Source organism: Ignavibacteriales bacterium (assembly GCA_016709765.1).
Taxonomy (GTDB): Bacteria; Bacteroidota; Ignavibacteria; order Ignavibacteriales; family Ignavibacteriaceae; genus IGN3.
In genome coordinates this window covers 173,015-288,357 of record JADJMD010000013.1, presented here as the reverse complement: position 1 = coordinate 288,357, position 115,343 = coordinate 173,015, and the positions used below count along the sequence as shown (strand labels likewise).

Below are 115,343 nucleotides of genomic sequence, written 5' to 3'. Positions count from 1 at the left end.
GCAATTCTGTGCGTACAATAGTAGCATTAGGAAGCGCCGAAAAGAGTGATTCAATGGTATCCAAAACAACACGCTTAGCGCCAATACTTTCGATTGCGTGGTGAATACGGACAAATAAACCCCTTAAATCATATTCACCGCTCTGTTCTATTTCGCCACGTTCAACATGAATGTGTTCAAGCCAAATCTTTCTGTGTTTTATCAGGTTATTCAAATCGAATCCTAATGAAGCAACGTTTGCCGTTAGCTCTTTTTCTGTTTCCTCAAAGGAAATGAAAACACCGGGTTCATTATTGACTGTTGCACCGCGTACCAGAAATTCCATAGCAAATAATGTTTTACCACATCCCGCACCTCCGCACACAAGAGTTGGTCGTCCTTTGGGTAAACCACCGCCTGTTATTTCATCAAAGCCTTGAATACTTGTTGGAGATTTTGGAAGGATTTTTCTTTGAAATTTAGGTTCATTTTTTTTCATGATATCTTATATAATAATTAGTTGTTCTTTATAATTTAAATCGTCATTCATCATCAACAGAGTTGAATTTCATATTCTTTATCAAGAAGACAATTAATTATAGACAAAGTCAGACTGCTAAAAAATAGACCAAAGGGATGAAAAAAGGATTATAATTTTTGGAATAGAGTTAAAGAAAGTAAGATTACTCTTCGAGTAATGAAGTTGTATCTATTGCTGTTTTATAAGATTCAGATAGATGAGCGTGTTTTGCAATCTGCACACGCGTATTAAGTGCAAGTTTTTCAAGGATGTTATGTACGTGGCTTTTTATTGTGTAGGTTGAAAGATTAAGTTTTTGTGCTATTTCTTTATTTGTAGAACCATCAGCTATCAATTCAACTACCTGACGTTCACGTTTTGTCATCCGGACTGAATCATTAATTACCCTTGGAGCTAATCCATTTATCGCCTGTTCAACAATCTGTGTGAAAAGTGATCCTGTTAAATGCGGAGGTAAAACTTGTGCACCTTCAAACACTGATCTGATGGTTTTTAAAAACTCAGCAACGCTTATGTCTTTAAGCATAAATCCGGAAACACCTGCTTGCACAAATTCAAAAACGTCTGCCTGTAACGGAATAAGATCCATTACAATTATTTTGATTTTCTGAAAATTTGTCTTTACAAGTTTTACAACTTGTAAACTGTTATGATTTCTTAAACCAAGATCGAGAAGTACAATGTTTGGGTTAAGCTTCCCAATAAGCGCTAAAATATTTTCTCCATTACCAACAGTTGTAACAACATTCATATCAGGCTGCTTTTTTAGTAACGCAGAAATGCCTTCGCGCAGAAGTCGATTATCTTCAATAAGTAGTATCTTGATTTTTTTCATTGTCTTATTAAATTTTGATTAGCTAAATATAATTATGTTTTAAATTAAAACTTTATAAATTTAATTAAAAATCGCAACAAATTATTAAACATTTATTTGTATGATCGGGTTACATTCAAGATCTAACATATTGGTTGGGGTGTATCTCCCAGCCAAGATCTTAACACAATACTAGTAAGTATTTAGCTCTTTGTTTTGTGATAAGAAGGCCCTGTATGATTTCAATTTGCGGAGCCATTTAAAAATCCATTTTCAGACTTTTATTATTTTTTACTACAGATAGAACATGAATTTGGCTCTAATGATCTGAAATACTACTAATTCTAATAACCTCACATTAATAGAAAATATATAAATGTATAGTTCTATGTTTTATCCTTATTTTAAAGTGATGCAAAATGTTTTTCGTTTTATCAACTTAAGTTAATTGAAGAAAAGTATTGATTTTCAGTACATGAAATCGGAAATTTATCGGGAAGATGATTTATCATATTTGTGAAATTGGATTAATATCTGATAAGACATATTAAAAAGATAATATTTTATTACACAATGGTCTTAAATGAGAATTAAATTACTACTATTATACCTGATCTTATATGTAAGTTCATTTGCAACCTCTAATGTTAAACCGGTTGAAATAATATACATCCATCCAACGCCTGGTTCACAATATATTCCCGTTCAATCTACCATCATTCTAAAATTAGATAGGAAATTTCAATCTCAATTGAATACGACTTCAGTGAATTTTGAAGTGGTTGGTGAAAAAAGCGGTTTGCATAGTGGTAAAGTTTTAATTTCTGATAATACAATAATCTTTGAACCAGAAATAATTTTTGATTCTTCTGAGAGAGTAAACGTTTCTGTTAGCTCATCCTTATTCGTTAAAGAAAACATATTCATATTTTCGTTTGTAACTAATTCAGTTAAGGAATTTGATCCGAAAATTTTTCAATTACTTTCAGATGATAATAATTTATTAAGCCCGATTGAGATTAATTCTGAATCTGATATCGTTGGAAAGCCGACATTAATAAATGGAGTCACAGTTCCAAGTGATTTCCCCAATATTAATGTATCTGTTTCCAATGAAACTGCACCAGGAAAGGTATTTATATCTAACTGGGGCGGAACATCATATATGATGATATTGGAAAATGACGGTACTCCATATTTTTATAAACGATTCCCTAACAACAATCAAACTCGAGACTTTAAACTTCAACCTACTGGAACCCTAACACGCAGGGTATACGAAAATCTTAATTGTTTTGTTGAAATGGATTCACAGTATAATAATATTGATACTTTTAGTTGTAAAAATGGTTATGGGACAGATGAACACGACATTCAACTTCTACCTAACCACCACTGCTTTTTGATTGCATTGGATAATCAAATTGTAGATATGAGCCAAATTGTTCAGGGTGGACAGACAAATGCTACTGTTAGAGGAAATCATGTCCAGGAACTCGATGAAAACCATAATGTTGTTTTTGAATGGAACTGTTGGGATAATTTTGATATAGTAGATGCGGTTCATAGAAAATCTTCAGGGTAATAATATTGACTATGTTCATATGAACTCTATTGCTATAGACTATGATAATAATATTATTATATCCAGCAGGCATTTAAGTGAAGTGACAAAGATTAATCGTGAAACCGGTGAAATAATGTGGAGGTTAGGTGGAGCGCATAATCAATTTACATTTGTAAATGACTCATATGGTTTTTCATATCAACACGATGTAAGACCTGTTCCTGGTCAACCTAATCAATACACTATATTTGACAATGGTAATTATCGTATCCCTAATTTCTCAAGAGTTGTTGAGTTCAAAATAGATACTTTGACCATGACCGCTACAAAAGTTTGGGAGTATAGACACTCACCAGATTATAGTACTAGTTGGATGGGTAACGCTCAACGCCTTGAAAACGGCAATACATTTATTGACTGGGCGGATTACTCACTGCCAAAAGCTTATGAGGTAACACCTTCTGGGGAGAACGTTTATTCCGCAAACTTTGCCCAAAGCACAGCTTGCTACCGTTCTTTTCGCTTTGAATGGGAAAGTGTTCTTGCAGTTCCTTACCTTATAGCAGAATCTTATTCTGATAAAGTTACGTTGATATTCAATAAATTTGGTGACACGACTGTTGAAAAGTACATTGTATACAGTGGGCTCTCAGCCAATCCGATTAATCCTCTTGACAGTACTGCAAACACATCGATTGATTTAACAAATTTAAACAACAATCAACGATATTACTTCAGGGTTACTGCGCGCAATACTGATGGTACAGAAAGTCCTTTTTCCAATGAAGAAAATGTACTTGTAAGGTTTACTGAGCCTGGTCAAAATATGATTTTAAACAGCGATTTTTCAGACGGCAGCAACCATTGGATTTTCAATGCACGCAATGGTGCTCAGGCACAAGGAACTGTTGTGAATGGTGAGTTTGTTGTAACAATATCAAATAGCGGTTCTGCATACTCAGATATTCAATTAATCCAGGAGAGTTTCCCTATGATTAATGGAAGAAATTATATTTTTGAGTTTGATGCCAAATCAAATAATAATAGAATCATGGAACCAAGAGTCGCTCAGAATGGAGGTAATAATTTAATTTATTCTAGAACGGGACCAATTGTGCTAACACCACAAATGCAGCATTTTCAATATCAATTCCAGATGACCGATCCCACTGATTATAATGCTAGAGTTGTTATGAATTGTGGAAAGTCCAATATTATCTGCTACTTTGATAATATCTCTGTAAAAGAGAGTTTACCTTCAAAAGTTGGAGAGGATAATTCTACAACTCCCAGCGATTTTATTCTCTATTCTAATTTCCCAAATCCTTTCAACCCTTCAACAGTAATTAAATATGCTTTGCCGGAACCGGGCAATGTTAAAATAGAAGTATTTAATATAATGGGTGAAAAAATTAGAAAGTTAATCGATTCACAACAAGATGCCGGATACCATCAGTTAGATTTTGATGGTGCAGATATTTCATCTGGTATATATTTTTATAAAGTTGAATATAAATCAATTGAGAACTATAAATCTTATGTGTCTGTAAAAAAGATGCTTCTTTTAAAATAATAGTAGAGCACGGAGTTTGTGATGAAAATTAATTATCTGTTGTTAGCTTTTTTGCTACTTCTTAATTCAGTTTATGCTCAAAATAATTATGTATATGTTTCCCCTAAACCAAATTCAATTTTGGTATCTAGTAAGACTAATATTATTTTACGAAGCAATTCAATCGTTGATCGCAGTTCCTTAAATCTAAGTTTGATTAGTGTTGTTGGATCACAAAGTGGTTTGCATACTGGACAATTAATTCTTTCAGACGATAAAAGGACAATTGTTTTTAATCCGGATCAGCAATTTGTTGGAAACGAAATAGTAACCGTTTCAATGCTGTCCGGCGTCAAAACAAAAGATGGATCTATGCTTCCATCGTATTCTTTCAATTTTACTACAATTGCAGATGATGCCCAAGTGGCATCGCAATTAAATTCTCAAAGCACAGTTCAATCAGACTATTCAAATGCTCAATATCTTCCTGCACCACCAATCACGATTGATTCTGTAAATAATCCATCACCAGGATATATATTTATGGCCACTTGGGATCGCAACGCTCCTCAGCACATTTATGCAAATTACCTTTTCATACTAGATAATTATGGAAATATTCTTGATTCCATAAGAGTTAATGGAGCACCTTTTGATTTTAAAATCCAACCGAATGGACTTCTATCATATGGACTTGGAGATTATAGTGGAATAGTTCCAGGGGCTAACTCAAATTTAACACACTATGTTTTAGATAGTACACTTGCGGTAGTGGATAGCTTTCAAATGAAAAATGGATATCTCACTGATTTTCATATGATTTTATTTTACTCCCTAACGGACATGCAATGCTTATGTCATATACTACTATAATTTATGATATGAGTCTCATTGTGCCAGGTGGAAGACCAGATGCACAACTAACTATTAATATTTTTCAGGAACAGGATGCATATAAAAATGTTGTGTTTGAATGGAGGGATATAGATTACATTCCAATTACCGATACAGATTTAAATTTAACTGATCCTCGAATTAACCCCAGTACCTTAAATGCATATGATCTGGATAATGATGGAAATCTTCTTCTCTCATTTCGCAACCATAGTGATATTATGAAAATTAGTCGTGAGACAGGAGATATAATGTGGAGATGGGGAGGATTAAAAAATGAATTTACATTTTTTAATGAACATCCGGAAAACGCTCCTTATTATTTTGCACGACAACATCATATTCGCCGTCTCTCAAACGGAAATGTTTCAATTTTTGATAACGGAGAATTTCACACTCCTTGGTACTCACGTGCCGCGGAATATCAATTAGATGAAATTAATAAAACAGCGACTTTAGTTTCTGAATATCGATATTCACCGGGAAATATCTCTACTCAGGCAGCAGGCAATGCAGATCCGCTTTCTGATGGCGGCTGGTTTGTAGGTTATGGTATTCTTTTTCCAACTAGTCCTGTTAAGAGAAATATAGTCGAAGTCCACGGTGATGGCTCCATTGCATTTGAACTCTCACTTCCGAATAATGTGATAGCGTATCGCGTTTCTAAGCAGCCTATGGAAAGAATTGATCCCAAGGATAAAAGTAAGCAAAGGGGAAGTTCAACAGGACAACATTTATCAATTTAATGAAGTTGGAAAAATAACTGGTGTTTCTATAAGATATATCCTGCTTGATGGGGATATTTATAATAGCGTCTCTGTCACTCGTGTACCATATGGTCCAATCAATCCTCAATTTATTAGTGATAGTCCAATTATATACCCTGTTTCAATTCTTTATGAGGGGGTTGCAATTTATTCCCATACTTCTGAGATTCATATTGATTTAAGTGCATATCCGGAAATTGATCAGCCGGCAATGACCGCAATTTATATGCGCGAATTTCCTGGGCAAGGACTTTTTATTGAACTTCCTACTATTTTTGACAGTACGACCAATGAACTAATTGCAAGCACAACAACTTTTGGTGAAATAATATTTGGGAAGCCAGATTTACAACAAGGCTTGGTTTCACCTTTTTTAATTGAACCAATAGATCAGAAAAAAGTACTAGTCGATAATCCAGTAATATTAAAATGGAGCGGGCGCGGATTGCTTCAGTCATTTAATCTCCAATTAGCGGAAGATAGTTTATTCAATTCAACTATCCTGGATACCACAACAATAAATTCATTTGTACAAAAATGGATTCTGCCTACAAATTTACAGCTGGGGACTTTATACAGAATTCGAGTTGAAAGTATTGCTGATTCATCACTCTATGATACTAGTGATACAGAATTTACAATAATGAATCCTTTAGATATTAAAAATATCAGTAGCCTTATACCAAATCAATTTTATCTATCTCAGAATTACCCTAATCCATTTAATCCAAGTACAAAAATTAGTTGGCAGTCCCCGATAGCCGGTAATCAAACATTAAAAATTTATGATGTACTTGGGAATGAAGTAGAAACATTAGTAAACGAATACAAACCCGCGGGAAGTTATGAAGTTGAATTTAATGCTTCAAGTTTATCATCTGGAATTTATTTCTATAAACTGCAGGCAGGAGAATTTATTCAAACACGTAAAATGATATTATTGAAATAAATATTGTGTAAGACGGCTGGGAATTTATATCCCGGCCGTCTTTTTTAGAAAAACTATTCTACTTGAATTTTTCTTTCCAAGGTCAGGTGATTTTAAATTAGTATTTACAATTATTTTACCTGAAACTCTATCCTTTGCAAAACTTTACAATCCAACTTCATTATTTTGAACAAAAGAATTAAAATTATTTTTTAAAGAGAAAAATTCTTATGAAACAAACAGTATATTTCATTTTTATAATGGTTTTGTTGATAGGATGTAAAATGAACAATGAAGATATCATTGATAAGATTTTTATCGAATATAATAATCCCAAATTGCCCGGGGCAGCCGTAATGGTTATAGAAAATGGAGATAAAGTTTTTATAAAAGGTTATGGCCTTGCAAATCTTGAAAAGGATATAGGGGTGACAGTTGAAACTAATTTTAGATTAGCATCTGTGACCAAACAATTTACAGCAATGTCAATTTTGATGCTTATTGATAGGGGTAAACTTTCATTTGAAACTACTCTTAAAAATATTTTTCCCTATTTTCCTGATTATGGAAACAATATCACAATTAAAAATCTTCTGCAGCATACATCCGGTTTAATTGATTACGAAGATTTGATTGATGATACCGTTACAGTTCAGGTAAAAGATAAAGATGTTTTGGATATGATAATGAAAACTGATTCAACTTACTTCATACCGGGTAGCCAGCACAAATACAGTAATACTGGGTATTCTTTACTAGCATTAACTGTTGAAAAAATTTCAGGAATACCTTTTCGTGATTTTCTTAGAGACAATATTTTTACTCCGCTTGAGATGAACAACACAGTTGCGTTTGAAAAAATATAAACGAAGTTAATAACAGGGCTTATGGTTACACAATTAAAGATAACAATTTAGAATTTACAGATCAAAGTGTTACCAGTGCAGTACTTGGAGATGGAGGGATTTATTCATCGCTAAATGATCTTTACAAATGGGATCAGGCTCTTTACAATAATAAACTGATCAATAAAGAATATCTTGATGAGTCATGGACAATGGGCAAAACCAATGCTGGAGTTGAATTCCCTTATGGATACGGCTGGCGTATAGAAACATACGACGGATCTAAAGTGGTATATCATACAGGCAGCACAAGAGGATTCAGAAATATTATATATAGAATACCAGATAAAAAATTTACAGTTGTAATTTTAACAAATCGAGATGCAGACTCAGAGTTTAGTACGCTTAAGTTCGCACATCAGATAGTTGATATTTATTTTCCTGAAGTTCAATAATAGTATTTCATATAAAGTAATTCTCTGGTTGATATAATATTAAAAAAATGAAGATGGACTTTTAAATATGGACCTTGCTAAAAAATTGAGAGAGCCAATGAATGGTTTTACTCATTTTATAGGAGTGATACTTTCAATAATCGGAACTATATTACTTATTAATTCAACTTTGAATCCATTTAAACCTTACCACTTTATTTCGTTTTTAATTTTTGGCATAGGAATGATTCTGCTTTTTACAACAAGTACACTTTATCATTGGCTAAAACTTTCTGAATCAAGTGTTAAAAAAATGAGAAAAGCCGATCACATAATGATTTTTATATACATAGCCGCTTCTTATACTCCAATTTGTATGATTGCATTAAGTAAAAATCTCGGCTGGATTGTTTTAATAGCCGTTTGGAGCGTTGCGGTTGCAGGTATATTAATTAAAATATTTTGGATGAACGCTCCGAGATGGTTATCAACTCTTATTTATATACTTATGGGATGGTTAGCCATTGTTATTATTTATCCGCTTATAAACGCTTTACCATTAGCAGCATTAATGTGGTTATTAATTGGTGGAATTTTTTATACCATTGGTGCTCTAATTTATGCACTAAAAAGGCCTGATCCATTTCCGGGCATTCTAGGTTTTCATGAAATTTTTCATTTGTTCGTATTACTTGGTAGTTTTTCTCACTTTTGGCTTATATATAATTACATTACAATCATTGATGTCTTAAAATAAATTTTCTTTTATCATTCAAACCAATTTCCTATCAAACACTTATATTTCTTCATATATAAACATTCATTCTAAACTCTAATGGTTAATAAGCATTAGTGTTAACACTAACAATTAATTTTTTACATCAAACAGTAAAATTTGGAGCAGGAATTTTCTTTAAGAACAGCACAAAATAAAACCTTTTAGTCTTTTTTTAATCTGCCATAAAAATCCAATAGATTGCTAAAATAGTCCTAACCCACCCCAAGATAAAAAAATTAAGTTTGCATCTGATTTATTAAAAGCATTTTTAAGGAGGCTATTGTCATGAAAACTGTTCACCATTTTATTCTAGTTATCATTTTATCATTTGTTCTCTGTCAGATTGGGGTCCAAGCCCAAACAAGTCAATCCAAAATTGAACAACTTTCAGAGCGGGCCGATGTAATTCTTACCGGCAAAGTCGTAAATCAAAAATCTCAGTGGAATCATGATCAAACCAGAATATCAACACAATCAACTATTCAGGTTGAAGAATATTTAAAAGGGAACGAAGTAAATAATACAATAACTGTAACAACCCCTGGCGGTGAAGTTGGTGAAGTTGGTGAATTGTACACACATATGCCAAGATTTAATAATAATGAAGATGTTTTGCTTTTTGTAAAAAAAGATAAGAACAATGTGGATTACAAGATTGTAGATGGAGAAGATGGGAAACTGACTTTACAAAAGAATAATAAAACCGGTGAATTAGTAACTCCTTTCAATATAAAAGTATCCTCTCTAAAAAAGGAAATTAAATCCTATGTTGAAAAAAGTGAGTAATAGCTGAATCGACCTCATTTAAAATATTTTTAAACTAATCCGATAGAGAAATAAATGAAAATTATTAATACAATTAAAATCTGCTTTGCAGTTTTAATAATAATGTTTAGTACCAACACTTCTTATGCAACTAATACGAACAAATCCTTTAATTTTAACGGTGCCACAAGTTCGTTAAAGATATTAGATGGTGCATCTGTAAATGGGGATGCAAATCAGTCCGGCTTTAAATATTTTAATAGCACTACTTCTTCATCAAATAAAAAAATAACAGTAGATACCTGGGTTTATTTAATCGGAGATAACCCGGGTGCCGTAATGCCCATAATTACGAGATCAGTTGCAGGCGGTAGTACATTTTCTATGTATGTTAAAGATGGAACCGCATTTTTTTCGGTTGGGAATTGTGTCCCCGTTAGTACTGCAAATTCCTTTCCTTCATTTCCTGCTTTTAGCTGGATTAGATTAACAGGAACTTACGATGGAAGTACATTAAAAATTTATTATAACAACACACTTGCTGAAAGCCGTTCTCAAAGTCTGGGACCGGTTTACACTTCTGGAGAAGGATTGTTCATTGGTAAATATGGTGATGATGCATTTAATGGATTAATAGATGAAATAAGAATTTTTAATACTGCCTTATCTTCCAGTCAGATAAACAGTTGCAATGGAGGCGGTGATCCTTCATCCTCAATACCTTCGTCACTTGTTTCTTATTTAGTTGGCAGATGGTCGTTTACAGAAAAATATACATATGGCAATACAGTTGTTCTAAAAGATTTATCATCTAAAAAAAATCATCTTATCTTAACTGATATTGATGAAATAGTACAAAGCAACCCTTTACCTTTTTTCGTTGTTAATTCAAGTTTAGATTTACCCGATTTGAATCCTGGTAATGGAATTGCAGATGCCGGAGACGGTAAAGTTACTTTAAGATCAGCAATACAAGAAGCAAATGCTTTATCCGGATTACAAAAAATTTATTTTTATAATACAAGTTTAGTGCCTTTTATTATTTCTCCCACTTCCAATCTTCCACAAGTGTCCGGTTCCGTTATCTTAGATGGAACTTTTCAAAGAGGATACAACGGTTTGGCTTTGATTGAAGTTCAAGGTTCTTATGGCGGATTAATTATATCGTGTGGAGAAAGTACGGTTAAAGGACTTGTTCTCAATAATTCATCTGGTTTCGGATTAACGCTATCAAATTCAGGTCAGAATAATATTTCGGCAAATCAAATATCAGGAATATTAATAAGCTCCCAGGGAAACAACATCAACAACAATAAAATCACAGGTTCAGCTGGTGATGGTATTTCTATTACAAATGGTGGTATAAATAATCAAATCGGTATACTCTCATCTAACAACATTATTGGTAACACAGGATCTGGAATTTCGGTTGTCGGAGCAAATGGAAATGCAATTTCTAATAATGTAATAAAAAATAATGGATCTGGAATTTTATTATCAAATAGTACCGGAAGTGTATCGTTGAATACTGTTAGTGAAAATACAGGTATTGGGATTATAATAAATGGTGCGAACGGGAACACACTTACCGGCAATACTATTAATTACAATTTGAATGGTGGTTTAACGCTAAACGGAAATAATAATACTTTTAATAATAATTCTTTTCTAATAACACAGGGGTAGGAATTGTTGTAAATACCGGAAATGGAAATCAATTTACAACTAACACTGTTGCCGCAAATACATTAGGCGGTATTTCTTTACTAAGTAGTACTAATACATTATCTGAAAACACTGTTAATGGAAACTTAACATTTGGCATATCATTGAATTTATCAAATGGAAATACAATTAACGCAAATACAATCAATGGAAATACAAATGAAGGGTTACTGGTTAATGGAGACAATAATTCTTTTTACAATAACACAATCAGCGGAAATTTTGGTACCGGAATTACTATTAACGGTAGCACAGGAAACCAACTAACAAATAATAATGTAGAATCAAATTCTCTAGGTGGTGTTGTATTATACAATAGCACTGCAAGTATTCGTGGCAATATTATTAATGGAAATCCAGCAGCTGGAATTTCCCTAATAAATTCTAATGCTAATAAATTATTTAGTAATGAAATAAGTGCCAACCTAAATAATGGTGTAATAGTTAACGGTAATGATAACAAACTGGATAGTAACACAGTTTTTAATAATACTGGCGCAGGTGTTTTTGTAGAAACTGGAAATAATAATTCAATACTTTATAATTCAATTTATAACAACTCAGATTTAGGAGTTAAGTTAAGTGCTTCGGCAAACGATTCACAGGGATTCCCTACATTCAACACATTTTATACCTGGCAGGATGATTCAGCTCTGCCTTTAATTAAAGGTGGGACATCAATCCAGGGAATTTTAAACGGCTCAGCAGGACAAAATTATAAAGTACAATTTTTCGCTAACTCTAGTTCAAATAATAGAGAAGGTAAACGATATCTTGGGGAAATAGAAGTTACAGCAGATCTAGCAGGTGAAGCGGATTTTCTTGCAAACTTAAAAGATGCCGTTCTTACATCTGGTGAAGTGATAAGTGGAACAACAACGAAATTAGATAATTTATATAATCCATTAAGCACATCTGAATTCTCAACATCGATTGAGAGAGCTATTGATGAAGGAGATCATTATATAGTTAACACAACACTGGCGGGAATTCCTTTGCACTGGAAAGATGGAAAAGGTAATTATCAGGTTGCACAATCTATGGTTACTAAAGGTTATGATGATGAAGTCCAGAATGGGTTTAATACCTGGAATGGTTTACAGCAATTAAATTATACTCGTAAATTTTCTACAAACTCAGAAACTTGGGGAGGTAATGCTAATGGCATTAATAATATTGTATGGATTCCAACTTCAAGTGAATGGGAAGATAGTACAGGCGCTCCGACTAATGTAATTGCAGTAACAAGAGTTAGGTATAATGCTTTAAATGGTGAGATGGTTGATATTGATATGGCTTTTAATGGAGATCCTATTTCACTTAATGCTGATCTTGGATATCCGCATTATGAGTGGGTAACAAATCCAGATCCAAACAATCCTGATCCTGCAAAGCTTGATGTTCAAAATGTTGCCACACATGAAATAGGACATTTCTCTGGATTAGCAGATTTATATAACCCGGGTGATTTTAATTATATACTCAATATGAAAAATAACAATCAGCTGGCAACGATGTATGGTAGAATAGATATTGGTGAAACAAATAAGCGAACGTTAAATCCTTCAACATATTCAAATCAAATGGATGTTACCCAAAACGATGTAGGTGGAATAAATTATATCTATAGCCACTTGGGAGACGTTTACTATGATATAGTTTTAGTATACGATGGCACAACAAATTATACATCGTCAGCAGTTCTTAATGGATTTACTCCATCTAAAAATGCTTCGATGGAACTTATTTCTAAATTGAGAATTGGCGATAGAATCGGATGGGTTAACGGAACTTCCGCATCATTCAATGAACCACTTGGAACGGATTTTAATCAGAAGATAAATAAACTCAATACTGAATTGCTTCCAAATCAAACAGGAAATCTTGCAGAGAGAATACAGGCGGCTGAACAATTGTTAGTGGGCTCCTCATCGAATAATAAGAAAGCCATTATATTATTCAGCGCTGGTGAAGTGACCCCTGTGAACCTAATTACAGATTTAAATGTTGATCCTTCCATAAAAATTTACACACTGGGATTTGAAGGATTGAGTAACGGACAAGATTTAATGAGCTGGTTAGCAGATAAGACTCATGGAGAGTATTATAAAATGGCAAGCTCAACAGAAATTCCAACTGCAGTTAATATTATTTGGCTGCGGCTGCTTGGATTAGAAATTTCATATCTATCAGAAGAAATTAGTAGCGAGTATTTTGCCGGTGGATTGCAATGGCAGGGCGGACTTCAATGGCAGGGTGGATTGCAATGGCAAGGTGGATTGCAATGGCAGGGTGGACTTCAATGGCAAGGTGGATTGCAATGGCAGGGTGGATTGCAATGGCAGGGCGGACTTCAATGGCAAGGCGGATTACAATGGCAAGGTGGCTCTCTTGATATGGGGCTTTCCTGGCAAGGTAGTGAATATTCACTTGTATTATTGCCTCCAGGAGTATTTGTAACTGATCCTCCAAATCTTCCTGCAGGAGCTATTACTCAGGATAATTATCAATCATCACCATATGATGTTGAATTCTTAAATGGTTATTCCGGGGCCGGATCATTTGGTAAACCATATAAATATTTTAGAGTAAATAATCCTGGTATTGGAGCATGGACTTATGCAATAATTGAGAATACACCTCCGCCGACAGGACAAACAGAACCGCTTAGAGTTTATATGTCTAACAAGTCAGATTTAGTATTAACATTTAAATCTGATAAGGAGCGATACATTTTACAGAATGATCAGAATGGAGATCCGATACCAGTGATGGTAAACATGGAAGCTAGTTTATTTCAGGGTGGTGAAACAAGTGGATTTAATGATCATACAAAAACAGTTGGTACTCCGGTTAATGATGCTTTGATTGTTGTTCAAATAACTGCACCAGACAGCCAGGTGAGTGAAGGTAGATTAACATTTACTGCGGATGGAAAATATACGATTACACTTGAGACAATATTAACTGGCAACTACAATTTAAAGGTAATTGCGTCTGATCAAGTTGCAAATGGTAATTACAATAACAGCCAGTACGTGATAACAACAGAACATTCATTCTTTGTATCACCTACTGAAGTTCCAATTGAGCCGGTCGTTTCGGTTTTCCCGCCGTACTCGATTTTTGCTAATCAAAATGTTTCACTCGGTACCAGCGTTAAAGTTTATGATACTAAAATTGCTAGTAATTCCAATATCTCTGTCGGTGGGTCATCCAAGATAGATGAAGGTAGTGAAGGTAATGGAACTTTCAATGGTGGAACTAGTTTGAATATTGGCCCATTAACATTTAATAGTAGTGTTTCTATAGGTGGAAGCACTTGTATTACCGGTGACGTTAATAGTGGTTCATCATTAAATGGTGGAACAAGTTTATCAATAAATGGAAATGTCGTTTCTGGTGATATCGTTCAACTTGGCGGTAGTACAAATCTTACTGGTAATTTAGATGCGCAAGGAAATGTAAATCTTGGTACTTCATTAAAAGTTTATGGAAACCTAACAACTGCAGGAAATTTGTATAAATCAAATAGTACAATAATCTATGGAACCATTACTGAAAACGGGACACCCTTTGTCCCTAAAATTTATACTCCAATAACGCTACCAGCAGCAACAGTATTTGTTTCCGGAGGTTCAAATGTTACAAATACATGCACCCTTGTTCCTGGCTCTTACGGTAATATTACTCTTGGTACTTCCAAGACTCTAAATTTAAGTTCAGGTGATTACTATTTTAACTCGTTTACTATGGGCGGCAGTGGTAAGTTAAATCTGAATGTTAGTAACGGAAAGATTCGCATATTTGTAACTGGCAATGTTTCCTTCGGTACAAGTCTGCAGTCAACAGTTCTTAATGGTGACTTTAAAGATGTTTACTTAGAAACTCAAGGTAATTTTAGTATTGGCGGAAGCGGCAAATGGAATGGAATAATCTTTTGTCCACTTGGCAAAATAACAACAGGAACAAGCTGCCTTGTTAAAGGTGCACTATGGTCCAATGGAGATATCAGTATTGGCGGAAGTACTAAAGTTTATGGTATTGATAACTCACTAAACAAACAACAGGGAGATTCTGAAAATAGAGAGGAATTGAGTCAAATAAATCCTAATGAATTTGCTTTAGAACAGAATTTCCCAAATCCATTCAATCCAAGTACTGTAATAAGATATCAACTTCCCGAAAGTAATCATGTAAAATTACAGGTTTATGATATCCTTGGTAATCTGGTTAGAACTTTGGTTGACGAACAAATGGAAGCTGGATACCATAGTGTAGATTGGAATGCGGGTACGCTTGCAAGTGGTGTATATATTTATAGAATCAGCAGCGGTACCTTTGTGGCTACTAAAAAACTTATACTTATGAAGTAAATGATTTCATTCAAGCCCTTGATTTATATTGGATCAAGGGCAGTTTCTATAAACTTATAATTTATGAATATTATCAAATGCCTAAATATGCTTTTTTAAATAAATTAATTCTCAAACTTTTCGGATTTATTTTATGACCAGAGCAGTTCTGTTTTGTGGGATAATAATACTTTTGTTTTTTATACCCATCCAATCCCAAAGCAGTATAGCATTCAATCATCTAACTGTTGAAAATGGCCTATCGCAAAGCGCAGTAACTTGTATTTTACAAGACAAAAATGGATTTATGTGGTTCGGTACTCAAGACGGTTTAAATAGATACGATGGATATAGCTTTAAAATATTTAAAAATATTGCTGATGATTCTACAAGCCTTTCAGATAATTTTATATTTTCAATTTATGAAAATGAATCAGGCTCTCTTTTTATCGAAACACAATCAGGTAAAATTAATAAGTACAATCCTCTTAATGAATCTTTTCAAATCCTTCACAATCAAGAAATAAACAGGTACAAATCTAAAAGAAATTCTGTGCTTGCTATTTATTATGATAGAGATAATGTTGTTTGGTCTGGGGGATTAAGTAAAGAAACCGGTTTAAAAATGGAAAACAAAAGAACCGGTGAAACTAAAATTTATAAACATTTCAATGATGATAAATTTAGCTTAAGTGATAATAAGGTTTATTCAGTGATTCGGGATAGTAAAGGATCATTATGGGTCGGTACCGCTAATGGGCTGGATAAGCTCGATGAAAAAACAAATAAGTTTCAACATTTCAGAAATATACCTGGTGATCCTAATAGTCTGAGCGATAATTGGGTTTGGCCGATTTTTGAAGACTCAAAAGGAAATTTATGGATTGGCACAGTTAAAGGAGGATTAAACAAATTTGATCCTGTCTCAAATTCATTTGTACATTATAAAAATGAACCGGATAATCCGAAAAGTATAAGTGATAATTTTATTTTTTCAATTTACGAAGACAGAAGCGGATTAATATGGGTTGGAACCAATGCAGGTGGGATTAATTATTTTGATCCTTCTTCTCAGGTTTTTGAGCATTATTACAATATTCCTAAAAATAAAAACAGCCTTAGTGATAATACAGTTTATTCAATGTGTGTAGATCAAAAAGGGAATTACTGGATTGGAACAAGAAATGGTGGTTTAGATAAATTCGATTATCAGAAAAAAGTGTTTGTCAATTATTCTCATAATCCTTCAAATCCAAATAGTCTTATCAACAATTCTGTGCAAACAATTTGTGAAGATAAATCAGGATTGTTATGGCTTGGTACATTCAGCAGCGGTATGAATTCTTTTGATCCGGTATCAGGTAAATTTAAAGCATATGTAAATAATCCATCTAACCCAAATTCTTTAACTGATAATCGTGTATACTCAATAATCGAAGATAGTGGAGGCATAATATGGATAGGTACTTATGCAGGCGGGCTTAACCGATTAGACAAAAAAACAGAACTAATTACTAGTTATAAACATGATGAGAATGATTCTTCATCAATAAGTTCAAATAGCGTCTGGTCAATAATCGAAGATAATTCAGGAAGATTATGGCTTGGAACATTCGGTGGTGGTATAAATGTATTTGATAAATCAACTAAAAAGTTTAAACATTTTAGAAATAATCCTGCCGACCCTGAAAGTCTTGGTGATGACAACATAATTAGGGTATTTAAAGACAGTAAGGGAAATATCTGGTTAGGGACAACAAAAGGCTTATGCAAATACAACTCAGATACTGATAAATTTAAAATGTACAGCGAAAAAAATGGGCTTACCAATAATTTTGTTTATGGTATACTGGAAGATGATAAAGGTAATTTATGGCTCAGTACAAATAATGGTTTGTCAAAATTTAATCCAAAAAGCGAAACTTTTAATAATTACTATGCTGAAGACGGTTTGCAGAACAATGAATTTAATCAAAACGCATTTGCAACAGATTATCAAACCGGAAATTTATTATTTGGTGGGGTAAATGGATTTAATGTTTTTAATCCGGAGCGTATAACTGGTAATACTTTTATCCCTCCGATAATGTTTACAAATTACACCAGATACAATACAGATGATCAGGAAGGTAAACCCATAACTGGAAAAGGTATTTCTGAAATGAAAGAAATATCTGTTACTTATAAAGATAATATTGTTACTCTCGAGTTTTCTGCTTTAAGTTATTACAACAATTTTAATAATCAGTATAAATATAAACTTGAAGGATTTAATGAAAATTGGATTCAATTGGGAAGCAATAATAAAGTTACGTTTACAAATTTATCACCTGGCGATTATGTCCTTAATGTTATAGGCTCAAATAATGATGGGGTATGGAATGAAGAAGGAAAATCGTTAACGATTCATGTTTCACCTCCATGGTGGAAAACGAATATAGCTTATGCAATTTATGCTGTGTTGTTTTTTGGAATGTTATACAGTATTAGAAAATTTGAAATAGATAGACGTGAGCAAAAATCACGTATCAGGGAATCTGAACTAAAAATTAAAGTTACCGAAGCCGAAAAGCGCACTTTGGAAATTGAGAATGAGAGAAAGACTAAAGAGCTTGAAGAAGCAAGGCAACTACAGCTATCAATGCTTCCAAAAGAGCTCCCCAATCTTCCTAACCTTGAGATTGCAGCATTCATGCGAACTGCAACTGAAGTTGGAGGTGACTATTATGATTTTATTTTACAGGAGAATAACGTATTAAATGTTGCCTTTGGTGATGCAACGGGTCACGGACTTCAAGCAGGTACTATGGTTACATTAATGAAGGGGTTCTTTACTGCTGATTCCTCAAAGCTTGGAATAAAAGAATTTATGTCTCATTGTAGCAGTGTTATTAAAGATATTAAGCTCGGCAGAATATTAATGTCTTTTAGTTATTTAAAAATTAATGGCAATAAGCTTCAAGTTACAAGTGCAGGTATGCCTCCGATTTTTTACTATAATAATGATTCAAAAAACGTTGAAGAAATTATTATTCAGGGAATGCCTTTGGGCGCTATGCGAAATGCATCTTACAATCTTGTTGAAAAAGAACTAAAACAAGGTGATACTATATTGCTACTTACTGATGGTTTACCCGAACAAATGAATAGTGATGAGGAAATGTTTGATTATTCTAGAGTTAAAAAGCAGTTTAATGACATAATAGAAAATCCTCCAGATACTATTATAGAAAAACTTGTTAAGGCAGGCGACGATTGGATGGGAAGCAGGATTCAGGATGATGATATAAGCTTTGTGGTCATACGAATTAAATAAAAATTATTATGTTTTTGATTTTAGTGTTAATTATTTTCATTGCAAATCATCAGCAAATAATTTTATTGGTTATAGTGAGAATATTATTATATTCACGTTTGAGTTCCGACCTAAAATTAAAAACATTTTTAAAATTATAATTTTGAAAGAGAATTAATGGACTCGAATATTAAACTAGAGATCAAGCTGCCAAAAGTTCCTGACATTGAATTGGTAGCAATTGAAAGTCTGCAGATAATGGGCAGACATTTGGGCATCTCCGATGACAAGATCGGCGAGGCTAAAATTATTGTAACTGAAGCTATAATTAATGGACTTGAACATTCAGGTGATGAATACCCAAATGTGGAAGTTGAATTCAGTATGGCCAAGGAAAAACTAATAATATTTGTAACTGATTTTGGAGCGGGGTTTGAACCGGAGAATATAGAGGATCCGAATATTAAAGACAAAATTCACAGTTCACACAAACGTGGATGGGGTCTTAAATTAATGAAATCTATGTCAGATGATCTTACGATAGAATCAGGTCCTAATGGCACAAGAATAACAATTACTAAAAATTTAATCTAAGTGGAGAGATATTTAATGAGTACCGATTTTAATTTAATTTCAGAATTACACGATAAAACTCTTGTTATTAAAACTGAAGGATATATCAATAACATAGGTGGTGAAAAGATTGTAGAAGAGTTTTCAAAACATAATGGAATAAGTAAGCTTGTACTTAATCTTGAAAAATCAAAAGTTGTAAACTCAATTGGCATATCCCACTTGATTGAGGTTATCGAAAAATTAAATCAGGGAAATGGTAAATTAGTTTTTACTAACCTTGATCCTACAATAGAAAAAACTTTTACAATAATGGGGCTATTTCAGTTTGCAGGGAAAGCCGATACGGTTGAGTCAGCTTTAAGCAGCTGATTCGGTTCGTTTTTAAGCACTGTTACCACAGATTATAAGTCTGTCAGAATACTGTCATTCCGTTTCGAAAGCTTTAGGGATCGGATTCTAAGGTCTAGTTTTTGTTCAAGAAGAAGAACCTAAAACAAGTTCAGATTGACAAAAGCGAAGTTCTCGGACGGACTCATATGCCGTGACTGCATGATTACTAAATTCGGCTTACTTTTGTTTTGAGCATCAAAAGTAATTATCAATTCTTCATAAACTATTTATAACATTGGAAAATAATAACCTCGTACAAAAACTTTCTCTACAGGCTGAATCTTTTCAGGAGGGATTTGAAATCCTTTCTAAATCTATCAGCCTCGTTGAGATGATTGAGAATTTTCTTCACTTATTGAGAGGAAATTTTTTAATATCTGATGTATATATATGTCATAAAATTAGGACCGATTTTAAATGGAATAGTGTAGTTCCAAAGAAAGAATTAGATTCAGTTGACTTAGAATACATAGATGAATCAAAGGGTTTTGCCATTAAGTATTTTGAAAATAAAAAATATAATGTTTCCATATTTCTTCCTCTAGCTGATCAATCCTTTCTAGGTATCCTAATGGGCGATAAAATGGATAAAACCGAATTTAATGATTTGGATAAAATTACTCTACAAATTTTACTCCAGGTTTTTGATGCTGCTTATAGATCCTTTCTAAATCAAAAAAGAGTTAAATCTTTAATGTTTGAGTTGAACGAAAAAGTAGTACAGCTTAATAACCTAATTGATACTGTAATTGAAGTTTCTCGGTATGATAAAAGAAGTATAATATTTGATTTAGCACTTGAGAAAATTACCCCACTTACGAATGCCTCAGCTTCTTTACTTCAGATAGTAAAAGAAAATGAAATTATAGAAGAGCATTCTTTCCCCACAAAACTAAACTTGAAAGAAGTGATTGATTCTAAATACAAAATAGAAACTTCATTTGATTATGGTGCTCTAAGATACAATTTTACTTTGGCTGACAAAGAAACTCGAAAAGGTGTTACAGATTTTAATGATTTAGATAAACTTCTATTAGATGCTGTTTCACGTCAAGTTAAAGCTTCAATTGAAAATGAGTACCTAAACAATCAGGCGATTGAAAAAGAAAAAATGGAACAGGAACTAAATGTTGCTGCATCTATTCAAAAAATGATTTTACCGGAAACTTTACCTAAAATTGAAGGTTATGACTTAGCCGGCACAAATATTCCCTCTAAAGAAGTTGGCGGAGATTATTATGATTGCTTTGATTTAGGAAAAGGCAAATATGCTTTAATCATTGCCGATGTTGCCGGAAAGGGAATTGGTGCTGCCCTACTAGTGAGTACATTAGATGCTGCTCTTTATTCCTACCTCGAATTTGATATTCCACTTACAGAAATGGCAGATAGATTAAATAAACTTATTTTTAAGTCTTCTCCCTCCGATAAATACATAACATTTTTTATTTCAGTTCTGGATAGTAATTCCGGCGAATTGGATATAGTTAATGCCGGACATAATCCTATTTTTTTGTTAAGAAAAAATGGCCAATTAGAAAAATTGGAGGCAGGTGGTGTGGGGCTTGGTATGTTTGATTTTGGAATTCCATTCACAGGTCAAAAATCAATAATGAATCCTGGGGACAAACTTTTCTTATATACTGATGGCATTCCTGAAGCAATGAATGAAAATGAAGAAGAATATTCGGATGAAAGAATGATAAACTTTTTCCAAAGCAATTCTCATTTATCTTCAGATGAATTTGTCAAGTCTATTGTACAAGATGTAAAAGCTCATGTTGTTAGCGCTCTGCAAAGTGATGATATAACAGCAATAATTCTTAAAAGAATTTAATTTTTTCTGTATTACACCTCTTCTATAATAATTAATTGGATTTGTTATGAGACTATTAAGAACTGTATCTAAATTATTAATAAATAGAATTCTATTGCTGATATTCTTTTTGATTCTTTCCTTTACAAGCTACGGACAAAGAAATTATCTCTTTGAAAACATTTCAGTCCCTGAAGGGCTCTCAAACTCTACAGTTAATTATATCTTTCAGGATAGCAATGGATTCCTCTGGATTTCAACTGCAGATGGACTTAACAGATATGACGGAAATAATATTAAAGTATTTAAGAACGATCCAAATGATTCAACCACAATACCAACTAATGATAGTTATGCCATTGCTGAGGATTCAGAAGGATTCATATGGGTCGGTTTTTCAAAGAATATTATTGCAAAATACGACCCAAAATATGAAATCTTTCAAAGTTACCGCATAGAAACCGCGGGCGTCACTAATTTATCTTACTTATATTCAGCTCTCTTAGATTCCAAGGGAAATTTATGGTTTGGATCTACTTATCATGGCATACAAAAGTTCAACAAATTAGAAAATAAGTTTGAACAGGTAAACCTGGATATTTCTAATAAAAATGCTCAATGGGGTAATATATACAGTATAACTGAATTAAAGAATGGAAATATCTTAGTTGCTGATTATGCAAATGGTATAAAAATATACAATGAAAAGTTAAATTTATTTCAGCCATATTACTTGAGAGAAAATTTCAGTCCGATTCAAATTCAAGTAATTTATGAAGACCTATCCGGAAATATCTGGTTTGGGGGTAACATTCATTTAATCAAATACTCGCCTATCTATTATACTACTGAAGATTATGATGTTTTTGGTCCGAATAAAAATGACAGGGGTTCCTATTTAGTTACAGGAATAGCTCAGGATGTCAATAAATATATATGGGTAGGGATTTATGGCGGTGCACTATATAGAATTGATACTAACACTAAAAACATTGAGAAATTTGATTACGGTTTGGCAAATTCGGACATATCTGCTAGAATAATAATAAGCCAAATAATTGAGGACAAATACGGTGTTATCTGGATTGCTACACTTGGAAATGGTCTCACAAAATTTGACCCGCTTAGAGAACCGTTTAATTTTTATAAGTTTAATACTAATGATGCTGCAAGTTCTAATGCAAATTTTTCAACCGTAATTGCTGGTTTACATCAGAGTAAAGAAATGACAATAGGTACATCTGAAAAGGGATTATTTATCTACAATCTAGAAAATCATAAGTCTGATAATTTGAAATTTAAAATGGACAGACCTAATGATACAGGTGGAAAAATAAATATCCAGGGTCTGGCTATTGATAATACGGGGAATAAATGGTTCGCATATAATAATCTTGGTCTGCATAAACTTGATAAAAATAATTTACTTAGCACTATTAAATCTCCTAATGCGAATAAAACTACAACTTATTATATAAACTCGATAAAAATTGATTTAGCTGGTAATATTTGGATGGCATCAAGACAAGGATTTGAGAAATACAATCCTACTCAAAATCAATATAGGCTCTTACCAACGATAATGAATAAACCAATGGGTGAAGAACTTAAACAAAAGATTCATAAGATTTCAGGATCAAGTGATCCTATTGCTTCAATATTGAAAGTTGGTGAAGCATCAAATTTAGAAAAATCTTTTTCATTGGACCATAATCAAAAAGTTTTGATGATTTGCGTGGGAGAAGGCGAAATATATAATGCTACCGGTGAAGGTCTTACAGACGTCGGATCACTATTAAACAACGAAGGTAAAACAATTTGGTCAATGGATGATTTATTTAAAACATTTAATGATGGAGGAGGATTTAAAAATCGAATTGTACTTAAATGTTTAAACTTAGAAAAAGGTAACTACAAAATTACTTACTCTACGGATGTTGGCCATTCTTATGGTAATTGGAATGTAATTCCACCACCGGACTCCTTGTGGTATGGAATTCAGGTTTTGAGTTTAAATGATTCTGATTATAACACCATTCATCAATTGAACGAAAAAGAAATTAACTCCGATAAATTTATGCCTATGGAAGCAGCTACAAGCATTGAATTTAGTAAGAGGTATTATAATGTTCTTTGGCTAGGTTCAAATATTAGCGGTTTTTTTAAATATGATTTATCAACCGGAAATTATAAGCAATACAATTTTAATAACAAAAATGTTGGTTCTCCCAACAATCATATTAGTTGCATTTATGAAGACAGTAAAGGGATAGTCTGGATTGCGACAGCAAACAGTTTGTTGAGATTTGATCCCGCTACTGAAAAAATTAATAAGTTCGATCAAAAAGATGGACTCCCATCTAATCAAATAAATTCTATCATTGAAGATCTTGAAGGAAGTCTTTGGATTAATACAGCAGCCGGATTATCCAAACTGAACAAAAATGCTCCAAAGGATAAATGGAATTTTGTCAATTTTGATGCGCAAGACGGACTTAAAGGTTTTACAGCCAGCAATGCAAGCTGGATAAGTAAAGAAGGCGAAATATTTTTAGGGGGAATTGATGGCTTTACTTATTTCTATCCTGGAAAAATTAATGAGGTTAAACCTGATATTGTAATTGAAGATATAAAAGTTTCTGATGTATCTCTTTTATCAGATTCAGCTGCGGTCAAACTACAAAAAAGTATAATGAAAACGGAGGAACTGGATTTTTCATACACTCAAAATAATATTTCGTTTGAGTTTGCATCCATTCATTTTTCAAGACCAGGAAAAAATAAATTAATGTATAAACTTGAAGGATTTAATAATCAATGGATTTCGACAGATAGAAATTTTGTGTCATATACCAATCTTGCGCCTGGTGAATATACATTTATGGTAAAGGGATCAAACGGTGATGGAATCTGGGATGATCAAGGGAAATCTATTCGAATAATTATTTCACCTCCATGGTGGAGAACCACCGTCGCCTATATTGGATATTTCTTCTTATTTGCAGGAATAGTTTTCGGAATAGACAGAGTCCAGAGAAAAAGAATTATAAATAGAGAAAGAAATGCCGCGGCAATTAATGAAGCGAACCTTCGTGCACAGATTGCAGAAACAGAAAACGAACGTAAGTCAAAAGAACTTGAAGAAGCTCGTCAACTGCAACTTTCAATGCTTCCAAAAGCGCTTCCCAAATTACCCAACTTAGATATCGCCGTATATATGAAAACAGCGACTGAGGTTGGCGGTGATTACTATGATTTTAATGTTGCAATGGATGGAACTTTGACAGTTGTTCTTGGAGATGCAACGGGACATGGAATGAAAGCAGGAACCATGGTAACTTCTGCAAAAACATTGTTTAACAGTTATGCTGCAAATCCTGATATACTTTTTACTTTTCGTGAAATGACTCGCTGCATTAAACAAATGCAATTTCAATCGCTTGCTATGAGTATGACAATGTTGAAGATTCAAAATAATAAATTGATGATGTCTTCTGCTGGTATGCCTCCTGTATATCTTTTTAGAAACAAGCACAAAATAGTTGAAGAGCATTTAATGGAAGGTATGCCCTTGGGTACGATGGATAATTTCCCCTATGAATTAAAAGAAATGGAATTATATAAAGGAGATACTTTACTTTTAATGAGCGATGGCTTTCCGGAATTAAACAATCAGGATAACGAAATGTTTGGATACAAACGTGCCAGAAATTCATTTGAAGAAGTTGCAGAAAAAGCACCTGAGAAAATTATTGAGTATCTAAAAAATGAAGGCAGTCGCTGGTCGAACGACAAAGACCCGGACGATGACGTAACGTTTGTGGTAATAAAAGTAAAATAAAAATGGAATATTTATATGAATATAGTTAACAAATCTAAATGCATAATCAATTTCTTAATCATATTACTGATCTTAGCAATTTTCACTACCAATGTTTTTGCACAAAACAAGCCGGTTAAATTTAATCGGCTAACCTCCAGCAATGGATTGTCCCAAAATAGAGTAAGCTCAATAGTTCAAGACCACGATGGATTTATATGGATTGGCACTGAAGATGGGCTTAACAAATATGACGGATATAATTTTGAAATATTTAAAAGAAACCCTGGAGATAGTCTTTCGTTAAATGATAATCAGGCACTTGCCATGCATGTTGCTAAAGACGGAACACTATGGATCGGCGGCTCTCTAACAGGATTAAGTAAATACAATTCGACAACAAAAACTTTTACCCGCTACAATAATGATCATTCTAATCCAAATTCATTAGCTGAGGATATAATTATTTCATTTAGTGAGGACACGAAAAGTAATCTTTGGATTGTTACTCAGGATAAAGGTTTTGATTATATGGTGGTTAGTGACGGAAAATTTATTCATATGGCTAATATGCTTCCACCGGATTTCAAAATTCCTGAAGATGAAATAACTTTTATTCATCAAGACAAACAAAATCACCTTTGGGTTGGCACTATAGGAAAGGTTTATTATTTCAAAATCACTTATGGTGAAACTGGGGTTCCTCAATTAAAGCCGGAAAAAATTGATAACCAAATTTTGAGAACTGCTGCTCTTTCTATAAAAGAAGATAATGAGGGAAACATATGGATTGGCACTGCCGGAGAAGGTCTTCTTAGATTTAATTATAAGGATAGGGTTTTAAGAAAGATTGAACCAATTGCGGATTCTTATCTAATAAATGTTCTAGCTATCCTTGCGTTAGAAACTGATGATAACGGTAATATTTGGATAGGAGGCGTTCCTAACCGTATTGCTGGTTCTTTAACAGATAGAACTTTTTCCGGTTTATTAAAACTAAATATTAAAACAAGAGAGTTACAGAAGTTCCAATATGATCCCAAAGATGAAAAGAGTTTAAGCGGTAATCGTGTTCTATCATTATTAATTGATAAAACGGGTGTTTTATGGGTCGGGACAAATCTTTCAGGAGTTAACGTTTATGATAAATCGGTCATTAAATTTTCTCTGGTAAATACCGGACCTGATGAATTTAATATTATTAAAAACCCTATCAGGGGTTTTTATCTTGATAGTGATAATGTGTTATGGATAGCATCACAAGGGGGCGGTTTAATTTCTTACGATCGGACTAGAAATAAATATGAAATTTTTACAAATGATAAAAAACGGCCTAATTCGATTAGTAGTGATTTTGTTTCGTGTATTTATGATGATGGTAAATTTCTATGGATTGGAACCGCTGGAGGATTAAATCGATTTGATAAGAATTCAAAAACATTCAAACGATTTTACATAGAGCCATCTGATCCCGATTCCAGACTAACCACAATTAATTATAATATAATAGAAATTGAAAAATTCCCTGGATATCTCTGGTTTGGTACCAATGGAAGCGGCTTGGTTAGATTTGATAAGGAGAATGAAACATTTAAAAAATATACTTATGACCCAGAAGATGAAAGCAGCCTGAGCAGCAGAGCTAATTTTGTGAGAACTGTTTGGTACTCAAAATCTCGACCAGAAGAGTTGTGGACAGGAACCACTAATGGGATAAATATACTTAACCTGAAGACTGAGACATTTCGATACTATAATTATGATCCAAAAGATTCTACAAGTTTAAGTCATCCAAATGTTATGAATTTTTATGAGGATAAAAACGGATATGTCTGGGTTGCAACTTATGGTGGAGGACTAAATCGATTTGATCCTAAAACCGAAAAGTTTTTAAGGTTCACACAAGAGAATAGTTCTCTGCCAAATAACGGAGTTTATGGAAGCTTGCCGGACGAAATGGGAAATCTCTGGATATCTACTAATAATGGTATTACTAAATTTAGTCCTAATACATTTCAGTTTAGAAATTACTCTGTGGATGATGGATTACAAAGTGAGGAATTTAATGGCGGTGCTTTTTATAAAGCTCAGAATGGAGAAATGTTTTTTGGAGGTATAAGAGGATATAATTCGTTTTACCCGTCCGAAGTTACAGACAATAAATTTAAACCCAATCTCGTTATTACAGATCTAAAAATTTTTAATGAGTCTGTTCCTGTTGGAGAAAATTCCCCTCTTAAAAAACAAATTTCAAAGACTAACGAAATCGTTTTACCCTACTGGCAAAATGATATTTCATTTGAATATGTAGCACTTCACTATTCAAATCCTCCAAAGAATAAATATGCATTTAAACTTGAAAATTATGAAGATGATTGGCGGTATGTAGGCAATATAAGAATAGCAACTTATACTAATCTTGATCCCGGTGAATATGTATTTGTAGTAAAAGGATCCAACAATGATGGTTTATGGAATGAAGAAGGCAAATCAATAAAATTAATTATTAAGCCACCATGGTGGAAGACAAATTGGGCATATGCTTCTTACTTATTGCTTTTTTTATTTGGTGGTTTTTCCTTCGATAGATACCAGAGATTCAGAATAAAAAATGTTGAGCAAAGAAAAGCACAATTAGCTTTACTTCAGGCTGAAAATGAACGTAAGACAAAAGAATTGGAGGAAGCACGTCAGCTCCAGCTTTCCATGCTTCCAAAATCACTGCCTCAATTACCACATCTAGATATAGCTGTTTATATGAAAACTGCAACAGAGGTTGGTGGTGATTATTATGATTTTCATGTTGGTATGGATGGTACTTTAACAGTAGTGATTGGAGATGCAACAGGACACGGAATGAAAGCAGGCACTATGGTTACAACTACTAAAAGTTTATTTAGTTCTCATGCAGCAAACCCAAATATTCTATTTACATTTCAAGAAATTACACGTTGTATTAAACATATGAATATGCACATGCTTTCAATGTGTCTTTCAATATTGAAAATTCAAGGAAACAAGTTGCAACTTTCAGCAGCAGGTATGCCGCCTGCTTTATTATACAGAAGTAAAACAAAAACAATCGAAGAAATTATTCTAAAAGGAATGCCTTTAGGGGCAGTGCAGGATTTCCCTTATGAATTAAGACAAACAGAAATTTATCCCGGTGATACATTACTGTTAATGAGTGATGGTTTACCAGAGATGTTTAATAAAGACAAAGAAATATTTGGATACGATAGAGTAATTGAAACATATCAGAAAGCGGCGGATAAATTTCCGGAAGAAATAATAACAGAACTTAAAAATGCAGGATCCGATTGGTCGAGCACTGAAACGCCAGATGATGATATAACGTTTGTTGTGATAAAGATAAAATGATGCCTATCCGTCGAAGACGGAATGATGTAACGTTTGTAGTAATTAAAATTAAATAAGGTAACAGAATGAAATGGATTAGTAAATATTTCAATTTTAAGTTTTTAATAATAGGCTTTATGTATCTGCTGACAAACGTCCTCCATGCGCAAGAAAATTTTGTGTTTGAAAATTTCTCAATTCCGCAAGGACTTTCTAATCCAACAATAAATTCTATCTGTGAAGATAAGTATGGTTTTCTCTGGCTCGGTACAAATGACGGTTTGAGCAGATACGATGGATACGAATTTAAGGTTTATAAAAATAATCCATCGGACAGCACCAGTCTGCCTGGTAATACAATAAATACAATATGCGAAGACAATAATGGAAATTTATGGATTGGCGGAAGTAATGTACTGGCGAAATATGACATCAAAAACGATAATTTTATCAATGTAAAATTCGATAGAGGACAAAATCTAAATCCGCCAATTATTTATAAAATCTTTATTGATGAAAAAAATAGAATCTGGATAGGGACCAATGAATATGGTGTACATTTACTTAATCCGGAGGAAATGAATACAAGGAGAATAAAATTTATATTAAATGATGAGGAATTGCGCAATGCGAATAATTTATCCATCATTGAAACTTCAAATCATGAAATATTAGCAACGGATTATGGAGCGGGAATATTTTATTACAATGAAGGTTCTGATAAATTCCAACTATATGATGATTTGGGTGCGGATAAGTTAATTTATTCATTGGTACTTCATGAAGATGAATTTAAAAGATTATGGATTGGAGGGGAAAATTCACTAGTAATATACAACAGAAGTAATAAAAAGTTGGAGAACATTGAAATGTTTTCAACGCCTTTAGGAGCATTCTTATCCAGAGGAACGTTGAATATTTTAAAGGATAAAGCAGGATTTATTTGGCTGGGCACATTAGACGATGGATTATACAGATATAATCCTGTTGATAATAAATTCTTTCATTTTACAGGGAGCAGTAATAATAAAAATAGTATAAAATCTGCCGCAATACTTTCATTGTTTCAGGATAGTTTCGGAAACATTTGGATCGGGACTAGATTGGATGGATTATATAAAGTTGATCCCAACAAGCAACCAATGAATGTTCTTAAAATACCCGAAAACATTAAAACAAATTCTTCGGTAGATAGAATAACAGCGATCGCTAAAAGTGAAAAAAGTAATGATGTGGCTATTGGAACGGCGGGATTGGGAGTGTTTTGGGGAAACAATGGAGCGGGTGAATATAAACATTATACATTCAACAAGAACTCAAATAGTATTTCAAGCGATAATATTTTCTCTTTAACCATTGATGCAGAGAATAATCTTTGGGTTGGAACTAATGTCGGATTAGATAAAGTAAATACAGTTACAGGAAAGACTATAAAATACTTTGACGATCAAATTCCACTTTACGGTGGATTTATAATTAATGATTTAAAATTTGATAAAGCAGGAAGATTATTTATTGCAGACAGGGGCGGTGTAGATATTTTATATCCGAGTCAAAACATTATTAAGCAAATACCATCTATTAGTAACCGGGAATTCAAGCCTGAATTACAATCAAATATTATAAATCTTGCAAATTCTTCACAGCCAATAGCTTCAATACTTAAAGTGGGCGAACAAAAATTATTAGAAAAGGAATTTGAAATATCTGACAGCTCAAAGGTATTAATTGTTGGGGTTGGGGAAGGGCAATCAGAATTAGAGCGACTGTTTGATTTTGGCTGGCTTGAAGATGCTGATGGAAATATAATATGGGGTATGCTCAAATATAGTAATTCATTTCATTTTCAGGGCGGGATGAAGAACAGGATAATGACCCAAACATTACAATTAAAGAAGGGCAAATATAAACTTAAGTTCCAATCTGATGTCGGGCATTCTTATGGAAATTTTAATGTGCTTGCCCCTAAAGATTCAGCATTATGGGGAATTCAGGTTATCAGGATAAATGGTAACCAGTTCAGTGATTTTTCAAAAAGAATTGATGAAGAAATAAAAGTCAGCAATTATATGTTATTGGAGATTGCTAACTCAGTATGTATTAGTAAATCATATGAAAATATTTTGTGGATTGGATCATCAAACCAGGGTCTTTTTAAATACAATTTAAATACAGGTGAATTCACCCAGTATAATAAAAATAGAGAAGCAGTTTCTGACATTGTGACCAATAACGATGTGTATTATGTATTTGAGGACAGTAAAGGATTTGTTTGGTTTTCCACTCCAAATGGTTTGGGAAAATTAGACCCGAAAACCGAGAAGATAAAATATTTTACCGAAGATGACGGTCTTCCTACAAATTTAGTCGGAGCTATTCAGGAGGATAATTATGGCAATTTATGGATTAGCAGTGCAGCAGGTTTAACCACACTCGTTCGAAATGAAACTGGCGAAAAAGAATCGTTCATAAATATTGATATAAAGGATGGGCTTCAGGGCTACTCATTTTCACTCGCCTCATGGAAAACAAATAATGGAGAATTATTTTTCGGTGGAGACAACGGAGTAAATTATTTTATCCCCGGAAGAACAAATCAAACAAAACCAAAAATTGTACTTACTGATTTGAAAATATCCGATGTATCCGTTTTTAACGATCTTACAACCTCACCATTGAAAAAAGACTTAAACAGCACTGAAGAATTAACATTAGATTATTCACAAAATGATATTTCATTACAATTTGCCCCTATCCATTACTCTAGACCTGAGAGAAATCTAATTGCATATAAACTGGAAGGATTTAATAAAGATTGGGTCTATAGTAAACTTCATTTTGCTTCATTTACAAATCTAGAGCCCGGTGATTATACCTTTAGATTAAAGGCAGCAAACGGCGACGGAGTATGGAGCGAGAAGGAAAAAGTATTACATATCGAAGTACTTCCACCTTACTGGAGAACAACATTTGCATATGTTTGTTATGGATTTCTTTTTCTTGGCTTTGTTTTCGGAGTAGATCGCATACAACGAAGAAGACTTTTAACAAAAGCAAGAAACACTGCAGCTATCAATGAAGCTGAGTTGAGAGCTCAGCTTGCAGAAACAGAAAATGAACGTAAAACAAAAGAACTTGAAGAAGCACGACAGTTACAGCTTTCAATGCTTCCCAAAGAACTGCCGCAAATACCCAATCTTGATATTGCTGTATATATGAAAACGGCCACCGAGGTGGGCGGCGACTATTATGATTTTAATGTTGCTATGGATGGGACTTTAACTGTTGTTTTAGGCGATGCAACAGGACACGGAATGAGAGCTGGCACGATGGTTACTTCTGCTAAAACATTGTTTAACAGTTATGCTGCAAATCCTGATATACTATTTACATTTAAGGAAATGACCCGTTGCATTAAACAAATGCAATTTACATCTCTTGCAATGAGTATGACTATGTTGAAGATTCAAAACAATAAACTACTAATGTCTGCTGCTGGTATGCCGCCTGTTTATCTGTTCAGAAATAAGCATAAAATAATTGAAGAATATTTAATCGAAGGAATGCCATTAGGTACGATGGAAAATTTTCCATATGAATTAAAAGAAATGGAATTGTATTCGGGAGACACAATATTATTGATGAGTGATGGTTTTCCAGAACTAAACAATCAGCATAATGAAATGTTTGGTTACAGACGAGCCAAAAATTCCTTTGAAGAAGTAGCAGATAAAGAACCGGATAAAATTATAGATTATCTTAAAAATGCAGGTTCCCTCTGGTCAAATGATAAAGAACCAGATGATGACGTAACGTTTGTAGTTATAAAAGTAAAATAAAAATTCAAGGCTGAATTAAATGAAATTAAAAATAAACAAAATAATTTATTATGTATTCCTGGCAATATTAATTGTTCCTTTATTATTTGCGCAAAAGCCAAATTATAAATTTAAAACTATTGATCAACCCGAAGGATTAATAAACAGTACTGTCCAGGTTATCTTTGAAGACTCATTTGGGTTTATCTGGTTAGGAACGCATCAGGGTGTTCAGAGATATGATGGAATAAACTTTAAGAATTATGAATACTCTGAACTCGACTCAACAGGTCTGTCATCCAATTTTATCAACGGTTTTTGTGAGGATGCCGATAAAGATATTTGGATTGTTACATCAGCAGGTTTAAACAAATATGTTAGATCAACAGATAAGGTAATCAGGTACAATTGGAATAACGACCAGCTGAATAAAAGTAAGAATAAATTATTGTCAAATGTTTTTCCTGATCAATCCGATCAAAACACTCTTTGGATTACATCTCCCGAAAATGGATTAATAAAACTTAATACAGCTAACGACAGCATTAGAATTTATTCCTTGGGTGATATTTCTTATTTACCAAGCTCACATAGTTTAACTTTACCTTTCCCGGGGGAAAAAAGTAAATTGCTGCTTGGCACCTCAAAACTACTTTCTTTCGACAAAATCACAGGCCGCTTTGAAGTTCTTTTGAGTCTGGATGAAAATTCAGAAATACCAAATAATCTAATTAATAGCGCCGTAATTGATCCTGCTAATAATGATATAATCTGGCTTGCTACTGGTGATTTCTGGGGGCGTGGAAGTTTAGGTGGATTGATTAGATATAATCTTAAAACCGGTGCGAAGAAGTTATTTTCTCCTGAAACACGACCGACGGAAATTTTAAGTAATCATTTATTAAGTTTATGTTTTTCTGATAATGATAAATTATGGATTGGGATGAGGAATGATGGAACTTTAATATATGATAAAAAAGAAGATGAATTTTATAATTTTACAAAAAGTGAATTTGATAAGGAGTCTCTTTGTACTTCTGATGCTGTAAGAAGTATCTTAAAAGATCAGGCAGGCAACATTTGGTTCGGAACCTGGGGCGAAGGCATTTCACTATTAAGCACTTCCTTGCAGAAATTTTCCAGTTACAAATATCTTCCTAATAAAAATAATGCCCTTCTGGACAACTATATTAACACCTTTACAGAAGATAAGGATGGAAATATTTGGATAGGTACTAAAGCAGGGGGTATCAGTAAATTTAATCCTAGGACAAAAATTTTCGAAAATTATTTTAATGAGTTTGTTTCTTCAAATGGAAAATCTACCGAAGTTACATATCTATATTATGACCGCAATGAAAATCTTTGGATAGGAACTTATGATGACGCACTATATAGATATAACCCGGTAACAAAGAGTAAAATTCATTATCAAAAAGGCGAATCAAATAAAGAGGTTTCGCAGAAAAGAATAACTGCGATTACTGAATTCAAATTCGGGGAAATCCTTATCTCGACTTATGGTGGTGGTCTAAATATTTATGACTACAAAACAGATACTTTTCGTCATTATTTGCATGATTCCAATGATTCTTCAAGTATCCCTGATAATCAAATCTGGCTGCCTTTTTCAGATGGCGAAAGCAATTATTATTTCAGTGGAAATTCCATTGGGTCTCTTTTCAAATTCAATTCAATAACTGAGAAATTTTCAATTGACAATCCAACAAACAGACGATCTAACTTTGTAATGCCATATAGTAGTTCAAGAGGGACAATTTATGTGAATGAAGTTAACGCAGGTCTAACTGAGTTGAATCTTGGAGAAAAAATTAAGGCAAAAACATTATTTGATAATTTTGGTAAAAACATTAAGAATGTCGAAAGCATAATAGGCGATTCTAGAAATAATCTATGGCTTGGTACTGGAGATGGATTATTAGAATATGATCATGAACTAAAAATATTAAATCGTTATGATAATGATGATGGATTGCAAGGATACGTTTTTAATAGATTCGCTGCACTAAAAACTACCAACGGAGAGATGTATTTTGGCGGGACAAATGGCTTTAGTGTATTTCGTCCAGATGAAATAAAACTGAGCAGTTATGAACCCCCAATAGTTTTTGTAGATCTGAAACTCTTTCAGGAAAGTGTCCCCATCGGTGAAGCGTCTGTACTTCATAAAAATATTTTACTGACCGACCGCGTGGAACTTGATTATACCGAGAATGATTTTTCTATATCCTTTGCATCACTGGATTTTTCAAACCCAAAAAGAATTCAATATAAATATACACTTGAGAATCACGATAAAGACTGGATTGATGCAGGCCATAAAAACTATGCAAGCTATACAAATATGGATCCAGGAGAATATACTTTAAAAGTCCTTGCAACAAACAGCGATGGTGTTTGGGTAAAAGAGCCAAAACAATTATCTATAATTATTCATCCTCCAATCTGGAGAACGACTGGTGCATATATTCTTTATGGATTATTATTTATTGCAGGAATATTTACTGTAGATAGAATTCAAAGAAGAAGATTAATAGCTAAAGAACGAACTGCGACGCAGATAAGGGAAGCCGAACTGCGCGCACAAATTGCCGAAAAAGAAAGTGAAAGAAAATCTTATGAGTTGGAAGAAGCTCGTAAACTTCAGTTATCGATGCTTCCAAAAGAAATACCGCAATTGCCTCATCTTGATGTTGCTGTATATATGAAAACAGCCACAGAGGTAGGTGGTGATTATTATGATTTTCACGTTCATTTGGATGGGACATTAACTGTAGTGCTTGGGGATGCAACAGGACACGGAATGATGTCCGGAATGATGGTCTCAATAATGAAATCCCTTTTTATGTCTGACAGAACCAATAAAGCATTGAAACCTTTCTTTGAAAATGCAAGCGCAGCAATAAAGGATATGCAACTTGGCAGATTAATGATGGCACTTACCTGTGTTCAGATAAGTAATAATAAGATAGTTACAACAAATGCAGGAATGCCACCACTCTTTATATATAGAAAAAACTCTCAGACTATTGAAGAAGTGATTATAAATAATATGCCGTTAGGTGCAATGAAAGAAGTTGTTTATGATGTGAAAGAATTGACAATTGATAACGGCGATACTTTATTACTTATGAGTGATGGATTTGCAGAATTGAAAAATGATAGCCAGGAAATCTACGGTTATAGAAGAGCAAGAAACACTTTTGAAGAAGTAGCTATGCACGAACCTGAAAGTATAGTAAAACATTTAACTGATGTAGGAAAAAACTGGACAAATAATAAAGAACCTGATGACGATGTAACGTTTGTTGTAATAAAAGTTAAATAACTTGCTTGTCATTTCGAAGGAGTCTGCGACTGAGAAATCTTTTTATTTTGTGCTATAAAGATTGCTCCTCCGATTAAAATCGGGATCGAAATGACAGCTATGCCGTAATCTGAGATTACAGAATGTTGTGATATTTGAAGTCATAAACTTAAATAAGATAAGAATAGAAAAATTAATAATAGTCATTTGTTTAAATGGAGAATTTTATGAGGTTGACATCCCTAAAAATTTTAACAGTATTGTTTTTATTTGCTTTTTCTTCGTTGCTAATATCGCAGCAAAAACAGAAGACAGAAGCTAATGCAGATTTAATCGAGTACACTAACAAAGAAGGTTTGCCTACCACAAACATCACGAATGGAATTCAAACTAAAGATGGTTTTATTTGGATTTCCAGCGTGGAAGGAACATACAGGTTTAATGGATATGAGTTTGAAGAAGTAGGCACTGATATTGGATTACCTACTATGCAGAATATGTACTACGATTCAACTAAAAACATAATGTACTTTGCCTCGCCCACAAAATTTATAACATTCGATGGAAAAGAATTTAAAGTATACACTGAAAAAGAAGGTTATAAAATAAACGGTTTAGAAGGACAATTAATAACTTTTGTTGGATCTGACAGCAAAGGCAGGATTTGGATTGGTTCCTCTACACCATTTGTAGATAAAAATAATAACGGCGGTCTTACAAAATTTGAGAATGGGAAGTTTACTGTTTATGACTCAAAGAGTTTCCCTTTAGATAATGCAACAAACTTTATTGAAACTCCTTATGGTGATCTTATATTTAATTCAGCCGGCCGAAATACTCAAACCCGTGAAGGCTCTTATGTAGCATTATTCAAAAATGGGGTGTTCAAAAGAATTGATGAATCAGTTGGAATAACATTGCAGAATGCAAGTATGTTCCCAGAGGAAAACGTAACTGCAATAGATAAGGACGGGAATACCTGGATGGCCTGCTCTGGTGTTATTAGTCTTTCAGAAGGATCTGATCTTTATTCCGGTGTTTTGATGTATGATGGCAACAAATTTCATCAATTCACAGAATTCAAGAATCAGTTTAAAAAAGACCAATTTCCAATTCAGGTATACTATAGTTCAAAAATGAATAAGTTGTTCATGACAACTTTCATTAGAGGAGGTGAAATTTTTGATGGAAAGAATACAAGTGTTCTAGAATTTGAAAATGGCAAATGGAAGGTTTCAAATATTTTACAGGAAATTAATGAAATAAGAGATCTGAAGACAGAAAGAGCTATCAATGACTTTAAATACCAGAGTATTTATTTTGTGAAATCGAGCAAATACTTTCCAGAAAGGATCATATTTCAAGTTACATCTCTGAATCAAAGTTCAAAATATCTTAATCAACTATTCTCGTATGAAAATAATAAATGGAAAAAATTTGATTCATTTGAATCAGGCCCAGCAATCGCATTAAGCGAAGGTGTGGCAATGAAAACATCAAAAGGCATCGGAATCTATTATCCCAATTATTCAAGGATGTTAACTTCTAAAGATGGTTTGCTGGTTACACAATCAGGTATTGTAACACCTTACACAGATTATAGTGGGATAGTCTGGCTTTCATATTCATATACCGATTTACCTGCGTACGCTTTAACCGCAGATGTTGGCATTAATGTTTGGGATGGAAAAATATTACGAACCATAACAGAAAAAGATGGACTTGCAAGCAATATAACCTTCAAAACCTTTCAGGATAGTAAAAAAAGAGTTTGGATTACTACTTCAAAAGGGTTAACGATGATTCGTGAAATCAGAAACAGCGAAGGTGAACAAATATTTAAGATTAATTCAATTCCAAATGAAGATGATAAACCCTATTATATTTCAAATGCACTGGAAACGAAGAATGGTGATATTTTTACCTGGCAAAATTATGTAAGACCTGCTTCAGATAATCTCATAGGAGCTGAGCCTTATTTTGGGAGATTAGAAGGAGACAAGGTTGTTAAAATAAAATCACCTTTTGATGAAATTGATAATGCTAAAAAGTATCAACTTTTTGATATTAAGGAAGATAATGAAGGAAGGCTATGGTTCTTTGGTTTATTCTCAGATAATATAAAGGATATTACATCGGTACAGTCTAAAATAGTGTTGTTTGATGGTAAATCATGGTCAAAGCCTCCGGCAAGCTGGAATGTTCCTACAGAACAATTGCACTATGTAGGCAACCTGAAAAATGGAATGTACTTTTTAACCGTTGGGGGATTTTATGTTTTTAACAGAAATAATTTTGTTAATCTTAGTGATAGCGTTAATGAGAATGCAGATTTCAGAATTTTAAAAGGTGCGAGTGTTGCAGGAACACAAACAGAAATTCAGGCAGGTGAAAATTTATATATAAGACTCAGAAACAGGGGACTAGTAATTTTCGACGGAACAAATCTAAAATTTTATACTAAAAAAGATGGTCTTCTATCCACTAATCTCTCAAATCCTGTAGTCGATGAAATTAGAGGTGCTGTTTATTTTTCATCTCCTTCAGGGGCATTAAAAATAAGCGGTAATAAATTTCAGACATTCTATCATGACGAGAGCGTTGCGAGCGGCGGCCCTTATATTTCAGCTATGGATGGATTAGGGAATATGGTAGAATTCTATAATGGAGTCGGTCTTTACATTAATAAGAGTGAAGAAAAAAGTTACCCATTATTAATTTCATCTGTATCAGTAACCGGCAAATCTTATTTTTATAATTTACCGAAAGAATTACCCTATTCTGAAAATTCATTTATCTTTAATTATGCTGCGTTAAATTATAAAGATCCCAAGCAAACAACGTATGAACATTTTCTTGAAGGTTTCGACAAGGGCTGGTCAAAGGCAAGTAACCTTCCGTTTGCAGAATATCAAAGTCTTCCATTTGGTAAATACACTTTTCGGGTACGTGGCGTTACATCAAACGGAGTTAAAACCAATGAAGCATCATATTCATTCAGAGTTAATCCTCCAATATGGAGAACCTGGTGGGCATATGGACTTTACTTTCTAGGCTTTGTTGGAATGCTCGGAGGAATAAGAAAGTATGAATTAGAGAGAAGAAAAGAAAACGAAAATAAAAAATTCCTGCAGATTGAAAATGACAGAAAAACAAAAGAGCTTGAAGAAGCCAGACAGCTTCAGCTTTCAATGCTACCCAAAGCATTACCAAGCGTCCCCCATCTTGATATTGCAGTATTTATGAAAACGGCAACTGAAGTTGGCGGCGATTATTATGATTTTCATGTTCATATGGATGGCACTCTAACAATTGTACTTGGTGATGCAACCGGACACGGTATGATGTCCGGAATGATGGTTTCAATTATGAAATCACTCTTTATGTCGGATAGAACTAACAAAGAACTTAAGCCCTTCTTTGAAAATGCGAATGAAGCGATTAAGGATATGCAGCTTGGCAGACTTATGATGGCACTTACCTGTGTGCAGATCAGTAATAATAAAATAACAACTACTAATGCCGGCATGCCTCCTCTATTTATTTATAGAAAAAATTCTCAGACGATTGAAGAGGTTGTAATAAATAATATGCCATTAGGCTCTATGAAAGGTATTGTTTATGATATTAAAGAAATCAAGATAGAAAGGGGGGATACTCTATTACTAATGAGTGATGGATTTGCAGAACTTAAAAATGTTAACAACGAGATTTATGGATACAAGAGAGCAAGAAACAGTTTTGAAGAATCAGCTAAGAAAGAACCTGAAGAAATAGTAACATTCCTAAAAGAAGAAGGCAAACGATGGACAAATAATAAAGAACCCGATGATGATGTTACGTTTGTTGTGATAAAAATAAAGTAACCGCTTGTCATTTCGAGGGAATGAAGTGACCGAGAAATCTTTTAATATAATTAGTTTGAAAAAGATTTCTCCCTGTCCCTTGCCTGCGGCAGGTCTGTCGAAATGACAGTTCAAAAATGACCTGACTTTGTAAAAGCGAATCGAAGATTTTTAAATAATTAAGGTAAGCGTATGAAATGGAATAAAAATATTTTCAGTTTGAAATTTATTATAATCAGTCTCCTATTACTGTTTATAAGCAATATCAATGGACAAGATAAATACTTTTTTGAAAAACTATCAGTATCCGATGGATTATCAAATTCTGTTGTGTTATGCACATACCAGGATCATCTTGGCTATTTATGGATTGGTACAATAGATGGGCTTAACAGATATGATGGATATGATATTAAAGTTTATAAAAACATTGTAGGTGATACAACCAGTTTACCTTTCAATGTAATAAATTCAATTAGTGAAGATAAGGATGGGAATTTATTAGTAGGAACCATAGATCAGGTAAGCAAATATAATAGAGTAACAGACAGCTTTAAATCCATTCCTGCTGATAAGGGGGCGCAAGTAAATACAACTCAAATTTTAAATATTTTATTTGATTCAAAAAACAGGCTTTGGATTGCTACTGAATTTACCGGTGTACAACTCTATGATAAATCTACAAATAGATTCAAAGCAATAAAGTTTCTTGATTATTCCGGAAATGAAATATTGTCTTTCATACAGAGATTTGTGGTTAAAATAACTGAATTAAAAAATGGGAATATTTTAACGGCTAGCCCGACTGCTGGTGTATTTATTTACAATGCATCAAAAAATGCATTTCAGCCATACTTTACTAATCCAAAACAAAATTTAAATAACGTATGGACCGTTTTTGAGGACAATTCAGGAAAACTATGGTTTGGCGGTATAGATAAAATTGATATTTACAATCCGGTTACCTACGAAATTAAATCTATAAATATGGCTACCAAGTTTGCAGATAAAGGAAATAATTATTACGGGTTATTTTATGAAGACATAAATAAGAGAATTTTGTTTGCAAGTAATTTTGGAATTTTAGAAACCGATTTAAACGGAAACGATTTTTCATTAATCTCTAAAGATATTCCAAACATTAATCTCATCTATTTTTATCGGGATAATTTTGGGATTTACTGGGTCTCAACGGCAGGAAATGGGTTGATAAAATTTGATCCTTCAAAAAAACCATTTCAGTTTTTTAAGATAAGCAACAATGAGCAGGCCGAAACAAAATCAAATCCTGTAACTGATATTGTGAAATATCCCCTTAATAAAAGTAAACTGCTATTATCATTTAATACACAAGGTATTTATGAATTTGATCGTGACTTAAATAGGTTCAATAAAATTCTAAATCTAGATGGTACAAAATTATTGTCTGATGATAATGAAAATTTATGGTATGTCTTCAATAATAAACTTAACAAATTAAATCTTAGTTCTAAAGGAACAGAAAATTTTGAGTTCCGGAATATTAAATACACATCAAATTTTAATATAAATAAAATGAAATTTGGTCCTGATAATAATATTTGGATTGCCGACAGGCAGGGTGTCCAAATATTTAATCCGGTAAATAAAAGTTTTAATCGGCTTCCATCAATTACAAACAAACCAATAAGCTCTGAACTTATATTAAGAATCAGGGAAATCGTAAAGAATGAAAAACCTATTGCTTCAATTTTAAAAGTGGGTGAGGGAGTCTCTCTTGAAAAGTCATTTACGCTTGATAAACCCTCAAAAGTATTAATTATTAACCTTGGAGAAGGAAGATATACCAGCTTAACTGGTAATATGTTTGATTATGGTTGGATCGAAGATTCAAAAGGGAAAGAAATCTGGGCAGCGGATAAAGTGCAAAACTCATTCAATGATGGTGGCGGGTATAAAAACAGGATTGCATTAAGTTGTCTTGATTTACCTAAAGGCCAGTATAAAATAAAATTTATTTCAGATATAGGACATAATTATGGTGCCTTTAATGTTACAGCACCCCCCGATTCTGAATGGTACGGCATACAGGTACTTCAATTAGATGAGCAGCAATATTCTTATTTAAATGAAAAAATAAAAAATGAATTGGATAATACACATTATCCATTATTTGAATTAGCTAGCGATGTTGAATTTAGTAGAAAATATATTAATACCGTATGGGTCGCATCCATGACTGGTCTAAAAAAGCTTAACCTGCGGGATAACACCAATGAACAATATAGTTTTGACGACGGGACCCAAAGATTTGCATTAGTTAATCAGTTGAACCAAATCCTGGAAGATAAAGATGGCATTATTTGGTGTACTTCATTAGTCGGATTAATTAGGTTCAATCCTGAGACAGAAAAATATCAAATAATAACACAAAGTGATGGATTAGCCAGCAGTGTCGTCTCTTTTATGATTGAAGATCTAAATAGCAATTTATGGTTTGGAACTCCGGGCGGTATCTCAATGCTCGATAAAAGGAATGCAGGGAAACAACTAAGTTTTATTAATTATGATAATAAAGACGGAATAAATGATCTGCCGCTAAACAATGCAATTACAATGACAAATGATGGCGAAATATTTTATGGCGGTTATGGGGGCCTGAATGCTTTTTATCCGGCAACTCCAAATAACACATTACCAGATCCGGTGATTAATAGTATCAACATATCCGGGGTTCCAATCGAAAAGCTAGCTTCGGAATTAGATCTTAAAACTGATATAAGTGAAACAAAACAATTAGTGCTGCCATATTCAGATAATAATCTTTCATTTGAATTTGCATCCATTCACTTTTCGCGTCCTGCAAAAAATAAACTTGCCTATATACTGGAAGGAATAGACAAAGACTGGAATTACACTAACAGAAGATTTGCATCATATTTAAATCTGCCCCCGGGTGATTATGTATTTAGACTAAAAGGTTCAAACGGTGATGGTGTTTGGAATCCTAAAGAAGCCTCAATCAAAATTACAGTCAATCCGCCCTGGTACCGCACAATAATTGCTTACATCGGGTATGGCTTATTGTTTATAGGATTAATTTTTGGTATCGATAGGGTACAGCGTAGAAGATTACTTAACAAAGCTCGAAATACAGCTGCAATTAAAGAGGCGCAACTCCGGGCCCAGCTTGCCGAAACCGAGAATGAACGCAAGACTAAAGAATTGGAAGAAGCTCGCCAGTTGCAGCTTTCTATGCTGCCAAAAGAACTACCGCAGTTACCTCATCTTGATATTGCTGTTTATATGAAAACAGCTACTGAGGTGGGCGGCGACTACTATGATTTTAATGTCGCTCTGGATGGCACTTTAACTATTGTACTTGGTGATGCAACTGGTCACGGAATGAGGGCAGGCACTATGGTGACGTCTGCAAAAACTCTCTTTAACAGTTATGCCGCAAATCCAGATATACTTTTTACATTCCAAGAAATGACCAGGTGTATTAAGCAAATGCAGTTTCAGTCACTTGCTATGAGTATGACAATGCTGAAAATCAAAAACAATAAATTATTAATGTCAGCTGCGGGTATGCCGCCGGTATATATCTTCCGCAGAGAGAACCGAATTATTGAAGAACATTTAATGAAAGGAATGCCTTTGGGAACTATGGATGGTTTTCCGTATGAGTTAAAGGAATTAAATTTATTTAAAGGTGATACCTTGCTTTTAATGAGCGATGGTTATCCTGAATTACAAAGTGATAAAAATGAAATCTTCGGTTACCGCCGTGCTAAGAATTCTTTTGAAGAGGTAGCTGAGAAAGAACCTGAAGAAATTATTAGTTACTTAAAAGATGAAGGTTCGCGCTGGTCTAATGATAAAGAACCAGATGATGATGTGACATTTGTGGTAATAAAAGTTAAGTAGCATCAAATGAAAACAACTAAAGATATCCAGATGGAAGTTATGGAGGTGCATAATTTGTTTTGGGAATCTTATGCACGTAGAGATATAGAACTCAGGTTTTCGCTTTGTTCTGAAGATGTTACTTTTATCGGAAGCGGCTTGCATGAGAGAGCTTTAAATAAGACAGAGTACAAAAACATAAATAACGAAGGAGTGAAGCAATTTCCCGATCCTTTCCAGATTGAATTTTTATGGACTAATCTTTCAATGATAAATGAAATTGTTGCTTGTGTTGAATCCGAAGTTGTTTGGAGTCAAATGATAAATAACGAGATATCTACTGAGCTATTAAGGAATACAACTCTGCTAAAATATGATAATAGTAAATGGTTAGTCACACATGTTCATGGTTCTGTTCCGGATTACAGGTTGAAGGAGGGTGATTATATGACAAACGAGCAGACAATCATTCGGAACAAAGAATTAGAACGACAGGTTTTTGAGAGAACGCAGGATTTAAATGAAACCTTAGAAAAACTTGAGAAAAAAAACCGCCAGCTGGAAATTGAAGCATCTCTTGAAAGAGTGAGAGCAGTTGCCATGAGTATGAATAATTCTGATGATTTGTTAAGCATCTGTGAAGTTTCATTTAAAGAATTAAAAAAATTAGGTTTTAATAATCTCAGAAATGCCATAATTCACATCCCTAATGATAAAGAAAAATATTTCATGGATTATGACTTCTCAGAATTAACGGGCGGTGCAATAACAAAAATAGAGTATGGTTCGCATCCCATTGTCGATGAATATCTGGAAAAAATCAAAAGTGCTAAAGATGCTTACTTTGAAGTTGTAATAAATGAGGATCAGTTGGAAGGGTGGAAAGATTTTCGGAAAAAATCTAGTCAAATGGATGATCCAAGATTAAATCAAGCAACATCTCTCTATTACTACCTATTCTCTATCGGTCTAGGAGACATAGGTATTTCATCATTCAAACCAATTATTGAATCACAGTTAATTATTCTTAAAAGATTTAGAAATGTTTTTGAACTTGCTTACCAAAGATATACGGATATTCAAAAAGCAGAAGCACAGGCAAGGGAAGCTCAGATTGAAGCAGCGTTGGAAAGGGTGAGAAGTAGAACAATGGGAATGCAAAAAAGCGAAGAGCTAAAAGAGGTAATTCAGCTTGTTTATGAACAATTCGTTTATTTAAATATTCATGTTGAACACACTGGGTTTATTTTAGATTACAAAACAAGAGATGATATGTATATCTGGCTAGCTGATAAGCACGAAGTTCCCTCACAAATAACGATTCCTTATTTTGATTCTCCGCATTGGAACAGTTTTATTGAAGCCAAGGCAAAAGGCAAGGATTTTTTTGCCAACCACTTGGATTTTGAAGAAAAAAACAAATTTTATAAGGATCTTTTTAAATTATTCCCCGTACCGGACAAAGCAAAGGAATATTATTTTAGTTGCCCTGGCCTTGCAATATCTACTGTGTTGTTAGATAATGTTTCACTTTACATTGAAAATTTCTCAGGTACTCCTTACAGTAATGAAGAGAATGCGGTGCTGTTGCGCTTTGGAAAAGTGTTTCAACAAACCTACACCCGCTTCCTAGATCTGCAAAAAGCGGAAGCACAAGCAAGGGAATCCCAAATTGAGGCTGCACTTGAACGCGTCCGTGCAAAAGCAATGGCAATGAATAAAAGTGATGATCTAACACCTGCAGTTGCGACTGTGTTTTCTGAGCTTGATCGTCTTAATTTTAGAACTGTCCGTTGTGGGATTGGTATTTTTAATGATTTGAGTGAAAAGGTAGATGTTTGGACTACTTCTTCAGATGATAAGAGCGGTTCAGTGAATTTATCAGGAAATGAAGTGCTAGAAGGTCATCCTTTGCTGGAAGGAATATTTAAGGCGTGGAAGCTTCAGAAAGACTATTCATATGTTCTTGAGGGAAAAGATTTATTAGATTACTATGGAGTTACATCCAACTCCAATCTTCCTGTTACGGCACCAAAAGTTACTTCAGAAACCACTAAACAGTATTACCACTGTATTATGTTTCCTTCTGGGGGACTTTTTGCTTTCCGTGAAAGCGAGTTTTCTGTTGAGGCTAAAAATTTAATGAGGCGTTTTGCTGATGTATTTCAACTTACATTTACACGACATTTAGATTTGAAAAAAGCAGAAGCACAGAACAAAATTATTAAAGCTGAAAATGAACGTAAGACAAAAGAACTTGAAGATGCGCGTCAGTTACAGCTATCTATGCTTCCAAAAGTACTTCCTCAACTGCCGCATCTTGATATTGCTGTTCATATGAAAACTGCTACAGAAGTCGGTGGTGATTATTATGATTATAATGTTGATTCGGATGGAACACTTACTTTTGTTGTTGGAGATGCCACGGGACACGGAATGATGTCGGGAATGATGGTTTCAATTATGAAGTCTTTTTTTATTTCCCATAAATCTAACATTGAATTAAAAGAATTTTTTGAAAACGCTAACAACTCTATAAAAGAAATGCAGCTTGGCAGATTGATGATGTCGTTTATGGGTGTTCAAATTACATCTGAAAAAGTAATAGCTACAAATGCAGGGATGCCATCATTAATTTATTTCAGAAATAAATCTCAAAAGGCAGGTGAGTTTGTTAGTAACAATTTACCTTTAGGAGCTATGAAAGGGACTATGTATTCGCTTAAAGAAATTAATTATGAAAAAGGCGATACACTGTTACTTATGAGTGATGGTTTTGCTGAATTAAAAAATAAAAACGAAGAACAGTATGGTTACGAACGAGTAAAAGAAGAATTTAAATCTGTTGCTCATAAAAATTCGAAAGCAATAGTTAAACATTTAAATAACTCAGCATCTAATTGGATTCTCGGAGTAGAGCCAGATGATGATGTTACTTTTGTAGTAATAAAAGTAAAGTAGTAATAACATTAATAATCACTAAATCTGGTGTAGTCTTTTATTATTATTTTACTTAAAATAAAACACACAATTGATATTTCATTTGAGCAGTAGTATTTTCCATCAAATAATAATAGTAATTTAAAATTTAATATGTAAAGGCGTTTACAATGAATTTAGATGTCAAAGACCAAAAAGATTTTACAGTAATAAAGTTTAACAAAAATAGTGTGTTGGGTACAGAAGGAGCAGAATTTCAAAACTCTATTTTAGATACATTAGATAAAGGTGTAAATTCGATCATAATTGATATGTCAATGGTAGAATACATCACGAGTTGGGGAATCGGAATGTTGGTTCACGCGTTTACAACTGCAACAAATAGAAATTCACAATTGAGTTTATCTGGTGTAACTAAAAAAGTTCATGAAATATTATCCAAAGTAAAATTAGATACTATATTCCACATAAGTGATTTATCGTAGTTTTTTTTGCAGAATGATAAAATAGTTTTTGCTTCTAAAATGTCTTCGATGTTAATGAGTTGGCGCTCTTAATAAAATTATTTCTTGAAAAGATAATTTATATCTAGTAATCTTTTCCAATGACAATAAAGTTTTATTCCTCATAAAACTACTCATCACGATAAATTTCAATTCTACGATTTCAGCGAAGCTCTATTAATAATATAAATATAAAAACTTAATAGTATTGCAGATGCTATCTGAAAATAAATTGGTGTTGAAAACAACCTATCGTCTATCAAACCAAAAGAAAGAATTGCAAATTTTAGAACATAATAAACAACTTTACTTATCAGAATACTTAGAAACAGAGCTGTAAAAACACTTTTAATTTTATCTTTAAATAAGAAAAATAAACTCAGGTTTATGATCAGTTCTGCACTTAATAGAAAGGACTTAAATATTTGTGGGTGTGAAGAGATTACGAAAGAGAATAGTGGTAATGTAAGTGCAATTATATAACTATTTTTCTTTGATGTGTGAATTAGGGCAACCACTAAGGCAATTCGCATTGGGTCAAGATAATAAATTGGGAATGCAAATAAGTGTGACAATGCAGGAAGAAAATAAATCAACAATAAAAGAGAAAAATCTATCAAATAAGTTTTTATATTGGATTTTATATGAACTATGTTTACTGCTTTTTCCATTCACTAACCTCTATTAATATTTACTGTTCTAAAATAATTTAAAACTGACCAAGCTCAAAGAATAAAATTAAAGGTATACATTATTAACCAAATTGATTATTTTTATAATAATTATTTATAAAATAATTTGGTAAAGTTATTATGAGAAGACGAGAATTTATCTCTAAATCTGTGAAAGCTAGTTTGATTGCCGGTGCAGGATTTTCAGTTGCCAGTTATTCTAGTCTATTCCCTTCATCCCTATTATATCCCAGCAATGATTATAATTTAGCAGCTATTAAAGGCGGTGAGCCGGATACTATGTTTGATGAAGCTATTAAAGCATTTGGTGGAATGTCTAAGTTTGTTAAAAAAGGACAGACTGTTGTTGTGAAGCCAAATATCGGTTGGGATGTTGAGCCTGAGAGGGCTGGGAATACAAATCCTCTTTTAATTAACAGAATTATTAAACACTGTTTTGATGCTGGGGCAAAAGATGTTTATGTGTTTGATCATACTTGTGATAATTGGAATAAGTGTTATGCAAACAGCGGAATTGAACGTGCTGTTAAAGATGCAAAAGGTAAAATTGTTTCCGGTGCAAGTGAAAGTTATTACCAGGAAGTTACAATTAGACAGGGCAAAAAATTAAAAAAAACAAAAGTACACGAACTTATACTTGAATCAGATGTGTTTATTAATGTGCCAATCTTAAAACATCATTCATCCGCTGATGTAACAATCGGGATGAAAAATTTAATGGGGAATGTTTGGGATCGTGGATATTGGCATTCAAATAATCTGCATCAATGTATTTCAGATTTTGCATCATTTCGTACACCTGATTTAACAGTAGTTGATGCTTATTACGTAATGAAAAAAAATGGACCACGTGGTGTTTCAAAAGATGATGTGCTAACAATGAAATCCCAAATCATTTCTACAGATATTGTGGCTGCAGATGCCGCTGCCGCAAAATTGTTTGGTGTTGATCCTGAAAAAATTGATTATATCAGGATTGCAAACGAAATGAAACTTGGTTCGATGAATTTAGACAAGCTTTCTATATATAGAAAAATAATGTGATATATTGAAGTTAGCATATCTTAGAAAAATAAGAATTGTTGTATCGATAATATTTCTATTATCGATTGCAATTGTATTTCTAGATATAACTAATTTTCTGCCCGCAAGTTTTATTAACTACATAACATTTCTACAGTTTATTCCTTCGATAATAAAATTCACAAATCTCTTTCTACCAATGTCTTTCGGATTTATTATTGTTATAATCTTAACATTATTATTCGGTAGAGTATACTGTTCAAGTATCTGCCCATTAGGAACAATACAAGATTTCTCTTCTTATACCGCCCAAAAAAATAATAAAAAGAAAAAATTCACTTTCTCAAAAGAATCATTTTGGTTAAGATATTCTGTTTTGGGAATAACAATTGTTTCGATTTTATCTGGAAGTTTATTTTTAATTAATTTGCTGGATCCATATAGTAACTCTGGAAGAATATTTGCTCAATTATTTAATCCACTGGTAACACTTCTAAATAATCTGATTGCATTTTCTCTTGAGAAGTTTAATATCTATTTTATTTATCCAATTGAAATTAAAGCATTTTATATTTCTGCTGCTTCGTTTCCACTAATATTTTTAGTAATCGTTCTTTACGTTTCATATAAAAGGGGAAGGTTGTATTGTAATACGATTTGTCCGGTTGGAACTTTGTTGGGTCTAATTTCAAAGTTCACAATATTTAAACTTAGGATCGATAAAACAAGTTGCGAAGGCTGCGGAATTTGTGCAAGAGTTTGCAAAGCGGAATGTATCGAAAAAACCACAAAGGAAATTGATTTTAGTCGCTGTGTCGCCTGTTACAATTGCTTGGATGTTTGTCCGAGTGACTCAATAAATTATAATTTTATTTCCCTAAATAGTTCTCAAAAAACATCAGATGAATCCCGCAGAAATTTTTTATCCAGAACATCCATGTTATTTATTGGTTTAACAACAACAGCAATTTCACAAATTAAAATCATACCCAAAAAAGACAGCAAAGTTGCAATAAAGAAAAATTCATTTGCATCACCGCCCGGATCAAAAACAATTGATCATTTTAATAGTAATTGTACTGCATGTCATTTGTGTATTACAGCTTGCCCTACAAAAGTCTTGCAACCCTCAATAGTGGAATATGGAATATTTAATATCTTTCAACCATTTATGGATTACAAAACAAATTATTGTAATTATGATTGTGTGGCTTGTAGTGAAGTTTGTCCAACTTCAGCAATCCAAACTGTAACTAGCGAACAGAAAAAAAGCATCCAAATTGGTAAGGCAATTTTTGTAAAAGAAAATTGTATAGTTGAAACTGAGAACACAGCCTGTGGCGCATGTTCAGAACATTGCCCAACAAAAGCTGTAATGATGGTAGATTATAAAGGGAATTTGAAAATTCCTGAAGTAACAAATAAGTACTGTGTTGGCTGCGGTGCTTGTGAACATGCTTGTCCCACCAAACCATATAAAGCAATTTACATTGATGGAAATGTTACACATCAAGTAGCAGAAATAAAACCTACAGAAAAACTTGATCAAAAGATTGATTATAAAGAAGAATTTCCATTTTAAGTCCGTAATTTTAAATCTATTTTAGTCTATGCCTGAAAAAATAATCGATATTGATGAAGTTGGCGAAGTATTGTTTACACACAGCAGTCGTGCACGTCATTTAAATATTACAGTTAAACCATTTGTTGGTGCAAGAGTATCAATTCCAATCGGAATGAGTTATACGAGTGCCATAAGATTAGTGACAGAAAAAAAATTATGGGTAAAGCAACATCTTTTTAAGATGAAAGAGTTTGAAAAGCAACAAACAATGTTTGATGAATACTCGGGTTATTGTACTAAACATCATAAACTATATTTAAGAAAGGCAAATAGAAAAAATATATCAGTAAGATTATCAAAAGAAAAAATAAATGTACTTTATCCTGCAGAACTAAAAACGAGCTCCGCAGAAGTGCAATCAGCAATAAGGATTGGAATTGAGAGAGCATTAAAAATTGAAGCAAAAATTTATCTGCCGGATAGAGTTAAAATGTTAGCTGTAAAATTTAATTTTGATTATAATAAACTAACTTTGAAAAATATTAAATCTAGATGGGGAAGCTGCTCAAGAAAAAATAATATTAACCTGAGTACTCACTTAATGCGTTTGCCTAAACATTTAATTGATTATGTCATCCTTCACGAATTGGTTCATACTGTTCATCACAATCATAGTGCAAGATTTTGGAATTTGCTCGATAAAGTTTCTGGTGGTGCAAAGATATTGGATAAAGAACTAGGTAAATACCAAATTTCAATTTATTAGAAGTATATTATTTTAGTTGCTGTCGTAAACAGTTTTCACAGTTCCAAATCTCAATCCCCATTTTAAAGTTTTTTCTTTCAAGATCAGGATTATTTATATAATTTAGCCTCTGGTAACATTTTTTATTAATAAGCAAATAAAATAGAATATGAACATAAAAACTTATACTACCAATTTGGTTTTGCTCCTCACTATATTTCCTTGTTTTTTGTCCGCACAAAATTATTCGGATCAACTTTACGTCTCACGCATTGATTCAATTTATCAGAACATAGAAACTAATGTTGGAATGACTCTTAGTCCCGACGGTAAAAGTATTGTGCTGCAAGATGGTATAAATGATGGGTATATTATATTAAAACCTCAATATTCTCAATCACCTTTTAATGAAGGGTTGCCATCATGGAATGGAAGTGCGGCTGACGCTAACAATGGTTTTAGAGTTCAGATGCGATTTCCATATAATGGTAGCTGGTCACCATGGTTAACTGTTGGATATTGGAAAAACAATATATACGGAACTTATTCAAAACCAATTTACGGCGGTGGATATATAGATTATGATAATGTAAAATTAAATGATTATCAAAATGAATGGCAATTTAAAGTAATTATGAGACGTACTTCATCCTCACAACCATCACCTAGTATCTATAAATTAAGTTTTTTTGTAAGTGATGATATGACAACGGATTCAGTTAATATTACTAGTATTGTTAACGATAGTCCTGCAGCCATTTTCATTCCCACAACTTTTATCTATCAGTACGGTGTTGACCCTGGAATTGGCGGGGATATTTGTTCGCCAACATCCGTAGCGATGATTTTAAAAAGTTATAATATTGATGTTGACCCTCGCCAATTTGCAATTGATAATTACGATACAAATTTTGGAATGTTTGGTATCTGGCCAAGGGTTGTGCAAAATGCTGCAGAGTATGGTTTAGATGGAGCGGTTACTCGTTATAGAACCTGGAGTGAAGCAAGAGAAGTACTTGCAAATGGCGGCAGAATCTCTATGTCAGTTGGACCTCCGCTTTACACGGGTCATTTAATGATGCTTGCTGGATTTACAACTGATGGAAGACCAATCGTGCATGATCCTGCAAAATCAAATGGTTATTCTTATATCTTTAATAAAACATCGTTGTCGCAATCGTGGTTTAATAAAGGAGGCATTGCATACACTTTTTATTTTCCGGACAGCGTTACTGTACCTGTAGAAAATCCAAATCAAGCTATGGTTGCTGATGATTATCAGCTTTTACAGAATTATCCAAATCCATTTAATCCAAATACAAACATTTCATTTTCAATTCCACAGGCAGGATTGACGAAACTTACAGTTTATGATATTCTTGGAAATGAAATAGCAGTTTTAATTGATGATTTTCTTAACTCAGGATATTATACAACATCATTTAACGCTTCAGATTTATCAAGTGGTGTATATATATATAGGATTCAAACAGAAAATTTTGTTAAAGTTAAACAGATGATATTATTAAAGTAATATCTACTAGAGTTGAAATAAAGTTCACTAAACTTTTGTACATGGTGTGTATAAAAAAAGCCCCGATCAAACGGGGCTTTTAACTAACTATTAAACAATGTCTATTTTGTAAGCATCATTTTCTTTGTCTGAACAAAATTACCAGCAGTTAATCTGTAAATATAAGTTCCGCTTGCAAGACTTGATCCATCAAATCTAACACTATGTGTTCCTGCTTCTGTAAACTGATTGTTCAACAGAACTGCAACTTCTTCACCCAGCATATTAAACACAACTAAGTTTACATTAACAGGGGCAGCAATCTGATAATTTATCATCGTTGTTGGATTAAATGGATTTGGATAATTCTGTGAGAGTTCAAATTGCAATGGAGATGTTACATCAACTTCAATTACATTTGAATATGAGAATGTTCCATCATAATCCACTTGTTTTAATCTATAGCTGTAAACAGAGTTATTAACTTCGTTATCTATAAAACTATAAGATTGTGTTTGTGTAGTTGTTCCGTTACCATTTACAAACCCTAGCGTTTCAAAATCACCAGAAGATTTTCTCTGGATTTCAAATCCCTGGTTATTTGTTTCAGTCGCAGTCGTCCATTTTAATAAAACGCTGCCATTAGTATAGCTTGCACTAAATGCAGTCAATTCAACAGGAAGTGGAATTAAACCTTCATCAGCGCCCATATATGGGAATGTTGTACTTCTAACATCACCATCAATGTCAGTTGTAATTCCAGCTATTGGAGTACCGGCAAGGTCTAAATCTCCAATGGAAGAACCAGTTAAATGTAGATCAGTTGCAGAGACAAAAGAAACTACTTTTGATTTTGAATTAGCATCTTGTCCTGATGCAGTTTGCCAGTTAGTTAATGTAATAGCATCAGCAGTATTCCAATAACCAACATAACTATCCTCAGGGTAAAAATTATTGTAATTAGAAGTTAAAGTACCGGCAGTACCTAATCTATAAATACAATAAGCTACCCAAGTTGGTGCACCGGATTGATTAACAGTATAGACAATATTGTTGCCTAAATTATTGGTTCCATCGGATAAATAGATACCTGTATAATTTATTGGAGCTGAACCTAAATAGTTAAGATTTGGCATGTAAACTGAATTGAAGTTAAGGTTGAGTGTGGCCGTTGCTGAGGAATTTTTTATCCCTCTTAAATAAGCAGCAACACTTGAACTATCAAAGCCAAATCCATAAATAAAATTATTATAAATATTATAAGTGCCTGCGGTTTCTATACTTATACCGGTGTTACCGCTGTTTGCTAAACTAAAAGATGTTGCAAATAATTTAGAAATTTTATTGTCATAAATATTTATTACTGAACCCGCAATAACGTTAACTGCGTAAATAGCCTCGTTAGTTGTATTAGTAGAAATATTTTGATTAAGAATTATTTCATTACCAATTATATCATGGCTGCCAGCAAGATAAAGTGTAACTGCTCTTCTTTTACCTTCTATCAAGTTATTTATTAAGGTAATATTATATGGAAGAAGTGCAGGCACTGGTGTTCCACTTTGATATGTTCCATAACCTTGTGCACTCTGAACTACGCCGTCAAAATTGGAACTTATATGATTGTTCTCAAATGTTAAATCATGCGGTACATAATCTGCACTTAAATTATTTCTAGATCTAACTTGTACAGCGCTAACAAAAAGATTTCCTGAGGTGCTGACGCCTTGAGCTTTATAATAAATGTTAGTGTTCTTAACTATCAGGTTGGAAACGTCACCAACAATAGTGATGGGGAAAGCATTTCTCTGAGCTGTAAGTGAAGATTGAATAGTTAGATCTCTTGTAGTTCCACCAACTGTATTTGATCCATCGATAACTATATTTTTAGTGGTGCGTAAATCATTCCAGGCTATATTATTATCTGAAGGAATTCCTATAACAAATGCACCGGAAGGACCTGAATTAATATCAACAGGATATTGTAAAGTTATAACAGGTTGAACACCTGTAAAGGGCTTGAATGTGATTGTATTTGGGGAGGGGTCAACGGCTAATCCAAGTCCGTGTGCTGTATTAGGTTCAGTAATATCACTTGTTATAAAGAAATTACAATCACCTGTAATACTAGCATTATTGATAACATTAAAAGCTGCCTCTAGTGTCGGGTAATCAGGATCAGATCCACCAGGACCTGTTCCCGCTGAACCAATATAGTAATCACCTGTTAATTGAGCTCTTAAATCTACCTGATAAGCACCGAAACCATTATTAGTTGAGAGCACATAAATATTATAAAAATAATTACTCACTTTTTGAATAGCAACATCACCGGCTCCATTTACATTAGCATTTGAACCCAGAATATTTGTTGTCCCAACAAGTTCAGCTAGATTAATATCTCCACCAGGAATCTTAACAATTCTACCATTTTGATTACCAGTCCCATATGCGAAAGTTACAAAATATTCATCGCTAGAAAGTGTACTAATAAAACGAATTGCATTAGACCCAGTTGCAACAATACTACCTGATACAGTATCAATTACAGTTCCGTCTGCTAAAAACTTTTCAGCATTTTGTCCACTTGCATTATAATAAAAGTCACCATTTGATAATGGTCCAACTGAGGCACTACCATAAGAAGCTACAGTTGCTAGACTTGGTAGAGGAATTACAGTAGCCGTGAATGATGTACCGTTATCTACAGTTGTAAACTTATAAAGTTCTTTAGTATTTGCAGAAGCGAACCAAATTACTATTGAATTATCTGCAGTTGAGCCGGTTACAGTAAATTTATCACCTAAACGGGCAGCTGTAACACCTGTATAATTAATTGCAACAATAGGTGAATCTGTTTCTGTTGTATATTTATAAACTTTTAAGGCACTTGAGTTGGCAGCGGTTGTTAGATTACAAACGAAAATTACTCCATTTGATGAAACTTCAACATCACTAACGGCATAAGTTCCACCGGAAATTCCATCAGTTCTAAGTGTACCAATTGAATCACCTGTTGCCGCATTATAAATATAAACAAAGCTTCCACCGGTTCGGCTAACAATATACACGTGGTCATTTCCAAAGGCTAAGCCGCGGGTAAGATCAGTACCAAACCAGCTTGGCATGTTTGCAGTAGCTTGAGATCTTTCCCAAAGTGTTGTGACTTGTGAGTATCCTATACTCACAGTAAAGATAATTGCTAGAAAAGTAAAAATAGCTTTACGCATATGCTCCTCTTTTATTATTATTTGAAATGAAATGAATTGTGGAAATACATATTAGTTTTAATTGCTTCGAAATTTATATTGTTACAATTAATTATGTGTAACATAAGTAATTTTCTTTAACAATTCCAGAATTTTAAATATTATTTAATTCCCACAATAATTATACTAATCTGTACGTTTGAACAGACAACGTATGTTCTTATCGAAAGTTGACTAACAAATAATGATAACACTTAGCAAGTAATTGTTATTTAATCAGCAACATACTTTTTGTTTCCATTATATCACCAGAGCGTAATGTATAGAAATAAATTCCACTCGAAAGTTTATATGCATTAAAATTTACTTCATATTTCCCTGCAGGCTTTTCTTCATCCACTAAAGTAGCAATTTCTTTTCCAAGCACATCATAAACTTTTAAAGTTTGCCAGCTTCCCACTGGCGATTGCCAACTGATCTTAGTACCCGGATTAAATGGATTCGGATAATTCTGATATAACACAAATTCAGATGGAACAATATTTTGTTCTTCTTTAATAGGTGTAGCAGGATCATAAGAAACCAATTTTATTGCATCAGCTACTATATAAGTGGCTGATGTTCCAGCAGTTCCTTTATTTGAAATTATAATTTTTTGAGATGTATCTGGTGAGAATTGATATGTTCCGATCAATTTCCAAATTGATCCGTTTTGTACTTGATCAACTCTTACAGTATCAGTTCCATTTTTATGCTTAATGATAAAAGGTGTATCGGTACATCTATTGAATGATGAAACCCACCATCCGTAAACTTCATATTGTGCATTATCAGGAAATTGCGGACGAAATTCAGCGTAAGCACTTCCGTCTCCAACCGGATTTAAATATGCAGGTGTATTTCCCCAATAACCCGGATTTGCAGACGTTAACCATCCGCTTCCTATCAAATTGCATTCAGGATCACCTGTATCAATTATTTTTTCGTATTGTGGAGTTGGAGGTAATTTTAACGAATCTTTATGTGTAACAGTCAATATTGTTGGGATTGCTCTGGACTCAGAAGGCATATCAACAAGTTGATTTCCAACTGCCATTTGAGTTGATCCTCCGCCATCAAGATTCATTGCCTCAACACAGCCAAGATCAATCATTATTTGCGCTAGTTCGGGTAAGCCAACACCCTGGCTTGCCGCTTGTCGTCCATCTGCAACTATCATAATAACATGATTATCAGTTGTGTATCCAACCGCGGTTCTAGGATCGCCATTATCATAACCTACTCCTGAACCCCACATAACTTCTTGATCATAAGTTACATTTACCTGTCCATTTTTAACAAGAGTCGGAGCGCCACCAATCCCTACTAACAAATTATCATAAACCGATCCAGTAGATTGTTCAGGCGCCGGCAGAGGATTGGTTTGATTATTTGTGTAAGCCATCGGTTGATCAAACTCATAAATATCAGAAACATTATTTCCATAATGATAAATCCATTTAACATCAAATGTACGATTGAAATTCATTCCGAAAAAGCTTCTTACTACTGGAAATGATTGACTATTACGTGTTACTGCAGTCACGTTTTGTGCCTTCACTTCGTAAGGATAAATTACTGCTGAATATGAACTTGACCCACCAAAGAATCCGCCATTAATTCCTGCATAAGCACCAACTGAAGGTACAAAATTATTTACAGTTTTATTAGAACCTATGTATGGATGGATAACCAGATCAGGATTATTCATGTCAACATCGATATAAAAAATTTTTAGTATTGGTGATGAACGTTCTCCACTGAAAACTTTTATTCCTGCTGGAAGAGTATAGTTTGAAGTTATTTCAGTCCAGGTAATTGGTTGGGAGAAACATATAGTTGTTAGTAAAACAGTTAGTAGTAATATTTTTTTCATAATTCGCTCCTTAGTGTTTTGTCATTCCCACGAAATTGGAAATCCAACTAATTTATAAAATAGATTCCAGCCAACGCGGGAAAGACATTAAATATTTATCCTAAAATCATTCTTACGTTTATTTCTTTTTCAGAAAAATCCTCAGGATTAATGAAGTTAGATTCAACTCTGTTTCGGTTTACTTCTATCATTTTAATTCCTGAATATTTTCCCGTGGGATTTTCCACCTTCAATTTAATTGTTTTGCCTCTGAAATTCCTTTCGGCAGAAAATGATTTCCATTTAGAAGGGATATTTGGATTAATAATTAATCCCTTTAATGATGTTCTAAACCCGCAAATGTAATCCATTCCAATTCTAAGCATCCAGACAGCAGTTCCAGTAAGCCAGCTATGGCTTGCCTGATTTTCTGTTTTATGATCAGGACTCGTTATATATTCAGCAAACACATAAGGCTCCACTTCGTACTTATCAATATTATTTGATGAATTTGTTGGGAGCATTTTAGAATAAGTCTCATAAGCAAAATCCGTGTCGTCATTAATTATTGAAGCCAGGACAAACCAGGATGAAGCGTGATTGAAAATTGCTCCGTTTTCTTTTTTACCAGGGACACACCGACTGATCAATCCTGTATTATCCTCAACTTCTGTATAAGATGGATAAACGATTTGCATTCCATAAGGGGTTGTTAAAAATTTCTTTCCGGATTTCATCGCACTTTTTGCTTTTTCACTTTCTGCTAGACCTGAAATAACAGACCAGCTTTGGGCATTTACAAAGATCTTTCCCTGCTTATGTTTATTTGATCCAATTTCGCTCCCATCATCCCGGAAAGCTCTTAAGTACCACTTGCCATCCCAGCATTTTTCATCAATTACATTTCTAAGCTGTTCGTACTTGTCTTTCCATCGTTCTAAAGTAGAGAAATCTTTTTTATACTCAAGCAGCTCAAAGGTTTTTTTAATTATGTAGCCCAGAAAAAAAGCACCCCAAACTGTTTCACCCTTGCCTTTAGGTCCAATGTGATCGAGTGTGTCATTCCAGTCTCCGGTCATAATTTTAGGTAAACCTCTTTCTGTGCAAGCAGAAATAGCAAAATCAACAGCAAGTTTCATATGATTATAAACAGTTGCTTCGCCTTCATCATAAAATTTTACAACTTCATCAAGAATAGAGAAGTCAGCTGTTTCATTAAGATATTCTACAATACCAAATGGAATCCAAAGGGGAGTATCGGAGTGATTAGTCTTCTCGCCCCATTCCGTAATCTTAAAATAATTATGAAGTGTTGAACCATCTTTAAATTGAAAACGTAAAGCATTGAGTAATCTTTTTCTTACTTGATCAGGATTTGAAATAACCATTCCAAGGATATCCTGAAATTGATCACGTATTCCGGTACCAAATAACAAACCACCGTGATAGTAACCTGAGTTGCGAGCCATATCAAATGTAACTGCTGCCTGGTACTGATTCCAGATGTTAAGCGATAAATTAAACTTCTGATCCGGTGACTTTACATTGAAGTTACTTAGATAATTTGTCCAGTTATTTTTTAATCTCTCAAGTTTTAAATCAATGCTTTTAATTTTTTTGAGTTCATTCAGTTTAATAGCTTTGAAAGGATCCTTTTCTTCTTTTGGAATAACAGACATTATTACCGCAAAATCAATTTCAGATTTTTTATCTAAAATAATCTTGGATTGTAAAGCAGCAACAGGATCACCGGCTGTAATTTCTGTGTTACTCATTTTTCCGATTTCAACAGAAATTGGATTTGATTCTGATCTCCATTTGCCAATAAAATTATCAAGACTCCCATCGAAACCTGAAACGGGCAGCGTTGTTGTGAAAAGTAAATTGTATTTCCAATCTATGTTGGGCTGCGCAACAGTAACTTTTTTATTTAATACCCAGTATCGGCGTGTACAAACAAGAGTCTCATTTTTCTTGTCAAACTTAATATCCGTAAAATGTTTATCATTAGGCTGATTTATAATATCATTCAGCGCATTTCCCATTAATAATTCTGTAAAAGAATATATCTCAAGTTTTCTTTTTTTGTTGGAAAGATTTTTGAGATTCACTTTCCATATTTCACCATCAACATCATTTGGTACAAAGTACGTAATCTCTCCTCGAATTTTATTTTTCTCGGTGATAATTGTAGTATAACCCTGTCCATGTCTGCATTCGTATTTATCGTATTTTTTTTCAATTGTAGGTGCCCAGCTCAAAGACCAGTACTTGCCTGATTGAGTATCTTTTACAATAACATATCTTCCAGGACGATCCCATGGAAGACAGTTATAACGCATTCGGGTCAGCCTGTTATCACGTGGAGTTTCTAGATAACTGAATCCGCCGCCAGTGTGAGAAATTAAACCAGCATAATTTTCATTCCACATATAATTAAACCAGGGACGCGGAGTTCTCGGATCAGTAATTACAAATTCTCTTCCATCCGCTGAAAAATATCCATATTTATTTTTTAACATTCTTAAATCCTTAAATCAAATCCTTAAATTTATAAGTCCCAATTTTTTTCTTATTCAATGAAACAGGAAAGCTATTTTCATTAATTAAATTAATATCCTTAATATAAATCTCTCCCAATGTTACTTGCTCAACTCTAGAGAGTTTTTTGATTAACTCAACTTTACCTTCAATATCGTTTTCAGTTGGATTATAAATTCTTAACACAAAAGCATTTCCATCTTCAGATTTTTTAAGAGCACTAAAAACAAGCTCTTTAGGCTTTACTTTCATAAATGACATTTCAGCCGGCAGTTTACCCTTTGCTTTTCCTGTTTGAACAAGACTAAGTGGATTATTAAAGTTTAATGCTTCTTTATAAACTTCTCCATTTTGCCAATCGCCCTTGTGCGGATATAGTGCCAACTTATAAGATGATTTACCTAAACATTGACTGCCCTTTAAATAAGTGTAATCCTGTTTTGAACTTGGAGTAATTATATATTCAAATCCTCGAAGCAGAGTAACAGCTAAAGTTTTTTTCTTATCATTCAGAAGTTCATACTCTTTTAATCCATCTACTAAAACAGCTAATCCGTTTTTCTTATCACTTACATCAATGAAGTGATGTAATGGAAAATCATACATCGGCTGTTCAATCCAGTCTTTTGTATTCGGTCTTTCAGCTGATCTTTTCACCACATCAAACTGTCCTTCACCATAATGATATTTTGCATCAAGATTTGTTGGAAACATAATTCTTAGACGATGGCTCTCAGCTTTATTATTCAATTCGACTTTAAATTCAACTCTTTTAGAATTCTTATTTAACGAGAGAAATAAATCAACATTTACTGAACCAGTCTTATACTTCTTCCTTTTTCTTTCTAAAAGATTTATTGGAAGTTTAATCATATGGCTGATTTTAATAACTGCACTTAGCTCACCATTCTGAATAAGCTTTATTTTCGGTTTACTTTTTAAGGTTGTAATAATTGGTTTTGTTGGGATATTCACCCAGGCATGTCCCGCCTCACCCTCGTCATAAAAATATCCAAGTTCTTTAAACTCTTTATTATTTTCTTTATCAAAAAGATTAAATGTTCCGTTCGAATTTATTTTTACTTTTAAAAATTCATTTTCAAGAGTTAGCGATTGAGATTTTGTATAAGCCAGTTTTTGACTTTTGACTTTTGACTTTTGACCTGGGATTATAGAAAAAGCATTATAACCAAACTGAGGAATATTTTTCAGATCAACCAAACAATGGAATCTCATCATATCAAAGTACATCGGACGATCGATCAATTGTTCAAGAACAGGTTGATGAGGTTCAATTTTAATTATTTGTTTTTCAATTTCATTTCCATTCAGATCAAAAATCTTAAAATCACTCTTATTAAATTCTTTCGGAATATCTACAAAACACTCAGTAACTTCATTTCTTAAATAGTTATTTGGATTGAAAGCAACTAAAAAAATGTTTTCATTACTTGCATTTGGAAAATTAAGATTCTTAACAATATGTTTTACTGATCTTTCAAAAACTCCCTTTGAAATTTCAATTGCCTGCCTGTAACGATCCATCATATCGTCGTGAATCTGATCAAGACTACAACCACCGATAGAATCGTGAGAAGAATTTTGAACTATTAATTCCCATGCTTTATCTAAATATGCATCATTAATATTTCTACCAACCAAAGCTGAAAATACATTGAATGGCTCAGCATAAAATTGCGTCCATTTTTCAGCTTCAAAATTTTTCTGTTTAAGGTACATTCGTGCTGAAGTAGTGTAGCCATACATATTTCCGCTGCGTTTATCAAACTGTGAGCTTCTTCTCTCCCCGTAAACTTTTTTCAGGGTTTTAACATCAACACTTTCAAATAAAAATTTTGCATAATCTTCTAAAGTTGAATGAACAACATTTAAATCAGGAAAAATCTTTTTAATGTCCTCAATAATTTTTACTGTTTTAACATTTGGTCCGCTTGAATCGTGTCCTTCCATCCAAATTACATGTGGAGTTGTAAAATCATCTACTTGATCTTTTATTATTGCTTCAACCTGGTGTTTAATATTCTCAGGATAATACCCATTAGCAGAATCAATAATAAAATAATCTTCTTTAGCTAATTGTTTATCAGAAAAATGAAAGGGAATTCCGCCATTTGACCATTTGTATTCAACATCAGAAAAGAATTCATTGTGAACGACAGGGCGATAGATGTAAAAGTAAAAATTATATCTCGGCATTGTTGAAAATCGTGATGACACAGCTTCTGTTCCATCAGCACCAATCCATAGAAATTCTGCTTTGGGGGAATCGATGGAATTAATGCCACGGTAAAACATTATCAGTTCAATCCCGAACTCTTTATAGATTTGAGGAAGCTGAGATATTTGTCCCCATGAAAAAGGTGAATAGCCGATTTTAGAAACTCGTCCAAATTGTTTACTAGTTTTGTGTCCCAGCAGAAGATTACGAATAAGATTTTCACCGCCAACCTGAAATTGTTCAGGTAATACATACCAAGGACCAATGAACAATCTTTTTTCCTTAACAAACTTTATTATTTGTTTTTCTTTATGTGGGCGAATTTCAAGATAATCTTTTATAACGATTGATTGACTATCAAGATGAAATGCTCTGTATTTTGGTTCGGCTTCAAGAATATCAAGCACTTTATCAATCATATCAACAAGCATTTGCCTGTTGCGCTGGAATGGATAGCGCCACTCTCGATCCCAATGAGTATTAGAGATTACGTGGAAGACTTTGTCTTTATATTTTTCTAACATATAACTTTCAAAAATAAATTATGTTTTAAAATCACTTCAGGTAATCCTCCTTTGCAAACATATGTTGCTGCTTTAAGATTATGACCAGTTGTTTCAGCAAACGGAACAGCGATTGATAATCCAATTCCTGCCGCACGTATTGCAATTGTCCCGCTTTCGCTGTCTTCAAAACCAATTACCTGATTAAACTTTTCTCTCGGTACATTTAATTTATAAAGTGCAATGCTATAAAGATCGCGATGAGGTTTCAATCTTATCTCATTTGAATCACTCGCAGTTACAACCGCATCATAATAATTTTTGTAGTCTTTAAACCTCTCAAGTATTTTTAATTTATCATCAGAGACAGGAATTATCCTATCTAATGTTGAAATTATAATCTTAAACACTTCTCTTAAAACGATATCAGCTTCATAAAAAATAGATGATGTTACAATTGCGACTTTCAGTGGACTTTGTACAAAATACTTGCAGAGTTTAATAAATGATATTCTTGCTATATCAATATTTTTCTCAGGAAATTTTTTACCTGATTTAAATTCATAATCAACCAGAAGCTGTTCGAAATAAATATCTTCGTTTGATTTGATAAAACCTTTTATCATCGGCAGAAAAATTTCAATTCCTGGCATTGCTTCTATTAGATGCTTGTTCGGATCACCGAAAAGATTTTCAGCAATAAATTTACCTTCGCCAAGTTTTATTCTTTCCAGAATTCCATGATAACGTTGATAATAAACATCAATCCCAATTCTTACTATAGAATTAAAATCGAACTTTTTAATCTGCGATTTATACTTTGAATAGAAATATTCACTTAGCTGTTCTTCATCTTCATCATCCGGCAGTGTAAGTGGATTTAATTTCTTAAGTCTTTCATCATTAATAAGCTGAGAACAATTTAGGTCATTCAAATTCTGAATTACTTCTTCTCTTCTTTTCGTATCTTTACCATAAACTATTGTCCATCCTGCGGCATACAAAAATGATTTTATGATTAAATTGTTTTTAAATGTCTTCTGATATTTCTCAATCAAGTATTCAACATGCTTTGTTGTACTGTTACCAATTATATGAGGATAATCTTTAACTGAGTCCAAACCTTTCCAGTGATCCCTTTTCATTCGTCCGGATAGTTTTTTAACCATAAATTCAAGTGAATGAATACATAGTGCTTCAGTTGTTGTTGTTGTGCCATCCATATCCATAACAGTAGCGGTTAATGTTTCAACAGGTTTTTTGGTTTTTAGTGCAAGAGGATAGAGCTCATAATCAGGATGAATGAATCCCGGATTTTTTACAACAGCAAAGTCTTCTCCGAGTTTAGAGATAAGCTGCTTTGCTTCTTTTTTATCTGCAAATTTCTTTTTCATAGCGTTGTCATTCCGAACTTGTCTCGGAATTTCCATGTTTAATTGTAGGATCCTGAAACAAGTTCAGGATGATTCTTAAAATTACTTATACAAATAATTGCTTACCAAACTTCAGTAGCTCAATTACTTCTTCATCACCTTGTCCTTCAGCATAAATTCTAATGATCGGCTCTGTTTCTGATGAACGTAAAAGAAGCCAGCGGTTATCACCTTCCAAAATTAATTTAATGCCGTTTATAATTCCACGACTACTTAAAAAAGTTTTTACATCCTTAACACTAAAGTTATTTATCTTATTCGTATTTCTATTAAACAAATCCGGAAGTTTGTTTATTCTATCTTCTTTTTCATATTTAAGATCGATTCTTGAATAATGAATCAGTCCAAACTCTTTTCTTTTATGATTTACAGACACACTTAATTTTTGATCACCGGAGTTTGCCAGCATTTCAATAATCAACAAAGCAGAAAGTAACCCATCACGTTCAGGCATATGAAATCCATAACCAAATCCGCCGCTCTCTTCGCAGCCAAACACAACTTGCGATTTTATCATTTCTTCTGTAATGTATTTAAATCCAACCTGAACATCCACAACTTTTCTTTTATCTGTTTCAAAGAGCGTTTTGAGTTTATCGGTAACAGAAGAAGTTTTAATAATATTACCATCGAATTGTTTTTTGTTGATAACATAGTCGGCAAGAAGCAAAATTGTTTCCTGCGCACTTAACCATTCTCCATTATCAAGCATGACTCCTAAACGATCAGCATCACCATCTGTTGCCAATCCCAAAGAATAACCATTATTCTTTAACTCATTTTTTAATGGTTCAAGGTTCTTTTCAATCGGCTCTGCTAACCTACCGTAAAAATCTTCATCCGGCGGATGAAAAACTGTTTGGGCAGGAATATTATGAGCTAGTAAAATTCTTTCTAAATAGTCTGCACCCGCACCGCCCATAGAATCAATTAATATTGTTAATCTGGCTCTTCTGATGGCTTCAAAATCAATTAGATTCTCAACTGCCGAAGCATAAGGTAGAATTAAATTTAACATCTTGATGCTATCTTGACTTTTTTTAACTATTGATTTTCCAATAAGTCCTTCAACAACTAAAGTTTCTTCAGTCAGAAATGGTCCGCCATAATCTGCTTTAAACTTAACTCCATTATATTCTGGAGGATTATGGGATGCGGTTATCATTACTCCGGAACTTAGTTTACTATGTTTTACAAAATATGAAAGCACTGGAGTTGGAATAACTCTATCTGATAAAGAAACTTTTATTCCATTTCCGGAAAGTATCTCTGCAAATATTTTTGCAAAACGTTTTGAATTTCTTCTTCCATCGTAACCGATAGCAATTTTTGGTTCAGAAAATTTTAGATTATTATAATCAGCAAAAGCTTGAGCAACTATTGAAACTGATTCATCGTTAACCTCACGGTCTAATAAACCACGCCAGCCGTCTGTACCGAATATAATACTCATATTTTTTTCGATAGATTATGTTTTATCAATTGCTCTAAATCGGAATAATCAATATGTCTGACTGATGTAATTTTCTTTACACTTAATGCAGCCAAGGCACCGCATGCTTCGCCAGTAGCAGAAGAAGTTGGTTGAATACGAAGTGCGCTGTGACCTTCTCTTGTTGATGAAATGCATCTTCCTGCAACTAAAAGATTATCTGCTTCTTTTACAATAAGAGCACGCAAAGGAATTTCATAATATTGTCCTTCCGGCAAGTGTTCCATTCTACTTTCTTCATCTTTTTGTCCATGGATATCAATTCCGTATACTGCTCTTGCAATAGCATCATCAAATTTATGCCCGAACTTTATGTCATCACCTGTCACGGCATAATCACCAATCGCTCTGCGAGTTTCTCTAACACCAACCTGAACAGCAGTTTCCAATAAAATCGAGTTCTTAAATCCAGGAATTTCATCCTGCAGTAATTTTACGACCTGTGTCACCTGTTTTCTCCCAAGTAATTCTGCTTTAGTCAAATTGAATGATGTTGATGCATCAATACCAAGTATATTTGATGTATTAAATGATCCTTCTCCTGATTCGGATAGTGTAGTGAAGAAAATGTATTGAACATTTTCCTGCAAACGCCCTTCGCGAATTGCTTTTTTTACCTGGTTAAAATATCCTGCTATCGAAATTATTTTTGAAAAATCAAAATCGTATTCCATCCAATCAAAGAAATTATCCTTATTTGCTTCTGCATATTCTGTAACAGTTTTGATATCGATATTTATCATTCTGAAAAACAAGGTTAATGCCTGTAGCTTACCTGTCTTTTCATCACCTTTTGCAAAAGGAAAATTTCCGAGATAAAGAAGTTGAGCATCACCCGTAGTATCAATAAATACTTCAGCACGAACAATATATTCAACGCCATTTATCAGAACTGTAAGTGAATCAATTTTATTTTTGATTCTATTTACTTTAAGAATTTCAGAATGAAGAAGCACATTACAATCAGCATTGCTTAAAAGATTAAATGCGGCAGCACGAAATGAAGAAGCATAAAAACCGTTGTCAATCATTCCTTTTCTATTTCGCATCTCATTTTCGATATCTTCAAATATTCCTCTAACTAAAGTTTCACCATTAACAGAATGTTTCATAAAAGGGGAGACCATTCCCGCAGTGGACATACCGCCAACAAAACCATAATGCTCTATCAACAAAACAGAAACATCCTCGCGTGCTGCTTTAACTGCGGCACTTATTCCGGCAATTCCCGCTCCTGCTACAACTACATCGTATTTAGTTTTTAGTTCATTCATTTTTTAATAGCATCAACATACCAACTGGTAACAATATGTGGACGTGTAATAGCTGTTCCAACAACAACTGCAAACGCACCAACATCAATCATTCTTTTTGCATCTGAAGGATTGTTAATTCTCCCTTCAGCTATTACTGGAATTTTTATTTTTTTTACCAATGATTTTACAAGTTCAAAATTAGGTGAATCATTTTTATCTTTTAATGTTTCCAGTGTATAACCGTTTAATGTTGTTGAAATAAAATCTGCACCGGTTTTTTCGCATTCAATTGCTTCATCTTCTTTTGCAATATCAGCCATTATGAGAGCATCAAATTCAGATTTGATTCTGTGAATGAATTCGGGTCCGGTCAATCCTTCGCGTTTTCTAAAAGTACCATCAACAGCAATGATTGGACAACCAATAAACGATAGATTATCAACATCAGAAAATGATCCGGTTATTCTTACGCTTCCATCATCAAAATAAGATTTGATTAATCCGATTACTGGAACCCTAACTGTTGCAAGGATCAGTTTTGTTTTATCAATTCCCTCACTTCTAATTCCAATGGAGCCACCAGCGATAGCGGCTTTGGCAAACATCGTTACACCTTCTGGTGAATTAAATGGAGATTCACCTTCTGCCTGACAGGAGACAATTAATCCATGTTTTAGCTTTGAAATTATTTCATTGTTCATTTTATTTTACTCATTTGGGATTCTACTTCAGAAACTTTTGATAATAATTGAGTAAAGCTATATTCTTTTGAAAGAATGGAGTTTATATGAAAAATATTTTTAGTAATACTAAGATTATCAACGCTATAAACTTTTTGCGTTTGGGCTGCCAGCATTTGAATCCTTCCACCACTTTTTTGAATGACTTCTTCAAAATCGTTAATTATTCTCTGAGAATTATTTTCGATAAAAAATTCATTTCCAGGTTTTGGCAGCTTTAACGAAACCCAATATCTTCGATCATTCAAATTAATTTTTCTGTTTAATAAATTATGATCCTTCCATAAATCATTATTTATAATGCTTAAAAACATATTGCAGTAAAGTTCATTCAAACTTCTCTTGACATTTTCAAGCTTCAATAAATCATATTCATCTGATGTATCAATTATCGTTTTGCCGGTAACTTGAAAAACGCCTTCTTTGCCTGATACAGACAATTCTACATATTCGTTTTTTTGTCTTATATAAAACGGTACTATATGAAATAATAAATCTACTTTAGAATCTTCAATCAGTGTTTGTAAAACAATTTTTACTGTTTCAGGATTGATTATAACATTTTGGATATCCTGGTAAAGGATCCCATCTTTTTCTGATTTTATTTTATTTAAAAGGTTTCTTGAGAAAACATTTAACTGATTTTCATCAACTAATTGAAAACAATTTAATGATTCCGTAATAGTTCCACCCATAAAACCGTAATAGTTAAGAAGTAAAACACGTTTACCTTTTTTGGATAGATTAAGTGCAGTTAAAACCCCAGTTAAACCGGCAGAATAAATTATATAATCGTATGTCTTATCAATGTTCATATCTATTTCTTCGGTGAGGCAATCACTATAATTTTTTCATCCTGTGGAATTTTAGAAAGTTCAAAATCAACTAAAGCCATTATCTGGGCTTCATTTATTAACCCTGTAAAATCAACAATCTTTGATGAGATTAATAAAAAGATATCTGGAACAAGTGCACCGGCATCTCCGAATGTTGTTAGAGTTCCGATCATTTCTTTTATTTTTGATTTTACAGAATTTGATGTAACACTTTCACACAATGCATCATTTAATTGAAGTTTTATTGTCCCTTCGCGATCTATTACTCTAAGTTTTTGTGTTTCATCTTTAATAAATCCGAATAAATGTTTTTTAATCTGCTTAAAAGTTATTGCATAAAAGAATGATGTGTTCCCTGAGATAACTACTTTATCTTCACCTGTCCTCATCGAGACAGAAGCAATTTTCCTAATATCATTTTCAGTCAACTCTTTGATTTGAACATCGCGTGAACGCATTTCGCTCGAACCCATTGCAACTGCAATTACTTTTTTATTTTTTGAATCAATTTCTACTGTAACTTCTATAGATTCGGGAACTGCCCCCATTGATGCGACTGAATCAAATGCCTGCTGGCGCAAAGATATTATATCATTTTCAGTTGGATTAATAATGGATTTTTCAACAGAATCACGTATCATCCCAAGAGCAGCTCCAATTGCTGAAACTACTTCACAATCTTTTGCAATTTTATGCGGATAATTTAAATGCTTTGCTGTAAAAGGTACAAGAGCAGTTGCACCACCACCACCGCCAACAAGTTGAATTAATTCTTTATCTAATTTGTACTCTCTTGAGAGTTGTGAGATAACAGGTTTAATTTTTTCTGCTGAGATTTTAAGAATCTGTTCAGCTATATCTTTAGGTGCATTATTAAAAATCTTAGAAAGAGATTCAAAACATTTATTAATTGATGCAAGATTTGCTACTCCGTGTCCGGCGTCTTTTACAAGCCCTAGAAAATTTGATGCGCCAGTTGGCGTAATAGTGAATCTTTTTTTGAACTCATTTTTAATTTTGATTGACAAGTAATCATCCGGGTCATTTTTTAATGGCTGCACTTTTTCTAATTCTATATCAGAAAAATTCTCATCACTAAAAGAAACATAATTTAAACCTGCTATGTGTGCGCTGCGTGGACCAACATCAATAATTTTATTTCCCTGGATTCTGGGAATTGAACCACCTGCAATTCCAAGGGTTCTAACATCCAGGGTTCTTAAGTAAAGCCTGTTACCACCAATTTGTGCGCTCTTAACTTGAGGTTTTCCATTTTTGATGACAGAAATATCAGTTGATGTTCCCCCAACTTCGAGAAATATTCCATCTGAAACTTTTTCGTACATTAATGCAGCTGTAACACCTGCAGCAGGACCAGAAAGCATAGTTAGTATCGGACGTTTTCGCATTTCATTAATATCCATTATACCGCCATCGGAACGCATAACCATTAACGGTGCTTTGATTCCGCTTTTACGAATTGCTTCTTCTGTCATATTTGCTGTTTCCAGCATTCTCGGCATCATACTGGCATTTATAACTGCTGTACGAGTGCGAACTCTCAATCCATAAAGTTTTGAAATTCTACTTGCTGCTGTTGCCTGAAGATTCAAAGATTCAGCAACCGAAACAACCAAATCTTCATTCTTTGTATCATCAACACCAAATGCTTCTGATGCAACAATAACTTGAGCACCCTCATTTAGTAAATCATTAATATTTTTTTTAATTGCGTCTTCGGTAAGCTTTGAAGACAAATCGATAAATCTGAATTTTGTCTGTAGAAATTTTCCCGGAGAGAGTTCAATATTCTTTAGATTGATTTCATTCTTAGCACGAATTCCTTCCAGACCTTTTCCCATTCCGATAATACCAACAATTGCGACATCGCCTTCAAGTAAAGCATTGGTTGCTTGTGTTGTAGAGTGTGCAATTAGAACAATTTCATCAGGATTGATTTTGTGATCATCAATCAGGAGATGCATAGAATCAACAACACCTTTAGCAACCCCTTCATTTGCTTTATGGGTAGTTGGAACGCAGGCTTTCCCAATTAATTTAAAATTGGAAATATCTACTGCAACTGCGTGAGTAAAAGTTCCGCCAACATCAATTCCTATTTTAATTTTTCTCTTCAATTAAATAATCACATAAACATTATTGACGAAATAATTAAACCGACAATCGCCATTAACCAGGTATAAATAATTGTATTCCATAAAACTTTTTGAACATCAACTCTCATTTCATTTGCGAGCCAGACGTTATGTGTATTTGTAGGATCAGAAATTCCCTGTATTTGTCCAACTGCTATGAGCAAACCCATTACAGCTCCGGGATTCAATCCGCTTGCTAAAAAAACAGCTGCAAGTCCGTATCCCATTCCCCATACGTTTAATGGTCCACGATAAAGAGCTAAAGGCGCAGCCGCAGAAAATATTAATATGTAACTTATTGGATTCGAAGGAATTATCTGAGCCATCAATGGTTTTACAATATTCAAAACCGGCCACCCATCGGGATATTGATCAAGAGTTACACCTGGACCCATTATAGCAACCAGCAGCATTCCAATTCCAAACATCAACACAACTGCGGGCATTACAACTCCTCCGCCTTCAAAGCAAGCTTGTATAAATAAATTTAATCTTCCCTTTTTATAAGTTGTTAGAAAAGCATAAAGCAATCCTACAATAAATGCAGCGATAAAATTAACATCAAATAAAAGAATTAAGAATAATGGAAGAATAGGCGAAAGGAACGATATCCAATGAGGTTGGACTGCATTTTCATTTTTCCTTAAAATTATTCTTATAAAAGCAGTGATGAAAAGCAGGGCAATGCAAATTGCAATAATCCATTTTAAGGCAATTCCAACATTAGATAAAATTTCAGTGAACTGAATTTTAGATTCATATGAAGTCAAGGAAGTATATAGGTAATAAATAAGAGTAAGTGCAAAAATTATTATTAAACTTCTGAAAATTATTTTCTTAAAATTCAAATCATGTCCATCGCGGTAAATCTGGATTGTGATATAAACGATCGCACCAAGAATTGAAACTAAAAACATCAGCATTGCAAAAGGACGAATCTCATCAACCGTTAATCCCATTACACTTATGTAAACCGCCCAGTTGCCAACATTAAGGATACCACCAATGCTTAATCCGAAAAGAAAAATTCCAACCGATGTCATCGGACCAATTCCAACTGAAGACATAATTGGGAGAACGATTGTTGCAACCATAATAATCGCACCAAGTCCACCAAGAGTTGTAAAAAGAGAAATAATTAGCAAAAGTAAAATGATGGCAATTAGCCATGGATTATCGCCTGAAAGTTCAGCACCTTTTTTAATAAAAGCTTCAGCAACACCTGTTTTTTGCATAAGAACACTGAGCATACTGCCAAATAACGCAATTGTATAAGCCTGATGTAGCTTTAGTGAGCCTTGTCCTATAACATATTCTATTATATCCGTAAAATTTATATTACCTATAATAGCAATCAAAACAGCCATTAATGGTAGTGCGATAAGTGCAGGAATTTTTCGGAAAAACATCATCAGTGCCATAAAAACAAAAACACTGATGAGTAAAATTATTTGAAATATTTCCATTCTTAAGATTATAATAATGCTAAAACTAATTTAAGTATTAAATATGAAAAATATTTTACAGAATAATTAATTAATTGGCACAACGAAATATTTTTTTCTTTATATTTAAAAAGAAAATTATTTAAGCAAATATTTTTTTTACACAATAATTATTGATGAGGTAATTATGAAATCTTTTTTACGATTTGCAATTCTAACTATTTTATTTGTACCAAGTTTATATTCCCAAAACCCCTGGCAATACTCTCAGCAATTATATTTTCCACCGGCTGATAGTGATATTGTAAGACCTTTTCTTTCAGCCGTAGCGGATGATGGAACACTCTGGGTAATTTCAAGCCGAATTCAGGATGTTTCAGCACATAATGCAATTTATTTCTTAGTCCCGGGTGATACAGTATTTCAAAAATTTATTGATTTTAATGATAACGGAGACTCAGATTCATTACTCGGTAATATCGGTGCTTTAAGAGGCATCGCTGCATTGGGAAATACCTTATATATAAGTGCTTCGCAACCGTATCCCAAAACTCAGCCCAACACCGTTGCTGCAATGTATTTGTATCCAAACTTCGATACTCTTCAAGTAATCAAATATGGATTTGGTATTCAAGGAAGTGGTTATGGTTCTTATAATCACGGTATTGATATAAGTAAAGATTCTGTAATCTTTACTGGAATTTCATTTGGTACTACTTTCAGATGCTATAATTTTAGTGATACAATTACAGTCGCTGGATATGGTTCATACATTCCACCTGCACAATATGCTCTAGAACCGGGTGGAGCCCAACTAGGTGGGATTGATTTAATTAGAGATGTTGCTCTTATTCCAGATGGAGATTATTTCAATACTTCCACTCCATTTTATACTTCAAGAAATTCCTACTCAAGTATACAACAAACCGGCGGCATAGCCGTTTGGACAGGGGGAACCCAAAGGACTCCTATTGATTATAGTGGACAAAGAATACTTGATGCCGATAATTTTTTAGCGTTCAATGATTTTTATCCATGCGGAATTACTCATGATAAAAATAATCTACTTTGGGTTGCAGGAGTTGATAGTACACGCAGATGGGTAAAAGCATTTTATATGGATGGAATCTTTGCTTTACCGGTTTACGATTTACCAAGTCAGTTTAGCGGAGATATTCAAGATCCAAATGGTGCACCAATGACTTCTCCCGCAGACGTTGCTATTACTTCCGATAGCTCAACAGTGTATGTTATTGATGAGTGGTCAAGATCAGCATTTAAATTTACTAGAACAGTAGTTAGTGTTGAAGAAGATATATTAGCGAATATTGATTTTAGTTTGGAACAGAATTATCCAAATCCATTTAATCCATCCACATTAATCAGATTTAATCTGCCAAAATCTTCTAATGTTAAACTTATTGTTTCAGATATTTTAGGAAATGAGGTTCAAACATTGGTTGATGGTTTTGTTTCTGCGGGCAGACATACAAAGTTATTTAAAGGTGATGGATTGTCCAGTGGAATTTATTTTTACACCTTAATTACAGGTGACTCTAAAATCAGTAAAAAAATGAGTTTGATTAAATAGTTTTATGAGCCCGGAAAATAAGCCGGGCTTTTTATTACCATTTAATTAAGTAAATCCCGTATGAGACAAAAAGAAATAAAAAATCTTTATAAGATTTTTTTAATAATACTTTTTCTTTTTAGCATCAATATTTTTCCACAAGGACAGTCAGGAAAAATATCCGGAATTGTTATTGATGCATCCACTAAGGAACCACTGATTGGTGCAAATGTTTTAATCGAAGGAACCAATCTTGGTGCTGCCACAAATATTGATGGACAATTTGTAATCTTAAATATCTCTCCCGGCACTTATAATATAACCGCAAGCATGATAGGTTACTCTAAGTCAACAGAAAAAGGTGTTGAGATAAATATTGACAGAACAACTCAATTGTCTTTTGGTTTAAATGACGAAGCACTGCAGATGGAGCAGGTAGTTGTAGTTGCAAAAAGACCCGCGGTTATTAAAGATCAAACTTCTACTTCTACACACATTGATGATAAACAAATTAAAGTTGCTCCGATTGAAGGTCTGCGCGGTGCGCTGGAATTAAGCGCCGGTTTTCAGAAAGATCAAAAAGGAAATTATTCCGTTCGTGGTTCCGGTTCCTATGAATTGAATTTTCAAATAAATGGTGTTGAACAGATGAGTTCAAATACTTCTGCACCGGCAACATTTGGAACTGAAAAAGCTGATAACTCCTGGAAGTATGATGTTAATCCACTGGGTGTTCAGCAGCTTCAATTAATTACAGGTGGATTTTCTGCTGAATACGGAAACTCTCAGGCAGGTATTGTTAAAGTTGTTTTAAAGGACGGCGCACCAAAATTTACCGGAGAAGTTCGAGTTGAGTATCGTCCTTCCGGACAATATCATTATGGTGACTATATCTACGATAAAAATAATTGGGAATGGCAGAAATGGGGAACTCTTGATCAATGGATGGCTAAGAAAGATCAGATACTTAATGAACTTACATTTAGTACAAGATATGAAGGGTTAAAAAATAGTAATCCCGAATTGTATAATCAGCTTGCTGACGAAGAAATAAAATGGGCTTACGACCTATGGGTAAAAAATCATGAGCCCAGCGATGAAAATGTTCTGGGAGTTTATGACTACAGACAATATTCTTATCAAAGATATTTATTTGGATTTGGTGGTCCTCTCGGTGCTGATCCAAATATTTTAAAATTTTATGTTTCTGGAGAATACAAAAGAAATCCAACAAGATTGCCTACTCCGGAAAAAGTTCAAACAGGCCAAAACTATATACTTAATTTAACTTACCAACCTGGTGGCGGACATAAGTTTAAAGTAATGGGCAGCTACCAAAGCTATATTGGCGGTATTTGGTCAGGCTCATCTGATATACGCTGGTCCGGATTAGCATTTACACCTCCCGGTGTATCTACAAAATACCTTGTTACAATTGATCCCGTAAGAGAAGAACAAACAATTGCTCAAACATTAAATTGGGTTTACTCAATAAATCCTCAATCATTTACTGAATTAACCTTAACACATCAGCAGGAAAAATACGAGCTACCGTTTAAATATCTTGCTGGATATGGACTAGAGGTTGACAGGGCAGATAGTTCAAGCGATCCGAGTGGAACAGTTTTAAGAGATGGCAGCTGGTGGGAAAAAGATGTATTCAGAGCACCCTTTAGTTTCAGCACTAATTATTATCAGGATAGCAGAACGGAAAACTTTGGATTAAAATTTGATTTTACAGGACAGCTTGATGCCTCGCACTTAGCAAAAGCAGGAATTGGAATTCAATATTGGGATATGATTAATAATGGTGTAAACTCAAGTTTTCAAGCTAATACTTATGTGGCTCGTAATGGTTTTGCGGATTATTATACAGCATATCCAATAAGCATGGGAGGTTACGTTCAGGATAGAATGGAGTATGAAGGAATAATTGCCAACATTGGTGTGCGGACAGAATTTTATAATTTCCAAACTCAGGTTCCTGTTGATCCATATAACTTTCTATATGTTGGTACAGAGGGACCCGGCGGAACAGGTAATCCCGCTACCGTTGGCTCAGAAACTAAATTAATATTTCTTCCGCGTTTTGGTATATCATTTCCGATTGGAGAAGGTACAGCATTTAGATTTCAATATGGGCACTTTTCATCAATGCCGATTTTTAGTCAGGCTTTATCTAAAAAAACATGGGTTGGCTGGCAAGGGCTGGGTAATCCAAATCTTGATCCTAAAAAAACCATTAACTATGAATTCGGAATACAACAGCAGTTAAGTGATATACATAGACTTGACTTAGTTCTATATTATAATGACCGTGTATCCCAGATAGGCAGCCAGTATCTTGCGGCATATACCGGAAGTAAAAATGTAACTCAGACACCTGGTGGTATTTATGCCGGATTTGATCTTGAAAATAATCCATTATACTTCATAAACACATATGCAAACAACGGATTTGGTTCTACATTAGGATTTGAAGCAAGTTTTGAAACATTTTCTACAAAAAATTGGTCCTATAGATTATCTTACAGCCTTTCACAAACCACTGCCGGAAATTATGGTGCACAGGCGCAGTGGCCTGATAACTCAAGAGAATACTCCACTAGAAATTTTACAGGTGAATTTTTAGCAAGCTGGGATAGAACACATAACTTTAGAGCACTTCTGCAATACTTTGTTGATGTAGAAGGCGGTTTTGAAATTTTGGGAATAAGACCTTTTAGTAATTCCGTTTTTAGTCTTACTTACACTGCACAATCTGGTTTGCCTTATACTTACATTACAAGTTTTGACTTAAAGGATGCAGTTTATAATCGAAGGTATCCTTTAGAATCGATGGTTGATTTTAGCTTTAATAAAGACATTCAATTTGATAATTACAAAATTATTCTTGGTCTAAGGATAATGAATTTGTTTGATAACAAATGGCTCACTCCGTTTTCTACAAATGAAGATCTTAACTTATGGATTCAACAGGGTGTTACTATGGATATGCCAGGAAATGACCCAACCAGGTTTAGTTATCTTGTTGCACCCTATAGAGCTTATACAACAATACCAAGGCAAGTCTTTTTTACTGTTGGAGTAGGATTTAACTAAATAAAGATCAAAAATATATTGATGAAAAATTTTTTACTGTTTATAACTTTTATAATGATTGTTCCTCAATCATTTGCACAGATTGAATCATCATCGTTTATACTTAATAGAGGACAATTGTGGCAAACTGTTTCATTAGGCAAAGTCGGCCCATCTTTTAGCAACTGGACACAAAGAGGAATTGGACTTGACTGGCCAGGCTACGATGCAAGTCTTATTTCAGAAAACATTGGAGGCACAGCCTCACATCTTGTTTCCGGTGGTTTTTACATAGGTGCAAAGTGGGCACAAGATAGTATTTTATCTGTTGAGGAATGGTCATTATATGGTAGTTCTGTTGCTGAAGGGGCTGCTTCTAAATACACTGTTAAGACAAATAGAAAAGTTTATCCTAATGGTGAAAATTTTTGGTTAAAGACCAATCCTGATGTTGGTGAAGAAGTTGTTGAAACTGTCTGGGAATATAATATTAATTATCAGGATGAATTTCAAATCAAACGAATGCTTCCGGTTCGCGTTAAAAGAACAACACATCAATGGAGCGGTTCAAGAAAAGATGAAAATTATATCATTCATGATTATGTTATAAAAAATATTTCACCGGAAATTAGATCACTTGTTTCATCAGAGAGATTTGTTGCTGATTCTCTATTGGATGTTTACATCACATTAAATTATGGAATGCATAGTAACTCAAGATCCTGGTCTGTTCTATTTCCCTCACTATCTCCGGGTGCAAGAAATACATGGTTTTTTAACACTGCAAGCAAAAGATTAATTTTTGGATATGCCGCAGATTATCCGGATACTAAAAATCAAACAGAAACCTTTGGATTGGTTAATTCATTTGGCCCAATTGTAAATGATCAACCGAGCGGCGAATATCTTGCTCCTGCTTATGTTGGTTATAAACTTTTGTACTCTTCTCTAAATAAACTTAATGAAGTTTCAAAAGTTAATCGTTACGGTTGGTCTGCTGCCAGCAATTCGATTGACTTAAGCGGACCGTTTACAAACCTTGGTTCACTTGAAGCACAATATGCAGCAATGCAGGATATCAGATTGACTTCAAGTTTTGTTTCAAGTTTTACAGATACAGTATATATGAGAAGATCCAGAATGTGGTCTATGATGTCTCTCGGTCCCTGGGACATTTTACCAGGGGATTCAATAAGATTTGCAGTTGCTGAGATTGTAAACGGTGTTGATTATGGAATAGCTATTCAACCAAAGAATTACGGAACTGCTACAATTACAAGTCTCTCAAGAGGATTGTTTGATAGAAGTGTAGATCAATCGCAATTTACTTTTGATAATAATTTTAATCATCCCGATCCACCGGCAGCACCTGTCTTTACAGTAGATTATAACAGAGGCGGCGATATTGTTGCTAATATTCTGAAGTGGGGAATAGAAGCTGAATCAATTCCCGATCCTGATGATGGTCAACTTGATTTAGTTGGTTATATAGTATATAGATCTGAGTACCTGTCAATCGGTCCCTGGATCGCTATAGATACGGTTTTTGCAGGCGATCCAAATTATTTAGATGGATTTGAATACACCTATATAGATTCAGCAGTTTCAATCGGGCAGGGATATTATTATGCTTTAACATCCTTTGATAATGGAAGAGCAAGCTGGACTGGCGTTCAAACTATTACAAACGTTCCTCCACTTGAAACATCCATTTTTGCTAATCGAAAACAAACTCCATTTATTGCAACTATCGCACCCAAAGAAGATTTAGAAGAAGTACTTGTTGTCCCAAATCCTTTTATAATCAGCGAAGGGCAATCACAGCCAGGGGCAGGTGATCAAATACAATTTGTTAATCTACCTAATCCTTGTACGATAAGGATTTATACAGTAAGAGGCGATATTGTAAAAACTATTGATGTTGCTGATGGAACCGGTGCCATTGTTACCTGGGATCAGGTTACTGATTATGGGCAGTTTGTTGAAAGCGGTATTTACATTTTTCATATCGATTATAATGGCGGAAGCAAGCTAGGAAAGTTTGCAATAGTTAGATGATGATGCGAATTAAAAAAATAAAATTTCTGTTAGGAATATTTTTCCTCCAATTTATTATTCTGAACACTTCATTATTGTGTCAGGATGAATTTAAAAGCAATGCTACTGCCGGGTTTACATTTTTACAGATACCTACTACCGCAAGAGTTGCGGCTTTGGGTGAGGCATCAATTGCACTTTCTGATATGAACTCAGAAGGGTTATTTGTTAATCCTGCTATTATTGGATTTACAAATTACACCCATTCATTCTCAGCATCATATTCAAACTGGTTTGCTGATATAAAAAATTACGGAACTGGTTATACTTACAACTCACCTATAGGAGTATTTGGTATCGGATTTATCTTACTTGATTATGGTTCGATGCCAAGGACTACAAGATCATCCGGACAAAAAGTGTATTCTGTTATTGGAAGCTTTGAAGCTAACTCGATAGCAGCAGGTTTAACTTATTCCAAAATGTTAACAGATCGTTTTTCGGTTGGAGTAACTTTAAAATATGTACAGGAAAAGATAGATATCTACAAAGCTGATAATATTTTATTTGATGGCGGCGTTTTGTATTACACAGGCTTCCACTCACTTAGGATTGCGGCAACAATCCACAATTTTGGTACAAATAGTAAGTTTATAAATGATGAATTTAAAATGCCTGCAACATTTAAACTTGGACTTGCTGCAGAAATTTTTGGTGATAATGAGTCCGAATACAAAGGCACAGTAATTTTTGAAGCCTCACATCCAAATAATTCAAATGAAAGATTAAACCTTGGAGCTGAAGTAAGCTGGAATAATATTTTTATTTTACGCGGCGGCTATAAGTTTTTTTATGATGAAGAAAATCTAAGCTTTGGATTAGGAATAAATCCTCAATTAGAGCTTCCAATGAGTTTTGATTTTGCTTATTCGGATTACGGCAGACTTGGAAATATTTTAAGGTTTACTTTACAATTAGGAATGCACTAATGCAAGATATTCTATGAAAAAATTCCAGTTAATATTGTTAGCTTTTTTACTTGGTTATTCAAACAACTTTGCCCAGCTGCAATCCATATCGTTCTATGGAGATTACTCTTCGGAATTATCAACACGATTGCAGATTACAGAAGCGGATGCAGTTGGCGGAGGGGTAAAGATTAAATTTTTAATTGCAGATGATATTTTAATTAATATTAATGGTGGTTATAAACTTTACTCACTCAGTGAACCCGATGTATTGAATAATTGGGGCTGGGTTTTTTGGACAGACAGATACTATCCTAAAATTGTATCTGATCTCAACGCTGATCAGAATTTAGGAGTGCAAATATCAGCTGCACAAAAAATTGATTTGATTCCTATTTCGATTTCAATCGGCTATGATTTTTTACCCATTGATAAATTAGAAATCACACCAACTGTTGGCGGTGGAGTTTATGTTTACACACGACGTATGTTTGCTGTTGAAAGCTGGAGTAAATATTATCCCGAGGCAGATTATACTTTGCAATACAGTTATAGAAATTTTGCACCTTCAAAAAAAGGAAGTCCACTTTTTATTACTAGCAGCCTTAATGTTCAATATAAATTATATAAATCTTTGGGAATCTTTACAAACGTACAGTATTCTTATGTAATCCCAACAGAAGGCTCTTTGGGGTATGATGATTTTCCTATAGGCAGTGAACTTTCGATCGCACTAGGTTTAGCCATTTTTTACTGATGTGAAATTATTTATGAGATTATCAATTAAAATTTTTCTACTTGTTTTTTTTACTTTATCACAGTTATTGCTGGCTCAAGACAAGTATATAATTGGTGCAGGAGGTAATTATAATCTTCCTGTTGGTTCATTAGCTGATAGAATGAACGGCGCATTTGGAGGCTGGTTTTATGCCGGCAAACAGGTTAGTGATGATTGGACCTGGGTTGGAAAGTTTGAGTACTTTAAATTTGATGAAGTTAATGAAGACCAGATGTATAAAATTGTTGAAACTAATATCAACAGTGTTAATCAGGATTTAAGATTTGAACTGCCAGGCATAAGTATGGAGTTAACAGTCGCCGGTTTTACTGCCGAAGCAAAGTATAAGCTCTTTAAATCGGATATTTTTGAAACAGACTTAAATCTTGGTTTCGGGTTTTATTATTGGAATTACGACCACGGAAATTATAGTGATTCATTATTTGCAGATACTACCGGAAGCGGGGATCTTGTTGTTATTGATATAATTAATGTTCCCGCTCTCAATCAAAAAGATTGGAGCGGCGGTTTAAACGCAGGATTAGATTTTAACATAAATATTTTTGAACCAGTCTGGTTAAACCTATCCGCTAACTACAAACTTATAATTGCTGAACTTTGGCCTACGCTTGATTTAAATCTGGAAAATGTAAGTGGATTGCAGTTTTTTGATTTCAGAGCAGGAATCAATTTAAGGCTGTAATTATCAAAAGCTATTTACAGCAAATGAAAAAATTAATAACATTTCTATTCGTCTTATCATTATTCATAAGTCCCTCCTGCCAGACCAGTGAAACTAAAGCTGTTCGTGGTGTATGGCTAACTAATGTTGATAGTGAGGTTCTAAATTCCAAAGAAAATATTGTTGAAGCTGTTAATCTTTTAGATGAACTTGGATTTAATACAATCTTTGTTGTTACCTGGAATAAAGCTATGACAACTTATCCAAGCAAAATTATGAAAGGATTTACCGGAGTTGAAATCGATACTTTATTTACAGGACGAGATCCACTTAATGAATTAATTGAAGAAGCACATAAAAAAAATATAAAAGTTATTGCCTGGTTTGAATTTGGTTTTTCATCTTCATATCAATTAAATGGCGGACCAATTTTAGAAAAGAAACCTGAATGGGCTTCAAAAGACGTTAATGGAAACCTTGTAACAAAAAACGGATTTGAGTGGATGAATGGATTTAATCCTGAAGTTCAGGATTTTATGCTATCGTTAATAATGGAAGTAGTTCGAAACTATAATATTGATGGTATTCAGGGCGATGATAGATTGCCAGCAATGCCTTCCGAAGCAGGCTATGATGAATATACAGTTAAACTTTACAGATCTGAACACGATGGAAAAAATCCGCCTTTATATCATAAAGATTATAATTGGATAAAATGGAGATCAAACCTTCTTACAAATTTCATGAAGATAATTCACGATTCTGTTAAATCTCATAACCAGAAATTAATTGTATCTATGGCTCCAAGTATTTATCCATGGAGCGAAGAAGAGTATTTGCAGGACTGGCCAACTTGGATGCAAAATGGTTATGTTGATTTTGTTTGTCCGCAAGTTTATAGATACAACATTAAAGATTATAGAAACGCACTTGATTTAATTGTTGAAGACCAAATTGATCAAAAATATTTTAACAGATTTTATCCCGGTGTTTTGCTTAAAGTAGGTGATTATTATCCTTCCGAGGAATTTCTTAATCAGATGATAGAAGTAAACCGAAATAATAATGTAAATGGAGAAGTTTTTTTCTTCTATGAGGGTATAAAAAAGTATCCTGATTTATTTAAGAAAATTTATAAAGATAAGGTTGAGTTTCCGGATTTAATTAGATGAGGTAATGTGAAAAGATTTTTATTAGTTGTGTTATTATTAATTTGTCATAATGCAAATGCTCAGCCGCTTCAGCAGTTTAGAGCAACGTGGTTAACAAATGTAGATAGTTATGTTCTTGCAACGGATAACTCAATTGTTGAAGCAGTAAATTACTTATCCTCAATCGGCATAAATGTAATCTTTCCCGTTGTTTATAATAAAGGCTACACTATTTATCCAAGTGAAATTATGGATAGCCTTTTCAATGCACCTACTATACCTGATGTATCTTTTCAAAACAGAGATTTTCTAGAAAGACTTGTAATTGAAGCTCATAGAGTTGGAATAGAAGTAATTCCATGGTTTGAATTTGGATTTTCTTCATCATACAGTTTAAATGGCGGACATATTGTTGCAAAGTATCCAAATTGGGCGTTAAAGAATAATCAAGGCAACCTTGTTGTTAAAAACGGATTCGATTGGTTGAGTGGAATAAATCCTGAAGTTCAGAATTATATGATTTCTTTGGTTACTGAAGTGATTGATAATTATGATGTTGACGGCGTGCAGGGGGGATGACCGATTACCATCGATCCCGGTTGACGGTGTTTACGATTCCGTAACTGTTGCAATATATCAATCAGAACACAGCGGAGCCAATCCTCCAAACAATGCCGGCGATCCAAACTGGAAAAGATGGAGAGCGGATAAATTAAATGAGTTCTTCTTAAGGATGAGAGATTCAGTTAAAAGCAGAGGCGACCATTTAATTTTATCATCATCCCCAACTCCGTATCCGTGGGGATATGATGAATATCTTCAGGACTCCAGATACTGGGCTCAAAATAATATTGTAGATAACATAGTCCCTCAACTTTATAGATATGATTTTTCGGGTTATCAATCAGTATTAGCTCAATCACTTCAGCAAATAAGAAGTGTTAATCCTGATATATATTTTGCTGGGGTTTTAATTAAAGCCGGCTCCTGGGTTACAACTCCTACTTTAATTTCTCAAATAATAAATTATAACCGTACTAATAATGTTAACGGCGAGTGTGCATTTTTTTATGAAGGATTAAGAGCCAACTCAAATGAGATTGGCAATATCATCGGAACAGATTTTTATAATCAACCTGCACTTGTTCCATATCGCAACGGGAACATCTGGCGCCCAAAAGCGACGATAAAAAATGAAACCGAAAGTGGAGTAACAATAACTGGAACCTGGACAAATTATGCTCAGCCAGGATATGATGGAGGAATAATCCGAACAAATGTAACATCAAGTTATCAGGCAGTAGAATATAATGTAGATGTTCCTTTTGGTGCATACTTTGATGTTTACGGATATTTAGTTCCAAATACACCGTGGACGCAGAATGCCAGATATGTTATTTATTCAGATACAGACTCAACTGAAGTGATAGTAAATCAGGCAAACTTAAATAAAAAAGGCTGGCAAAAGATTGGTACAGTTTACCTAACAGAAGGGAACAGAAAAGTATTAAAAATAGATAACACATACTTAGAGGCAGGAAAGTATCTAATAGCTGATGCAGTAATGCTGATGATAAACAGAAAATTATCACCAGAAGTAATATTAACAAAAATAGAAGAAGAGAACTCATCACAAACTATAAATCCAACAGAATTTAGGTTAGAGCAAAATTATCCAAATCCATTTAATCCGGTAACAAAGATCAGATTTACAATTCCAAATGTCACACTGAGCGGAGTCGAAGGGTCTCGAGTACAGCTTAAAATATTTGATGTATTAGGTAAAGAAGTAGCAACACTAGTAAACGAAGAAAAACCTATAGGAGCTTACGAAGTAGAATTTGATGGTAGTAATTTAACAAGCGGAGTATATTTTTATCAACTTAAATCAGGTTCTGTAATTCAAACGAAAAAAATGATTTTACTTCGCTAATATCGAATTAAAATTTATTTAATGAATAAATGTCACATTGAGCGAAGTTGAAATGTGACCAAATGATTTACAATTATGATAAAATATTTTCTTGTATCATTCCTGATTTTTCAATCAATTCTTATTTCCCAACCGCTGGAGGAATTCCGCGCCGCCAAACTAACCAATGTTGATAGTAATATATTATTTTCAGATCAGGGAACTGCTGCTGCAATGGATTACCTTGCTTCTGTTAATGTAAATGTTGTTCTATGCGTGGTGTTGAATGGTGGTTATACTTTGTTCTACAGCAATACTATGGATAGTCTTTTTAGTATTCCAATTGATCCTGAACTTAATAACCGAGATGCGCTTGAAAGAGTTATCATTGAAGCTCATAGAAACGGAATAGAAGTGTATCCCTGGTTTGAATATGGATTTGCTGCGTGGTATTCAGGTGGAACTCCACCTTATGGCGGACACATATTGCAAACAAAACCTGATTGGGCTTGTAAAATAAGTAATGGACAAATTGCAGTTAAAAACGGTTTTGATTGGATGTCAGCTATTGATCCCGAAGTACAGGATTTTATGAATAAATTGATATTTGAAGTTATGACTAAATATGATATTGATGGTATTGAATTTTCAGATCGCATACCCGCAATGCCGATTGAGGGAGGATATGAGCCTTATACAGTTTCTCTTTATCAATCTGAACACGGTGGACAAAATCCGCCAACAAATTATAACGATGCAAATTGGAAACGATGGCGCGCAAATAAAATGAATGATTGGTATATGGGGGTTAGAACATTAATGAAAAATTATGATGAAAACTTATTTGTTTCATCAAGCCCAAGTATTTATCCGTGGAGCTATGATAACTATTTGCAGGATGTTCAAACCTGGTTGGATTCAGGTGTCTGCGATCAATTTATTCCACAGCTTTACCGTTATACTTTTTCTGAATATTTATATGAACTTAATCAAGCAGTTAATCAAGCTGGATCAGTTAATCTGCATAAACTGTTTGGCGGACTTTTAATGAATATCGGTATTCCACCGAATGAATATGTTATGTCTCCTGCATATCTAATGTCAGCTTTGCAGGCAAATCGTGATAGAGGCGTAATGGGTGAAGCCTATTTTTATTATGAAGGATTCAAGAAAAATAATAATCAGCTTGGTGATACACTTAAAGCAACCTTCTATTCAAAGCCAGCGATAGTGCCCGGCAGGAACGGAAATATTTGGCGCCCAAAAGCAATTATAAAAAATGAAACCGAAAGTGGAGTAACAATAACTGGAACCTGGACAAATTATGCTCAGCCAGGATATGATGGAGGAATAATCCGAACAAATGTAACATCAAGTTATCAGGCAGTAGAATATAATGTAGATGTTCCTTTTGGTGCATACTTTGATGTTTACGGATATTTAGTTCCGAATACACCATGGACACAGAATGCAAGGTACGTAATATATTCTGAAACAGATTCATCAGAAGTAATTGTAAATCAATCAAACTTAAATAAAAAAGGCTGGCAAAGAATTGGCACAGTATATTTAAGTGAAGGTAACAATAAAGTATTAAAGATAGACAATACATATTTAGAAAGTGGAAAATATTTAGTTGCTGATGCTGTTATGATAATGATTAACAGGAAGTTATCTCCTGAAGTAGTGGTAACAAATGTTGAAGAGGAAAAAGAAAACAATGTAAGTCAACCAACAGAATTCAGATTAGAGCAGAATTATCCTAATCCATTCAATCCATCTACTAGTATAAATTATTCAATAAGCAGTAGACAATTTGTAACACTAAAAGTATATGATATTCTCGGTAAAGAAGTAGCGATCTTAGTAAACGAAGAAAAACCTGCCGGAAATTATGTGGTTGAATTCAATGCAACCAATTTTACAAGCGGCGTATACTTTTATCAACTTAAATCCGGTTCGTTCATTCAAACTAAAAAAATGGTGTTACTTCGTTGATGGAAAAACGTGCTAATGCATTGGATGCTCTTCGTGGATTTGCAATCATAACAATGATTCTTTCAGGAAGTATTCCATTTTCAGGACCTGCTTCATTACCAGGATGGATGTATCACGCACAGGTTCCACCACCAGATCACATTTTTAATCCTAATTTGCCCGGCATTACCTGGGTTGATCTGGTATTTCCGTTCTTCCTTTTCTCGATGGGTGCCGCTTTTCCATTTGCATTGAGAAAAAGAATTGAGCAGGGGATCCCTTATTGGAAATTATCACTTCAAGCAATTCAAAGAGGATTTTTACTTGTTGTGTTTGCACTTTTTCTCCAGCACTCAAAACCTTACGCATTAAGCGGCAATCCGGAAACTATTCATTGGATTCTTGGTTTGGTTGGATTCATAATCCTTTTTCTTATTTACTATCGTTATCCAAAGAATACTAATCCTAAGCTTACTACCTTAATAAAAATAATTACAGGTATCGGTGCAGTAGTTCTTTTCTCACAGCTTACTTATTCAAATGGGAACGGATTTACGCTAAGCAGAAGTGATATAATTATTCTGGTACTTGCCAACGTAGCTTTATTTGGTTCCATCATCTGGATTTTTACAAAGGATAATTTGTTAGTTAGATTATCTATTCTTGGTTTTCTTCTTGCATTCAGGATTACGCACTCTATTGAAGGCAGCTGGACAGCCTGGATATGGAATTTAACTCCAACTTCTGAGATATATCAATTTTATTTTTTACAATACTTATTTATCGTTATTCCCGGCACAATTGCAGGAGATTTATTTTTTAAATGGATAAAATCTTCATCTGAAGAAATTTCGAAAGAGAATAAATCAACATTTGTTTACCTGTTCTTTCTCTGTATTGGAATAATTATTCTAAATTTATTCGGCCTCTACAATAGACATCTAATATTAAATTTGGTTGGTAATTTAATTCTTTTATCTACAGGTTTATTTTTGCTTAAAAACTCGAAATCAAAACTACTTGAACTTTATAAAAAATTATTTTCGTGGGGTACGTTTTGGCTGCTGCTTGGATTAGCTTTTGAATCCTATGAAGGAGGTATTAAAAAAGATCATCCAACTTTAAGTTATTATTTCGTTACATCAGGATTAGCTTTTTTAGCTTTGATATCTTTTTCAACTATTTCTGATTACTGGAAAAAATCCAAGTATGTGAATTTGTTAATTGAGAATGGTCAGAATCCGATGATTGCGTACATAACGGGAAGTAATTTCGTTATGCCTGTTCTTGCCTTAACTGGATTATCGACAATTCTAAATTATCTTCTTCTTAATCCATGGCTTGGGTTTTTGAAAGGACTCATTTTCACTTTGCTTGCGGCATTAGTCACAAGTTTTTTTACAAAGAAAAAGATTTTCTGGAGAAGTTAAATTTCATCTTATGCAGATTCTTCACTTCGTTCAGAATGACAGTTAATTATCATTCAACTCTCACTTCATCGGATAAATGTCTGAACCAGAAATAATATAATCCAACTGATAAAAAGATTAATATAATCAGTAGATAAAAAAACAAATCAAACCTTTTTAGAATTACAGTCATCCCCGTTAAAAATAATACTATTTGCCAGGGAAGTGCGAAACAAATTGCGATAATATCTCTTCTGTTTTCAAAATTAATTTGAGTTTTCTTTTCATCCGGCAGAAATGATTTTATTGGTTTCCAGAAACCAAACGGACGAGTAGTTTTATAAAAATTGACAAGAGTCTCTTTATTAGTTTGTTCAGTTACTAATGTAACAATTATTGTAGCTGAGAATGATGCAACGAGCAAAATGGCAAAGGATAAATATTCTGTTGCATTCGGAGAAAATATTTTTTGAACTATTGCAGCACCCATTCCAAAAACAGTTCCTGCAGTAAACCCGAATCCATTCATTCGCCACCAGTACCATCTGACTAGAAGCGGAACAACCATTCCAGCACCAAGCCCCATTGTAAGCCATCCCCATATTTCATTAATGCTTTTAATATTAACTGTTAATCCAAGTCCGAGTAAAACAATAATAATAGAGGAAAGTCTACTATGAATAATTAATTTTTTCTCTGATGCATTAGGATTAATAAATTCCTGATAAATATCTCTAACCCAATAGGAGGCACCTGAGTTAATTAAAGAACTGAATGTTGACATTGCTGCAGCCATTAGTCCGGCAACTAATAATCCTTTTAACCCTACAGGTAGAATATTAAATATAACAGTTGGTAAAACTTTTTCAGGATCACTAATGATTGAACCTGAACTTACCCCGTATGAAATACCAAGCACTGCAATAGCCGCAATAAATGGCCAGCGAAAAGATAAAAGGAAAGTCCAGAATAAAGAAAGCAATCCAGCATCTCTATCACTTCTTGCAGCAAAAAATCTTTGTGCCATATAACCGCCGGTTCCAGCACTTCCTTCAATCACAACTTTAATTAGATAAAAGAGTAATGCAATTCCAAAAAGATTGTAGATAGAATAAGCTGAATTTTCAGGAAAGTTTAATTCCCACGATGGAAGAATACTTGTCCAGGCATCCCGAGTTGTTTCTATTGGTAAAAAACTTCCATCTTTTAGAGGAACTGATATTGAAAATGTATTAGGGATGTCTGCAGAAACAAGAGCAATTGAACACACTATTATTATCATCACAAAAATTAATATGCCTTGAAATACATCAGTCCATACAACGCCTTGCAGTCCACTTGCTACAGTATATAAAGTGGTTAGAAATATGATCAAAGCAGCTGCCCAAAACTCTGATGATAAACCAAAAAATTCAGGGATGCTAAGAACATCACCGACAAACTTTCCGGCACCTACAGAAAAATATGAAACAATAGCAATGGTGATAATTAATGTAGAAAGCGCAGCAATTATTCTTGCGGATTTACCTTGTATGCCATCGCCAAATCTATATTTCATCCACTCGGCAAGCGTCATAACTTTTGATCTTCTTGTCCACTTACCCATAAAGATCATAAAGAAAGCCATAATAAGAACAAGTCCGCCACGCATCTCAACAAAAAATCCAACTGCACCAAATGCATAAATAAGTGCAACATTTATCATTGTGCCGCTAACATCAAAGTTAGATGCCATTCCCGAAGCTCCAAGTGCCCACCATGGAATTTTTCTGCTTCCGAGAAAGTAAGAATCAATTCCTGAGGAAGCTTTTTTCTCAAAGTAAAATCCAATTATAGTAATAAGAATCAGATAAGCAATAACTATAATTAAATCAATAACAGACATCTATTTTCCTTCTGCCTCAAGTATAGTGTTTATTATTTCGTTCAAAGCAACTGCTGCTTTTTGATCATCAATGTTTACAACGATAAAATAGCCATTCTCATTACCAGCATTCTTAAAAGCGTTCATTAATTTGATTTGATCGCTTTCGATAATATTACCTGTCTCATAGGACCATAATTCCTTAGTAGTTAAACATCCAAGTGAAGGAGTGAAAGGGAAGTATGATGTACCAGCATAAAACCCGGGATCGATGGTTGTACCGTGGGCGATAATTTCATTTCTTCCAGCTTTACCGGCATAATAAGCTTCATAAATATTTATATATTCCTTCCAACTTTCAGGCAGTAACCTTTTATATTCTTCGAGATTCCATAAGGTATCTTTATTAGCCACATGGAAATATTTTCCAGGATTAACTTCATACGGAAACACAAGTTGTAAATTAGGACTAGGCCCTATGAAGTCATTCTTTGAAAAATCTATTCCTTGTATGGATAAAATACCCTCAGGAGTATTTCCATTGGTTATATAACCTGGCAAATCAGTGATCGCTCTTGCTAATTGGGGCACACTAAATATTTCTCCGGATTCACTTCTAAGAAATTTTCCATTAGGTTTTCTTACTACTACCAAACCGGGATAATCTCTGTTTGACCTTTGAATTGAAAAGATTACTAATCTATTCTCAAAACTATGCCCTAATAAATCCTGAATCGGCGGTAAAGAAATCAATTCATTAGATAAATCATTTTTTAGCATTACTAAGATTGGGTGATCAATAAGTAAAGGATTTCTTTCTAAAAATTCTTCAAGCATCTCATTTGCATTAAAGTCGGATCGCTTAAGATAATCTACACACATTGCAAATAACTTGGGGTTGTTCGTCTCTTTTGCAAAAGCTTCTATTTCAGGGGTGAAATTATTTTGGTAAAGTGTGTAAACAACTTCTAAGAATGATCTCTGGAATTCTGTTGAACAATCTTTTATATTATTGAAACAGCTGGTTATAACCGAATCTGTAAATTCATTCTTAAATTGAATTAGCTCCATTGCCCAGAATGCACTTTGATAATTTTTTTCTGTCGAATCTGTTAAAGTTTTTGATAAATTAAATTTGATCGTTTCATTAATGGTTTTAATAAGAAATTTTTCTCTTTCTGATTTAAGCACAACTTTCGAATAGTAATCATCTGGTTTAAACTCTTTGCTATCACTGCAGTTTGTGAATGAGAAAAAAATAAATGTAAAAATAAAAATCAGGATTGAATAAATTTTATTCTTCTTGAATCGCAGGCCTGACATGTTCCTTTTGTACATAATAAACTTTCAAAATTTTCTTTAAAATATGTTTCTCCATGAGAATAGAGACTTTTAACGGATATGAAATAACTATATAATCCGTTATAAGAATGCTTAACGATTAGATTATGATTTAATAAATACTTTTCCAAATTAACAAAACTTTTTGCACAACCGGGAATCTCTTTTAATTTTTGTTCCCCTGTGGTTGAAACACCAAATGGCAGAACATTTAAATGATCCCAAGGCGAATAATTGTACCATGGAACTTTAGCAGTAATCTCAAGATAATGACCATATGTTAAAGATGAGAAATCTGTCCCAAGCATTAGAATGAAAGAATTTTCATTTTTTGTTAGCCAATCTAAAACACTTCCTTTACCCAGCGGACTATCAGGGTCATTATCTTCTTTTATTTCCTCCGTTACTTTTCCCCACAAAGCAAAAGAATGAGTTGGTGATGATGTTCTGATAACCCCTTCACTTAATCTAAATGTTTCTGAAAGTAACCCTACCTTACTTTTAGAATTCTTTGGATTAAAAGTTTCATAAAAGCCAAATGTTTTTTTAAAACAATAAGTGAAAACGGGAAAGATTATGGATCCGGATGATCCAATAATTTCTTTTAGATCTTGAATTATTTGAGAAGGAGTTATCTCTGGAAACGCAAACTTAATTTTTTTGAAACTTGTATGAACAATTAGATGCTGAGAGGATTTTAGTCCTAGATTCTGAATAAATTCTTTAAAGGGCCAATGATTATTCTTCACGTCACAAAATTACAATACTTTTTTAAAATTAATTAGAAAAACCTTCATTTATTCTTATAAATTGATTTGTCTATAATCTTCATATGGTCAATTTAGTTTTTACTTGAAACCTGTAGTTTAATCACATTTCTCTATTGTAAAAGTATTGTAAAACCCCTTTTTCTCTCTTTTTATACATCTTTAATTATTTAGCTTAGACCATACTTTAATAACAAATTAGTTTAAATCTACTATTGTGATTTGCTATTAAATATTTTGATAACAAAGAGAATTCTATGGAAAATCTATATCACAAATTTCACATTCCGGTTATGGGAACAGGGCATTCAATTGATTCACCAATTCGTGTTGCACATCTTGGGATTTCATCTGTAATGTCTATAGTTGATGATATTTTAATTGAAAAAATTGGTAAGTACTATGCTAATAAATATTCAATCCCATTTGAAGAAATTTCTAAAAAAGATCTTTACGCACGATCGAAAAGAATAACAGCTTATTTAAATGTAGTTGATATAATTGTTGCACGTAATCTTGAAGAAATAAAACGTTTACCATTCTTTGAGCAAAATGAAAAGACAAAATACTTTGAGCTTTTACCGGATGATAGTTCTTTAAAGCAAAAGTATAATTATTTTTTAAAAGTTACTGATGCATCTGAAAAAGAAAAGTTAGGTAAAGAACTCACAGATTTAATGCGCGCTGGTTCTATCGATGTGAATATTATGTCCAAAGTTGATAGAACTAATTACGCTAAAGATGGTACAATGTTGAGTGATGAATTCAGTGATGCAAAAGCAGCTTTGCGCGGATATGCAGAAAGCACTCTTACATCTTCAATCGTATTTTCTGCTGGATTCAATAGAACACTTTTGGGGTTTATTCCTCAGTTTAAAGATTTTTACCGCGATGAAAATGGTTCCATCAAGAAAAAAATTATTATAAAAGTCAGCGATTTTCGTTCTGCTATGATTCAGGGAAAATTTTTAGCAACTAAAGGTCTTGAAGTTTCTGAATTTAGAATTGAATCCGGATTGAACTGCGGTGGACATGCTTTCGCATCGCAAGGATATTTGCTTCCTTCAATCTTGCAAGAGTTTACAGCAAAACGGCACGAACTTGCTAAAGAGTTTATTCCAATTATAAAATCATATTATGAAAAACAAAATTGGAATTTTGATGAATCCAGTTTTAAATATGAGCCATTAATTACTGTTCAAGGCGGTATCGGTACCAGTGGCGAAGCACAAAGACTGATTGAAGATTTCGGCTGTGATTCAACAGGATGGGGAAGTCCTTTCCTATTAGTTCCCGAAGCAACTTGTGTTGATGACGACACGTTGAGCCTTTTAATGAATGCACAGAAAGATGATTTATATTTAAGTGGTGCATCTCCACTTGGTGTTCCTTTTAATAATCTTAGAAACACAGGTTCAGAAAACTGGACAAAAGATCGTGCTGATAGTGGTAAACCAGGATCACCATGTCCTAAAGGGTTTTTAATATCAGACAAACAATACACCGATAAACCTATATGCACAGCATCACGTCAATTCCAGAAAAATAAAGTTGAAGAAATATCAGCAATGCAAATCCCGGAATCTGAAAAGGATGAGTTAAAAAATCTGTGGTATGCAAAAGTTTGTTTGTGTGATCATCTTGCAAATGGCGCATTAATAAAATTAGGTATATCACCTAAAACAAAATCTCCGCAATCAATTTGTCCGGGACCAAATATCGTTTGGTTCAACAGACAATATTCCTTGCAGGAAATGACGAATCATATTTATGGAAGAGGTGAGTCGCTAGTTTCTGCGGATAGACCACATATGTTCTGCCAGGAAATAGAACTGTATGTTAACTACTATGAAAATCTTATTAAAACAATGGGCAGCAGCGAAGCGGAAATTAAATATTTGGAAATATTTAAAGAAAATCTTGAAAATGGAATTACGTATATACTTAAGATTGCTGAAGGAAAAGCCTACCCGAATGAAAATCTGAAATCCATTCCGGATTTTGTAAAAGTGCAGCACGACAGACTAAAATTAATTTATGCCAAAAGAACACCACTTTCTATTGCGGTAAACTTCTAACGCAACTATTTGATTGTACAAATCAAATTCGCATCTTTGTACCAATACAATTAATTAATTCAAATTAATCTCACAAAAACTTTTGATAACACAACAGCAAGCATTTCAAATTGCAAAAAGTATAGTGCCGGATATTGAGTTAAGGGCAATGAGAATATCAGATAAATTAACCGAAAATAAAAAACTATCTAAACTTCCAAATAACTGCTGGTACATAAGTTACTCGCAGGTGCCAATTCAATACCTAAGCTGCTCAAAAGGGGATCTGATATTTATCTGCATTAATAAAGAAAAAGGTGAAGTTTTATTTCATAATAAAGTTTAATATCATGCTCCGGAGATAATATGTTACAAAATCTCAGTTCTCTCGATGTAAGTATCATAATTTTTTACGTACTGATAGTTCTTTCTATCGGTTTTTATTTCAGAAAAAAAAGTAAAAACAGCGAGGAGTATTTTCTTGCAGGAAGAAATATCGGCTGGATAGCAATCGGTGCATCATTATTTGCGACCAATGTTTCAAGTGAACATTTTTTAGGACTAGCTGGAACTGCATCAAAATCTGGATTGGCTGTTGGGCACTTTGAATGGCTTGCTTGCTTAATTTTACTAATGCTTGGTTGGGTTTTTACACCTTTCTACCTTAAATCGGGTGTGTTTACGATGCCTGAATTTCTTGAAAGAAGATACAACACTGCATCAAGATATTACTTAAGTATTATTTCAATTGTCGGATATGTACTAACAAAAATTTCAATAGCTCTTTACGCCGGTGGAATTTTACTTAATGCAGTTGTTGGATGGGATATAGTAACTTCTGCGGTTGTCATTGTTTTAATTACTGGTCTTTATACTTTAATGGGAGGTCTATCCGCGGTTATTTATACTGATCTTATTCAAACTATCGTTCTAATTGGCGGATCAATAGCATTGACTTTAATCGGATTAGATAGAGCAGGTGGTTGGAATAATCTCGTAGCAAGTACTCCTGCAAATTATTGGAATATGTTTAAACCCTTAACTGATCCTGATTTTCCATGGACGGGAATAATTTTTGGTGCGCCGATCTTAGGAATTTGGTACTGGTGCACAGATCAATATATTGTTCAAAGAGTACTTAGTGCAAAAAACTTATCCAATGCACAAAGCGGAACTATTTTAGCCGGATTTTTAAAAATACTTCCAGTCTTCATTTTAATTCTACCCGGCATAATTGCATTCCAAATTTCAGGTGGAACCGTTAGCGGTGATAAAGCTTATCCCTGGCTTGTTACAAATCTTCTTCCTTCCGGGTTAAAAGGATTAGTTGTTGCAGGATTACTTGCAGCATTAATGTCTTCACTTAGTGCAATGTTTAATTCTACATCAACTTTACTAACAATAGATATCTATAAAAAAATAAAACCTGATGCTGATGAAAAATCGACCGTAAACTTTGGTAAATGGGCAACGGGCGTAATGGTTCTTTTGGGTCTGCTGTGGATCCCTTTTATTAGTCTCTTAAGTGATGATAGGATGTATGTATATCTGCAAAGTGTACAAGCATATATTTCTCCACCAATTGCTGCAATATTTTTATTCGGGATATTTTGGAAAAGAGTAAACGGCAAAGGAGCAATGGCATCATTAATTACAGGCCTGGTATTAGGTGCTTTCAGATTAATAATAGAAATACAAAGTAAGGTTGAGGCTTTATCAAATCCAATTCTACAAAATATCGCATCAATTAATTTTCTGCACTTCGCAATATTATTATTTTTAATTTCTTCGGCGGTATTGGTTGCAGTAAGCTTAGCTACAGAAAAACCAAATGAAGAAAGACTAAAAGGAATTATATATGCAAAAGATACACTTCAGATTAAAGATAAATGGAGAAAAATAAATATTGGTTTTTCAGTTTTATTAGTTGCGGTAGTTGCACTGCTTTGGTGGAGTTTTAGATAGTTGGAATAACTTAATATGCACTTAGATTCAATTAAAATAATTTTTCTAGTAATTACGATATTACTTATCCTTACACTGCTTTTTTCTAATAGAAAGTTTTATGATCGGAAATTAAAATTCCTGTTATCGTCATTGGCAATAAGTTTGATTTTATTATTTACAATTGTTTTAAAGCTTCACCATCTATTGAGATCCGAATTTGGAATACCAAATTCCTTAACTTACTCTCTCGTTTTGATTCCTTTCTTATTTCATTTTTATCAGTTCAAGTTTGAAATAATTAGAACTAATTTTGTTTTATTGATCTTATCAATTTGTTTCATATCCAGTGCGGTTATTCTTGACCTTCTCACCGATGGGAAAATAATTTTGTTACCAGATTCAGATCTTAAAGAAGAATTTTTAAGAATTGTTGGAACAGGACTCTGGATGCTGTACTACTTAATATACTCATTAAAATTTAGGAATATCTAAAATGTACGTATCAAATAATTTCTGGTTCTACCTAAAGTCTTTTTCAGAGAATATTGCTCTTATTGATACTGAAAAGAATAAATCAATTACATACTTAGAACTTGAAACTGAATCTGATACACTATTAGAAAAGTTCAAGTTAAAAGATAAAGGCCTGATTTTTCTTTTTACCACAAATAATTCTGAATCTATAATTTCTTATATCGCAGCACTCAAGTCTGGAAATGCTGTACTTTTACTTGATGAAAAGTTGAATGATGAAATAAGATCCGGACTGATTGAAAATTATAAACCTGATATTATTATTTCTTCAAATGAAAACATCCCTATAAATTATTTATCTTCATTTAAATATGGATCCCTTAATTTTATTAAAAGAAATGAAAGCAATCCTATTACTATTTTTCCAGAACTAGCGGTGCTATTATCTACTTCAGGCACTACAGGTTCACCAAAGCTTGTTAGACTCTCTTATAAAAATATTCAATCCAATGCTAAATCGATTGCAGCGTATTTACATATTGATGAAAATGAAAGACCAATCACAACTCTTCCAATTAATTATTCCTATGGATTGTCAGTTGTAAACAGTCATTTGCTAAAAGGAGCAACAATCATTTTAACTGATAAGACGGTCTTATTTAGGGATTTTTGGAATCTATTTAATGAATATAAGTGTACATCTTTTGCCGGTGTGCCTTATACTTATACAATGTTAAAAAGAATTGGTTTTGATAAAATTGAACTTCCAACCCTAAAATATTTTACGCAAGCAGGCGGAAAACTTAGCGAAGAATTTATTAAACATTTCAATGAATACGCGCTGGAGAATAGAATAAAATTTTATGTGATGTATGGTCAGACTGAAGCAACAGCCAGAATAACTTATGTTCCACCTGAAAAATTAAGTGATAAAATTGGTTCAATCGGCATTTCAATTCCCAAAGGTGAACTGAAAATAATGAATGATGGAGTTGAAATAAATAATCCAAATGAAGTTGGTGAGCTTGTTTATAAAGGTGATAATGTAATGCTGGGCTATGCTGAAACTTTAGACGACCTATCTAAAGGTGATGAACTTAATGGATTTCTTTCAACCGGCGATTTGGGTTATAAGGATGAAGATGGATTTTTTTATGTTACCGGAAGAATGAAAAGATTTATAAAAATATTTGGATTAAGAATTAATCTTGATGAAGTGCAAAAGATGATAGAAAATCATTTTAAAATTTCTGTTGCATGTACAGGAAAAGATGAACTACTTAAAATATTAGTTCATTCTGATGATCATCTTACGGAAGTTAAAGTTAAAGAAGAAGTTATGAAGATGTACAAACTTAGTTTCAAATCCCTGGTGGTCAAATCAACAAATCAAATTCCTACAAATAGTACTGGGAAGTATGATTATAAAACGATAAATGAAATGTTTGAATTATAAACATGTAGCGTAGGCTTTATACCTACATAAATTCTAGCACAATCTGAAGAGTCTGTTGCGCGACTAATGTTTGATGAGCAATTGCCCCGACTTTTAAGTCGGGGTTTAAGTTTTAAATGAAGTTTCTTGACTTTAGCCTAACTAGTTTTGGTTTGGACTAAAGCACCAAATATATTCTTGAAATAAAAGCCCTGATCTAAAGATCGGGGCAATTTGAAGTTATGTAACAAACTTTAAAGGTTGCGCCTAGCATATGTAAACGAGTTTATCCTAAAGAAAATGGTTCTTGTCATAAATATTCTGTTGTTTGTATTTTTTGTCTTATATCGTTTATCGTTACATTAACCTGAGATTGAGGAATATTTATAACCTTAGCAATGACATCTGATGAAACACCCTTTTCCCAACCATCCCAAATTCTATCCATTACTTCAAATGGCATTTTGTAAAAGAACTCTTCCTGAGTCTGCTCTGCACTGTAAGTATCAGTTGTTGGTGTACGTTTTCTAATTTCCTCTGGAACACCAAGAAACTCTGCTAACTGATATACCTGTGTCTTGAATAAATGTGCGATTGGTTTTACATCTGCACCGCCATCACCATACTTAACAAAAAATCCCTGTTCGTGTTCATTCTTATTTCCGGTACCAATTACAGCATAATTTTTTGCCTCGGCATGATAGTACAACATATTTGTTCTGCTTCTCTGTTTAAAATTAGAAGCGGCAACAATTTGTAAATACTCTGCTAAAAAGAATAAAATATTTATGATTTCCAGATGTAGAATTCTATTCAATAGATATTTGCAGTATATCTCCAATTAAAATATGTTAAGTTGAGTTTTATTAATTTTATTTGAAAGTTAAAAAGAATACTTTGAAATTAACTTTGTGAAAGTTTATGAGAAATAAGATCTGTTTAATAACCGGAGCCACTTCCGGAATAGGTAAAGCCGCAGCATTAAAACTGGCTGACCTTGGTGCTTCATTAATCATTATTTCAAGAAATGAAAAAATGGGAGAGAAGATTTGTGAGCAGATTAGGAAAAAAAATAATAATGCTCAAGTTAAATTCTACAGAGTTGATATCTCTCTATGAAAGAAGTGAGAAGCACTGTTGAAAGAATAAAATCAGATTTTAATCATATTGATGTTCTAATAAATAATGCAGGTGCAAGATTTGACAGGTCTTTTAAAAACGATGAAGGAATAGAATTAACGTTCGCAACTAATCATCTTGGGCACTTTCTATTAACGCTTTCTTTAATTGAAATGCTAAGGAAATCTACACAGGGAAGAATAATAAATGTTTCATCACCTGCACATTCAAGAGCAACTGAAGATCTTGATGATATAGTCTCTCCAGTAAGTTATGATAGAAGACTGGCCTATGGCCGTTCAAAATTAGCAAATTTGTATTTTACTTATGAATTAAGCAGTAGATTAAAAAATAGTAACTTTACTGTAAATGCAGTAGATCCTGGTGGTGTGGCAACAAATTTCAGTAGAAATAATGGGCTATTTGCCTGGATGAAGCATTACCTTTCTTACGTACTGCAGCTAAAATTAATTTCGCCACAAAAAGCTGCTGAAACGATTGTATATTTATCCTCATCACATGATGTAAGCAGCATTACAGGAAAGTACTTTTTTGAAAAAAAAGAAATCAATTCTTCACCTGCTTCCTACAACAGAGAGGCTGCTTTGAAACTTTGGCAGTTAAGTTTGAAATTAACTGGTATTGACGATTCTCCTATTTAATAATGATTAAACTATATCAAATACCATATTTTTTGTTGCTTTATCTAGAATGGATAGAGGTTCTAGGCATTCTGATTAAAAGATCATCAAAACCCAGGATAATCTCTAAAAATTGAAATTAGATAAAATTTTCTTTAAAATGCCTACAAACATAAGTACCGTTATTTTGCTTTCTTGTATTCACTATCGTAATATGTTTTCTAAATAGGAAGGTTAAGTTTTACTAATAAATAAAAGCGAAGGGTGTTAAAATGAAGCCCTTGAGTGAAAATAGCTCTAAGAAAAAATATAACAAGTTATCAATCTCAGTAATCATAATTGCTGAATTACTCTTAACTGTTAACATTCTACCTCAATCACTACCTACCTGGGAAGTAAATAATCCAGTATCAAAGGTTTTTGTAATGGACGAAATTCCACCAACGGCTGGTTCTTTAGCTGCCGGTGACACTACCGTACCGGATGAGTATCTGGTTGATCCTGCAATTGACAGTCTGTTTCGGTTGATGGAGACGCAAGGTACTTATTTACACAGAACATCTTCCAGACCTTTTGGTATTGTTGGCTCAGATGATATTGTGATAATAAAAGGAAGTTTTCAGTGGGATTTTAGAAACACTACAAGCACGGATAGGATTAAAGGAGTAATATGGCAAATACTAAATCATCCTGATGGATTCACCGGTGAAATTCTCGTAGGTGATAATACACAATGGGCATCGACCGGAGAAGACGATAATAATTCAGAAGATCCAAATCAATGTATTCTTGATGTTATAAATACTTTTCATTCTAAGGGATATCCTGTTTATTTATTCGAGTGGAAAAACATAATGAATAATGTAGTAACAGAATATTCTGATGGTGATTATAATGATGGATATCCTTATGACCCGGCCTCTAAAATTACTTATCCAAAGTTCCAATCACCATCCGGCAATCATTATATATCATTAAAAAATGGAATCTGGAATGCGACTACTCAAACATATAATCACGATCGTTTATGCATAGTTGATTTTCCTGTCTTAAAAGCCCACGGTTGGACTGGTGCAACATTAGCAATAAAGAATTGGATAGGAGTTCTTACTGTTGCATATCAGGACGAACGATATGGAGGTGATGGTCCTATGCACTTTGACTATATGTTCAGTGAATATGCACTACCTGCAAAAGTAATGCAAGTTACATTTCCAGAACTAACAATAATTGATGCAGCCTGGGCCAATCCAGAACGTAATTATGGTAGTGATGCCGTACAACTTAATATGCTATTGGGTTCTACCGACCCTTTTGCAGCCTCCTGGTATGCTTCTAAATATATGCTAACACCCATAGCATACTATCCGGAAAAAACCAATCCAGATAATGTTGGTGGTGAGTATAATGTATGCTTAAATAATTGGATAAACTGTATGCACGATTCTGGTTTTGCGGTTACTATAGATTCTTCCGAAATATCAGTTTATAATCTTTCAATTATTCCAGTTGAGCTTACATCATTCTCTGCTGATGTAGATAATGGCGATGTGATTTTAAATTGGAGAACATCAACTGAAACGAATAATTTTGGTTTTCAGGTTGAGAGAAGTAATGACAGAGTGACATTTGATAAGATAGCATTTGTTCCTGGTTTTGGAACTACCACCGACGCCAAAACATATAGTTACAGAGATGAAGCTTTAACTAGTAACGAAAATTATTATAGACTTAAACAGTTAGATTTAAATGGAAGCCATTCTTATTCAAATATTATAAAGGTTGATCTTAATCCCGCCAGGAATATTTGTTCTTAGACAGAACTATCCAAATCCATTTAACCCAAATACAAAAATTAGATACGAAATTGCGAAGGAGAGTAAAGTAGTTATTAAAATCTTCGACATACTTGGAGCCGAATTATTAACTTTACTTGAGGAGGAAAAGAAACCTGGTGTATATGAAATAGAGTTAAATACACAAAGTTTACCGAGCGGAATATACATTTATAGAATTGTAGCGGGAGAATTTACTGAAACAAAGAAAATGGTTTTGATGAAGTGACCTAAGAAGACGGTCACCCTTTTAAAAAATATTTTATTCTCTCATAATGATACTGTTTGTTTAAGAAGACGATAATAATATCCATATTACTTGATTTAGTTGCATATTATAATGGTATGATGATTGACTAACCCTTTTATTTAACTCAAAATCAATTGCTAATAGTTGATTAATACTAATTGACTTTCGATTTTTGATTTTACTATTTATTATTTTTAAGTTGTGCTTAACTTTTGTGAGGGCAAAATGAAAAAGTTATATCTATATACGTTTGTATTTATTCTTTCATCCTTTAACACATACCCCCAATGGGTAAACCAAAATCCTGTCCCGGATGTCAATGACCTTTGGTCTACTTTTTTTGTAGACAATAATACAGGTTGGATTGTTGGATCAGGTGGTTTTATAAAAAAGACTACTAATGCTGGTGATGAATGGATTTTACAAAATAGCGGAACAACTTCTATTCTAAAATCAGTAACGTTCGTTGATCAAAACAATGGCTGGATATGTGGAGAAGGAGGACTAATACTTAATACTATTGATGGAGGAGCTAATTGGGAGGTGCAGCTAAGTGGTACGACGGAACATCTATCAGATATTTATTTTTATGATACTAATATTGGTTATGCTGTAGGATTTGGAGGCACAATAATAAAGACCACTAATGGTGGTTCATCCTGGACAAACCTATCTTCTGGAACGACTAATGATTTATACTCAATGGATTTTATTGATGCTTATATTGGCTACGCTGCTGGAGAAGTGAATGAAACACATTCAGTGATTAAAACAACAGATGGTGGAGCCACTTGGATTGATAAGTCAAGTGGATTTCCTCGAACGAGTGGCAAATGTCTTGCTGTTGAATTTATTGATGCAAGTACAGGGTTTATTGGTGGGGGTGATTATAGTGGTTTTTTATACAAGACAACAGATGGAGGAGATACTTGGAATTCATCTTTATCACAATTTCCATCAAAACTAAATGAGATAGATGTTAAAGAACAGCTTAGTGTTTATCCATATACTGCTGGAATTACTTCTATTTGTTTCAGTGATACAGATAACGGCTGGTATGTAAGATGGACTGGAATGGACAATTATATTTATTCAACTACTGATGGTGGAATAACCTGGAAGTACCAAAGAAGTTGGGTGGAACATTCATTATTATCTGTTTTTGTAACACAAAATGGAACTGGATTAGCAGTTGGTTCAAGCGGGCTGATTTACTTGAAAGCAGAGAGTGATACTTATTGGTCGCGATTGTTAAGCGGGACGAATGATAACGTCCAATCTGTTTATTTTGTAGATAAAAATATTGGTTGGGCTGGAGGAACTCGTTGGGGAAATCCTTATAAGGGAGTGATATTAAAAACAACCAACGGTGGAAAACAATGGAAAACTCAGTTGGATGCCCAAAGTATCGACAGCTATTCACGTTGTTTTTATTTTATAAATGAATCGTTAGGATGGCTTGCTAAATCCCATTCAATTCCTCAAGAAACGGGAGCGGGAATTTTCCGAACGACAGATGGAGGGGAGAATTGGGTTTCGATATATCCTGGTGGTGATTTTTCTTCAGTATTTTTTATTAATCAAGATACAGGCTGGGTAACGAGTGATTATAGTAGCAGTTCTCAATATGGAATTTATAAGTCAACTGATGGTGGTGTTACTCTGGAGAAGAAAAGTTCGGTCAATAGTTCAAGTATCTACTTTTCGGATTTTTATAATGGTTGGTCTGCTGGTCCAGGCGGTATATTAAAATCTACAGATGGTGGAGAAACCTGGAATAGTAAATCGAGTTTGACAGGTTCCAATATTAAATTTTTTGATCAAAATGTTGGAATGTGTGTCGGAGGAGGGGACATATTAGTTTCAACCGATGGTGGTGAAACCTGGAGTGCCAAAAGTGGTCCTTTACTTCGATCTATCAACTTTATAAATTCAACAACAATCTGGGGTTATACTTCTGAAGGAACAGTATATAAGACAACTAATTTTGGTGATAGTTGGAACGCACTTAATGTTGGTTTAGGTATTGGAAATAGTGCATTCTTCGTCGACGAATACACGGGCTGGGTTGGTGGAGCAAGTGGTACAATGTTTAATTATTCAGTCGAGCCAATATTGTCATTGACTTCACCAAATGGTGGAGAGGTTTGGAAATCAGGTTGGCAAAGGAATATAACCTGGACAAGTGAAAATATCTCTAATGTCAACTTATATTATTCAACAAATGGTGGCGGTGACTGGAATACAATAGCAACAAATGTAGACGCAAGCAGTGGCAATTATAGCTGGACGGTTCCAACTTTAAATTGGTTTCTTAATTTTAATTGTAAAGTTAAAATTGAAGACGCGTCAAATTCCAGTGTCTATGATGAAAGTGCTAATAATTTTATAATTTGGCATTTTTGCAACATAATCCAATACGCAAATTTAGGTCAGCGAATTATTGATTTTCTTGAAACCAATATCGATATATCTATGAATGTGACCACAGCTGATAATATTTCCGTTAACTTTTATCCTTATGAGTCTCCAGTCTTTGGAACCCCACCAGCAGGAATTGATTTTGTAAGTGAGTATTATTGGCAAGTATCTTCTCCTGCGATAAACTTTAATAATGGTAAAATAATAGTTCCTATTTCAACACTACGCGGTGTTACAGATGCATCTAAACTCGTATGGCTTAAAAGAACTAACCCGGGTGATGCTTGGGAAAATATTGGCGGATTTGTTTCTGGAGAGAATTTTGAGAGTATCGTTTTATTTAATTCATTTTCTGAATTTGCAATTGGCTCTACTGATGATCCTTTACCAGTAGAACTATCCTCATTTACAGCAACAGCTAAAACAGATCAAATAATGCTTAAGTGGGAAACTAAAACAGAAACAAATAATTATGGATTTGATGTTGAAAGAAAGACTAATGAAACCTGGAAGAAGATTGGATTTGTAGAAGGCAATGGTAACAGTAGTTCACAAAAACAATATTCATTTACAGATAACAAGCTAATTGAAGCAACCAATTTCCAATATAGATTAAAGCAAATGGACAATGATGGTAAATATGAATACTCAGCTGTGGTAGAGGTTAAAGTAGTTCCAACAGAATATGCTTTGCATCAGAACTATCCAAATCCATTTAATCCAAATACAGTAATTGAGTTTTTATTACCAGAGAATGTCAATAACGTGCGGTTATCTATTTACAATGCATTGGGAGAAAAGGTATCAGAGTTGGTCAATACAGCATTAGAAGCCGGAAAGTATAGCTATCGATGGAATGCACAAAATGTAGCAACAGGAATATATATCTATGAGTTAAGGACTGACAATTTTGTTTCGGTCAAGAAGATGTTACTTGTGAAATAAGGCCATATTTTCTGGAAAACTCCTATCAAATAAAATGGTAGGAGTTTTTTTCTAATGTGATTTTAATCAATGGTTTTAGATAAATATGACAAATAAGCAGACAGATTTGTAGTTAAAAAGAAAATGTAGCTTATGAAATAGGCCAAATTGCACTGCGGTAATTAGTAAAAAGCAATTTAAAGAGGATTTGTGTCTTAATAAAACACATATTTAAGCAAAGGACGGGGATAAGTCGAGTACTTTTTTAAAGTTTAACCCAGCCCATTTAACGAGATTTAACAATGTCACGAAGTAAAGCCGTTTCTCAAAAAAATAATGAGATAGTTCGCATTTTTACATTAATTGACATATTTTATTGGTATAATTATTGGTCACTCATTGTAATAATTTCAATATTGATTTGATTTATATTATTAAGCAATTTTGTTGAACTATTAAATTTTGGAGTTGCAATTAATTTCTGTTGTTATTACAGGTATTTTAATGGAGCTAAATTGAAAAAATTATTACTAATTAATATTATATTTATTCTTGCTTCGCCTAACGCTTTCCCGCAATGGTATTGGCAAAATCCATTGCCACAAGGAAATACACTCAATTGTGTAAGATTTATGTCTTCAACTGTTGGATGGGCTGTCGGTGATTATGGCACCATTCTTTACACGACTGATGGTGGATTAATCTGGACTGAACAAACAAGCGGAACGACAGAAGAATTAGTTTCAGTTTCTTTTGTTGATGCAAGCAATGGTTGGATTGTTGGCTGGAATGGCACAATTCTCAACACAACGGATGGCGGTGCTACCTGGGTTCCGCAGACGAGCGGTGTATCAAACTATCTGTTAGGTGTTTCCTTTACCGATTTGAATAACGGTACTGCAGTTGGCCAGTCTGGTAGAATCCTAAGAACCATAAATGGTGGTATTACCTGGTCTACACAAACAAGTGGTACAGCAAATATTCTGTGGGCTGTATCATTTATTGATGCAAATACAGGGATTGCTGTAGGTGATACAGGAACAATATTAAAGACCACGGACGGCGGAACAAACTGGTTGTTTCAAACAAGTTCTACTACTAAATCGCTTAAAAGTATTTCTTTTACAGATGCAAACACAAGCACTATAGTGGGGCAAGACACTATAATCCTTAGAACAACGAACGGCGGGACAAACTGGAATCGTCAATCAGTCGTTGGTATATCTCCCGGCCAAACTTTGGAAGCTGTTCACTTTATTGATGCAAATACTGGTACCGCTGTTGGATGGGGCGGTGTAACAATAAGAACCACTAATGGAGGCACAAATTGGACTCTTCAAGAGAATGGCACCAAATCTTTTAGCGGTGTTCATTTAATTGATTCAAATACCGGTTATGCTGTTGGAATATGGGGAACGATAACCAAAACCACAGATGCCGGCTCAAACTGGTTACCTCAATATATAGGCTCTCAAGTGGTTCTTAAGGGAGTAACTTATCCCAATGCTAATACAGGTTATGTGGTCGGTCTTGTTGGACGATTCCTCCATACGACTAACGCTGGAACAGATTGGAACGTAGATATAATTTCAGATGAAGATTTATGGGGGCTTTCTTTTACAGATGTAAACAATGGTACGGCTGTCGGAACTAATGGAGCTATAATAAGAACCACTGATGCCGGAGCAAACTGGACTTCCCAGACGAGCGGCACCACAAATAATTTATGGGCAGTAACATTTTTGGATACGGATACAGGGATGGTTGTAGGTGATGCAGGGACAATTCTTAAAACTACTAATGCAGGAACAACCTGGACTGCCCTGACAAGTGGAACAACAAAGAATTTATGGGCAGTAAAATTTCTTAATGCAAATACCTGGACGGTTGTCGGCGATTCCGGCACAATCCTCAGAAGCACGAACTATGGAACTACCTGGACTTCCCAGACAAGCGGAACGGAAAGTGATTTAAGAAACATTTCTTTTGATGATATTAATAACGGAATGGTTGTTGGGGATGCTGGTACAATCTTAAAAACTACTGATGCTGGTACTACCTGGAGTTCCTTATCGAGTGGAACTACTCAGAATTTAAAGTCTATATTTTCGTTTAATGCAAATAATAAAATTACTGTGGGCTGGTTAGGTACAATACTTAGAACAACAAACAGCGGTACAAGCTGGACAGCAGAAAACAGTGGGACAATAAATAATTTCTGGGGCGTAACGTTTACTGATGCAAATAATGGGACGATTGTCGGACAAGGTGGAACTATATTAAGAACTACAGCTCCCGCTTTTATTACAGCAAATTTAAAAGTATATCTTACAGGACCATATAATGGTCCTGGCACCATGACTTCATTTCTTAATTCTAGTAGTTTAATTCCACTCAATTCTAATACCGCTTATTCAACTATAAATTATGATTACACTGCGAGTGTTGTAGGTAGTATTCCAAATTCAACTATTGTTGATTGGGTACTTGTTGAACTAAGGACCGGAACCGCTTCAAATACAAAAGTAGCGACACGCGCGGCATTTATAAAAAATGATGGGACAATCGTAGACACAGATGGGACAAGTCCAGTAAAATTCACTGGTTTATCTGATGGAAATTATTATATTGTAATACGTCATCGGAATCATCTTAGTATAATGAGCGCATCAGCGATTCCATTAAGTATCAGTTCTGCGTGGTATAATTTTTCTTCATCACAATCACAAGCTTATGGTACAGGTTCGATGTATGCTCTTCCTGGTGGAGTTTTCGGAATGATCGCAGCAGATGGAAATAACGATGGCGGAATTTATGGTGAAGATTATATAATTTATCAAACTTCACAAGGTAACGAAGGCTATATATCCGAGGATTATAATTTAGATGGCGGAGCTTATGGTGAAGATTATATATTATATCAGTTGAATCAAGGATCAGAGTCAAATGTACCCTAAATTAGATTTTAATAAAATTGAGGAAATAATAAATGAAAAAAATTAAAATAATCTTATTAATTTTATGTGGACAAGTAATTTTTGCACAAGTAGATACCCGATTAGTCTTCGTAAGTAATACACATGATTTTCCTTCTCCTGGATTATCAACTTTAGTTTTTGATGTGGAGGCTATTTCTAATTCTGGCAATATTGAAATAAGTGTCTTTCAGGATGCGATTCAGTTGGATGCAATATTTAGAGCGCAAAACCCTTCTGTATCTTTCTCTAATCAATTATTTCCTCCTTCAGCTTATACCACATCACAAGATTATAATACAACATCATTTGCTGGAAGAATAAGATACATTTATACTTTCAACTCAGGAACTAGAAGTACAATTAATAGTACTTTTACAAAAGAATTTTAACTATATCGATTCAATACACAACCGGCACTGCCAATGGTTCTATTAGTTGGTCATCTTTTAGTCCTCAATTTTTAGCTTCGGACTTAAATTATAACATAATTACAGGTGCTGAATTATCAATTCCTGTTGAATTAGGTAATGTTCCATTACCGGTTGAACTTTCATCCTTTACAGCTGCAGTCAATCAAAACAAGGTTGACTTAAAGTGGGGGACAAAAACAGAAGTGAACAATTACGGGTTCAATGTCGAAAGAAGAATAAAAGATGGAGAATGGAATAAAATAGGTTTTGTAGAAGGAAACGGCAACTCAAACTCACCAAAGCAGTACAGCTATGTTGATAAAGATCTATTTGCAGGCGGCAGCAAGCTTCAGTATCGGTTAAAACAGGTTGATTCAGATGGTCAGTTTGAGTATTCAGATGCTGTTGAAATAGAAATAGTACCAACTGAGTATGAGCTTTCACAGAATTATCCTAATCCATTTAACCCGAGCACAACAATCAGGTTCTCCCTTCCAAAGGAGACGCAGTTAAAAATTAATATTTACAATATGCTGGGTGAACTTGTACAAATACTTGCAGAGGGTAAATACGAAGCTGGTTATCATAAAGTAACATTTAATGCTTCTTCGCTTCCAAGTGGAGCTTACATATACAGAATTGAAAGCAGCAATTTTGTTCAGGTAAGAAAAATGGTGTTGATAAAATAAATGCTTGATTAAATATTATAAAGGTTAGGATTTTTTTCTATTTAGTATAGTAATTGAATATATTTTTTAAGGGCTTTGAATAAAAGATAATTTAATTACATTTTTATTTATATTGTAATTTGTACATAACTAGTACGACTGCATTTGCTTAAGGAAATTTCGGATAATTGTTCAATTATAAGACGATTTCTAAAGCTACTTCATATCCAACAATTTAACTTAAGTATATGATATAATGCTATCACAAGGAGAATGAATGAGACAAAAAATGATTTTATTAGTAATGATGTTACTGTTCGGTTCCAGTTATTCAAACGCGCAGTCTGGTTCGGTAGTTTCCTTTGCCTACGATGACGGATATCCTTCCTGGTGGGATCTCGGGTTTCCTTTATATCAGGAGTACGGATTTCCGGCAGTTGGTTGGATAAATGCAGTTACCTGGTGGATGCAGGGTGCTGACTACCATGCCTTGGATCGTTTAAAGATTATGCATAAAGCCGGCTGGGAGATAGGCAATCATACATATACTCATGCTGATCCGATTACAGAAGCTGAGGTTAGCGATATGAAAGACTGGCTGGATTCTCGTGGATTTCTGAATGCTGGATTTCAATCACCTCGCAATGATTGGAGTCATAACTACGTTAATATTGTTAGAAAGTACCACCCTTATTATTCTGCAGGCACAGGTAACTATAATCAAAACGAAGAAGGGATGTCTCACCCATATGACATATACTTTTAAAACGGTTTAGTTTAACAAACGATGTGACTATACAACAGGTTAGAAATATATTGGACTCTGCTGTAGCGAAAAATCAGTGGGTGGTATTTTACGGTCATCCGCTTGGCGATACTCCTGGTGGTTGGGAACAAAGTCCTGCTCTATTACAAGCCACGTTTGATGAGATTGTTGCCCGGCAAATTCCTGTAAAGACTGTTTGGGAAGTAGTAAATGATCTTTATCCGGCGGGTTGTGTAATTAGATGCGCAGATGATACATCACAATATCCGGTGCGTCCAACTTTTGAAGAAGGACATGGATCGTTCAATACTTCTGTCTGGAATGAATACTGGCATACTACTAGTTGGACAGAACCTCGCTACATAGGCACACCTGCTGTGTACTGTCATACTTCAAATAAAAGCTTACCTGTAATGAAGTTTTACTGTAATGTCCCAAATGGCGAGTATGAGGTTAGAGCAACAATTATCGCTAAAGATCCCGGAAGGACTTACAAATTATTTTATTCATTAAATGATGAAGGCAATCCTTCTAAAGACAGTGTGGAAGTAAATAAAAATAGTGATGTTTCTTTAGGTACAGTTACTGTTACCAACGGACAGTTTTCTCTCTTCACTCAGAAAGCAGATGCTATCACCGGTGGAGATGGATATGTAGGATGGTCATATATAAGGCTAATTACTCAATCATATGTAAATGTCAAAGTCCTTCTCAGGGTAGTTATTCCGGTAGCGGAACAATGACAACATCCTTGAATACCGCAGGAATGATACCTGTTCATCATCCATTCAATGATACCTTGGACATATGGAACTACACAGGCAGTGAGCGAATATATAATCTTCCTTCAGATGTCGTTGATTGGGTTCTTTTAGAGCTAAGGACAGGTACTGCCGCAAGTACCACTGTAAGTAAACGCGCAGCTTTATTAAAAAGTAACGGTACTATTGTAGATATTGATGGAACAAGCCAGGTAAAATTTAAAGCTGTGGTCCCTGGTAATTACTATATAGTTGTAAGGCATAGAAACCATCTTCCGATAATGAGTGCGAACCCTGTTGCTCTTGGTTTTTCAAGCAGTTCACTTTATGATTTTAGTACAGCACAGACACAAGCTTATGGAACAGAGCCTATGGCTAACCTTGGAGGTAATGTTTTTGGAATGTATGCAGGTGATGGTAATGGAGATGGTGGAATTTATGGAGAAGATTTTGTTCTTTACTATTCTGCACAAGGTCAAGAGAATTATCAGGTAGAAGATTATAATATGGATGGAGGCGTATACGGTGAGGATTATATTTTATATCAGACGAACCAAGGTTATGAGTCTTGGGTTCCATAATAAATTAAAGAATTTAATGTTTAATGATTTGCCCACAATTTGTTATAACAATTTCTCAATTAACTTATATAGCAGATTACCATAAAGTATTTTTCATTTCTTCTACTCCACAAATCGGATTAGAAATTTACAGGCTTTGTTGTTAAGGTAATCCATCCAGATACTTTAGGTACGGCTTCATTTGTAAACATTCATTAACTGTAAATTGCAATATTGATCTATCCACAAATTGAGGTAAACTGGAAATGAGCATTACAAAATTAAGACACAATACCAGTCTACTTTCCATTAGTTTTATATTGATTAAATTTATTATACTTGTTAATCAGCAACTTTTACTTGACTTTCTAAATTTAAATATTGATTTATATCATATTAACTATTTTGTTTAACTCTTTAATTTGAAATTTACTATCAAAAAATTTTTAGCAGTCTTAAGCAATTTTATGGAGCTAATTTGAAAAAATTATTAATAATCAACCTTGTATTTATTCTAGCCCCCTTTAACACATTCTCACAATGGTATTTGCAAAATCCTTATCCTACGGCCAATTCATTTAACTCTGTTGAACTTATTTCTGAAAATGTTGGATGGGCTGTTGGAACTGCAGGTACAATTATGAAAACTAGCGACAGCGGAGTAACCTGGGAGTCTTTAGTAAGCGGAACAAAAGTAGAGCTTACTAATGTTTGTTTTATTAATGTAAATAAAGGATGGGTTATCGGAGCAGAAGGTACAATCCTGATAACTTCTGACGGCGGAACAAACTGGACTCCACAAGTAAGTGGAGTGTCAAATTATCTTCATAGTTTAAGTTTAGCTGATTCTATCCACGGTACTGTTGTAGGTCAGAGCGGATTAATACTAAGGACTACTAATGGTGGCACAAGCTGGATCCCACAGACGAGTGGAACATCACTAGAATTGACAGGAGTTTTCTTTTCGGATTCAAGTACAGGTACTGCAGTTGGCAATTCCGGAACAATCCTGAGAACTACTGACGGCGGATCTAACTGGACTCCACAATCAAGTGGAACAATACAAGGACTTAAAAGTGTCTTCTTCACAAGTAGAGATACTGGAACCGCCGTTGGATATGAATCAACTATTCTTCGAACAACTAACGGTGGGTTAAACTGGGTTCAACAACCGGTATCACCTAGTACAGAAGTTTTCGAGGATGTGTACTTTGTTAATTCAGATACTGGTGTAGCAGTAGGTTGGACTGGCGCTATTTTTCAAACTACAGATGGAGGTGCAAGTTGGATTGAACCATCGCACGAATCAAAAACATTAGCCGGTGTCACCTTTGCTAATTCAAATATTGGAATTGCCGTCGGTCTTTATGGATCAGTTATGAAAACAACAGACAGCGGTATAACCTGGAATACTAAAGAAATTGGTGCCCAAGCAAACCTTTTTAGTGTTTTCTTTACCAGTAAAGATACAGGTACCGCGGTTGGTAATGCAGGAAGAATTCTCCATACTACAAATGGCGGAGCAAGTTGGGAGGTACAAACTCCACCAGTAGACAATTTAAGATGGTGTTTATTTTTCAAAGAAGAATAAGAACAAAGGAATAGTTGTTGGCCAGGCCGGAGCAATCCTCAAAACTACAGACGGTGGTACATATTGGGACATATCCACAGTAGGAACAAATTTCTTACATAGTGTTTTTATTACTTACATAGATACCGCAATAGTTGTTGGTGATACAGGAACTATTTTGAGAACTACTGACGGAGGAACAAATTGGACCACCCAATCAAGCGGAACAACAAATAATTTATCAAGTGTCTTTTTCACAAATGCAGATACTGGCTTTACAGTTGGCGATGCAGGTACCATCTTAATAACTACTGACGCTGGATTAAATTGGGGTACACTTACAAGCGGAACATCAAATTTTTTGAAGAGTGTTTTCTTTTCAGATCAAAATAATGGTACTATTGTTGGCTATAGCGGAACTATCCTCAGAACTACTAACGGCGGCACAAACTGGACTCCTCAAACAAGCGGAACAACAAAAGAATTGAATAGCGTTTTCTTTACAGATACAAATAACGGAATTGTTGTTGGTGAATTTGGTACAATTCTTAGTACTACAGACGCTGGTACAAACTGGACAGTAGAAGAAATCAGTACAACTAACTTTTTATTGGGGACTTTTTTTACTGATGCAAATAACGGAACTATTGTTGGCGAAGGAGGTTTAATTTTGAGAACCTCAGTACCATCACCAGCTTTTATTACAGCAAATTTAAAAGTATTCCTTACAGGACCATATAATGGTCCTGGCACCATGACTTCATTTCTTAATTCTAGTAGTTTAATTCCACTCAATTCTAATACCGCTTATTCAACTATAAATTATGATTACACTGCGAGTGTTGTAGGTAGTATTCCAAATTCAACTATTGTTGATTGGGTGCTTGTTGAACTAAGGACCGGAACCGCTTCAAAACAAAAGTAGCGACACGCGCGGCATTTATAAAAAATGATGGGACAATCGTAGACACAGATGGGACAAGTCCAGTAAAATTCACTGGTTTATCTGATGGAAATTATTATATTGTAATACGTCATCGGAATCATCTTAGTATAATGAGCGCATCAGCGATTCCATTAGCAGTGCTCTGCGTGGTATAATTTTTCTTCATCACAATCACAAGCTTATGGTACAGGTTCGATGTATGCTCTTCCTGGTGGAGTTTTCGGAATGATCGCAGCAGATGGAAATAACGATGGCGAAATTTTGGGGAAAAAAAAAAAATTTTAACAAACCCCCCAAGGGAAGGGAGGCTATTTTTCCGGGGTATAATTTAGAGGGCACAGATGGTGAAGATTATATATTATATCAGTAATCAGGATCACCAATGTACCCTAAATTAGATTTTAATAAAATTGAGGAAATAATAAATGAAATTATTTGGTTAAACCCCTCAAAAAAAAAAATTTTTTTTTCGGTTACACTTTGTTTTGATTTGAATTCTAATTCTGGATTCTTGAAAAGGTTAACTAGGTACACAAGTACCAATTAAAAATACCTTTAATAGTATTTTAACTTTGATGGATTCAATACACAACCGGCCCCCCCTTGTTTTATTATTTTGGGTCCTCTTTTTCCCCCTTTTTTTTTTTTCGGTTTTAATTTTTAACTTTATTAGATTTTCCATTTTCTTTTTTTTTTGAATTATTTTCTTTTCCCCCTGCGGGTTTTACCCTCCCCCCCCCCCCCCCCAACCAAACACACAGGTTTTGCTTTAAGTGGGGACAAAACAGAGTTGAACAATTCCGGGCCCAATGTCGGAAGAAGAGTAAGGATAAGTTCATTTGCATAGAATAGCTTGTTAAAACGGGTATTCAAGCATAAAGTAACATTTAATGCTTCTTCGCTTCCAAGTGGAGCTTACATATACAGAATTGAAAGCAATGGATTTACTCAGGTTAGAAAGATGATTTTATTGAAATAATCCCTAGCAATAAAATTCTTGGAGAATATATGAGACTTATTTCAAAAAATTTTTACTTATCGGCGTTATTTCTATTCCTTTGTATAATAACATATCAATGTACAACAATAGCTCATACATCAAAACATTATGTAGACAAAAATGCTTCGGGTCAAAACAATGGAACATCATGGAGGAACGCATGGGAAAGCTTCTCCGATATAGAGTGGGACCAAATACAACCTGGTGATACTATATATATTTCAGGTGGTAAAGATTCAA

The 115,343-nt window shown here is 33.9% G+C and carries 73 protein-coding genes and 1 pseudogene (2 of these 74 running past the window's edge); 56 read left to right on the top strand and 18 right to left on the bottom strand.

The genetic code is table 11. The features are described from left to right. Both kaiC and IPJ23_10870 read right to left on the bottom strand, forming a co-directional pair. On the bottom strand, positions 1 to 478 hold the 5' end (the start) of the coding sequence (kaiC, locus tag IPJ23_10875; protein ID MBK7631181.1) for a circadian clock protein KaiC. The gene continues 1,247 nt to the left of window position 1, outside the view; the window shows 478 of its 1,725 coding nt (coding positions 1–478); it begins with the start codon at positions 476 to 478; its stop codon lies beyond the left edge, outside the window. Between the two features lie 184 nt (positions 479 to 662). After that, positions 663 to 1,355 (bottom strand): response regulator transcription factor, encoded by a 693-nt coding sequence (locus IPJ23_10870; protein ID MBK7631180.1) that lies wholly within the window; start codon positions 1,353 to 1,355, stop codon positions 663 to 665. Between the two features lie 562 nt (positions 1,356 to 1,917). Here IPJ23_10870 and IPJ23_10865 point away from each other — a divergent pair. From IPJ23_10865 to IPJ23_10755, 23 genes are all read left to right on the top strand, one after another. Further along, complete coding sequence (locus IPJ23_10865; GenBank protein MBK7631179.1) at positions 1,918 to 2,919, top strand: aryl-sulfate sulfotransferase; 1,002 nt, start codon at positions 1,918 to 1,920, stop codon at positions 2,917 to 2,919. Next, positions 2,891 to 4,474, top strand: a complete 1,584-nt coding sequence (locus IPJ23_10860) for an aryl-sulfate sulfotransferase (protein MBK7631178.1) — start codon at positions 2,891 to 2,893, stop codon at positions 4,472 to 4,474. The genes IPJ23_10865 and IPJ23_10860 overlap by 29 nt, the downstream gene beginning before the upstream one ends. A 21-nt stretch (positions 4,475 to 4,495) precedes the next feature. Further along, on the top strand, positions 4,496 to 5,326 hold the full coding sequence (locus IPJ23_10855; protein MBK7631177.1) for an Ig-like domain-containing protein: 831 nt from the start codon (positions 4,496 to 4,498) through the stop codon (positions 5,324 to 5,326). Then, positions 5,308 to 6,093 (top strand): aryl-sulfate sulfotransferase, encoded by a 786-nt coding sequence (locus tag IPJ23_10850; protein ID MBK7631176.1) that lies wholly within the window; start codon positions 5,308 to 5,310, stop codon positions 6,091 to 6,093. The genes IPJ23_10855 and IPJ23_10850 overlap by 19 nt, the downstream gene beginning before the upstream one ends. Before the next feature lie 247 nt (positions 6,094 to 6,340). After that, the gene (locus tag IPJ23_10845; GenBank protein ID MBK7631175.1) at positions 6,341 to 7,063 is read left to right on the top strand and encodes a T9SS type A sorting domain-containing protein; all 723 of its coding nucleotides are present in this window, start codon (positions 6,341 to 6,343) and stop codon (positions 7,061 to 7,063) included. Between the two features lie 209 nt (positions 7,064 to 7,272). Then, positions 7,273 to 7,908, top strand: coding sequence for a serine hydrolase (locus tag IPJ23_10840; GenBank protein MBK7631174.1), 636 nt, complete (start codon positions 7,273 to 7,275; stop codon positions 7,906 to 7,908). Then, positions 7,905 to 8,342, top strand: a complete 438-nt coding sequence (locus tag IPJ23_10835) for a beta-lactamase family protein (GenBank protein MBK7631173.1) — start codon at positions 7,905 to 7,907, stop codon at positions 8,340 to 8,342. The genes IPJ23_10840 and IPJ23_10835 overlap by 4 nt, the downstream gene beginning before the upstream one ends. A 67-nt stretch (positions 8,343 to 8,409) precedes the next feature. Continuing rightward, complete coding sequence (locus IPJ23_10830) at positions 8,410 to 9,078, top strand: hemolysin III family protein (protein MBK7631172.1); 669 nt, start codon at positions 8,410 to 8,412, stop codon at positions 9,076 to 9,078. A gap of 306 nt (positions 9,079 to 9,384) precedes the next feature. Then, positions 9,385 to 9,885, top strand: coding sequence for a hypothetical protein (locus IPJ23_10825; GenBank protein MBK7631171.1), 501 nt, complete (start codon positions 9,385 to 9,387; stop codon positions 9,883 to 9,885). 54 nt (positions 9,886 to 9,939) lie between these two features. After that, positions 9,940 to 11,550, top strand: a complete 1,611-nt coding sequence (locus tag IPJ23_10820) for a right-handed parallel beta-helix repeat-containing protein (GenBank protein MBK7631170.1) — start codon at positions 9,940 to 9,942, stop codon at positions 11,548 to 11,550. A gap of 143 nt (positions 11,551 to 11,693) precedes the next feature. After that, complete coding sequence (locus IPJ23_10815) at positions 11,694 to 15,965, top strand: right-handed parallel beta-helix repeat-containing protein (protein ID MBK7631169.1); 4,272 nt, start codon at positions 11,694 to 11,696, stop codon at positions 15,963 to 15,965. Between the two features lie 133 nt (positions 15,966 to 16,098). Continuing rightward, positions 16,099 to 19,260, top strand: a complete 3,162-nt coding sequence (locus IPJ23_10810) for a SpoIIE family protein phosphatase (GenBank protein ID MBK7631168.1) — start codon at positions 16,099 to 16,101, stop codon at positions 19,258 to 19,260. Positions 19,261 to 19,416: 156 nt separating this feature from the next. Then, complete coding sequence (locus tag IPJ23_10805; GenBank protein MBK7631167.1) at positions 19,417 to 19,833, top strand: ATP-binding protein; 417 nt, start codon at positions 19,417 to 19,419, stop codon at positions 19,831 to 19,833. Positions 19,834 to 19,848: 15 nt separating this feature from the next. Next, positions 19,849 to 20,184: an STAS domain-containing protein gene (locus IPJ23_10800; protein ID MBK7631166.1), complete on the top strand. Its 336-nt coding sequence runs from the start codon at positions 19,849 to 19,851 to the stop codon at positions 20,182 to 20,184. Between the two features lie 256 nt (positions 20,185 to 20,440). Further along, positions 20,441 to 22,042, top strand: coding sequence for a PP2C family protein-serine/threonine phosphatase (locus IPJ23_10795; GenBank protein MBK7631165.1), 1,602 nt, complete (start codon positions 20,441 to 20,443; stop codon positions 22,040 to 22,042). 46 nt (positions 22,043 to 22,088) lie between these two features. Next, entirely contained in the window at positions 22,089 to 25,862 is a 3,774-nt protein-coding gene (locus IPJ23_10790; protein MBK7631164.1) for a SpoIIE family protein phosphatase, read from the top strand. Positions 25,863 to 25,877: 15 nt separating this feature from the next. After that, complete coding sequence (locus IPJ23_10785) at positions 25,878 to 29,222, top strand: SpoIIE family protein phosphatase (protein ID MBK7631163.1); 3,345 nt, start codon at positions 25,878 to 25,880, stop codon at positions 29,220 to 29,222. A 65-nt stretch (positions 29,223 to 29,287) separates the two neighbouring features. Beyond that, positions 29,288 to 33,040 (top strand): SpoIIE family protein phosphatase, encoded by a 3,753-nt coding sequence (locus IPJ23_10780; GenBank protein MBK7631162.1) that lies wholly within the window; start codon positions 29,288 to 29,290, stop codon positions 33,038 to 33,040. Positions 33,041 to 33,059: 19 nt separating this feature from the next. Continuing rightward, positions 33,060 to 36,368, top strand: a complete 3,309-nt coding sequence (locus tag IPJ23_10775; GenBank protein MBK7631161.1) for a SpoIIE family protein phosphatase — start codon at positions 33,060 to 33,062, stop codon at positions 36,366 to 36,368. A 206-nt stretch (positions 36,369 to 36,574) separates the two neighbouring features. Beyond that, the gene (locus IPJ23_10770) at positions 36,575 to 40,213 is read left to right on the top strand and encodes a SpoIIE family protein phosphatase (GenBank protein ID MBK7631160.1); all 3,639 of its coding nucleotides are present in this window, start codon (positions 36,575 to 36,577) and stop codon (positions 40,211 to 40,213) included. A gap of 171 nt (positions 40,214 to 40,384) precedes the next feature. Further along, positions 40,385 to 44,101, top strand: a complete 3,717-nt coding sequence (locus IPJ23_10765) for a SpoIIE family protein phosphatase (GenBank protein MBK7631159.1) — start codon at positions 40,385 to 40,387, stop codon at positions 44,099 to 44,101. A 6-nt stretch (positions 44,102 to 44,107) separates the two neighbouring features. Beyond that, entirely contained in the window at positions 44,108 to 47,041 is a 2,934-nt protein-coding gene (locus IPJ23_10760; protein MBK7631158.1) for a SpoIIE family protein phosphatase, read from the top strand. A gap of 149 nt (positions 47,042 to 47,190) precedes the next feature. Then, positions 47,191 to 47,505, top strand: coding sequence for an STAS domain-containing protein (locus tag IPJ23_10755; GenBank protein MBK7631157.1), 315 nt, complete (start codon positions 47,191 to 47,193; stop codon positions 47,503 to 47,505). Positions 47,506 to 47,678: 173 nt separating this feature from the next. Here the strand turns inward: IPJ23_10755 and IPJ23_10750 are convergent, their stop codons facing one another. Then, positions 47,679 to 48,194: a hypothetical protein gene (locus IPJ23_10750; GenBank protein MBK7631156.1), complete on the bottom strand. Its 516-nt coding sequence runs from the start codon at positions 48,192 to 48,194 to the stop codon at positions 47,679 to 47,681. A gap of 141 nt (positions 48,195 to 48,335) precedes the next feature. On the opposite strand from IPJ23_10750, the gene IPJ23_10745 reads away from it, so the two are divergent. The 4 genes from IPJ23_10745 (at position 48,336) to IPJ23_10730 (ending at position 53,081) form a co-directional block, all read left to right on the top strand. Beyond that, positions 48,336 to 49,259 (top strand): DUF362 domain-containing protein, encoded by a 924-nt coding sequence (locus tag IPJ23_10745; GenBank protein MBK7631155.1) that lies wholly within the window; start codon positions 48,336 to 48,338, stop codon positions 49,257 to 49,259. A gap of 4 nt (positions 49,260 to 49,263) precedes the next feature. Then, entirely contained in the window at positions 49,264 to 50,820 is a 1,557-nt protein-coding gene (locus tag IPJ23_10740; protein MBK7631154.1) for a 4Fe-4S binding protein, read from the top strand. Positions 50,821 to 50,848: 28 nt separating this feature from the next. Next, complete coding sequence (locus tag IPJ23_10735) at positions 50,849 to 51,568, top strand: M48 family metallopeptidase (GenBank protein MBK7631153.1); 720 nt, start codon at positions 50,849 to 50,851, stop codon at positions 51,566 to 51,568. A gap of 148 nt (positions 51,569 to 51,716) precedes the next feature. Next, positions 51,717 to 53,081, top strand: a complete 1,365-nt coding sequence (locus IPJ23_10730; protein ID MBK7631152.1) for a C39 family peptidase — start codon at positions 51,717 to 51,719, stop codon at positions 53,079 to 53,081. Between the two features lie 101 nt (positions 53,082 to 53,182). Here IPJ23_10730 and IPJ23_10725 read toward each other — a convergent pair whose 3' ends face one another. The 11 genes from IPJ23_10725 to IPJ23_10675 all read right to left on the bottom strand — a co-directional run bounded on the left by IPJ23_10725 (position 53,183) and on the right by IPJ23_10675 (position 72,825). Then, positions 53,183 to 56,290 carry a T9SS type A sorting domain-containing protein gene (locus tag IPJ23_10725; GenBank protein MBK7631151.1) on the bottom strand — a complete coding sequence of 1,036 codons (3,108 nt, stop codon included), beginning with the start codon at positions 56,288 to 56,290 and terminating at the stop codon, positions 53,183 to 53,185. Between the two features lie 247 nt (positions 56,291 to 56,537). Then, positions 56,538 to 57,338 (bottom strand): T9SS type A sorting domain-containing protein, encoded by an 801-nt coding sequence (locus IPJ23_10720; protein ID MBK7631150.1) that lies wholly within the window; start codon positions 57,336 to 57,338, stop codon positions 56,538 to 56,540. 941 nt (positions 57,339 to 58,279) lie between these two features. Beyond that, positions 58,280 to 60,685 (bottom strand): glycosyl transferase family 36, encoded by a 2,406-nt coding sequence (locus IPJ23_10715; protein ID MBK7631149.1) that lies wholly within the window; start codon positions 60,683 to 60,685, stop codon positions 58,280 to 58,282. 10 nt (positions 60,686 to 60,695) lie between these two features. Then, positions 60,696 to 63,467: a hypothetical protein gene (locus tag IPJ23_10710; protein MBK7631148.1), complete on the bottom strand. Its 2,772-nt coding sequence runs from the start codon at positions 63,465 to 63,467 to the stop codon at positions 60,696 to 60,698. Then, positions 63,461 to 64,840: a hypothetical protein gene (locus IPJ23_10705; GenBank protein ID MBK7631147.1), complete on the bottom strand. Its 1,380-nt coding sequence runs from the start codon at positions 64,838 to 64,840 to the stop codon at positions 63,461 to 63,463. Before IPJ23_10705 ends, IPJ23_10710 begins: the two co-directional genes overlap by 7 nt. A gap of 85 nt (positions 64,841 to 64,925) precedes the next feature. Further along, entirely contained in the window at positions 64,926 to 66,332 is a 1,407-nt protein-coding gene (locus IPJ23_10700; GenBank protein ID MBK7631146.1) for a phosphoglucomutase, read from the bottom strand. Continuing rightward, positions 66,329 to 67,645, bottom strand: coding sequence for an FAD-dependent oxidoreductase (locus tag IPJ23_10695; protein ID MBK7631145.1), 1,317 nt, complete (start codon positions 67,643 to 67,645; stop codon positions 66,329 to 66,331). Before IPJ23_10695 ends, IPJ23_10700 begins: the two co-directional genes overlap by 4 nt. Beyond that, a complete protein-coding gene (locus IPJ23_10690; GenBank protein ID MBK7631144.1) occupies positions 67,642 to 68,328 on the bottom strand; it encodes an N-acetylmannosamine-6-phosphate 2-epimerase in 687 nt (228 codons plus the stop codon). Before IPJ23_10690 ends, IPJ23_10695 begins: the two co-directional genes overlap by 4 nt. Further along, on the bottom strand, positions 68,325 to 69,182 hold the full coding sequence (locus IPJ23_10685) for an FAD-dependent oxidoreductase (protein MBK7631143.1): 858 nt from the start codon (positions 69,180 to 69,182) through the stop codon (positions 68,325 to 68,327). The genes IPJ23_10690 and IPJ23_10685 overlap by 4 nt, the downstream gene beginning before the upstream one ends. A gap of 2 nt (positions 69,183 to 69,184) precedes the next feature. Then, positions 69,185 to 71,341, bottom strand: a complete 2,157-nt coding sequence (locus IPJ23_10680; GenBank protein MBK7631142.1) for a hydantoinase — start codon at positions 71,339 to 71,341, stop codon at positions 69,185 to 69,187. 8 nt (positions 71,342 to 71,349) lie between these two features. Further along, positions 71,350 to 72,825 (bottom strand): citrate transporter, encoded by a 1,476-nt coding sequence (locus IPJ23_10675; GenBank protein ID MBK7631141.1) that lies wholly within the window; start codon positions 72,823 to 72,825, stop codon positions 71,350 to 71,352. A 166-nt stretch (positions 72,826 to 72,991) separates the two neighbouring features. Here IPJ23_10675 and IPJ23_10670 point away from each other — a divergent pair, with 166 nt between their 5' ends. The 11 genes from IPJ23_10670 to IPJ23_10620 all read left to right on the top strand — a co-directional run bounded on the left by IPJ23_10670 (position 72,992) and on the right by IPJ23_10620 (position 88,390). Then, positions 72,992 to 74,395 carry a T9SS type A sorting domain-containing protein gene (locus IPJ23_10670; GenBank protein MBK7631140.1) on the top strand — a complete coding sequence of 468 codons (1,404 nt, stop codon included), beginning with the start codon at positions 72,992 to 72,994 and terminating at the stop codon, positions 74,393 to 74,395. A gap of 60 nt (positions 74,396 to 74,455) precedes the next feature. After that, a complete protein-coding gene (locus IPJ23_10665) occupies positions 74,456 to 77,476 on the top strand; it encodes a carboxypeptidase-like regulatory domain-containing protein (GenBank protein MBK7631139.1) in 3,021 nt (1,006 codons plus the stop codon). 21 nt (positions 77,477 to 77,497) lie between these two features. Next, the gene (locus tag IPJ23_10660; protein ID MBK7631138.1) at positions 77,498 to 79,513 is read left to right on the top strand and encodes a hypothetical protein; all 2,016 of its coding nucleotides are present in this window, start codon (positions 77,498 to 77,500) and stop codon (positions 79,511 to 79,513) included. Between the two features lie 2 nt (positions 79,514 to 79,515). Then, complete coding sequence (locus tag IPJ23_10655) at positions 79,516 to 80,481, top strand: PorV/PorQ family protein (protein MBK7631137.1); 966 nt, start codon at positions 79,516 to 79,518, stop codon at positions 80,479 to 80,481. Between the two features lie 13 nt (positions 80,482 to 80,494). Continuing rightward, positions 80,495 to 81,217, top strand: coding sequence for a hypothetical protein (locus IPJ23_10650; GenBank protein MBK7631136.1), 723 nt, complete (start codon positions 80,495 to 80,497; stop codon positions 81,215 to 81,217). Between the two features lie 13 nt (positions 81,218 to 81,230). Continuing rightward, the gene (locus IPJ23_10645) at positions 81,231 to 81,941 is read left to right on the top strand and encodes a hypothetical protein (GenBank protein MBK7631135.1); all 711 of its coding nucleotides are present in this window, start codon (positions 81,231 to 81,233) and stop codon (positions 81,939 to 81,941) included. Between the two features lie 23 nt (positions 81,942 to 81,964). Further along, a complete protein-coding gene (locus IPJ23_10640) occupies positions 81,965 to 83,092 on the top strand; it encodes a family 10 glycosylhydrolase (GenBank protein MBK7631134.1) in 1,128 nt (375 codons plus the stop codon). Positions 83,093 to 83,098: 6 nt separating this feature from the next. Then, positions 83,099 to 83,650 carry a family 10 glycosylhydrolase gene (locus tag IPJ23_10635; protein ID MBK7631133.1) on the top strand — a complete coding sequence of 184 codons (552 nt, stop codon included), beginning with the start codon at positions 83,099 to 83,101 and terminating at the stop codon, positions 83,648 to 83,650. Continuing rightward, complete coding sequence (locus IPJ23_10630) at positions 83,622 to 85,004, top strand: family 10 glycosylhydrolase (GenBank protein ID MBK7631132.1); 1,383 nt, start codon at positions 83,622 to 83,624, stop codon at positions 85,002 to 85,004. Before IPJ23_10635 ends, IPJ23_10630 begins: the two co-directional genes overlap by 29 nt. A 75-nt stretch (positions 85,005 to 85,079) precedes the next feature. After that, entirely contained in the window at positions 85,080 to 86,981 is a 1,902-nt protein-coding gene (locus tag IPJ23_10625) for a family 10 glycosylhydrolase (GenBank protein ID MBK7631131.1), read from the top strand. Then, on the top strand, positions 86,981 to 88,390 hold the full coding sequence (locus IPJ23_10620; protein MBK7631130.1) for a DUF5009 domain-containing protein: 1,410 nt from the start codon (positions 86,981 to 86,983) through the stop codon (positions 88,388 to 88,390). The genes IPJ23_10625 and IPJ23_10620 overlap by 1 nt, the downstream gene beginning before the upstream one ends. A 49-nt stretch (positions 88,391 to 88,439) precedes the next feature. Here IPJ23_10620 and IPJ23_10615 read toward each other — a convergent pair whose 3' ends face one another. Genes IPJ23_10615 through IPJ23_10605 form a run of 3 tightly spaced genes read right to left on the bottom strand, consistent with a single transcriptional unit; the run spans position 88,440 to position 92,323 of the window. Then, positions 88,440 to 90,254, bottom strand: a complete 1,815-nt coding sequence (locus IPJ23_10615) for a sodium:solute symporter (GenBank protein MBK7631129.1) — start codon at positions 90,252 to 90,254, stop codon at positions 88,440 to 88,442. Beyond that, positions 90,255 to 91,571 carry a hypothetical protein gene (locus IPJ23_10610; GenBank protein MBK7631128.1) on the bottom strand — a complete coding sequence of 439 codons (1,317 nt, stop codon included), beginning with the start codon at positions 91,569 to 91,571 and terminating at the stop codon, positions 90,255 to 90,257. Continuing rightward, positions 91,511 to 92,323, bottom strand: a complete 813-nt coding sequence (locus IPJ23_10605) for an AAC(3) family N-acetyltransferase (GenBank protein ID MBK7631127.1) — start codon at positions 92,321 to 92,323, stop codon at positions 91,511 to 91,513. Before IPJ23_10605 ends, IPJ23_10610 begins: the two co-directional genes overlap by 61 nt. Before the next feature lie 275 nt (positions 92,324 to 92,598). Between IPJ23_10605 and IPJ23_10600 the strand changes: the two genes are divergently transcribed. The 3 genes from IPJ23_10600 (at position 92,599) to IPJ23_10590 (ending at position 98,275) form a co-directional block, all read left to right on the top strand. Next, on the top strand, positions 92,599 to 94,419 hold the full coding sequence (locus IPJ23_10600; protein ID MBK7631126.1) for a hypothetical protein: 1,821 nt from the start codon (positions 92,599 to 92,601) through the stop codon (positions 94,417 to 94,419). 345 nt (positions 94,420 to 94,764) lie between these two features. After that, entirely contained in the window at positions 94,765 to 96,363 is a 1,599-nt protein-coding gene (locus IPJ23_10595; GenBank protein ID MBK7631125.1) for a sodium/solute symporter, read from the top strand. Positions 96,364 to 96,838: 475 nt separating this feature from the next. Next, a complete protein-coding gene (locus IPJ23_10590) occupies positions 96,839 to 98,275 on the top strand; it encodes an AMP-binding protein (protein ID MBK7631124.1) in 1,437 nt (478 codons plus the stop codon). 289 nt (positions 98,276 to 98,564) lie between these two features. Here the strand turns inward: IPJ23_10590 and nadE are convergent. Continuing rightward, a pseudogene (nadE, locus tag IPJ23_10585) lies at positions 98,565 to 99,020 on the bottom strand (NAD(+) synthase). Positions 99,021 to 99,175: 155 nt separating this feature from the next. Between nadE and IPJ23_10580 the strand changes: the two are divergent. The 15 genes from IPJ23_10580 to IPJ23_10510 form a co-directional block, all read left to right on the top strand. Further along, positions 99,176 to 99,373 carry an SDR family NAD(P)-dependent oxidoreductase gene (locus IPJ23_10580; GenBank protein ID MBK7631123.1) on the top strand — a complete coding sequence of 66 codons (198 nt, stop codon included), beginning with the start codon at positions 99,176 to 99,178 and terminating at the stop codon, positions 99,371 to 99,373. Beyond that, complete coding sequence (locus IPJ23_10575) at positions 99,370 to 100,035, top strand: SDR family NAD(P)-dependent oxidoreductase (GenBank protein MBK7631122.1); 666 nt, start codon at positions 99,370 to 99,372, stop codon at positions 100,033 to 100,035. The genes IPJ23_10580 and IPJ23_10575 overlap by 4 nt, the downstream gene beginning before the upstream one ends. 251 nt (positions 100,036 to 100,286) lie before the next feature. Beyond that, positions 100,287 to 101,831, top strand: a complete 1,545-nt coding sequence (locus IPJ23_10570) for a DUF362 domain-containing protein (protein MBK7631121.1) — start codon at positions 100,287 to 100,289, stop codon at positions 101,829 to 101,831. Then, positions 101,797 to 102,078 (top strand): T9SS type A sorting domain-containing protein, encoded by a 282-nt coding sequence (locus IPJ23_10565; protein MBK7631120.1) that lies wholly within the window; start codon positions 101,797 to 101,799, stop codon positions 102,076 to 102,078. The genes IPJ23_10570 and IPJ23_10565 overlap by 35 nt, the downstream gene beginning before the upstream one ends. A gap of 246 nt (positions 102,079 to 102,324) precedes the next feature. Next, positions 102,325 to 105,465: a T9SS type A sorting domain-containing protein gene (locus IPJ23_10560; GenBank protein ID MBK7631119.1), complete on the top strand. Its 3,141-nt coding sequence runs from the start codon at positions 102,325 to 102,327 to the stop codon at positions 105,463 to 105,465. A gap of 494 nt (positions 105,466 to 105,959) precedes the next feature. Next, complete coding sequence (locus tag IPJ23_10555; protein ID MBK7631118.1) at positions 105,960 to 108,401, top strand: hypothetical protein; 2,442 nt, start codon at positions 105,960 to 105,962, stop codon at positions 108,399 to 108,401. Between the two features lie 32 nt (positions 108,402 to 108,433). Further along, positions 108,434 to 108,811, top strand: coding sequence for a hypothetical protein (locus IPJ23_10550; protein MBK7631117.1), 378 nt, complete (start codon positions 108,434 to 108,436; stop codon positions 108,809 to 108,811). A 224-nt stretch (positions 108,812 to 109,035) separates the two neighbouring features. Further along, positions 109,036 to 109,521: a T9SS type A sorting domain-containing protein gene (locus IPJ23_10545; protein MBK7631116.1), complete on the top strand. Its 486-nt coding sequence runs from the start codon at positions 109,036 to 109,038 to the stop codon at positions 109,519 to 109,521. 256 nt (positions 109,522 to 109,777) lie between these two features. Continuing rightward, entirely contained in the window at positions 109,778 to 110,266 is a 489-nt protein-coding gene (locus IPJ23_10540) for a polysaccharide deacetylase family protein (protein MBK7631115.1), read from the top strand. Positions 110,267 to 110,316: 50 nt separating this feature from the next. After that, positions 110,317 to 111,009, top strand: a complete 693-nt coding sequence (locus tag IPJ23_10535) for a hypothetical protein (protein ID MBK7631114.1) — start codon at positions 110,317 to 110,319, stop codon at positions 111,007 to 111,009. Next, complete coding sequence (locus IPJ23_10530) at positions 111,006 to 111,608, top strand: hypothetical protein (GenBank protein MBK7631113.1); 603 nt, start codon at positions 111,006 to 111,008, stop codon at positions 111,606 to 111,608. The genes IPJ23_10535 and IPJ23_10530 overlap by 4 nt, the downstream gene beginning before the upstream one ends. 457 nt (positions 111,609 to 112,065) lie before the next feature. Next, positions 112,066 to 113,178: a hypothetical protein gene (locus IPJ23_10525; protein MBK7631112.1), complete on the top strand. Its 1,113-nt coding sequence runs from the start codon at positions 112,066 to 112,068 to the stop codon at positions 113,176 to 113,178. A gap of 157 nt (positions 113,179 to 113,335) precedes the next feature. Beyond that, a complete protein-coding gene (locus IPJ23_10520; protein MBK7631111.1) occupies positions 113,336 to 114,082 on the top strand; it encodes a hypothetical protein in 747 nt (248 codons plus the stop codon). A gap of 874 nt (positions 114,083 to 114,956) precedes the next feature. Then, positions 114,957 to 115,082 carry a T9SS type A sorting domain-containing protein gene (locus IPJ23_10515; GenBank protein MBK7631110.1) on the top strand — a complete coding sequence of 42 codons (126 nt, stop codon included), beginning with the start codon at positions 114,957 to 114,959 and terminating at the stop codon, positions 115,080 to 115,082. Between the two features lie 29 nt (positions 115,083 to 115,111). Continuing rightward, on the top strand, positions 115,112 to 115,343 hold the start of the coding sequence (locus IPJ23_10510; protein ID MBK7631109.1) for a hypothetical protein. Its footprint extends 527 nt past the window's final position; only the first 232 of its 759 coding nucleotides appear in the window; it begins with the start codon at positions 115,112 to 115,114; its stop codon lies beyond the right edge, outside the window.

What these genes read in the sequence shown, in the direction of transcription:
- IPJ23_10765 (MBK7631159.1), top strand. Translation starts at nt 40,385, where the DNA reads ATGAAATGGAATAAAAATATTTTCAGTTTGAAATTTATTATAATCAGT.
- IPJ23_10825 (MBK7631171.1), top strand. Translation starts at nt 9,385, where the DNA reads ATGAAAACTGTTCACCATTTTATTCTAGTTATCATTTTATCATTTGTT.
- IPJ23_10575 (MBK7631122.1), top strand. Translation starts at nt 99,370, where the DNA reads ATGAAAGAAGTGAGAAGCACTGTTGAAAGAATAAAATCAGATTTTAAT.
- IPJ23_10870 (MBK7631180.1), bottom strand. Translation starts at nt 1,355, where the DNA reads ATGAAAAAAATCAAGATACTACTTATTGAAGATAATCGACTTCTGCGC.
- IPJ23_10580 (MBK7631123.1), top strand. Translation starts at nt 99,176, where the DNA reads ATGAGAAATAAGATCTGTTTAATAACCGGAGCCACTTCCGGAATAGGT.
- IPJ23_10810 (MBK7631168.1), top strand. Translation starts at nt 16,099, where the DNA reads ATGACCAGAGCAGTTCTGTTTTGTGGGATAATAATACTTTTGTTTTTT.
- IPJ23_10690 (MBK7631144.1), bottom strand. Translation starts at nt 68,328, where the DNA reads ATGAACAATGAAATAATTTCAAAGCTAAAACATGGATTAATTGTCTCC.
- IPJ23_10860 (MBK7631178.1), top strand. Translation starts at nt 2,891, where the DNA reads ATGCGGTTCATAGAAAATCTTCAGGGTAATAATATTGACTATGTTCAT.
- IPJ23_10715 (MBK7631149.1), bottom strand. Translation starts at nt 60,685, where the DNA reads ATGTTAAAAAATAAATATGGATATTTTTCAGCGGATGGAAGAGAATTT.
- IPJ23_10570 (MBK7631121.1), top strand. Translation starts at nt 100,287, where the DNA reads ATGAAGCCCTTGAGTGAAAATAGCTCTAAGAAAAAATATAACAAGTTA.
- IPJ23_10660 (MBK7631138.1), top strand. Translation starts at nt 77,498, where the DNA reads ATGAAAAATTTTTTACTGTTTATAACTTTTATAATGATTGTTCCTCAA.
- IPJ23_10830 (MBK7631172.1), top strand. Translation starts at nt 8,410, where the DNA reads ATGGACCTTGCTAAAAAATTGAGAGAGCCAATGAATGGTTTTACTCAT.
- IPJ23_10595 (MBK7631125.1), top strand. Translation starts at nt 94,765, where the DNA reads ATGTTACAAAATCTCAGTTCTCTCGATGTAAGTATCATAATTTTTTAC.
- IPJ23_10730 (MBK7631152.1), top strand. Translation starts at nt 51,717, where the DNA reads ATGAACATAAAAACTTATACTACCAATTTGGTTTTGCTCCTCACTATA.
- IPJ23_10685 (MBK7631143.1), bottom strand. Translation starts at nt 69,182, where the DNA reads ATGAACATTGATAAGACATACGATTATATAATTTATTCTGCCGGTTTA.
- IPJ23_10625 (MBK7631131.1), top strand. Translation starts at nt 85,080, where the DNA reads ATGATAAAATATTTTCTTGTATCATTCCTGATTTTTCAATCAATTCTT.
- IPJ23_10540 (MBK7631115.1), top strand. Translation starts at nt 109,778, where the DNA reads ATGAGACAAAAAATGATTTTATTAGTAATGATGTTACTGTTCGGTTCC.
- IPJ23_10745 (MBK7631155.1), top strand. Translation starts at nt 48,336, where the DNA reads ATGAGAAGACGAGAATTTATCTCTAAATCTGTGAAAGCTAGTTTGATT.
- IPJ23_10600 (MBK7631126.1), top strand. Translation starts at nt 92,599, where the DNA reads ATGGAAAATCTATATCACAAATTTCACATTCCGGTTATGGGAACAGGG.
- IPJ23_10530 (MBK7631113.1), top strand. Translation starts at nt 111,006, where the DNA reads ATGACAACATCCTTGAATACCGCAGGAATGATACCTGTTCATCATCCA.
- IPJ23_10820 (MBK7631170.1), top strand. Translation starts at nt 9,940, where the DNA reads ATGAAAATTATTAATACAATTAAAATCTGCTTTGCAGTTTTAATAATA.
- IPJ23_10590 (MBK7631124.1), top strand. Translation starts at nt 96,839, where the DNA reads ATGTACGTATCAAATAATTTCTGGTTCTACCTAAAGTCTTTTTCAGAG.
- IPJ23_10620 (MBK7631130.1), top strand. Translation starts at nt 86,981, where the DNA reads ATGGAAAAACGTGCTAATGCATTGGATGCTCTTCGTGGATTTGCAATC.
- IPJ23_10705 (MBK7631147.1), bottom strand. Translation starts at nt 64,840, where the DNA reads ATGAAAAAGAAATTTGCAGATAAAAAAGAAGCAAAGCAGCTTATCTCT.
- IPJ23_10645 (MBK7631135.1), top strand. Translation starts at nt 81,231, where the DNA reads ATGAGATTATCAATTAAAATTTTTCTACTTGTTTTTTTTACTTTATCA.
- IPJ23_10790 (MBK7631164.1), top strand. Translation starts at nt 22,089, where the DNA reads ATGAGACTATTAAGAACTGTATCTAAATTATTAATAAATAGAATTCTA.
- IPJ23_10800 (MBK7631166.1), top strand. Translation starts at nt 19,849, where the DNA reads ATGAGTACCGATTTTAATTTAATTTCAGAATTACACGATAAAACTCTT.
- IPJ23_10655 (MBK7631137.1), top strand. Translation starts at nt 79,516, where the DNA reads ATGCGAATTAAAAAAATAAAATTTCTGTTAGGAATATTTTTCCTCCAA.
- IPJ23_10725 (MBK7631151.1), bottom strand. Translation starts at nt 56,290, where the DNA reads ATGCGTAAAGCTATTTTTACTTTTCTAGCAATTATCTTTACTGTGAGT.
- IPJ23_10610 (MBK7631128.1), bottom strand. Translation starts at nt 91,571, where the DNA reads ATGTACAAAAGGAACATGTCAGGCCTGCGATTCAAGAAGAATAAAATT.
- IPJ23_10760 (MBK7631158.1), top strand. Translation starts at nt 44,108, where the DNA reads ATGAAAACAACTAAAGATATCCAGATGGAAGTTATGGAGGTGCATAAT.
- IPJ23_10630 (MBK7631132.1), top strand. Translation starts at nt 83,622, where the DNA reads ATGATGTTGACGGCGTGCAGGGGGGATGACCGATTACCATCGATCCCG.
- IPJ23_10560 (MBK7631119.1), top strand. Translation starts at nt 102,325, where the DNA reads ATGAAAAAGTTATATCTATATACGTTTGTATTTATTCTTTCATCCTTT.
- IPJ23_10805 (MBK7631167.1), top strand. Translation starts at nt 19,417, where the DNA reads ATGGACTCGAATATTAAACTAGAGATCAAGCTGCCAAAAGTTCCTGAC.
- IPJ23_10615 (MBK7631129.1), bottom strand. Translation starts at nt 90,254, where the DNA reads ATGTCTGTTATTGATTTAATTATAGTTATTGCTTATCTGATTCTTATT.
- IPJ23_10735 (MBK7631153.1), top strand. Translation starts at nt 50,849, where the DNA reads ATGCCTGAAAAAATAATCGATATTGATGAAGTTGGCGAAGTATTGTTT.
- IPJ23_10650 (MBK7631136.1), top strand. Translation starts at nt 80,495, where the DNA reads ATGAAAAAATTCCAGTTAATATTGTTAGCTTTTTTACTTGGTTATTCA.
- IPJ23_10640 (MBK7631134.1), top strand. Translation starts at nt 81,965, where the DNA reads ATGAAAAAATTAATAACATTTCTATTCGTCTTATCATTATTCATAAGT.
- IPJ23_10840 (MBK7631174.1), top strand. Translation starts at nt 7,273, where the DNA reads ATGAAACAAACAGTATATTTCATTTTTATAATGGTTTTGTTGATAGGA.
- IPJ23_10750 (MBK7631156.1), bottom strand. Translation starts at nt 48,194, where the DNA reads ATGGAAAAAGCAGTAAACATAGTTCATATAAAATCCAATATAAAAACT.
- IPJ23_10780 (MBK7631162.1), top strand. Translation starts at nt 29,288, where the DNA reads ATGAAATGGATTAGTAAATATTTCAATTTTAAGTTTTTAATAATAGGC.
- IPJ23_10720 (MBK7631150.1), bottom strand. Translation starts at nt 57,338, where the DNA reads ATGCCTTCTGAGTCCAGAGCAATCCCAACAATATTGACTGTTACACAT.
- IPJ23_10755 (MBK7631157.1), top strand. Translation starts at nt 47,191, where the DNA reads ATGAATTTAGATGTCAAAGACCAAAAAGATTTTACAGTAATAAAGTTT.
- IPJ23_10670 (MBK7631140.1), top strand. Translation starts at nt 72,992, where the DNA reads ATGAAATCTTTTTTACGATTTGCAATTCTAACTATTTTATTTGTACCA.
- IPJ23_10710 (MBK7631148.1), bottom strand. Translation starts at nt 63,467, where the DNA reads ATGTTAGAAAAATATAAAGACAAAGTCTTCCACGTAATCTCTAATACT.
- IPJ23_10665 (MBK7631139.1), top strand. Translation starts at nt 74,456, where the DNA reads ATGAGACAAAAAGAAATAAAAAATCTTTATAAGATTTTTTTAATAATA.
- IPJ23_10785 (MBK7631163.1), top strand. Translation starts at nt 25,878, where the DNA reads ATGAATATAGTTAACAAATCTAAATGCATAATCAATTTCTTAATCATA.
- IPJ23_10775 (MBK7631161.1), top strand. Translation starts at nt 33,060, where the DNA reads ATGAAATTAAAAATAAACAAAATAATTTATTATGTATTCCTGGCAATA.
- IPJ23_10865 (MBK7631179.1), top strand. Translation starts at nt 1,918, where the DNA reads ATGAGAATTAAATTACTACTATTATACCTGATCTTATATGTAAGTTCA.
- IPJ23_10695 (MBK7631145.1), bottom strand. Translation starts at nt 67,645, where the DNA reads ATGAATGAACTAAAAACTAAATACGATGTAGTTGTAGCAGGAGCGGGA.
- IPJ23_10855 (MBK7631177.1), top strand. Translation starts at nt 4,496, where the DNA reads ATGAAAATTAATTATCTGTTGTTAGCTTTTTTGCTACTTCTTAATTCA.
- IPJ23_10675 (MBK7631141.1), bottom strand. Translation starts at nt 72,825, where the DNA reads ATGGAAATATTTCAAATAATTTTACTCATCAGTGTTTTTGTTTTTATG.
- IPJ23_10845 (MBK7631175.1), top strand. Translation starts at nt 6,341, where the DNA reads ATGCGCGAATTTCCTGGGCAAGGACTTTTTATTGAACTTCCTACTATT.
- IPJ23_10850 (MBK7631176.1), top strand. Translation starts at nt 5,308, where the DNA reads ATGTCATATACTACTATAATTTATGATATGAGTCTCATTGTGCCAGGT.
- IPJ23_10770 (MBK7631160.1), top strand. Translation starts at nt 36,575, where the DNA reads ATGAGGTTGACATCCCTAAAAATTTTAACAGTATTGTTTTTATTTGCT.
- IPJ23_10550 (MBK7631117.1), top strand. Translation starts at nt 108,434, where the DNA reads ATGAAAAAAATTAAAATAATCTTATTAATTTTATGTGGACAAGTAATT.
- IPJ23_10700 (MBK7631146.1), bottom strand. Translation starts at nt 66,332, where the DNA reads ATGAGTATTATATTCGGTACAGACGGCTGGCGTGGTTTATTAGACCGT.